Origin of the sequence: Phyllobacterium calauticae (genome assembly GCF_019991125.1) — a bacterium.
GTDB classification, from domain to species: Bacteria; Pseudomonadota; Alphaproteobacteria; order Rhizobiales; family Rhizobiaceae; genus Phyllobacterium; species Phyllobacterium calauticae.
In genome coordinates this window covers 1-113,111 of record NZ_JAGENB010000009.1, presented here as the reverse complement: position 1 = coordinate 113,111, position 113,111 = coordinate 1, and the positions used below count along the sequence as shown (strand labels likewise).

The following is a 113,111-nucleotide window of genomic DNA, read 5'->3' as shown; positions in this document are numbered from 1 at the left end:
ATATATAGATGGCAGGATAGGCAAAAATGAGATACATATTTTGCCATGTGCCCTCGCCGGACGGGCTTAACGACTTCCGGCAGTCCTGCTCACGCAGTCCCGGAAGCCGAATACAGAGAAGGCGGAATAAGATTGACCAAGAAAATGAAGAGCAAGATGCTGCATTTTCGGCTCAGCTATGCGGAATACGTCGGCTTCAAGGTGGCGATTGAGCAACTTGGCCTTACGCAAAGCGAGGCGCTGCGTCGTTTTGCGAGAGCTGTAAGTAGCTCTGGACCAACTTATGACGGAGAGGTGCGCGATGCCATTCGCGAATATGCGCGCCAACTCAAAGTGATTGGGGTGAACATCAACCAGATCGCCCGTATTCTGAACTCCGGCCGAACACCTGATTACCCCACTTTGCAGGCGGGTATCGGCCGCCTGACAAAGGAGCTGGTTGAGCAGGCGGAAGACTATAAGTCTCTGTGCGCCAACGCACGAAAGCGCGCTCAACGACAAATCGGGGTCGATCATGATTGATCCGATGGACGATCTGTTTTCCGGCCTCGAAGGTCTGACATTCCGGCGCCGGTCATTGCGACAGGCGGTCATCGACGCAGGTCTGATCCAGCAGGGCGTCTTCGATGCTCTGGCGAAATCAAAACCAAAGCGTCCGGCCAAACCGGGTTTATCAAGCGGAAAGCCGAAATCTGGTGTCGCGGTCAAAACCGGCGCGCGCCCGATCGACACGTCGCTTGAGGATGAGTGGAAGAAGCGTAAGAGCGCACAGGCAGGCGGTGGCGGCGGTGCTGCGGCCGCTCCCAAGAAGAATCTTGGTGCGGCAAAGGCAACTGCAGCTCCCTCACCCGCTCCTGCAAAATCACCAGCCGAAATCACCGCTGTTCGACTCAAAGTGGCAGCGGGATCACAGGCGGCCGTGGTCAAGATCGCAAGTTATGCGGCGGGTGCAAGCCGTGTGAATGCCCTCGTCCAATATCAGGGCCGTAACGGCGACCTTGCGCTGGAACGAGAAGACGGTAGCAAGATTGAAGGAACAGGAGATCTGGCCGCCCTCGCCCGCGCATGGACCGAGGAAGAGCCGGAGCGTGAGCCAAGCAAGGATGTGCTTCGCCTCACACTCGATATCGAGGGAGAACAGTTCTCCGGCCGTGGCGGACAGAAACAGATCCAGAGTGCCTTGCAGAGCGCCCTCCCCGGTCATCGCTTTGCCTGGGCCTCGGAAGAAAGACCCGATGGCACGATCCGCGTTGAGATCATCTCAAGTGCAGCTGCCCGCCGGCATGGCGAAGAGCTGAAGGCTAACCGCATCTTTGATAACCGCAAATCCCTGGCACAGCTTGAGGACCGGTTTGACCGTGCGTTCGGTATGGAAACCGACATGGACATGCGCGGCTTTGCACATGGCGTTGAGGGTACGGTGCGGTATCTGACTCAGTTGACCCGCGGTGGTAGTCGCGCCGTTCAGTCCGTCAGGCTTTCGAAAGACGGCGATTTCACCGATGCCACGACCCTGATCGGTCACAGTGCCAATCTCAAGGAAGCTCGCGACTGGAAACGGGATCTACGTTCGCGTGAGCAGCGTGACGTTGCCCATATCATCCTCAGTGCCAAACCCGGCACGGACAAAGATGCCTTTGTCGATGCTGCCCGCGCCATGCTGGCAGCAGAGTTTGCCGGACACAAATACGCCTTTGCCCTGCACGAGGACCGCCAACATATCCACGTACATGCGGTGGTCAAGATGCGGTCCGAAACCGGCGAGCGGCTTGATCCGAAAATACAGGATCTGCAGCGCTACCGGGAAACCCTTGCCCATGAAGCACGCGAACGTCACATTCCAATGGAAGCCGTCAGCCGGTTCGAACGTTCCAATCCGCCCGGCTACAAGCTGAAGGATATCCGGCGCGTCGAGCGCGGTGTTGCCTCTGAAAACGTCCGGCGCCGCGTCGATGCCGTTCGCTTGGGCAAGCCACATATTCCGATCCGGGAGGAAGGCCGTAAGCGAGCGAATGAAGCCCTGCAGGGCTGGCGCGCCGTCGAAGCTATCGCCGCGAGCCGGACCTTAGAACCTGTCCTGGCAGATGGGGCAACACGGCTTTATCGCGCCGACCGGCCGGGCGCATCCCTCACCAGTCAGCCGCTCTTTACCCGCGATCGCCAAGCGGCAACGCGCATGGCGGAACGAACAGGCGGAAGCCTGTCCTATATCGATGTGTCGCCGGCCGAACTCGCCGCGCTCAAGCCGTCACGTACCGATGTACTCAATCAGTTTGTCGTGACACCCGAACTTGCAGCAAACCGCAAGCCGCTCGACCGGCCGACAACCGCAACCATACTCGCATTCAAAAACCGCGCCGAACAGGCCGTTACGGCAGCGGCACAACGCGAGACATTCCGTCCAACCGAAATGACAGGAGCAACTGAAACCATGCCCAACCTGGAAACAATGCAATCGGCTTTTGACGACATCAACAATCAGATGAAAGTCGTCGAAGACACCTTGCCCGTCGAGCTTCTGCCGCAGGTGGAAACCGCTCGAAAGAGACTGAATGAAACGCAGCGCAATATGCTGAATGCTCAGCAGAATATCGAACGTAAGCGCGGCGCGGTGGAAGGTGGCCGTTATGTCGAACCGGTGCCACAGGATATCGGCAATTTCATTTCGGAGAAACGCGGCGAAACCATCCGTTATTCGCATCTCAAGGATGATGGCGAGATCGGCAAAGTCGCTTTTGTCGACAGCGGCAGTAAGGTCGAAATTCATGACTGGAGGAACCGCGAGGCAGTTCTTGCCGCCATGCAGGTTTCATCTGACAAGTGGGGCAACCTTACTGTCACGGGCACCTCTAGCTACAAGACGCTCGTGGTCGAGCTGGCAGCCGAACATGGCTTCCAGATCGCAAATCCAGAATTGCAGGATCAACTCAAACGTGAAACGGCGCGTCTTGACAGACTTAAGGCAGAGCGCCCCGGTTTTGTCGCAGGCAATGCGGAAAAACTGGAAACACCGACCCAAACGATAACTGCCCCGACTGTTCCAGTTTTGCCGGTTATTCCGCAGACGCAGACTCCGGACCGTGCAGAGCTGCCCCAGCCGCAATCGTCAGCTTTCACGGATACCGGTACCCTGGTCAAGATCAATGACAGGAACGATCGTGAAGCTGTTCGCGCTGCCATGGAGGAAGCGACGAAAAAATGGGGTGAAATCACCGTCACCGGTACGGCGCGTGACAAGGAGCAAGCGGTCAGCGTCGCGGCCGAACACGGCTATAAGCTCGCCAATCCCGAACTTCAGGAAAAGCTTGCCAAGGAAACCGCACGTTTTGAGCGAGAGCGCGAGAAGGACACAGCCCGCATTGCACGTGAGGCCGCCAAGGCCCCCGGTTTCGTTGACGCTGGAATTGCACGCAAAGAAGGCATGGAAGCGTGGGACAAGGTTATGAAAGCCTCTGCCGCCCAGATTGAAGCCATCAGCACAACACCGGCACAGTGGCAGGCCGCGGAGCAAGTCTATGGCGCAGCGCTCAATCAGGCCGCACAGCTTGCCCGCTCCGGAAACGCCTACCTGGTAGAAAAAGCCGGACAGGAAAAAGTTCTGAAGGAAGCGATCGAGAAGCAAGAAAGCCAGGCGGCGCAAGAAAGAGCAAAGGCGCTGCAGGACAAACCTAGGCGCACCGAAGGCGAAATCAGCATCGCGCTGGAGACAGTGCGTACACGTCTTGAAAATGAGGCTTCGCTTGAAACTCGGCAGGCCAACACATCTTCGGCGACGAATGAAAAGCCGTTCGAGGGCGGCGGAGAGGATCATGCCTATCGCACCCAGGCCGAGGCCGGAGCTGCACGACGAGCGGAACATGCGGCCCAAGCAGATCCGAAGCGCGAAATGCCTACGGATGTAAATCGTTCGTCGCAGGTAGAGCGCATGGCGCAGGATCAGGCCGAGCTGCTGAAGCAGCGACAAGAGATTGAAAAGGGGCAGACCCAAAAAAGTGTCCACCGTCAAAAACAGTAGAAGCGTATGCATTGAGCGAAAAAGACCGGCCCCTGTGGCCGGTCTTCTGCTTTCGAATTGTGCCGGCAGCCGCGAAATGACCGAAGGTCCCCGCACCGCACCAGGCTACGCCGCTATATCGTGGACTTCGCGCATGCCTTTGGCCGACTGGCGCATAAGCACATGATCACCCGTATCCGTTCGAAAGCATCTGCGCGACCGTTCGCTCAATTCTTCGGTGTCAGTACGGATCAAATCCTTTGAGTAAAGCTGTGCAAGGACATGGTACGTCGCGCCAAGCGAAGCCCGCAGTGCCTCCGCCAGTTCTGCAATCTCAATGCCTTCGCTTTCATTTCTCGACGGTATCCGACGAAGAACCATAAGTTCCTGCTTCGTGGCCTTGGGGTTTGGTGACATGCGTCTCTCCTCGTGAAGAAATCAATGGTGCGGCCAGTCGTCCGAGTAATCGTTGACAGTGTTCAGAATGAGCAAGGGGCGCTTCCAATCAGGTACAAACCCATTCCGCTATTGTACAGCGGGCATCGCCGCATTTTTGAAGCGCACCTGTTTGGGCTATCATCTTGGTCGCGCCGCTAACCGCTCCCCATTTCGATTGCTTGGCGTATTCCTTCAACGTTGCCAATGCAGCGCAATGCTCATAAGGAAATCCGCTATCGTCTCGGTCGTTGCGATATTGGTGGTTCCTGAATGTTATCACAACAGAGCAGGCTATGCCGCCGGCGCTCTGGCAGTAATTCAGCGCTGTTAGATCCGCTTCAGAGCGGGTCGCAGCTCCCCAAAAGATGCCACGTTTTCCATTGACATCCGAGAAGGCGATGGCGCCCCAAATCCCTTTTCCGGCAAGATCAATCGCCGCAGGTTCGGGTGGCCCGTCCTTTTGCATAATGTCGGCCGCTATGGCAGGCCATGAACACAAAATGCTCGCGACAAGTAGTAAAGGTCCGATCCGATTGGTCATGTGACCACTCCGTATTTTATAGTGAGGAATGAAGTGAGGAAGCAACATCCGCCGCACGCTATTGCTACGCCGAGGGAATCGAACGCACCCGGCGTTCAACAAAGGTTTGAAATTCTTTTGCAATTTTCGACACGGCCGGCCTCAATATAATCCGTCACGAGGTACGATGTTTCGAGACTGCTTGCGGGTAACTTTTGCGGGCACAGCTGATTGAGGGGGTGATTTTTGCTCAACCTTGTCCGATTGCTTTGCTGGTACGTCGGTCGTGCTTTGCGGTGTGTTCAGAACGACAGGAGCCGCATTCCTGCCAGCTGCCGAAGTCAAATCGGCGGCTTTTTCCTGCTTCTTCAGCGGTACGTACTTTCCAAATGGATCCTTGGCCGCGGCCTCCAGGGCAGTGGTGAAGCCTTCCATGGATGCCAGAGCCCTAACCTCAGTGGGTGCGGCATCTTTCGCAAGAAGACGAAAACTGAACTGCATTTCCTTGGAGTTCAAAATGGCCGCCTGGACAAAGTCGGAAAACGGAAATGCCGACATGCAACTCTGACCATTGCAAGTCCATTCACTGCCAGTGATCGACTTTTCCAAACCAGAAAAACTCAGCCGTAAGCCCACCTGCCGATCTAAGTCGGCAGGTAGTACGAATAGGACAATGGGCTTGTGTTCGCTATCGATCGCAATACGCCAAATCAATCCGCTATTGCCTGCATTGACCGTCTGTTCGGTTGAACAAATGCGTTTATTTCGGGATGGCCGCCAATCACACAGCAGCGTCCACGCGCCAAATGGCCGTTCAACACGAATAAAGTCTCCCCAGTCCAGTGTCTCGCCCGGTTCAACCAATGAGGCCAAGCGCAGGGTGACTGATCTGGTCTGAGTCGAATCGTCTACTTTGACTGTCTGCGGTTCTTGGGCTTGAACTGTGCCCGAGAATAAGAGGCTGATCAAAACTGCACTGATTTTGCGCAAAGGCGTATCCTCCAAAGCCACTAATTGAATGTCCAGCTTGCGCCGGCGTTCCAGGAGGTGTCAGATGTTTCGAATGAATGCGCCACAGCCGCATTCAAGCGGACAGTTCCATCCTCCGAGGTATATCCAACACCTACGGCCATACTTGTTGAGCTTTTGAAACCGCCCATTGCACCGGCAATACTGCCTTTGCCCGGACGATCATCATAGCGAAGCGCTGCAGTAGCCATCGCAGATGCGATACCGGCGCGCGCCTCAGCTTGAACATTCCGAATCTCGCCCGACAAATTCCCAAGGCGATTGTCGGTATAATCCTTCAGTTCGTTGAATTTGGAATCGGTGTAGCGGAAGGATTCGGTCTTGGCCCTTGTCAGTTGACCCAATGTCGCAGCATCGCTGGCGACAAGACCATCGGCTACGTTTCGCATAAGCACTGGACCACTAGATCCGCCATGGAGCGTGACACTGTTGCTGCGCGTCCCATCCTTATTCGTGTCGTAGGCAAGATTATTTTTGATCTGGCCGACATTCGCCGCGTCGGTATCGGCGGTCCCTGCGGCTACATTGCTGATCTTAACCGCCTGGCCTGTGCCATCTCCTGCCAAAATGATGTTATTGGTGGGTTTCCCGTTGGCGTCTGGGACATATTGTACCGACAGATCATTGGTGGCCTTCAACGCATCTCCAACATTACCGTACGTAACTCCGCCGATCTTGTACTTTGGACCGATAATGCTTCCGTCCGCATTGACCTTTACGCCGCCACCGAGACCATCGAGAGCGGAGGTCAGCTGACCCAAATTCACAGCATCATTTGCATCTTTGCCTGCAGCAACATTTCCGAGCTTGACGGTATTGCCGGTTCCATCATTGAGCGTGACACCGCCAGTCTTTTTGCCGGAAGCATCACGGTTGTAAAACACGGCACCATCTTGAATGCTTGCAACATCGCCTTCGGTTTTGGTGATCCTATTCTCGTGGTTGGCCAAAGTTTGATCCTGGCGCGCATTCACCGCCTTGATATCGGTGACGTCAGTCTTGATGTTGGCAATGTCACTTTCGCTCTTGGTGATCCGGTTCTCGTGATCCGCGAGTGTTTTGTCCTGCCGGTCATTGACTGCCTTGATATCAGTGATGTCGTTCTCGTTTTTCGTTATCCGGTTTTCGTGATTGTCCAGTCTCGCATCCTGCTGTGCATTCTTGGCATCGATATTGTTCAGCCGGCCGTCCTGCTCCGCATTCTTGTTGGTATTCGCGGTGATGCGGTTTTCGTGGTCAGTCAGCGTTGCATCCTGCCGGTTGTTGACGGCATTGATGTTGTTGATCTGGTTTGTATGATCATTGATGGTGTTCTTGATGGGATCTGACAATCGTATGGGATTGCCTGCGGTTCCGTCACCGACGATAGTGGCGCCATCACTCGACACTGACTTAGGCGCTCCCGACAGTGTATTGATCTGGTTTTGAAGGTTTGAAATGGCGTTGTTGACCGAGCCTGTGTCAGCAAAGTCTCCGCTCTGGTATGGGTTCTCGTAGCCCCCGGAATTGCCTCCCCCGCAATTGGGTACAATCGCTGGCGTTCCGGGATTTCCGCCACCGCCACCCGATCCACCATCACTTCCCGCGGGCTGATAAGGCTGTCTTCCTGGCTTGAGCACGCAGCCGCTTGTGCCGGTTACCGCAGGTGCTGCCTCGGCAGCACGTGGTGCTATCGAAAAGCTTCCGGCACTCAACACAGTGGCGGACAGTAGAATTTTCATAACTCGCATATTAAAATGCCTCGCGGTTCCCGGGTTGTTAGGACAGGCGATCCTGTCCAGTTCTGATCGTTGTTGGTTCTTCGATCGTATTTCTCAGCGCTGGAGCCGGGACCGGGAAACCTGCAAGTTTTCCGGTCCGACCCATATGTCAGGGCTGACTATTTGCTGACAGATTTGACAGAGGCTTTTGAAGCATCTGCTCCACGCTGATAGTTTTCCAGTTCCGCAGTCGTCAAAGGAGCGTTGCCGATCGGCGCAAGGCTCTTGTCCAAGGGCCTTACCTCAAGACGATAGTCGCCACGGCTTCCGGGTCCCCCATTCCCATTGTCGTTCGCATCAGCAAAAGCGTTCAGCGGCAGGGCGAATGAGCCCGCAGAAATGACAGCGGCGGCAAAGAGAAGGTTCAGTGATTTCATTTCGATTTCCTTTTGGATTTATGTCCCGATGGACAGACTTTGGTGAATTCTTGAAAGACTATTGTTTGGTCTCGTGTGCTTATTCTCTGTTTGCTGCGATCATCCTTCCTCTTTCCTGTGCCTATCTGGCGCTGTCCTAGGCAGACAACGCTGTATTTGTGATCCTTGGTTTGCTGAGCTCCGCTGATACTAAGGCCCATGGCTCGTCCGACGTGACAGCACCAAGGCTTGCGTTCATTCGCATCAGAGCACCGGCTAGCCGTTCAACATCGGAAACACGGCCAGCCTCGATCGCTGTGCGCGCAATGGTTGCGACGGCTGCCACCTGTTCAGTTGCATCCGCAAAGCCATAATCGATCCGGGTATTATCCTCGTCATCGACGGTTTCATCAGGCCCGGCGACTGAACTTGATGTGGAGTTGAATGAAGGATCGGGGTCTTGCCCACGTTCACTTTCGTCCTCGACGAGAGGATGCGCCGCAAACGGATCATCTGGATCGACGGCCGCCGAGATAGTGTCACCGACACTCGCCGGGGTGAGCGCAGCAGCTGTAGCGGCCGGAATTACCACGGTCGTGAAACCTGCAGCGATGTCGGCATCTGTCGATGTAGAAACAGCTTCAGCTTCGGGCGTTGCGAGGACCACGGTCGATTTGGCGTCCTGCAGAACAGCTGGATGAGCTGCCTGGACGCGTGGTTGCTGCGTTCGCGCATAAAGCCGGGACCTCTCTTCGGTCACACCGCGACGTGCCTCGATAATTGCCACGCGCAAAGGCGCTATCGCTGCAATCGCACGCTTGCGCGCCTGCTTGCCTCGGATATTGAATGATCCGTCTTCGCCGATAAGCGGACCGTAATATTCGGGCGTGAGCCGCAGATTCTGCAATAAATAGGCCGCCGTATCACTATCCTGTGCCGACACCGCATGACGATACACTTGGGCAAATCGGTCAGTATTCCGGTATACGGATCGGGCCAGATCGATAATGTCGCCGGCTTCGTCATCCATCGACCGACTGACTGGAATAGATACGGTAGCACCAGCTTGACCGACGGGCGAGAACGGCATTTTTGGCTCGAACTCATCAGCGACTGGGCTGATATTTTCAACAGGTTCTTGCGACGTTTGTGGTGGACGGTCGTTGAAGAGCGGCCATTCAGGTGTCAACACCAGCTCCGGTTTTGGCATCTTTGACGTATAAGACGCCACCTGACTGCGCCGATCGACGAACTTTTTGTCCGCATAGAAGTTAAGCTTGTTCAGGATCGCGCCATAAGTGCCACGGATCTGCAGGATGGTTGCGTTGTCATCGAGGCGCAGAACAGCGTCCGGGTCCATCAGCGGAATAAGCTCGAACCGGCCTTGCGAGGCCTGCCTGCTCAAAAGCAGCCCGCCCGTCTTTCCCCACCCTTCCCGTTCGACGTACTGACGCCCCAGATTGCCTGAGACGATTTTGGCGGTGGTATCGTCGCCAACCGCAATGTTGAGCTTGATATCCATATTGCCGAGGAGTGCATCGCGGGTCTTCACCCCGTAACGCTCATCGATCTGGGGAATGTTCTGCGCGATAAGCGCGATCGTCATGCCATAGCCGGCAACAAGCGGCGCACGCTTGATAATCTCCGGAAGGCGCTCGAACTGATAGAACTCGTCAAGCATCATCAGAATCTTGTACGGTTCATCCTTACCCGGAACATTGCGCAACATGACGTCGTGAATCTGCTGGATCAACAAACGCAAAAGCGGTTCGACCGTGCCGAAGTCCGAAACCGGGCTGGCGACAAACAATGAATATGGATTGCGGCGCAGCTCGCGAATATCGAAATCACTGGCGCTCGTTGCCTCTGCCATCAGCAAATTGTTGAAAGGGGCCAGCGCTGTAACGACATTGCCTTCAAATGACGGTCGCTGTTCCTCATCTCGGCCGAGATGCTGTTTAAAACTGTCAACGATGAACTGATTGAGATCAGGTTCCGTGCGAAGGATAACCTCAAGAACTTTCGAGAATGAAACGCCCGTCGAGAACAGACGCAACACAGAGCGCAGGTTGCGTCTGCCCTCCATGGTCTTCGACTCCAGCACATAACCGAGCACCCCGGCACACAGGCTTCGCGCTGTTTCCTTCCAGATCGACGTTTCCTTGGCATCAAGCGGAATGAGGCTGGCCGCGAGATTGAGCAGGTCCGTCGATCGCTCGGGCCAATCGCGGACGAAATCGAGCGGGTTCCAGCGATGGGTAAACTTTGAACCTGGTGCAAAGACAAAGCATTTCTGCCCTATGGCAAGGCGCGCCGGGCCTGTCTTTTCCCAATTTTCGAGCTTCACATCGAGGACGATCGTGCTGCCCTGGTACTCAAGAAGATTGGTCATGACGAAGCCACGGCCTTTGCCGGAGCGCGACGGGCCATTGACGAAGAAATGACTGTCACCGCTGTAGCGGACTTCTGGAGCGTTTTTGCCTTGGCCAAATGTCCCGAGCAGGATCGATTTACCGGGAATCCCGTCCAGCAGTCCCGCCTTCTTTAGATCCTTCAGCGCAGCGAAGCGTGAGCCGTCTGCAGGTGGCTTGACCGCCCACGGACGCTTCACCAAAATATAACTTCCAATGCCGAGAGCGACAGCTTCGAGCGCCGTTGAAACGGCTGCAATCGATCCAATCCGACTTATGCGGGCATCGCTGAGATAGGCGGTAAGCTGCTTAGCCGGCATCATTATGTCGCCACCAAAGAAGGCTTGCCACATGGCAGTTGATTTCAGGACGAAAAAGCTAGTGGCCGCATAATTGGCGGACCAGCCCATGAAGAGACCAGCCGCCGCCACGCAAGGTCCAAGCGTCACAAGTGCAATCTTTTCATAGCTCTTCAGTGTCATCGCGATGCCGCTCCACACCAGTGCGAGATCCGCGCCGCCTTGGATCGCGCGCCGGCCGTCCATTCCAACGCCAATCCCTCTCCAAAGAGGATCGCGCCGATGTCCGATCCATCCTGCAGCACGAGCCAACCAAGGGACCGGCCATACCGATCGATTTCACCGGTATGTTTGATGGTCACCAATTCGCCGCTGATGAGTTCGCGAAGCCGGGCTTTGGCTTCAAGACCTTTCGCGAGCTCGTTCTCGCATGTCGGGTGCGATACTTCTGGTGTGTCGATATCCTTCAAGCGTACCTTGACCGCACAGCCGTGTTTGAAACCGGTCTCTGGCTTGCAAGGCAGAGCAACGGTATCGCCGTCAATCACGATGATCCGATCACCGCTGATATTCTCGGTACGCGCTACCTGAGCGCTGGCCACTGCAATCCCGGTCACCATGCAGCATGCGAAAACAGCCGTCATCCCCGTCTTCTTCATCGAACTGGCTTCCACTTGTTGAAGTAGATTTCAGTGACGCCGCGGCGCCCCGTTTTCGGGTCGCGCCCGATCTGGATGATGATGGGAACGACAAAGCGCACGAATTCGAGCAACTCTGCTTTCGAGAGGCCGAGACCCGCTTGCATCGCCATCATCGCAAGACGCTCATAAGCGCCGCGGGGATTGTCAGCATGCAAAGTCGACATAGAACCTGGGTGACCGGTGTTGATCGCCTGCAGAAAAGAAAAGGCTTCGGCGCCGCGTACCTCACCCATGAAAATACGGTCCGGACGCAAACGCAAAGATGCTTCAAGACAATCCTGGATCGTCGTGCGCGCCCTTCCCTGTCCGCCCTTGGATGCCACAAGCGACAGAAAATTGGGTTGCGGCGGCTTGAGCTCGCGCGTGTCCTCAATGGAAATAATCCGCTCCCATTCCGGCACGTCCTTCAGGAGCCCATTGAAGAATGTTGTTTTTCCGGAAGACGTGCCGCCTGCAATGAGCATTGTCATGCGGTTTTCCACCGCAAATCGTAGCGCTTCTCGTCTGGCTGCCGGTGCCGGTTCTTTGAGCCTCTCGATAAAACCCGCTTCGATGTCTGTCACATAGTCTTCGCCCGCCACCTCGCTGCCAGGTATGCGGACGTTATCAAGGCCACCGAGTGCCATATACTGGTCCATGCTCATATCGGTGATAACCTGCTTGCGGATCGAGAATGCCCCGCCCATGGAGGCAACCGGCGACAACACTGCCTGAAACCGCTCGCCATTCGGCATTGCCGCCGACAAAAGCGGTGTTTCCTCGTTGACGTTCTGGCTGGTATTGCCGGCAATCATGCGCGCGAGATAGCCGATCGCATTGCCAGTGAGATCAGGCACGTCGTGGCGCACCATATGCGCAACACCACGCTCTTCGATCCAGACTTCTCCGGGCCGGTTGCACATGATTTCGATCACGTCAGGGCTTTGCAGCCACTGCTTTATGGGCGTGGCCGCTTGCCTCATATATGTGGACATCCCGGCCCACATCGCGTCCTGTTCAACGCTTGGCGTTGAAACCTTTGGGGTGACGTAGTTCATAAAGGGCCTCTTTCACCGGATCCGGATAAAGGGATGAGAAGTCGAGATCGCGCCGGACAAACACCATGATCTGGGTGCCCTGATCGACATGAATGGTCGGCGGTATGTTGATTGAATCCTTCAGCGCCTGGTTGGCCATGTCGGACATAGTTTGCGAGATCGTCTGCTGCGCCTGGGTTGCGCCATTGTTGTTCGAGCCATTGGATCCGGGCCCGGCATTGGACGATCCGTTGGAGTTAAGGCCGGCAATGAATGACGAGACGCCGCCAACGAGCGAGAGGACGGCGGATGCACCGAACCGCTCGAGGTAATGTTTGTCGACGAACCCGGCGACCCCGGAACGGCCAAGATCATCCGTCCCATAGGAGCCGAGCGATACGGAGGTGCCGTCAGCGCGCAGCGCCCGTGTCCAGACGATCAGGATCCGTGTCTGACCGCGTGACAAGCCGCTGCGATATTCGCCTGTCAGCATGGTGCCTTTTGGCAGCAATACGCGGCGGCCGTCGAATGAATAAATGTCAGACGAGATCACCGCGCGAACCATGCCGGGCAAATCCGACTGGATAGCTGTTTCGAGAATGCCCCGGATCAAAGTGCCCTGCGGGATCAACGCGTCAATCCGGTGGTTTTGCGTGGCTTTCACCAACTCGACGTCCTGCGCTGAGGTCCGGCCGAGAAACCGCCTGTTGGCATCCTCGTCCGGTTCCATGCCGGCAGAAGATCCGCCGGCGCTGTCACCTCCGAGTGACCCGCCAGATTGACCAACCGATCCGTCAACGACGAGCATATTGGAGCGAAGCCGCTCCAGGCGGCGCGCTTCTTCCTCGCGTCGCAGCCGTTCGGCCTCTTCCGCGGCACGGCGCGCAGCGCCGTCATCAATCTGTACGACAGGAGGCGCCATGACTGGCGCAACAACAGGTTCCGGCGCGGGAGGTGGAGGCGCAATAACCAGCCTGTTGTCCGCAGGTTCCGATGGCACGCTGAACGACAGGTTCGGTGCCGAGCTCGCAGTCCGGAATTCCTCATCCGTGGTCAGATCGGTCCGCGCCGATGGCTTCAGGTACGAGATATAACCGGCATAACCGAGCGCACCAATGGCCACGGTGACCAGGAGACCGGCAACAAGCGGATTCGAGCGCCCGTTGCCTTTCACAGCGACGGTCTCGCCAATACTCGCTTCCCGTTCAAAATCAATCGTCATGGCCAAAGTCCCCGATCGTGGCATTCATCTTTTCTGAATTCATTACCGGCACTGACCCAATCGCTGTGCGGCAGATCGCTTGAGGCCAGTGCCGGTCTCCCCGTCGCCGCTTCATCTCGACGGCAAGGAAATAGCTGTCATGCGCATCCTGTCTGGCATCATAGGTATCTGTATCGAGGGGCATGGTGGGGTTGGGATTATCGGTCATAGGAGCGGCCTCCCACACTGCTTGAAGCGACGGCGCGCTTTCCGGTTAGCTTCATGTTGAAGACGCAGGTGACCACCTTGCCGCTGCGTAAGGTCCACTGCCGGCTGACTTTATCAACGACGATGTAATTGCCTTCGCGCCGGTAATTGACGAGCGTTTCGCTGCCGTCTGACTTGACGGCAAAGATGCCAGGCACTTCGCCCGAAAACTCGAAAAACGTCTTGGTGCCGTCATCGGCAACGGAGACGGGCTTGTTTTCCTTGTCGCCTTTGTAACCGTAGTCGTAATTGACCTTGAGTGGATCCGAGAGCGCTGCCCGCACATTCGGCATGGCGGCATTGAGCTTGGCCTGCGCCATGAGTCGCGCATCCGCTTCATCATCCGGATAGGTGAAGCGCAGCTTGATGACGGCGGTTCTTGAATTGCCGACTGGAGCTCCCTTCATCATGAAATTGTAGACGCGCTTCGACGTGACGACATTCATGTTGGTGACGGCATTGGGCTCCAATGGTTTGATGAACAGGAATTTCTTCGATTGATCGGGAACGGCCTGCCAGCTCTGGCTGTCGCCCATGGCAACCGTTGCAATCGCCTCGTCATCGTTAAAGACGACCATGGTCGAGACGCCCATCATCCCCGACAGGAAAATGATGTTGTCCTTCTGGTAGGTCACAGTACGGATCCGCTCATCGGCCTTGACTGATTTCGGGGTGCTTTCCGCAAACGCTGAATTGCCGGCATATCCTACGACCGCGCAGAACACGCCGCACAGTAATGCCGTACGAGTGCGTGCCTTCATGGCTTCACCTCGCGAACGTCGGGCGTAATTGTTTCTTGGTCGCGGCGGTACTCTGTCACCTGAAATCCAAGAGGATTGTCAAAGCGCCAATCGTTGCGCATGGGTTCCGATGTGTAACGGAAACGCACATTGGCGACCCAATGCTCGATGACCGTCCCTTGCACGCTTGCGCGGGTGGTCGAGAACCGGGCCGCCGCCGTCTTGTCGTTGAGAAAGATGATGCTCTTGATCTGCACCGAAACAATAGCGTTCGGACCGAATGTTTTCATCGGATTGTTCGGATTCGATCCGGAATAGAGCCCAGCAAGATCTTGCGCGGCCTTGCCCGTCGAATAAAGCGAGGCCAGTTCAAAATTGTCGCGCAATCCCTTTGGATCATAGGTTTCACGCGCTCTGATAAAGCGGACGATATTGGCTCGGGTGACTGCCTCATTTTGCGTCAGGTCGCCGCCAGCCCGCAGTGGCTGGCTCGCCTCGACATAGCCAGTTGTCTTGTCCACCTCGAGGACAACGACATCGAAAGATTTCAACGGTAGCATCACCCAGAGCAGGCCAATCGCGGCCGCCGATGTTGCGCCCATGCAAATAGCGACCGTGCGCCACACACCGCGCGAAATCGCAACGGAGCGATAAACTGATTTCTCCCAGCGTTCTCCGTCAGCATAGTATTTATGATCGATCACAGCTGGTTCATGTGTGGACATAGTTTCCCCGCTCAATTCGGTCGTTCCTTCAATCAATGTCATCGACGTGCATTCCTTGCTGCGGCCTGGACTTGGGCGAGCGAAGCATCTGCCGCGTGAAGACTGGCCGACGGTCCACCATCTCCATTAAGGCGCCCTTGCAGGGCAGCAACGCGATCGCTTCCGAAGCGGCCTATTGCTCTTGCGGTATCGCGGATGCCCGTATTGCCACGATCCAGACGAGCACCACCGGAGATGCCGTGAGCCAGATGGAGTGATTGTTTCAGCACCAACGCAGTAATGACGCACATCAACAGGAATGGTGCGATTACAGTCATGGCGGTATCGGCGGTCATGCCCTGAACACCGGACAATGTGTCTTGCAAAAGGAGCAGCATCACGCCGAGCAGCGCGTAAACGATGATGGGCAACAGCGCATATTGCGCAAGCGATCGCATCCAGCCGTCAGTGATGTGCGACGTAAAGTTGAAGATGGCAAAACAAAGAATAATCGGCCCGATCGCCAGCAACGTGAACATCGTCATCTTGCCGATCATCAAAAGGACGACTGCGATGGCGATTAGTGCGCCGACGACCGCCATGACGAAAATGGCGAGGATCATCAGGCCAACACCTGTCCAGCCCCCGGCTGACGAAATGGTCTTCGACGCTTCCAGTCCTGCCGTCCAGATATCCGTCAAGCCTTGGCTCATGGATGAGCTACTGGACCCGCATGTTGTTCCGCCCGCCGCCTGACACACCAGTGTCGCCATCGCATTGGGAGCTTCTATCAACGGCGTGACAATCAGAGGTTGATAAGTTCCCCAGGAAAAGATGAAAGCATAGATGAAGATGAGCTTGCCAAACCGCCAGACAAAAGCACCGGCAGTCATCTGTGCCCGGCCGAAAAGCATTTCATAGCCCCACCAGACGACAAAGCAGGTCATACCAGCAAGATATACGGGCAACAGCGCTGTGCTCAGCGTATTGTAGAGGTTCTGCACCATTGCGGTGCCCATGCTATCGACCTTGCCGAAGAGGCTCGCAAAGATGTCGTTGTTGAGTGTCGGACCAGCCATTTTTTAATTCTCCGGAATGACTGAATCGGGTGGGACCAGTGCAGCTGGCATCGCCGGCAGCGGGTTGACGTCAAGCATTGCTCCGCAGCCCATCGAGGCGAATGCCGATCCGGACCAATATGAATAAGGCTGCAATCCCGCCGAACACGGAGCTTTCAGTTCCTTGTGACCGGCACATGCTGGCAGGACCAACAAAGCAAGACCGGCAACGAGGACCGCGATGAGATGATCTGGACGGCAGATTCTGGTCATGGCTTCACCAACCGCGCCTTTGACGGGTCATAGTCCATGATCTTCTTCGTCTTGTCGGCGACGGCCTTATCTGCATCAATTGATTGCTGACGAAGAGACACATCTTCTTTGAGCACGCTGGAGACGTCCGTCAGCGCATAAGCCAGCAACAGGAGTGCACCCGTCAGAAGCAGGATCACTTTCCACTGACCGAGAAGCTTAAGAAAATTCATCATGGTGCGACGAACCTCGCCTTGGAAGCGTCGTAGCTCATGATCTTGGCCGACTGGGCCTGTGCCGCGAGTTCCTGCATCTGCTGCGCATTCAAAGCCGCATTGCCCGCATTCATGACGCCGATCAGTTCATTGACAGTCTGTGCTGTCTGGGTCTGCAGCTGAGAATTCTGATCGATGGAGCCCTTGATATCGGGGGCTGTGCCGATCAGTTGCCCGGCCTGCTGGAACGCTTGGCTACGCTGGCGTGCGCTCGATTGCGTACCGGATATCATGCCCTGCAGGGCCGACGCCGTATTCACAGCACTCTGATAGGCCCTGTCCGACCCAGAGAAGCTTCCCGAGTCCGACTTGCCTGAAAGCGACTTCACCAGATTGAGCGCGTTCAAAATGGTCGCAGCCGTTTTCCCGAACTCGCCAAGATTGCCCCAGGACATCTGCCCCCCCATCAGTGACCCAAAGTCAGGGGCGCCACCCATCGAAAACCCGGAGCCGAGTGCCGCATTGGCAATGTTCGACGTGGACCGGTTACCCGTTACGGCTTCCAATGTCTTGTTGACCGTATCGAGGATATTGCTGTTCGACTTCATTATCTCGGACGTATGCGCGGCTGTTTTAGTCGCCTGTTCGAGCGTCGCATCGTCCTTGACCGGCACTTGCGCATTGGCCGTGCCCGCCAATGTCAGCGCACCGATGAGGACGCTAGCGCCGATGCCGATGTTGCGACAAAGAGAAGTTGTCTTGCGTTGCATGATCAGTTTCCTTGGCTCGGGGTTGAACTTGGATTTGTCAGCGCGTTTTTCGCGGCCTCCGCCTGAAGCCGCGCCAATTCCTTTTGAATGGCATCGAGGTCGGTAGTGCCGGTTGAAACATTCTCAGAATTGTCGGACTTGACCTTGCCATCATCGACAAGCCGTACCTTTGACTTGTCGTAGTTCATGATATTGGCGGTCGCGCTTGCCGCCGCCGTTTGGTCGAGCAATTGCTGGTTTTGCAGCTGAAGCCGTGTCGTGCCGCCCTGCACCGCTTGTCCCCATAATCCCGCTTCGGACAGACGGCCGGATGAATTCTGTTCAAACGCGCCTTGAATGGAGTTGACAGAACCGATGGCCTGACCTTGGTTAGCCAAGCCGCTTTGGTTCTGCTCGATGGCGGCGCTGACAGCGCTAAGGGCACCTATCACCTGGCCGGCATTGTTGGATTTCAGGGCAGCCACGCCGCCCACGACTGCCATGATGCCGGCAAGATCCACACCGCCAACACTCGTGCCGCTGAGAGCGCCACCCATGATGTTACCGCCGCCCGATTGTGACAGTGATCCGCCGCCGCCCTGGTCCGCAAAGCTTCCCCGAACCCCATTGGTCGGGCTTTCTGTCCGCTTCTTGTAGGTCCGGGCCCGTTCCATGCAGACCTGCGTGTTGGATTCTTTGCCCGTTCGATCCGCGTCATTGGTGGGAACTTGGGCGAAAGCCGGAAGCGACAGGCAAACGAACAGACTTGCAGTACTGAAACGCAGATTCATTGTCATGCTTCAGTCCTCCATCGGCAAAAATAAGGGAGCCAGTTCTCAGGGGCATCGCCATGGCGTTCGCGCAACTCCGCACACTCGGTAACGCTGGCTTCGTTACCTGAGAGTACCTTGACGAAATCGAGCATCTGGGAGAGATCGAGCGTGGCAATCACGCTATCGTGGTCATGCTTGATGAGGAATTGCCGCGCCTCTGGAGGAGTATTGAGAATCCAATCGTACTCAGCGCGCGATAGTTTGAAGCCATCGATATAGCTTTCAACATCGGCCCGCGGATTTGGAAAGAAGATGTTTGTTGGCGTCTGCTCAAGCAGCGTGTGCGCCATCTTCGATGACACAATATCTTTGGCCGACTGCGTACCAAAACCGACAATACCGTTAAGTTTGCGGATGGTTTTCAGTTTATCGGTGACAAACCCGGAGAACTTATCGTCATTGAGGATCTTCCAGCCCTCATCAATGAACAGCATCATCGGCGTCTTGCCGTCCAGCATGCCCTCAATGCGATGGAAGATGTAGCCGAGTGCCGCCGTCCGGATATCGGGATCGTCCAGGACCTTGGTCAGGTCAAAACCAAATATCCCCTTGTCATCGTCCCAGAGGTCGGCAGGATTGTTGAACAGCCAGCCGCGTGTGTCGCACCAGATATCAAATCGTGATGCAAGATCGTCGTGTCCGGCTTGCTCGCCGCCACGCAGAAGATGAGAAACTTCGGAGAATTTCCGCTCATGCACAGGGATCTGGAAAATCTGCTGGACCGCAGACTCCAAAATTTTCTCCTGTTCAGCTGATAGGTCCGTGCGTCCGTCCCTCGGGCGCACAAGATAGCGGAGCAGATTGAGCACGAAATCCCGATCGCTGGGACTTCCCTCAAGCTGCAGCGGATTGAAGCCGGTAGGAATCCCTGGCTCCAAAACCTCGTATTGGCCACCCATCGCCCGAATGAAGACATCGGCCCCGCGGTCCTTGTCGAAGAAGGCGCAGCGAGGTTGCGGATGTATCCGCATCGCCTGTGCCATCAGGAAAGACAGACCGACCGTTTTGCCTGATCCTGTTGGACCGGTCACCGTGAAGTTGCCGACCTGGCGCCGATGGAAATTGAAAAAGTATGGTGTCATCGAAGTCGTCTGCAGCAGGGCTATTGCCGGCCCCCAATGGTTGCCTTCACGCTTGCCCACGGCAAAGTTATGGAACGATGCGAGGCCACAGAAATTGCGAGATGAAATCATGGCCCGGCGAGCAATGTATGCGAAATTACCGGGCAGCTGTGCCCAGAAGGCTGGCTCAGCATTCAAATCTTCCCGAACGGAAACCATGCCGGTATTCTGAATTTCCTTGGTTACCGCCTGGACGCAGGTCTCCAATTCCTTCAAGCTGTCGCCGATCGCCATAACCGTCAGATGGTGATACCCCATGACCGCACGGCCGTTGACGATCTCGTCACGCGCCGTATTAATGGCCTGTTCAAGAGATGTCCCGGCCTCGTCTGAAGCGGCGATCTGGCGTTCGATCTTGGCGATTTCGGCCATGACCGGGGCGCGATCCTGCAAGGCGAACGATTGCGTAGCGATGAATTCACCCGGTATCTTCAACAGGCCGTCGAGTACACCTGAGACTGTCCAGGAGGTGTATTCGCGCACGGATACCATCGATCCGAAGCGTGTTTCCCGATCTACAGCACCGCGCAACTCAAGTTGTTTTTTGCCAAAAGTGATGCGCCGTGTTGGCAGATATTCGTCAAACCCCATGCGAGGCAGAAGCATAGGAATTTCCTGTGCGCCATTGAGGAGCTGCGCCAGGAATTCAAGCGGCTGTGAAAATACGCTGCCTTTGCGTTCGACCACGGTCAGGATGCGCGCCCCGTATTCGGCCATATCTTTTTGAATATTGGCGACCTGTTCGCGTAGTTCCTGTCTGGCTTCGCGATCGAGGACATCGGCAGAAACACCGGCGGCCTTGCGAAAGCGTGATACAAAAGCGTCCGCGAAGCCAACTTTTCCCTGAAATCCTCGGCGTATGATCGTCAGATAGAGATCATTCACATACATGCGTTTTTCGGAGAGGCCGTACATGTATCGGTCATTCAATTCGCGGCAGAACGGATTAGTGAAGGATCCAGTCGTTTGAGGATGAATGCGCCGCCTGATTATGTGGCTGTAGACGGCATATCGGCTGTCGCTGAGTGAACGCATCAAGGTGTTGCGCACATTCGCCTTCATATCGATTTCGATTTGATCTGCTGTCTGGTGGCAGAAACCATCAATCTTGATGACTGACAGGATCATTCCGTCCTTGGTGCGAAGTGTGTTTTCGTCAACGTGCCGTACGTAAGGTACGTGAGAAGAGACCTTCTTCTCACGTGCGGCAATTGCACCAAATTCCAGTGAACTACGAACAGCACGTTGTATCGCCATTTTATTCCTCAATGCGTGTAGGAATTGCCGCCCCAGAAACCGCGATTGCGGGTTCCGGCACATTTTGAAAGCCGAACACGGATGATATCGACAAGCCGGACATCCTTGATCGTCAGCACGTAGGAAGCCGCGTGCATCGGGAGGATGAGCAGGAACATCAGAAGATTTTTGGTGTTGAGAAAGACCATCAACACGAGAACGATTTCTGCCACGAACAGGCCCCAGGGAATTCCCCACAGCATGCGTGGCCGTGTCAGGCCAAGGACGAGCGGGACAGCTTGCGGCTTTTCCTGGTCGGTATTTTCCATACTCATGGGTTAATTACCGATCCCGCCAGAGATTGAAGATACGAGTTGCGCACCGCCGAAAATAAAGGCGACGCCGACAACAATGGAAAACAGCCATGACCAGGGAACCCGGCTCGTCAGGGCAAGATAGCCAACAGCGCCAACAGCGATCGTCGCTGCCGTCGTTGCAAATGTTCCGGTCATGAATGTGAGAACCTGCTGGAACACATTATTGATTGGCTGGAACACAGCACCGCCACTGCCGGCGGCAGCTGAAATCTCTGGATTTCCCGCCACTGCAAAAGCGATCATCAGTGCAGCGCAGCTTACATTCATAACGCGGGTTTTATGGATGAATTTCATGCTTTCTCTCCTATTGAACATAGAGGACCGATCCACCAATCCATTGCTGGCGTCCTGCCTGCCCCCCGGATTTGGTTGTCGCGGTTTGTTGTTGGTTGATTGGAATCGGAGATCCATCGCTGACTGTCTGAACCGGAAGTTCAGTCACTCCAGACGACAGGTGTCCCATATTGTTGGGTGCAACATTTGATTTGGCGCGCTTGCCGCCTTTCAGCGTATTGTCAAAGCCGTAATAGGCATTCGTGACGCGAGCCGTGTAGTTGACCGTCTCGGAGATCGAAGGAATGCCGCCCGTCTTCAGCACGCGGTCCTCGCCAGAATTATAAGCCGCGACCATCAGCATGATGTTGCCGCCAAATGTAACGTTGAGGTCATTCAGGAAGGCGATGCCACCACGGATGTTCTGCGCTGCATCGCATATATCGGTGACGCCATAGTGCGCCGCTGTGGCAGGCATCAGTTGCATGATCCCGCGCGCGCCGGCACTGGAATTAACATTCGCGCCAAAACCGGATTCTTGGTCGGCAATCGCCAGTGCAAGTTTGGGGTCGGCCTTTTGCCGCTCTGCCTCGGTCTCGATCATGGACTTTACGGTCGCAAGGTCAATTTCGCTGTCTTGGCAGCGCCCAGCCGATTTAGGTGAAATGTCCGAAGTGCCTGACATGATAGAGCGAACAGCTGGCTGAGGCACTACGTTGCCCGCCTGGCCCTTTGGCGAGGCAGTTACAGGAGACATCGGCATAATTATATTCGCTTGCGGATGCGAAGCCTCCGATGCGCTCAGAGTAGAAGCCTCGATAACCCTTTTCGTGATCAAATCGGAGTTTTGATCTTCGATGACAGAAACTGGGACCGGGGAACTGTCGGGGATCATAGCCGTCGACGCTGCTAAAGCAGAACCGCTCATTGCCAACGCTGTTGCTCCGATAGCCCACCCCGATCGAACCATATTGCCTTCCTCACCTATTAATTCTACAAAAAGGTTATGTATCAGCCTAATTCTATTGGCGGATATTGCCCTAAGGTGTCTGTGTGATCCGCATGATAACGTCGGATTGCCAAACATTGACGAAGTTCATTATCATATATATATTGAAATATAATCCTAGCAACAGATATTTTTGGCATCAAATGAGGGATCACATGAAAATACTGGGTAGTGGCTTATTGGCATCGATTGGTGCGGCAGGCCTAATGCTGACGGCGAGTGTTCCATCCCAGGCAGCCGACGCCTCATGGGGCTGTCAGGTACTTCTCTGCGCCGCCTCTGAAACTCCGTCATGGCACGGTGTGCCCTACTGCGTTCCACCGATGCAAAAGCTGATCGCAGCGATGTCGCTCCCCGGTTTCTCCTGGCCAATTTGCAAAGAGGGTAACGCGGGTAAACCTGGACTGGAGCCTTACGAGCCTTGCCCTGAGGGGTGGTCCCCAACCAGCTCAGATACCTCAAGCGGGCATGGATCAAATTCAGCGCAAAATGTCTGTACGCGCAATCTGGGAAGCTGCGGATCTAAGGCAGCTCGCGATGCAGCAAAAGCGTCGAGCGAGGGTATCGCGACGAGAGAAGTTTATTCAGATAGCGGCCACAACGGATCGTCTTGTGAGCTCATACAGACCCAAGAGCGGAAAGTTCGTACCAAGCCTTATTACTTCGACATTCCGAACAGTAAGGGCGTTAAACAACGCTTTTGGTTTGATTTGAACAAGTAGGCATCGGTCCGGACGAAAGTTCAAGAAAAACAGTAACATGATCACCACGGTAGGTACCATCCAGATCGTAAAAATGCTACTTGGGCCTTGCGAAAAAGGAGCTGTCCACCATGCGTAATGATGAAATTGAGAAGCAAATTCGAGACGTATACTATTTCGATCCGGTCATGCCTTACGGGCCTCAAGGGGCTGGACCGGTTGGACCGGCAATACTTTTATTGGGCGCGTTGGCGACGGCCGGACTTTGGGTCAATGCTCTCGTCCAATGGGTTATGGCTGTCACTTCCGATCCAATCACACGGCCCTATGAAACAGTCATCATCGCCGTAATGGGCTGCATCGCCGCGTATTTTGCCTGGCGCACCGTGCGTATGGCCTATCTCATGACCTGCGCACTGTGTTTTCTCACCTATGACAGCGGTCGCAAGATCCTGCATTATCTCCAAAGGAAACTACGATGAATCCAAGGTTTCGATTAATAATGTCGGCGATCCTGATCTCGACAAGCATTCCAACCCTGCCTGCACACGCCGACGACGGTTACAAACTCAATCTCCAGCTCACCACTAAGAACGCCAGCGAAGATCCCGACAAAGTATGGGATACGCAGGATCTGGTCGCGTATGGAAATCCACCTCGCCATCCAGACATCTATACGGCTCGTATTATAACGCCGTCGGGTGAGTGGTTGTTGTCGCAGACGTCAGGCGATTGCAATATGCAGACCATGTGCACGACATTGCTTGTCCACAAGTCAAGCGATGGCCAAACAACGGTGGTCGCCAACCCTCAAGTTATGCTTGGCGGAACCGCAATCCTTTCTCTGAACTACAAAAAGATCACGACACAGGAATTGGATGAGGCTGCTAAGCCCTTCACCGGTACCTATGATGTGAAGACCAGCAAATGATCAAAATCAGCTCCATTTTCGCAAATGCTGGTTTTCTCCTGGCCATGACAAGTACGATTGCCTTTGCAGGCGAAAGCGCGATCAGTCTGATGCGCGCCGGTATGCCGAGCAACTGCGCCGAGTACGCGGAGAATGTTTCCAAAAGCGAGGGAAGCTTTTCCAGCGTCTCTCCAGTCGTGAATGGTGTGACCTGTTACGGCGCATTCCAGTTCTGCAATAGCGGCACATTCCAGGAATTCTATAACGGCACACCACAACAGTTTCTCAATGATCCGTCCGCTCAGGTCGCAGCATGGATACCCTACCAACAGAGAGAATGGGCCAAGGCCCAGAGAAACGGCATGACTTCCGCCATAGGAAAGGAAGTCTGTTACAAGGGAACCTGTGCCAACGTTACACAGTCATCAATCCTGAAGGCCTGCCAGTTCGGATGCGGCAAAGGCGGAAAGCTTGACAATCTTGTAAAGAGTGGAATGGATTGCAACGCGCCTGGAACCGCCGACGGTGCCGGAACAAGTGTGTGCAAATATCTGGTGTCTGGAGCTGGGTATGATGTCAGTTGCATCACTAATTCGAGCGATGGCACAAATTGCATTGCGCTGGCGAAGCCATAACTCGTCCGAGGGACGACTTGTCCGCCCTCTCAGCCCGTAACCATCTATAATCTGCAACGTGGAGTATGCAAATTGAAGCGATCATTCACAATTGCTGCCCTATGTGTGGCACTCACCTCTGTCTCATCCCACGCACAGGAGACAGAAGGCCCAAAGACCAATGGTTCCGCTCAAGTGTTCCGGATCCCTGAGAGCAATGTATCGTTCCTCACTGGTGATACCTGGCAGCAAGGCAAACAAAAACTTCGCCTCTATGGCATCCAGTCCTGCATCCGTGGAACGATCTACACAGACAAGTCTGGTTTGAAGCAAGATTGTGGAACGGTTTCGCTCGCAATGCTCGCAGCCATCATACGAGACACCAAACCCACCTGCTCGCCCATAGCGCAATTGCCTGCGGCCAAACCTGGCGAAGAACCAACAATACTCGTGGTATGTTCCTCCCACGTGGGAGATCAGTCTCTCGACCTTGGCACGGTCCTCATCACCCAGGGTTTTGCATTCGCGGCCTTTTCAAACGACGCTAAACCTGTCTACATGCCCTACCTTGTGGCAGAAGCCACGGCAAAGCAGTCTAAAGCGGGTCTATGGGCATATGCCGATATGCCTCATCCCAATCTGGTACTGTTTGGAGCGATGCAGAGCAAGACACAGAAGCCATGACAAAATCGAAGAATACAGAATACCTCGAAAAATGGCGGGCAGAATCTCTGGAACCAGGGCATATGGAGACCAAGTTGTTTATGCCGCGTGAAGACCATGAAAAAGTGGTCGCAATGGCACAAATGTTGGGAGCACGAATACCGGTTGTTCTCGGGCAACTCGTACTCGCCGGAATGGCAGCCATGGCCGGACGAAATACAAAGCCTATGGAGCCGATCGCCACGCCAGTTCCGCCCCAACCGACAGACCTTTCGATCCTGATCGAGATGATCGATAAATCGCGGTTTCATAAGGACACTGGTGCAGCCCGCTATCGACAGATCGCCTTTCTAAATCGCCTGGCGGCAGCAATATATCACGGTCAAAGACCGACGATTCAAAGCTTGGCCAGCAGTGTTGATTCACACTACTCGCAGCTTGAAATACTATCCAAGGCTTTGGAAAAACGTGGAGTAGTTGTTCGTCAGCACGTTCCCGGTTTGACCAAAAGCCGCTCGGGTAAGGTTCTTTACATTCGCGAGGACGCTATTGATGCCTTGAACAAAGCGCACCTTGATGAGGTAGGGTATCCACTGCTGCCGCTGGAAAATCACTTCGCCGATGTGCCCGCAGATAATTCATAAGAGCAGCCTTGTGCTGTTCGAGGCGATGCAGAGCAAGGTTCACAAACCATGACAAAGCCCAAGTATTCGGAATACCGTGAAAAATGGCGGGCAGAATCCATTGAGCCCGGGCATATGGAAACCAAATTGCTTATTGCTCGTGAGCACCACGAAAAAGTGGTTGCCATGGCGCAAACGCTAGGAGCACGAATACCTGTCGTATTCGGCCATTTAGTTGTAGCTGGTATGGCCGCCATGGCCGGCCGACCGCAAAAACCTATGGAACCTCTGTCCTCACCCGTGCCCCCACAGCAAACGGATTTGGCGATACTTAATAAGATGATAGATAAATCCCGTTTCGCGAAAGATACGGGTTCAGCTCGATATCGTCAGATCGCCTTTATTCATCGCTTGGCTGACGAGATATCCAGCGGTCGAAAACCGACAATCCAGAGCATGGCGAGCAGTGTGGATGCGCACTACACGCAGCTCTTGGTTTTGTCAAAAATGTTGGAAATGCGCGGGGTGATCATACGCCAACATGTTCCCGGATTGACCAATTCTCGCTCAGGTAAAGTGCTCCATATCCGCGAAGACGCCATTAACGCGCTGAACCAAGCCCACATTGATCAAGTCGGCTATCCGTTGCTGCTGCAGGAAAACAACGAGCCTGTGCGCTTGTGCTGAGATTGTTGTGATTCAAGGCCGGCGCTTCTTCAGCGCCATTTCAATTGTGCCCGATGCGGTCTTAGCTGTCATGTTGTCGGGATAGCCGGGAGGTGCGACGATCTTTCCCTGCTCGACATAGCGACGTATCAAATCGACCTGTTTCACCGAGGCCGCCGGCGCAACATAAGCCCCGCGCTCGTCTGTCTCTCGCGGACCAAGAAAGGCTCTGCAGGCTTCCGCTGACAAGAGCATGGCTTCGTCAATCGGCGCTGCGTCGCGCTTGGACTTCGAGCGCACGGCAAGGATCAAGTTTTCTGAAGGTTTGATGGGCACCGCGATAGCCAAGCTCGATAACTCTTGGACGAGCTGATCGTGGAATGCAGCAACCGCAGGCCGGTAGTGTTGCCTTCCATTGGCAATCAGATCCAGTTCTGCTTCGACGCGGCGGGTAAAGTCCAGCTCCATGAACGCAAAGCGGCCGGACATCATATCCACAACCGCTTCGCCTTTCTCAGTTGGCACAAGCATTTTCTGCCGGATCTTCGCGTATTCGCGATTCATGATTGTGCTCATGATCGTTGCATAGGTGGATGGCCGTCCGATCCCCTCGGACTCCATCTTCTTGATGAGCGAGGCCTGGGTGTATCTCTTGGGCGGCTTTGTCTCTGATGCCGTTAGTTTGCCCGCATCCACCAATAGCTCCTGTCCCACGACAAGCTCGGGGACCGGATTAATGCCGTCTTCGGTTTCTTTACCCTCATCGTCCATCTCTTCATCATGTGCGTGCAGTTTTGTCCAACCTGGTGCAATCAGTGTGCGGCCGCGGGCTTCGAATGACAGGGCTTGGCCATTTAGCGAAAATCCCCCGAGTATCGCTACCCTCACCGAATATCGCGCGTCCGGCAACTGAGAGACGATGGCTCGTATCCGAATTAATTTGTAGAGCGCCTGCTGCGGAACCGTCTCGCCGGCAACGGCAACATCCCAGTGTGTTGGTGTTATCCCCGGATGGCCGGCTTGAGCTCCGTCCTTTGCTGGGAAGGTCCGGCGCTGATCTATAACCTCCAAGCCAAGTTTTTCTGCCTCGATCTGAATGAGGGGAAAATCGTCATCGGTGATATTGGGATTATCTGTGCGGTGATAAGTGATATGCCCCTGCTCGTAGAGTGCTTGTGCGGCCGCCATAGAGGTTTCCGGATCCAGATCAAGCTCAACACTTGCCGCCTGTTGCATCGTCGACGTCATGAATGGTGGATGTGGCGAGCGTCGCGTCTCGCTTGATTGGCAGGACTGGACACGAACAATGCTGCAGCCGGCAACCGCCTGCGCGTACGCTCTGTCAAGAAAATGCGGCTGCTCTTCTGTAACGAAGCCTGGCTTCAGCTGCCATCTCGCGGTCCATGCCCTACCTGAGTTTTCGAATGTCAGTTCAACGCCGAAGTGATTGATCTTCCGGAAACCGCGAATGGCGCGCTCGCGATCGACAATGATCCGCACTGCAAGGCTCTGTACGCGGCCAGCAGTCAGCTTGGTCCCGTGGCGCCTGCTGATCTCTGGACTAACCATGTAGCCCACAAGCCGGTCCAGGACGCGGCGGGCCTCCTGTGCCGCCACCACCCGGACATCAATCAATCGAGGTGCTGCAACGGCTGCAAGAACTGCATCAGGAGTTATTGCATTGAATGTCACCCGTTTTGGATCTTTCAGGCTGAGAACTTCTTTCAGGTGCCAACTGATGCTTTCCCCTTCCCTGTCCGGATCGGTCGCAAGCAGCACCTCATCGGCCGAGGAGATGAGGTGTTTGATGCGATCAACAACGCTTTGGCCGCGTTCGGATAGGACGTATGTGGGACGAAAGTCGGGTGCTGATACGGCTATCTCATTTGTGGGCAAGTCGCGAACATGGCCAATACTGGCAACGATCTTATAGTCAGACCCGAGAATGGATGAGAGTTTTTGCACTTTGCCTGGCGATTCAATGATCACCAGCTTCATTCACCAGCCTCCGCTTTCCAGACTGCGATTTTTTGGTCTATCATCAGCCTGAACAAGCGTTTGGTTTCGACTGCTTCAGCATCAACAAGTTTTTCCCACCTTAGAAATCTATCTAAAAGTGAATGGCGATGTCGTTCGTTCAAATCGCCAAGTGCGAACATCACATCGGAGAAAGCGATCAAGGCTGCTTCCGAAACAAAGGACAGTTGGTTAGCTGCCAACCATGCAGGCTTGCGATCTTCTGATCGACGCTCGAAAGAAACGAGTGAGGCATGCGAGCGCGTCATTGCGGGCACTCCAATAGCTTGAGATGCATGATCATTTGAACTTAGATCACCTGTGGCGAATTTTGATATATGTTGCTCCAAGAACAATTCTCGAATCTCACATCCAACGCCGGGGTGGTTATGCAATGAAACTGGGATCGAATACGCCTTTAAAGCGGCCAATGCAGCTGACACTTGCATACTATAGAAACGCTATAGCCGAAGATTAAAAGAATGGCAACCCCAAAAGACACCCCATTTGGTCGAGTGGCTTTCACCGCTTTCACGATGAAGCAGATCTTGGACAATCCGCTGGAAGGCGAAACGCCAACGTCCAGGATGAAGCAGATTGGTATGATCAACCTGATCTACCAGATGCAATTGACGAACATTGAAACAACCATAACAAACATTATGAACATATCGCGGCTCAGCAGGGATGCGGTGTATGAAAGCACCACACCGCTCTTGACCAGAAAGCTATTGCTGGAAGAGCAAGTCCTCAATACTGCAGGCCGGGGTCGCGCTTATCGGCTGGTTATTCCGGAAGAGATATTTGGATCGGGGCCGTTCCTGACACTGAATCCAGGGAAATCAGAATAGCGGCATACAGCGTTTTAACCATTTCATTTTAAAAAATGCATACGCGAACTTCTTGCTAAGGGGCTTTCGTTCGCACATAGTCTTATTTGCCGTCAAAAGGGGTGGAACGTGATTCGGCGTTCTCGACCAAACACGCACAAATTCAGATCAATCAACGGAGAATTGAGCCCATAAAAGCAAAAAAACCGGCGCGAAGGCCGGATTTTTCTAGGTTGAAACAGCTACGGAACTCCAATTCCGCATTGCCCAAATGTCATAGGCAAAACTAGCTGTTTCATCCCGACATTGCAAGAGGAAAATGCGCTTCGTGCCACGGATTTGCTTGCTTAAAGCAAAGGTGAAAGTGGTGACTATTCATAACCAATTGACTACATGGCTGCACGGTTTGACGACCGTTAGCCAGATCGATCTTTATCAAACCTTCTTATGGCGAGGTCTCGCTGAGGGTCAGCTGAACGATGCACAGGCCATCGAACTTACTGAGGCGGCTGCAGCCAAGCGTGAAACGTTCATGCGTGCTCGCGAGCAAAGGAGGCCACCCGCCGGCACATATTTTCCCAGACGGGAACTCACCGGTCAGTCCAGGAATAAGGCGGCTTCGGGTGTTCGATGTTCTGTTAGATGGGCCAGAAAGCGCCGATTAGGGGACATGGCTGCCCTACCCCCTCACCTACGCGATCTTTTTACGGAAGGAGAGCGGGCGGTATTATATGTGATAGCGTCGGATTGCCGACAACACGGAAGCTGCCAATGTTCGGTGAAAGAAATCGGAGACCGTGCGGGGGTTGGTGCGACCACAGTGCGAAATGCGCTTCGACGGGCTAAGGATCAAGGAATAATTGGCATAACGGAGCGCCCACAGTGGCGCGCAAAACACCTAACCAATGTGATTTCCATCATCTGCGAGCGCTGGCTGTCTTGGCTTAAAAAATTCCGGCCAAATCTCGGGCTAAAGTTTGAACAGATAGGGTTCAAAATACCGAAGGCCACAGAAACCTACGGTTATAAATCTTATAGCAGACAGCCTAAATGCAACCGTTTGGCCGGCCCTACGGGCGGCATCCTGCCGTTTGCTGGTCGCAAACCAGCCTCCGGTTGACGGCTGACAGAGACAGTTATGAAATGTTGTGCCCAGTCGAACGCAAATAGGCTACGAAAAATAGCCTAGCGGTTCGGTCGGTGATCTAATAATCGGCCAAATAGCGCGTTTCATCGACAATGCCGCAAGCTTGATAGAAAAATCAGTTGCGACAAGGTCGATCAGCGTTGATGGCATTTTCTCTGAGTTGGTGTGTTTTCGAGGAACCTAGCCCTTTTGCGACGCCCGGAGGCATCAATCCGCTTTCCTATCGTACTTGGGTCTTATTTTGATGCCCTGTGCCCATCGATGTAAAAACCCATCAATTCGGCAAATTGATTAGAACATTGAGGTCATCAAGTATGGCTGTATAGTCGCCGATCTGAATACCGTGTTTCAAAAAAATGTCATCCCAGACTTTACTGCTGGTGGCGGTGTTGTGGCATTCAGTAGCGACAACTAGAAGGACGCCCAATAGCTCAATGGAAGATATGTTTTTTCTAGCCTGAAGTGACAAGGCACCATTATCGTCAATGCAATACCTACATATACGACTATAGATATCTAGCTGTTCATTAAGCGGGCCGTGCATGTTTGATTGTGCTCCAGAAAACATGTTTCTTCCGTTAGGTTTCATGACAATACCGAACGCAAACTTATTCTCAGGAGTCCCACCATTAATAGGTATCACGTCGATACCTATTCCTAAATTTTTGGAGCTTTGTCAGATTGCCGGAGACGACCGTTTTCCCCGCATAGGTGCCGCGTTGATACCTATTTTCAACGTAGCGAGGCTGATACAGTCAAGCCATGGATGATATGCACCTGAAAATGAGCAGTGTTTTGATAATCGAGGATGATTATTTCTACGCAGATTCGCTCAAGCGTCACTTCAGAACGTCGGGTTGGCAGGTTATCACAGCCGAAACATTCCACGCCGCACTCGCTGCGATTGAAACAGACGTTTTTGACCTCATTATCATTGATCCTGGCCTGCCTGACTACGGTGTCGAAATGGAATCAAGAAATGTCCGCCTGGCTATCGTTGACAGTATAATCAGCACTACACCCAAGGCGGTACATTTGGTTATCACTGGGCGATTCTCATCTGACGAGGCGGAAATTTGTAGAAGCTTCGGTGCCAAAGGGTATCTCGGCAAGAATCGGCTCAATGCCCCCACCCTCGCTAGTATTCTAGAGCTCATGACACGCTCTGAATTTGTCTTGCACAGGGGAAACGAGACGATAAGTAACGCATCCCCTGGTTACCACCATCCATTTTTGTCGCTGTCAGAAGACGAATGCCTTCAATGGGTGGAAGATCGACCAAAAGGAATGAAACGCAACGAACTATTCGTCTTGATGGCGAAGCACTTCAAGATGAAGAGCCCCGAAATGGCTGAGCAAAAGTACAAGCGCGCACGTAGCAAAGTGATCGCACACGGCCGCCATTTCGCGAACAACAACGAAGTCGTGGAATAAGGATTTTAATTCATCATGCATCGAGGCCCAATCACCATCCTTTCCGGATTGGTGACTTTTTGTGTAGTAGCAGCTGCTTACGCAGTTAATCTGGATCCCAACGTCCTGGCGGTTGAAGGAGATCCCGGGCACCCTCGTGCCATTTACCGCGAAGCCGATCTCGCCAAGTCCTTTACGCCTCAGGAAATTACCACCCGGACACCCTGGTCCAATGGCGTTGAGCGTACATATCGCGGCTATTCCCTTCCTGAGATCCTCGCCAAGAATGGGCTAGCCGATGTGAAAGTTATCACAGGCGTTGCACCCAATGATTTCGCCGCCAGAATCGATGTACGCGAGATCTTCAAATACCAACCCATCGTTGCATCACAAATTATCTGCGATGCAGCAGAGGCTCGAATGGGCAAGTGTACTGAAGGCAGGTACCGACCACTCGAGGCGGATGATTACGGCCCGTTCTTTGTTGTGTGGCCGTTCGACAAACTGCCGAAGGCTTACGAACCCAATGATCACTCCAGATGGATATGGTTTCTGTCCGAACTTCGGGAAGACGAATGAGCGAAACCAGCCAATCGAAGATATTTGGTGTTAGTGAGTGCACAGCAGTAAATGGCGGGCAGATCAATTGATGCGTTTTTTGCGAGCATATGGGGTGTATCTGCTCGGACTTGTCTTTGGCATTTCTGTGCTGATTGGCGTTTCTTCATTTCTTCGAACAGATATGAACCGCAGTCGAGCCTATGACATTGTTGCCGAAGTCAATGAGGTTCAATGGCGATCGAGCCAGGCGCGTGAGAAAATGGTCAGTATTATGGGATGGGCAAGATTGGCCGCTCGTTCCAATGACCAGGAATATCGTTCGAAAATCCTACTCGACGCCAATTTTCTGGCCATCAATACGAAGACACTCGTAAGCCTGACCTACGTCAAGAAAATTATGCCGCAAGTCGATGTCGATCAGATGAGCGCTCTACTTGAGTTGGTAAACAAGCAGATCAAGCCCCAGCTCGAACTTCCTAACCCAAACTATGACGGCATCGTATCTGGACTTGAAGAACTTTGGCCGCGGATTGTTCTAACAACCACCGGCAACCTGGGGAACACACAGAAACGAACTGCGGATCTCGAGCAGAAGGCCTTGTATGATAATTTTTTTCTTGCCTTCGTGTTCGCCTTCGCCATCGTGATAATGGTTACCATAATGGCATTGGTTACTCACCGCAGTAAGTCGCTCTATAATGACCAGGTTCGGCAGTTTGCCCTGTTGTTTTCCCATATGACCTTCACAAGAATTAGCGGTCTGTCGATGTGGATGCATGAGACATTGTCACCAGAAGATAGACCAGATCCTGCTTTGCTCGACATGGCACGAAAACGCATAGATGACTTATCAGTTGTCACTGATTGGCTTGCGCGTATCGCTTATCCAAAGTTCGATCGTGACAACACGCCCATCGTCGCTTTGAGTACAATTCTTGATGAAATGGTTCGGTCTAACGTGGCAATGCTGCGAGCCGATGCGAAAGCAACCCAGTTGCTCGTCCCACAAGGCCAATTCCATCTTATGCTCCAGGAACTCTTGCGTAATTCCAAGGACGCCGTTGACGGTGTTGTGAACCCAGAGATCATCATCAATGTTCAAATAGGGCACCGGTGGTCATTTGGCCGTGACTTGATCATCTCGATTGAAGACAACGGAATCGGCATGACGTCGGATCAAATTAAAAAAGCGACAACGCCATTTTTCTCTACCAAGGGTGAATCTCGTGGCCACAGCGGACTTGGTCTAACCGGATGTGCGCGATTGATCCAGACTATGGGGGGGTCCCTTGCAATTCAATCAATCAAGGGCAAGGGAACCAAAGTCACCCTGCGATGCCCGCTGTCACATCTTCCTGCAATAAGATGGAAACACACATGAACAACGTTATTAGGTTCGAGAGAAAGCGAGGAATCGAAGAGATATTGTCTGAGCTGAAAGGTCGACTTGACCGCATCGAGGTTCGTAATCACGCCCTCCATGAACAGGTTGAGTGCATAGAAACATCAGTCCGATCTCCAGATGCTCTTCTCAGAGTAGAACGAGGAAACGTAGGTCTCCGATTTAAGGATGCGCGCATCCTTGGTACTTACCGCGGTAAACGGTGGGCCTATGCCTGCAATGTGACTGGCAACAAGCATGATGCTTTACAATTTGCGCCTCTCAGGGTTGGAGATCTTATCCTCGAAGACTGGCCATTTTCAGAAGAAGCACGATTGATCGAGAGTTGTTGGAACCAAATTACTAAACACAATGAAACAATGTTGCCTCAGCATCGCAACAGCTCGTGGTGTCACAACGATCAGCAAATAGACAATTACGGTCCCGTGGCGTTCGCCTCAATATCGTGTGACGCTTACGAAGCCATTTGTGTACTGTTCAACTATCTAACCATTCGCCTTACCATTGGCTCCATTGTCCATATCGAAAAATGGTCGACTAATCCTGCTCAACCCAATCCGGCTGTTGAGGTGGGTTTCAAGGAGTGGCTAGGCCGCAATCCTCGTTTCAAGTTGAGATTGAGAGAAGAATGCGACCGACGTCTCAGTTTTATCGTGGTGGCGTGCTAGGATTCGCAATCAATGTAGGATTTGCGATTCCCAGGAGGCATGTATTCAATGCAGTCATAAGGTTAACGTGCATTGGCCTGCCCCAACTGATATTCGCGGGCGACTTCGCTGCGGGTGAAAACTAGGCACGCGCCGTTGGATGCGCGCGGGTCGTAGGCAAAGCCCTTGGCAGCAAGTGCCGCCATGATTTCCCTCACGCCAATCAATCCATACAGGTGGTCGTGAAGTTCTACGAAAATGCGCTCAATGCCTGGGAGGTTTGCATGAACAAGAAGGTCGTGTTCAGCACCTTCAATGTCCATGACAACGACGTTAATCGAGTGCTTGGTAATGAACTGATCAATGTCACCGGAAATCAGATCGATAGTGGTTTCGTATGGCCCCTGATTTTCGTACACCGATGACATCCAGAGATCGCTTCTAATATAGAATTTGAAGCGTTTTGGATTGCCGGCGGTCAGTAACCCAGTTGTTAGCTGAACGTTTTTGTGACCGTTCGCTTCAACTACTCGCGCTGCCAATTGTGATGTTGCTGGGTTGGCATCAAAAGACCAGATGAGCGAACCCTCGACACCTGCAATTGTCGAAGTGACGACACCCAGACCGGTTCCCAATTCCAGTACCCTGTCATTAGGTTGAACAGCCTGCGTAACAAGTTGCACTTCATTGGCCTCGTAATCACCCTTGGTGAGTGCTGCCCAAATTGTAGGTGACACTTCGTCACTATTAAGGGGAATCGTTACGCCATGTACCACGGGATACGCCATCTATAACTCCATTTAGTAGCAAGCCACTCTTTGAGAGTTTGGCGGTGCTTTCATGCCTACATTGCCGTCTAAAGTCGCATCGATGCCCGCCTGACAGGCCGTATGCGTGATTCTAACTTCACGTCCGCCTTCCCATCTTGATAGTCAAGATTCGCATTAGTCTACTGATGGCCCTGCGATTTGGATTTTCTCCCATCCTCATGAAACGGTGATGCAAGAAGGCATCAATTTCTCGTATCGACACGTTAGCCAAATCCGGACCATATTGAGTTGTCAATGCAGCTTCCATCATATCAAGATCTTGAGTAGTGGGGTTGTAGCCGGACGTGGTGACAGCCAACGGAAGTGACTGGTGTATCAGGTATCTAGCCAATTTGGATAACTCCGGATCAATGTCCAAATCTGCCATCAAATCTCCCACGTGCTCTTCGGCAGCATAACGCACTTATGCCTTCGATGACGGAATAGCATTATATCGCAAACCGCAGAAGTGTGACTTGTTGGGCAAGGACGCGGACTCCATACAACCATCACACTGCCCTTCCCGTACAATGACAAGTTTCTTAGGCGTCGGGCACAATTGATGCCAGGTAGACAATCTCTGCAGTTATGTTGTTTTGGAGCCTTACAGAATCAGCGTTAACCTTTCGTTAACTTTAAACTTCTTGCGGGATTTCACGAATCGGAGCTAAATGCGATTTCTTAGCGAATTTCTATCAATAATCGCATAATGGAAAATACGCCGATGAATATCGCATCTCCCATAGTTAACTCGCTATCTGACTTTGATGAGCTGATACTCAAACAAGGCGGTGATTTATCCAAGCGCTTGCAAAAGCATCGTCTCGAAAGCTTTCCGCCAAATGCACAGAAGTCGCTTCGTTCATTCTCACTTGCGGAAGCCGCGGGCTATCTCGGAATTAGTGCTGGCCACCTGAAGAACTTGTCTTTGGAAGGTAAGGGTCCAGAGCCGGCACTGACCTCGACGGGTCGTCGGTCGTATTCGGCCGAACAAATGCTGAGTATGCGGCACTACCTCGACAAGCATGGTCGTGCCGATGTCAAAAAATACGTACCGCATCGCCGTGGCAGCGAACACTTACAAATCATTGCAGTTGTGAATTTCAAGGGCGGTAGCGGAAAGACGACGACAACGGCCCATCTTGCTCAACACCTAGCACTAACGGGACACCGTGTGCTTGCTATTGATCTCGATCCACAAGCATCCTTGTCGGCCCTCCACGGCTTTCAGCCAGAGATTGACAAGGATGACAGCCTCTACGAAGCCTTGCGATATGACGCCGACAAGAAGCCGTTGTCTCAGCTTATTAAGCGCACGAACTTTCCGGGCCTCGACATAGTGCCCGCAGCACTGGAGCTTCAGGAGTTCGAATACGATACTCCCCTGATTCTGGCCGAGAAAGGCACTCGTGCTATGGGTCAGGTATTCTTCACGAGGCTGGATTCTGCACTTAGTGAAGTGGCTGACGACTATGATGTGGTTGTCTTGGATTGTCCTCCTCAACTGGGATACCTTACGCTAACCGCCCTCTCCTCTTCGACATCTGTTCTAATAACTGTGCACCCGCAAATGCTGGACGTCATGTCGATGTGCCAATTTCTTCTGATGCTTGGCGAAATCCTCAATCCGATCAAGCGCGGCGGGGGTAACATGAATTTAGACTGGTTTCGGTATCTGGTGACACGCTATGAACCAGGTGATGCGCCGCAGTCCCAGATGGTTCACTTCATGCGCTCATTGTTTCGCGATTATGTTTTGAAAGCTGAAATGCTGAAAAGCACGGCAATATCAGATGCCGGCATTACGAAACAGACACTGTACGAAGTCGAGCGAAACCAGCTCACGAGGTCCACATACGATCGAGCTATGGAATCCTTGAATTCAGTGAATGGCGAGATCACGTCGTTGATTCATCAGGCATGGGGGCGAGCATGATGTGGCAATCAAACATGCAAATCAACGAGTTTACGGCTGTAAACCTTGCCCAGCTGCTTACAGAAGGATCATAGTCAATGGCACGCAAAGGCTTGATGGCTGGCTTGCTTGAGGAAGATGAGTTTACAGCTGTAAACTCGGAAGAACCGCATGTTCAAAGCCCTCGATCTGGACGAGGCGCTTTCGGTATGATGAGCCGAGCCGCCGATGAAATGGCGAACAAAGTCGAAGCTGCAGAAGAAATTGAAAAGCAGTTATTGATTGGCGACACTGTTATCGAACTTGATCCGAATGAACTTGAAGGATCGTTCATCACGGATCGTATCGCGGATGATCGGTTTGAAGAACTCGTACAAGCAATTCGGGAAAGAGGGCAAGACTCCCCCATCTTAGTACGGCCGCACCCGACGGAGGCCGGCAGGTTTCAGATAGTCTTTGGACATCGACGCACTAGGGCCGCCAAAGAGTTAGGGGTAAAGGTAAGAGCCGTCGTCAAGGCGCTTTCTGATAGAGAACATGTCATTGCGCAGGGTCAGGAAAACACGGCGCGCGAGGATTTGTCGTTCATTGAACGCACCATGTTTGCATCTCGCTTGGTAGGGCTTGGATTTGACAATCCGACCATCCTCTCAGCACTGGCAACCAATAAGACCGTTCTATCAAAGATGATGTCGGTCGCATCCCAGGTGCCAGAGACGATACTTCAAGCCATTGGTGCCGCAAAAAATATCGGCCGTGAAAGATGGTACGAGCTTTCAGTTAGCTGCCGTGATCCCGGATATCGAGAACGAGCTCAGGTTATAGCGGCCTCAGAACGGTTCACGGCAGCTTCGTCCGATGATCGATTCAACATGCTACTCAATCTTGAAATTGCGGATGCCGCTAAGGAGGGCGAACAGCCATCTACTGTTCCCTCGCCAGCTCGACAATGGTTCGCACCCGATAGATCTGTGCAAGCGGTCGTGCATCAAAAGGGCAAAAACTTCAAACTATCAATGAAGTCAGATGTTGATCAAGGGTTTGGAACCTATCTAACCGATAACCTTGATCAATTGTTCGAAGCATATCTGGCATCGAAAACAGAACTGGTCAGGAGATAAAACGCAAAAGAAAAAGGCCCCCAAACGTTGCCGTCGTGGAAGCCCTTCTCATCTCTTAAGCAAAGATAGAATCGCATTTCCTCGAATCACTGTCAATAGTTTTGAGCGTCAGCATGGCGGGTGGACTTCTTTTGCCTAACTGAAAGGCGAATGAACATGCAAGGAAATGCAATCACGACGCCCTTTGGGCGGCGAGCGATGTCGCTTGTCCAACTGAAATCGCAAACACAGGCCAAAGAGCTGCCGGCGGGAAAGTCCGCGGATAAATGGCAGGTCTATCGTTGGCTGTGTGAAGGCAAGGATATCGTCGGAGTAGGGGACCGTTCACTTGCGGTACTCAACGCGCTGCTATCCTTCCTGCCGGACAATGAGCTCGCTGAAGGAAGCGGGCTCATTGTTTTCCCGTCCAATACGCAATTATCTCTCCGGGCACACGGCATGGCCAATGCGACGCTTCGCCGTCACCTGGCTGCACTTATCGAGTGCGGGCTGATTACCCGCAAAGACAGTCCTAACGGCAAACGGTACTCACACAAGGATCGGGGAGGGGAGATTACCGATGCGTTCGGATTTTCCCTCGCACCATTGCTTGTACGCTCAGAAGAGCTTCGGGAGGCCGCAGAGAGTGTTCGGGCAGCGGCGCGGGCGCTGAGGCTTGTTCGCGAGCGCATGACGCTCCACAGGCGCGATATCGCCAAATTGATAGAGGTAGGACTTTCAGAAGAGGTTCCGGCCGACTGGCAGGGCATCTGGACGCGTTTTCGCACAATCGTAGACAACATTCCCCGTAAAGCGTCACTCGGTGCTCTGGAACCAATTCTGTGCGATTTGGCAGTCTTGCACGATGAAGTGGCTATCCTTCTGGAAAAACACGTTAATGCTGAAAATATGACTGCCAATGAGTCTCATATTGATCTGCAGCAACAGAATTCAAAACCCGACTCCTATTCTGACTTTGAACCTGGCTTGAGAAAAGCCCAAGGGGCAAAACCTGCACTCAAATTGCCGGTGAGAGAAGATGCCCGAAAGACCTATCCGCTAGGACTGGTGCTGAAAGCCTGTCCGGAAATAGCCGATTATGCGCCGGCCGGGATCTCGACCTGGTCCGATATGATGCGAACCGCGGCACAGGTCAGGGGAATGCTGGGTATTTCACCTTCGGCCTATGAGGAAGCCCTTGATGCGATCGGCCATGAGAACACCGCCATCGTTCTTGCCTGCATCCTGCAGCGATCGCAGCATATCAGCTCGGCCGGGGGTTACTTGCGTGTTTTAGCCATGAAGGCGAGGGCAGGGGAGTTTTCCGTCGGGCCAATGCTGATGGCGGCTTTAGGGAACGTTCGTGTTGTAGACCTGCAGATAGCCAACTGATGCCCCGCGTCAACTTGTTTCAGCCAAGGGGCGAGGGGGCAAGCCCCATCCCCAACCCCTTGGAAGCATACACTTGGGTTTCCTGGAGCTTCTTCACATCATTCGCCCGTGAACTGGCTTCGCTTCTTTTGTGCAGCATTATTAGCCCCCACTGGCCCGGATCTACGCATCCATACGGGCGGGTGATCCCTCGCCCCCGGTCTCGCTTGCGATGCCACAGAAGCAGGAACGGGATTAGAGGTTTTCAATCACATGTAAAGTCCGTGGAGACAGCGGCATTAATAGCAGATCAGGATTTGATGCATCCCTGATCCGTAGGGCTTCATCATGCGGAACCATCAAAACGGCGTCATGTATGTCGGCAAGTTCAGGAAGTCTATTCAATCCGTCAATGAGCGCGGGATGTAAGGCATCTGTATAGTACACGATCCAAAACGTGCGCGTCCTTACGATTTCTGCTGACGATAGATTATTGAGAATGTAGCATTCTGAGCCAGGGCGCTCAGACCTATTAATGTATTTTGTTATACCAGCATCAGCTGAGATGTTGATTTTTTTGCTGCCGAACAGCAATTCCATCATCCTACGAATGAGACTGGAGGCTTGATCGGACTGGGACCCAGCCTCGTGTGACCAATGTTCGTCGCCATTATCCTCCCTCTCTTTCGCATTCTCTACATCGAGTAGGGCTTCAAGCAATGTGAATCTCATCGCCTTTGCGTGTGAATCTGCTGTACCTACTGCGAGATGGCACCCTTGGCATAAGGCTTCAAAGAATTGGGGATAGCAAACTGTACTGGACAAGGCCTGCCTTGCTGTCACATCAATGGCCCGCTCGAGTGCAGCCCGTTTGGGGCCAAAATGCTGCCCTTTGCATAGCTCGACATCTCTACCTGTATGGAAATGTGATCTAGTAAATACTTCTCGCATTCTGACAACCTGACCGGTGTACGACCATAAGGAGCAATTTCAATTAATGGTGCTGTGAGAAAATGAACGCCACAATAGGCGAGTTTATAGAATTTCGTAAAGTACAGTATTTATTATATAATTTGTTTCATGTGGAATGGAAGCTTCTACTCACTACGCCTTAAGCTGCCAGATTTTCAACAAACAAGCTGACCGTGTGAGCATTCAGTCGAATAGCTTAATCTGAGAGATTTGTTTGCAATCAGATACAGCAGCCCCAAGCGCACAACCGTACTGGAATTGCAGGACGGCATATTCAACTGATCGTTTTCTGATAGCTGCCGACTTTGTACAATGTGTCGGTGAGAGGGGCAAATTGACCCGACCGATAGAGCCGAGTAGGTGCCGTGGTGATACCTAAAAACCATTGTTGACTTGTGCCAAGAGTGTATGACGATTGATATCGAAACCTAAATATCATCGGCAATGCATTGGTAAAAGGGTCGACATTAGGGCGTGCACCGGAAAATATTCTACGGCATGAAAAATAATGTCAGCTATAGTTGCTGTATGTATACGCTATGAAGTGGGGAAGTGATGAGTTTGAAGAATAAGATTGTTAAGAGTAAATACTCGCACCCGGTTACATCTGTTCTTCATTTTTCTTACTTGGCTCTCATATTCGTTGTTGCGTCGGTAAGTCCAGGGAAGGCCGAAAACGCGCCGCCTATTCCGTTAGAGAAGAGCCAGCAGGCACAGCAATCCATTGCCGATCTCAAATTACTTGCTGAGCGAGGTGAGAGTGAAGCGCAGGCCAAGCTCGGCATAGCATTTGAGCATGGGCAGGGCATCCAGCAGGATTTTTCCCAAGCGGCATCCTGGTACCAGAAGGCTGCAGCGCAAGGTGATGCCATTGCCCAGAATAATCTAGGCAAATTGTACAGCACTGGGGAAGGTGTTCATCGAAACGCACAAGTGGCAGCCGACCTGTACCAAAAGTCTGCAGAACAGGGCAACGCTTTAGCTCAGGCCAATCTGGCAAAGGCTTACTTCAGGGGCGAAGGGGTCACCAAAAATTATCCTCTCGCACTGGAGTGGTATAAAAAGTCTGCAGAACAAGGCAATGCCTTGGCGCAAGCGAGCTTGGGTTATGCGTATGAGGTCGGCGAGGGTGTTCCAGCTGACATGCCAATCGCTGTAAATTGGTATCAAAAGGCCAGTCAAGGTGGGGACACCATGGCGCAAACCAATCTTGCTCGGCTCTATTACACCGGACAAGGTGTTCCTCAAGATTTGAATGAAGCAGTCAAATGGTATTTGTCTGCTGCAAATACTGGAAATGCCCTGGCGCAATCAGCAATCGGAGCGATCTACGAAACGGGCACGGGTCTACCTCGTGATCTCGGTAAAGCAGCCGATTGGTATGAAAAAGCTGCTGAACAAGGGGTAACAGTAGCAGCGGGCAATCTTGCCAAAATGTACTTCAACGGTGCCGGCCGCGGTCAGGACGATCACGGCGCCGTGCATTGGTGGAAAGTTGCTGCCGAACAAAAAGACGCTGAATCCCAGTACAATCTCGGCCTTATGTATTTTTCAGGACGCGGGGTAGAGCAAGATTATGAACAAGCTGCGCATTGGTGGAAAGAAGCTGCAGCGTTGGGGTATGCGAAGGCCAGCACTAAGCTGGAGCAAATTAAATCCATGGGATTGATCAAGTAACGTAAACACTCATGTATCCAGGCAGCCAGGGCCCCGGATATATTCATCCGGGAAGAGCAATAGAATCTAGAGCGCGTTCGTGCTGGGTATGGTTTCTGAGATCGCCACTTCGGCGGCATGAAATACGGTGAGCAAACGATCCAGCTCTTCGACAAAATTCATAATGTCGCCATCGTCGTCATAGTTTTTCTCAATGAGATCGCCGATTTTGTTGACGGCAAAATTGCGAACCATCTGAATCTTTTCTTCGCGAGTAGCCATGCCTCTTACCCATGCTTTTTTGATAAAAAGACAATTTCCATAGGTGAGTTTGATTTTCAAGCGACTTTTGAGGCTAGGGCTTACATCCGACTGCCCGCTTGTTTGGCTTGCCGCTCTTGATTGTGAGCGCTAATCTCCGAAATGACTCGTGTGCGTTAGCTCGCCGGCTCCGTGGCCCATGAACATTAAACGGGCACAGATATACGATATAAGAGAAGCGGTTGTAATTATTGTTGAATTTTCATTTCTGCAAATCCAAGCCCATGAAATGCTTCACAGCTTAGACGTTAAGCTCATTCTAAAAATATGCGGGTTATATACGTTTTCTCAGGTTTGGAGAGGCTGGCGTATGTCTGTGCCCGTTTGATGTTCCGAGGTCTTTTACGCCTAAGTCGCGCTTTCCTGTTCACGCGCCCGAAACAACACGTCAATGGCACCTTGGATCTCCATCAAATTCTTGATAGGACCGGGGTTCGCGCCGTTTTGGGCGATTTGCAGGATTTCTTGGCGGCGCGATGAAATAAGTTCGCTGATCGCTGCGTCGATTTCTTTCACATGCTGAGCCGTCATCTCGATCTTTCCGACTATTGGCCTGAACGGCCTGAGCTGTTTATTCCGCAATACAGCGTCTGATCAGGCCGTCCTGCTGATTTTGGTCATCAGCATGATCAGCCTGAGATTCCATAGTAAACAAAGGTATATCGATGTTATAATACAACGAGTGCCTCTACATCAGTTGATGTGGAGGCACTCCTTCAATTCAGGATGCTATCAGGGTCATTTCGCGGAATGCTTGTGGGCTTCCGTTGTTGATTTATGCGCCTTTTCAGCGTGCTCATGGGCAGTTGTCGAATGATGTTTGGCTTCTTCATGTTTGCCATGAGTATGGGCATGCACAGCTTCGTGGTGATGATGCGCGGCAGCGGCATGGTGGCCTGCTGCGGTATGATGATGCTCATTTGCGGGATGATTGCTAGGCATTTTATCCTCCTTGGATTTCCCTTGACCATATCAAGGGCACCACCCAACCGCCTGAAACGGGCATTGTTCCATCAATTTTTGTTTCAACTACGAGGTCGTTGACGGTCAAAAGATGACAAATGACCATCCTTACAGATATTTGGTGATTGGTATCATCGCATTCGTGATCGGCGGGGCTGCCATGATGGCCCTCGCTGTTGCGGCGTTCGGCCGTTCAATTTCGTATCTCGTCAGAACCGCGCCTCTACCACCATCTTCCATTGGCGTTTGTGGTAGACATTTAATTGACGAGTGCCACGATTAAACCCATCGTGTCATTCTATCGTCTGTGGAACTGTGTATTTTCCATTCGGCGATCGGACACTTTCCATAGACAGGGCTATCGGTGAACCAGCTAGCAGCGCCAACACCCCGCACAAATCTTCACTTGTTAAGTCTGTCAGCGCTCGGCGTTGTATTCGGCGATATCGGTACGAGCCCGCTCTACACCTTCAAGACGATCTTGTCATTGACCGGAAGCGCGCCCGATGCCCATACGGTGCTGGGTCTGCTTTCACTCGTGCTATGGACTTTGTTTCTCATAACATCCATCAAGTACCTGTCTTTCGCCATGCGGGCGGACAATGATGGCGAAGGAGGCATCCTGGCTCTGATGTCCCTCCTGGGGACCAAGAACAAGCATCGCCCCTACATCATGGCGGTTGGCCTGTTCGGTGCTGCGCTGATTTATGGCGACGGCGCTATAACCCCTGCGATCTCTGTCCTCTCGGCTCTCGAAGGGTTGAACATTGCCACGCCCATCCTGCAACCCTACATTCTTCCGGCAGCGCTCGTGATCCTGCTCTGTCTCTTTGCTGTTCAGCCTCTGGGGACCGCACGCATCGGTAGTGCCTTTGGGCCGGTCATGCTGTTGTGGTTCATTGTCATGGCGGTTTTGGGCATTTCCGGGATTTTACGCCATCCGGCGGTGTTTGCTGCGCTCAATCCGCTCTACGGGCTCTCCTTTCTGTTCCATGGCGGCGTCACCGGCTTTCTGGTGCTCGGAGGTGTCTTTCTCTGTGTAACGGGAGCGGAGGCGCTTTATGCGGATATGGGCCATTTTGGTCCCAGGCCCATCCGCGTGTCCTGGAGTGCAGTGGTTTTTCCCAGCCTCATCCTCAATTACGCCGGTCAGGCGGCCCTGGTGCTTGAAGGCGCGCCTATCGACGGCAACATCTTCTATCGCCTTTGTCCGCAGGCACTGCTCATTCCCCTCATTATTCTGGCGACACTGGCGACGATCATTGCCAGCCAGTCGATCATTACGGGAGCGTTTTCGATGACACGGCAGGCGATCCAGCTGGGGTGGATGCCGCGGTTTCGCGTGACGCAAACATCGGCGGAACAGTACGGGCAGATTTATGTGGGGGCCGTCAATTGGCTGCTGATGATTGTCACGCTGGCACTGACATTCGGCTTCGGCAAATCCGATAACCTGGCAGCGGCTTATGGTATTGCCGTGTCCCTGACGATGCTGATGACCTCGGCTCTTCTCTTCATCGTGATGCGGGAGCTTTGGGGCTGGAGCATTGCAACCGCAGCAACGGTCGCAGCAGGCTTTTTAATCGTCGATGGCGCTTTCTTTCTTGCCAATCTGGTCAAGGTCGGCAATGGCGGCTACGTCCCCCTGCTGCTGGCGGCCGCTATTTACGGTGTCATGTGGATCTGGCATCGCGGCGCTGTCGCGATAACGGCACGCGCGCATGAATCGCTGCTACCGATCGCGGAGTTCCTGGCGGATATCAAACAGCGCAACATAGCGCGCGTGCCTGGAACTGCGGTATTTCTGACGCGCACATTGCGGGATACGCCGCCGGTCATCGTATGGCATGTGCGGCGCAACAAGGCGCTCCATCAGCAAGTCCTTGCCTTGACAGTCCAGGTCCTTCCCGTGCCGCGTGCTGCAGACGCTCAGCGGCTAACCCTCACGGAGGCCGCACCGTCCTTCTGGCGGGCGGAAGCAAGATATGGGTTCATGGAACAGCCGGATATTCCGGCACTTCTCATCGCCTGCAACCGGCTCGTCGCGTCATTTGAACTGAAAGACGTGACATATTATGTCGGGCATGACACGGTGATCCATCGCAAAGACGGCAAGAGCCTGCCCGCATGGCAGGTGCTGCTGTTCTCGGCCATGGAACGGAATATCCCGCATGTCGGTGACTACCTCAGACTGCCGAGTGAGAAGGTTGTGGAAATAGGGCGGCAAGTGGCGATCTGATGTCAATGTTGGCTGCGCCTATAGAAGCAAAGAGTCAGATTTCTTCACTTGAGGCAAACCATCGCGTCCAAGTCGTTATGCAATAACAGTGGCTTACGAGATTGGTTGCTAGCGGCGGGAAGAAGCCTATAATTTGGCTGGCGCCAGGCTTGAATTTACAGGCTCCTGGCGCTTGGAAGACGCCTTGGTGCTTTCGCCCAGACAAGGGATAAAAGCATGCGCACTCGGTACCAAAATTTCGTCCAGTATTCGGCTGATGATTGGCGCGTGATGCAATCTGCACACGACCTTGCCTCAAACGTTCTCGGCCGTTCACCCAAAACAGACATCCATGCGCAGCGCCTGGGCAGGACAGTTATCGCGCTATTTGGTTTGAAATTACGCAATGTGGAAGAGATCGCTGATCGTGCAGCGCGCAGCGAAAGACGTTTTGATGCCGTAGCGTCTCTTTCCAGCATTACGCCGCGCACCCGCCAAACCGGATAAGCATACCATGTCAAATATCGCCGATAAGAGCGACGAACAAAAACATGCTGAAGCGGACGTGAAGGGTTTCAGCGACGATCTCGGTCCATTCGTGGTTGCTGCTGAAACAACGCGAATGGCGATGGTATTTACGGATGCCAGGGCGCCCGACCACCCGATTATCTTTGCCAATGACAGTTTTTTGGAGTTGACTGGTTATGAGTTGGAGGAGGTACTGGGCCAAAACTTCAATTTTTTGCTGGCGCACGTTTCAGATGCTGCGGCTTTGGCCGATGTAAGAGCCAACTTTGCAAAACATGCCGATCATGACTCCGAAATTCTCTATCGCCGCAAAGACGGAAGTGAATTCTGGGCTGCGATATTTATAAGCCCGGTCAAAGATGAGGCAGGCACTACGGTGCAGTATTTTGCTTCGTTTGTGGACCTTACCAAACACAGGGACGAGCTAGCCCATTCCAAAATGCTTATCGGTGAACTCAATCATCGCGTAAAGAATACGCTTTCGACGGTTCAATCGATTGTCTGGCAAGCCTTGCGAATGGACGCTGATCCAAAAACCATTCAGCAGGCCATTGAATCACGCTTGCAGGCGTTGTCCCGGTCACATGACCTTTTGACGCGGCAGAATTGGAAGGACACAGGGTTACTCGATGTGATTGCCGATGCCTTGGAACCGTTCGGTATGACTGGAGACCGGGCAGAGCGCATTGTCATCAAGGGGAGCAACATTCTCTTCTCACCCAAAATCGCGCTGGCACTTGGTATTGCGTTTCACGAACTGGCCACCAATGCCATCAAGTATGGGGCGTTTTCCGATGAAACGGGGTCTGTAACCATCACTTGGGACATCAAGGATGCGTCTGAAGGTCGCCGACTGGTGTTGAGATGGCAGGAGAAGGGCGGCCCTGTTGTCGCCCAGCCTCTTCGTCGGGGATTTGGCTCGCGCATGATCGAAACAGGTCTGGCTCAAGAATTGGACGGCATTGTTCGCCTTGAATATCCGGCCGAAGGCGTGCTCTGCACCATGAATTTTCCTGTATCAGAGGCACCGCCACATGGATAGTTTACTTTCCGATCGTCGGCTATTGGTCGTTGAAGATCAAATGCTCATCCTCATGATGATTGAAGACATGCTTTCCGATCTGGGATGCAAATCTGTCACCACAGCCGCAACGAATGAACAAGCAATTGCGCTGATTGGTCAGCAAAACTTTGACGCTGCCCATGCTGGACATGAATTTGAATGGCCAGAAAAGTCAGCCGGTGGCCGACGCTCTGGTCATGCGCGGCGTGCCTTTCATCTTTTCCACGGGGAACAGTTCACATGACATTTGGGACGGCTATGCTCACCGTGCTGTCATACGGAAGCCATTTGTTTTTAACGAGCTTGTTGGGTTATTGACCAGGCTTCTTCATAGTTAACTTCGTGCGAGCATCGTGACAAGCAGCGAGAATCCGAAGTTATTGTGGCTTTCGATTGTGGATTATTCCTATAGGCGTTGACCAAAACTTACTTGCTGGTCTTGCCGGGATACAGGGCCTTTGCCAAAAGATTGGCCAAATGAACCGTATTGCGTGCGAGCAGATCAACTGCGTTTGTCACAGCCTCGGGGTAGATTTCAAGTCCTTGAAATCTACATCTCCCATGGCTTCACCAACCCAGTATGCAACGGCATTAGGTGCGAGCGAAAAGCCCACGTCATTCAAAGCCTGGTAGAGTTCGGCCGATACATGATGTGCACCATCTTCGTTGCCAACGACGGCGACCGCAGCAACCTTGCCGTAAGAAACCATACGGCCTTGATCATCGGTTTCATCCAGAAAAGCGTCCAAATACGTTCCAACGCTCGTTTGCACACGCTTGAAGGTTGGTCCATCCAGATCGGCGGGGCCATCACGAGTATATCAGCCGCCAGAATATGCTCGCGAATAGTCGGCCAATCATCACCACTGCCTTCATTCGATGATACACCCGGCCTTACATCAAATTGGGTGAGCCTGACCGTAACTCCGTCAACCCCCTGTTCCTTCATGGCGTCCAGCACCAAATCAATCATCTTTTGCGTAGAAGATGAATCGGTTGGTTTGAGAGTAGCATTCAACGCAACTGCGGTAAGTATCATGGCTTTGCCCGGCTGATCCAATTGAGAACTTTAACGACCGTATCACCTTCTTAATTCGAGAAGGCGAAGCCGCTAAGCTTCGCCCTCTCGCTGCAATCGTGGGAACGTTCAGATCACATTTTCTTCATAGCTTTTTCAGCGTTGCCCATGTGCATTGCGCATTCATCCATTTTCTTTGCTTCCATGGATTTTTTTGCCATGTCCATTTCCTTCATGGCCATGGTCTTTTTTTCCTTCATGGCCGGCTCTGTCATCTTGTCCATGTCGGCCTTCATCTTCATCATGCTGGTGTCGTTGCACTTCATCGCGTCTTCAGCAAATGCTGACGGTACAAAGGTCAGGCCAAGGAGGGATGCAACCAATAAAGCTTTAAACATTGTTTTCTCCCGAATATCTTATTCTGGGCAAAATTACCCGATCATCAACGATCGGCTTAGAAAAGTGTTCCATTTTTAGGCCGTCCACTGGCTTATGGCCGAACGAAAATTAGGTGTAGTCCCTATCTCTTCCAGATCTGTTCATCGATACAACAATACTAGCAAAATTGCCTTCAACACTCTGCCAAGCTTTGCCATGAGTTATTGAAATAGCGATGCGCAGACCGCCTCTTGGCCTTTTGCGCAACACCGGTTCGATCACGTGCAGATGAATTGATTTTCCTCGAGATCAACATCTGGCGTGGCCTGACGAAGGCATCGCTTTTTCCAAAAAGCTGTCAGGCTACTTCAGAGCTCTTGATCCTGCGTAAGTTGAATCGCTCTCATAAAAACATTGCAGCCCAATTGAGGCCTCGGAATGTTGATTTGCCTCACCAATTGAACCACTTTTCCGTCTGTTCGTGATCCAGTCTTGTGACGTTGAGCATAAGTGAACACATGGGGTTTCTGCCTTTCCGTGGGGTCGAAGCGAAATGGAAAAGTCGATCAAATTAGGTTGAAACTCAACAGGCGGGAGGCTGATTCCAACTGACTTCGCCGGACGCACACAGGTTGTGCAATGGTGTTTCGCCGTGCTCACCTCCGTCGAGTATTCCGCGACACAGCAGGTGATCCCTATCGCTGCAGAAGAGTTCGCCGCGCGACCCGTCCCCGGGGTCGCGCAAGGAATAAGCGAATAATAGATCGACGTTCGAGGGGGCAAGAAAAAGAGCTGTCTCTTAGCGCGCTAAGACAATTTAACAATAAATTCAACCTTTTGTTTGTTATTTGCAAAGATGGGTGGTGCCAGTCAAGTCTTCTAAACGTCTTGGGGAATTGAGTAGGCAGCCAGCTCTTCTGGTGTGCCATTTGGGAATGCCTGTTTGAGAAATTCCAGGAAAGCCGACACGCGGGCACTAAGCAGCCTTCGCGATGGATAGAGCGCCCATAGCGAGATCTCCGATCCTTCGATATCGCCCCAGTGCAGCAAAGTGCCGTCGGCCAGATCGTGGCTCACCAACGAGATCGGCAAACGTGCGGCGCCGACACCGGCTCGCACTGCATCTCGAACCATCAGGAGTGACGACAGGGCAAGGACGGGCTCGATCTTGATCTTCGCAGCCCCTTTCGAGGACATGATATTCCAAGTCTGTCGATCGGCGGTTCCCCGCACGACGCCCGGCACTGGTAAGTCGCCAGCAGCCCGGGGAAGAGCGGAGCTTGCAACCACTACCAGGCGGTCATGGAGAAAGGCGCGGCCGACGAGGCTTTCGTTCGGATCCGGATTGACCCGGATCACGAGATCATAGCCTTCCTCAATCATATCTACAGCCCGGTCTTCCGTGGTGATCTCCAGCCTCACCTCCGGATATTTAAGCGCAAAACCCGCCGCGATCTTGCCCATGGCGGTCTGCGATAGGTGGAGTGGGGCGCTGATGCGCAATCGGCCACGCGGCTTCTCAGCACGAGATGCAATGGCGGCCGCCGTCTCGTCGAGCTCCGTCAACAGCGTGGCTGTTCGCTCAAAAAGGGCGCGTCCTTCCTCGGTGAGCTTTAGGTTGCGCGCGCCCCGTTCGAACAGCCGAAGCTGAAGGGCGGCCTCCAGTTCCGTGACGCGTCGAGACAGCGTTGCCTTCGGCCGGCCGGTGGCGCGCGCGGCTTTGCCGAAGCCACCATGGCGGGCCACAAGGTTGAAGTCAGTAAGAGCAACGAGGTCCATGATCTGTTCCAGTGGTGAGACGTAGTGTCTAGATTGATGGTCTATTGGATCGACAATGAGCCAGCCATATTCGGGGTGTCAAGCACAACCAACCCGGAGAAAATCCAATGACCATTCTCGTTACCGGCGCCACAGGCAATATCGGCAGCCAAGTTATCCAGCACCTCGTCGACCGCGGCGCAGACGTCCGCGCTCTCGTTCGCGATCCTTCCAAGGCCAGCTTCCCGGCGGGGGTCGCCATCGTGAAAGGTGACTTCCTCGACGTCGACTCGCTGCGTAGCGCTTTCGACGGCGTATCCACGTTGTTCCTGCTGAATGCCGTCGTACCGGATGAATTCACCCAGGCATTAATTGCGCTCAATGTCGCCCGCTCGGCCGGCATCGAACGGATCGTCTATCTCTCCGTAATTCACCCGGATGTCTACGTGAACGTGCCGCATTTCGCAGGCAAGTTCGGCGTCGAGCGAATGATCGAACAGATGGATTTTCACGCTACGATCCTGCGTCCGGCCTACTTCATCCAGAACGATCTGACAATCAAAGACGTCATCACCGGCTATGGTGTCTACCCGATGCCCGTCGGCGACAAGGGCCTCGCTATGATCGATGTGCGCGATATCGCGGAGATCGCCGCCCTTGAGCTGCTGCGCCGCGAACAGGCCGAACAGCCGCTACCGCTCAGCCGCTTTAACCTGGTCGGTCCCAATACACTCACCGGACCAGATATCGCCGCCATCTGGAGCAACGTCCTTGATCGGCAAATCAGCTACGGCGGCGGCGATACGCAAGCGTTCGAGCAGAGCCTCGGACAGTTCATGCCCGCGTGGATGGCCTACGACATGCGTTTGATGGGCGAACGTTTCCTGACAGACGGCATGCTTCCTGAGGGCGGCGACGTCGAGGGCCTGACGGCCCTACTGGGCAGGCCGCTCCGCTCCTATCGCAACTTCGCCTCGGAAACGGCTGCCTCTGGCTGAGGTTGCCAGTACCCGACCAGAACAATCAAGGACTGTCGTCATGGTCTATTCGACCGCGACCGTCTGGGTGAACCCGGAAGGCGAAACGAAGCTGACCCGCGAGCAGGCCTGAAAAGGCCGGCTCTGATCACCACCAACCACAACACCAGAAGGGCGGCCTCCTTGAAAGGCGCCCCGTCTCTTCAAAGGACAGAAATCATGACCAGATCAGCCCTGAAACATATTTCGCTGCCGGACCGAAGATCCTTGTCCTCGGTGCCACAGGGCCGACAGGCCGCCATCGTCAGCCAAGCCCTCAGCCGCGGCTCCGATGTTACCATCCTGGTGCGCTCGCCGGAAAAGGCCACGGATCTAGGAGGAGCAAAGCTTGTCGTAGGAGACGCCAGGGATGAGAAAGTGCTGTGCCAGGCCATCAAAGGCCGGGATGCCGTTATCAGCGCACTCGGCACACCTGCGAGCCCCTTTCGTGAGGGTCACCCTTCTTTCGACAGCGACCCGAGCGCTTATCAGTGCCATCAAGGCAGAAGGGAATTTACGTCTTGTTGCCATCACCGGCATGGGCGCCGGCGACAGCGCCGGACACGGCGGCTTTGTTTTTGACAAGCTGATTTTCCCTCTGCTCCTGCGCAAGGTCTATGCCGACAAGAACCGTCAGGAAGCCATCATCAAAGACGGCGGCCTCGATTGGACCATCGTCCGGCCCTCAATCTTGAATAATGAAGCCGGACGCGGTGCGATACGGACGCTTACGGACTTGAGTGACTTCCATGGTGGCGCTATCGCGCGTCAAGACGTTGCGTCGTTCGTGGGGAGCGTAACGTTTTGTGGGGCAAGCAAATTACGCGGCCTCCAGTTTGCACTTTTCGTAGCCATACCAGACAAGACTTAAGCTTATTTTCCGTATTGCCCCACAAAACGTTATGCTCCCCAGCATGGCGTAAGCCTTTGCAGAATAATGGGATTCTGCGGAATTGATGTTCCGATACTGCCCTTCAAGCTGTAAAGCGGCTCCAGTATCCCTTCATAAAGGTGCCTGGTTTCCAGAAATACATCAGCCTCCACGTCCATGCCGACCTGAAAGGTTCCCGGGCCCCATATGCAAGGACGGTTTCCTGTTCCGGCCGAACGGTTACCCGGTAAAAGCCCGTTGGCGATTGCTGACCCACAACTTGCGCCGGAATGGCACTCTCGCCATCGGCAGAGCGTAGGGCCACCCGTGAGATCTCCGTCACCACTCCGGGATACTGGCCGAATTTCTGATAGGGAAAGGGTGCATAGCGCAACAGAACCTGCGATCCCTTGCGCACAAAGCCAATTGCCGAACTTGATGCGAAGAAATGCACTTCGAGTTGCCCTGTTGCCGGCAGGATCGACAAAAGTGGTGTGCCTGCAATGGCGATCTGCCTGTGAAGGCCACTGATTGTCGACGCGGATTCTCCGTCAAAGCTGGCAAGCTTTGAGCGCACATCTGAGAGTCTGGCTTCAAGCTGGATCAAATCCCGGCGCAAGCCTTCCAGAAGTGTCTGCTTCTCCATGAAATTGGTGCGTCTTGATTCATATTCACGCTGGGCAACGATGCCTTTGGCCACGGCGTTATCAAGTTGCTCGGAGAGCTGGCGGAGCGTATCCACATAGTTCTGTGTCACCGCAATCTGGGTTGTAACCTGCGCGATTTCCTTCTCCCAGGATAATGCTTGTTTGTTGAGCCCATCCTTTTGCTGGAGATCGATTGCCTTGCGCCGCTCGATCTCGTCGACAAGCTCTTTCCTCTGCAGCTGCAATTCTGAGATGATATTGGCGCGTGTATTGCCTCCAGACGTCGTGCTGTCCAGGCTCAAGCGGTAGAGTTCTTCTCCCTGCCTGACCAGTTGTCCCTCGCTCGCTGTTCCTGCAACCACCCGTCCGGTCTGGGGGGCAACCAGCCGGACGACACCCACACTCGACTGGACCGTCCCGCTCAAACGGACACGGCGTGTGTAGTCACCAAATGCAATGAACAATCCGATCGCGACGACCGAGATCACCGCCAGCCATGTTGCAACGATAGTAGAAATCGGCCGAAGCAACTGCGGACGGCCAAACCATCTATCCTTGCGATGGTCAATCGCCTCCTGACGGAAGAGGGAAGAACCGCCGTCCATGCTCAGCGCTCGTCAATTCTTCTCTTGGGACATTGGTCACTACACCATGTCCTGCATTCTTCGCACGATCTCGCTAATGCTGCGGATATGGAATTGACGGCTCTTGATGCTCTATCCAACAAGTGTCCTGACCCTTATCTGTTTCCTAGCGCGATCGAAATACGTCGATATGGCAGTCCTGCAGAGGCTGAGTGAAGCACGGAGGAGAGGTTCAGGCGGACCAATTGCTATGCAGGACGATCGATCCTGAAGACAATGCTGACCAGCAGTGCCGATACACCATATATTAAGCCGTTTACCCAGAGTGGGCGTGGTATCGCAAAAAAATCTACCGCCGTCTGGATAGCAAAAATAAGAATGACAATCAGAATAGCAAAAATAAGATATCTCATGCGCGAATCCTCTTTGTAGTGTAGAGAGTCGGGGAAAGTGAAACTGCCCCCGACCGGAGTTTTATCAGCACAAGCTTCTGTATTACCAGGTTCCGTTGGGATCAGTTCCGCCGAAACCGTCAATACCTGTACCGTTGGTATCATATCCTGTCTGTGCCGATCCGCTTTAGATCTCTTGACCAGCCAATTGGCCTAGCGTGCCTCCCACAACACTGCCAATGGCTCCACCCACGGGACCACCAATACTGGCACCAAGAAGTCCGCCGCCGGCCCCGCCAACTCGGCCACCAATGCTTCCGCCCCAGCCGCTGCCTGTGTTCCCGCCGCCACCGCCGCTGCCGCCATCACCGCCGCCACCGCTGCCGCCGCCATCACCACGACCGCCACCGCCTTCGCCGCCAGAAACAAATGAAATTTCATGATCAGTCAATTCACGCATCATCGGCATTTCCTTTCAAGGAACGGCTAAAGTTGTATGCGAAATTGTGCAGGACTCGATTTATGACCAAAGGAGCCCGGGGCGATACTAGTGAGATTGATATCTGGGTCAATCTAGAATTTTAAGAATTTATCAAATATATCAATAGCTTAAACTATTGAATCTCGAAGCGCTTAAAAGTTGCAATTCAGGATATTACTATTCATCGCCGACTAATCTCGGCACCGATGAATATCTGTAGCCATTTCAAACCGTTGTATTGGCAACAAGGAGACCATAACGTTTTGTGGGGCAGACCGCATTATGCTTCATATCGTCGACCTCTTGCATAGCCTAAATCGACCTGACTCAAGCCCGTTTTCCAGGCTGCCCCACAAAACGTTATGGTCTCAGCTTAAGGTTCGAAATTGTTACCCAAACGCCGATAGAATCTGATTGCAGCTAAGTCCAGCATGCCGCCCTGAGGGTGCCGGCGAAGGCCGCTTTCCATCCCATCGTTGATATAGCCAACTGGATATCAGACGGGCAAGTGTCAGGATGTCAAGCAACAGGCGCGAACGACCAAAATGGCGGCGCGTTACCGTCCGGCAGCTCTAGCGACCTCATCCCGGCCGTCGCAATTGGCGCTTGATGCTGTTAAAAGCGGATATGGAACTCGCGATGAGCTAGATTCAGGGGTTGCACATTGCTCAAGATCAGACCTGCCGAACGCGGTGACGCAAAGGCGCTTACCCAGTTGATGCATCAATCGAGTGCCTACGGTGGCAACTACGCCAGCATTCTAGACGGCTATGCTGTCACGCCCGCCCAGATAGACGCTGAAGTCTTCTACGTCGCTGACCTTCAGGGCGATATCGCTGGCTTCTACAGCCTAACGCTGGCTGACGAACCGGAATTGGACCTTATGTTTGTTGCGGATCACGCTCAAGGAACGGGAATAGGTGCGAAGCTATTTCAACACATGGCGGCTGAAGCAAAGCGGCGTGGCATTCCTTCAATTAAGATCGTCTCTCACCCACCTTCGGTCGGGTTCTACCAAAGGATGGGTGCCACGATCGTTGGAATTAAACCGCCAACGATAAAGGTGACATGGGCACGCCCAATCCTGAACCTAGCAATCTAACCTCTCAGAGTGGGGCGCGAAGCGGCCGTCGTCTGCTGGGCCGCATTTCATCCGCGTGGTTCTGTCGCAAAAAAATGCAATGTTGAAGTGCAATAGTGTTTTCCCGTGAGTTTGGGTGTGCGTGATGTTCAAGGGCCGTCATTTCGATCAGTCTGTCATTCTGTTGTGCGTCCGTTGGTACCTTGCCTATAATCTAAGCTTGCGAAATCTCGAGCTAGAACGGTAACGGAACCAAACAGCCTTGCGTCCCGTTCGGGTTTGTCACTTCCTCGCAGATCAGGGTTCCCATGGCGACGCAGCACCGAGATTTGAGAACCGGCGTGCCGATCTGGTTGGGCCGCCCGGCGCAAACCGTTCGCTATGATGTGCTGACCCATGATATCACGGTCGATGTGGCCATCGTCGGTGCTGGTATCAGCGGGGCACTCGTCGCCGAAAGCCTGACGGATGCCGGAATGTCAGTCGCCGTGTTCGACCGGCGCAAACCGGTGACCGGTTCAACACCAGCCAGCACGGCGCTGTTGCAGTTTGAAATTGACGTTCCCCTGCATGTCCTTGCCAGGACGATCGGCCTTGCCGATGCCGAGCGGGCCTGGCGCCGCTCGAAACTCTCCGTTGATATCCTGCGGGAGCGGACCCGCCGCCTCGGCATATCCTGCGAAATGAAAAACCGGGATTCGCTTTATCTTGCCGGGGACATGCTCGATGGGGATGGGCTGCGGCGGGAGATGGATGCCCGCCGCCACGCGGGATTTGAAACGCAGTTGCTGAGCCGCGACGAACTGAAGTCGCGGTTTCAGATCGATCGCGCTGCTGCCCTGATGTGCTTTGACAATATCGAAGCCAATCCGCGCAAGCTGGCGCATGGTTATCTGCGGGTGGCTGTTTCGCGTGGCGCTGCCGTTTACGCGCCTGTTGATATCATCTCGGTTGAATCACACGCCCGGCATGTCATTGCGACCAGCAAAGCCGGGCAGACCATCCGCTGCAAGCACCTCGTCTATGCCACGGGCTACGAAATCCCCGATGTGGTGCCGCAAAAGGGCACTCAGATCATCTCGACCTGGGCTCTGGCAACGCCCCCGCAAAAACACAAGCTCTGGCCGGAACGATGTCTGATCTGGGAAGCGTCCGAACCCTATCTCTACATGCGCACGACGCGCGACGGCCGCATCATCGTCGGAGGCGAGGATGAGAAATTCGAGAACGAGGCAAAGCGGGACGCCAGACTCCCGGCGAAGACAAAAGCCATCCTGCGCAAGCTGAAGAAGATGTTCCCGGATGTGGTCGCGGAAGCCGATTTTGCCTGGACCGGCTGTTTTGGAGCCAGCGATACGGGCTTGCCGTCAATCGGCGAGATACCGGGAATGAACCGCTGCTATGCCGTGCTCGGATATGGCGGAAACGGCATCACCTTTTCCGTGGTCGCAGCGCAGGTGATCCGCGGGCTGATCACCGGGATCGGCGATGCGGACGCCGATCTGTTTGCGTTTAAAACGCGCTGATAAAACAATTGGTAAACTGTTTAATTCGTTCAAGGAAAAATAGATCGATGCTTGAGCATGTTTCAGTCAGCGCAGCGAGGGATGCCGCTTAATCCGGCTGGGATTGCGGTATACTTTGAAGTGCAGGCGAAGAGCTAACGATTCTTTTCCCACGGCAACAAGGAACAAATTTGCAGTTATCTCATTGTGGTATCGATAGGAGATATCATGAAAAAAATTGCTTCACTTATTGCCGGCGGTTTCATCGCCACAATGGTTGGTCTGACTTCGGTGGTCTCATCGTTTGCTGGTCCGGTTTCACACCAAGCGACGCCAACGGTAAGTAATGTCGATCAGGTCCAATACCAGGAAAAGCGTCGACCACATTATAACGATCGTCGCTCGCATAATCGTCATGGATGGGATCGCAGTGATCGTCGCCGACCGCATTATGACAACCGTCGCGACCGTCATGGCAATTGGAACGGTCATCGCGGCAATCGTGATTATCGACATGGTCATCGTCGTAATAACCAAGGATATTGATTTCCATCGGCAATCGTCCGTCTCAAAGACGGTCCTAGCCCAATAAGTGCGTAAAGGCGGTTCGTCATCAGAGCCGCCTTTTCATATGGAGAGCGGTGTGCTCACACGCCCTTTAGCCCACGAGGTTGCTCGATGTTGATTTCTGGGTAAAATTCACCCCCGCTTTTACCGTTTCGTGCTGACCCGTCAATCGGCTCCAATAGCCCACTTGTTTGATGCGACTACAGCGAGCAGGCCGGGTCCTTATGAAGTGGGAATAGGAGCAATCTCAAGCAGAAATCACCGCATATTCTTTCACTGTGCGAGACTGCCTATGGATCGATCGCACAAAATGCACAGAGACAGGTTCTGGTTCCAGCGAAATTGCACCAATTTTCTTATGTCGAGTGCGCAAAGCGAACTGGTATTGATGAATCAACTCGACACTCAAGACGCTCGCGACGCTTACGCCAGACCAATTCATCTGCAAACAATGGACTTAAGACCCCGCCGTTTCATCATTGATCCCATCCATCAATTTTCGAAACTAAACAGCTAGTTCCTCCAAAGGCGATCCCAATGAATCGCTTAAGAAGCGATATTTGTCATCTCCACACGGGTCGAAATTTAGCGCCGCCGCAAAAACAAGAAGAAAATTAATATTACAACGATAAGCGGAACGCCCAACCACCACAAAACTGCTGCTGTAAGCATCGCAATACCTCCAATTGTCGGAGATCAACGCTGCGATGAACTAGAGGTTCCTCAAAATTATCAAAATTCGGAAGAGGTACCTAGAACGATACAAACTATTCCCTCCGAATTATTTGCCATCTGGTGCTCTCAGACATCACGTTCGCTGCCCTTGAACAGAATAAGGACGTAAGTTTAATACAGCGAGACAAGTCGTCTAGTGCGATGGAGGTGGGCGGCCCTCAACATTGCACTAGCGGCTTTCATCAATGTAGCACAAAATGCAGGTTCATATTTCCGTGAAGGGCGATAGGTTCTTCATCGCAGCCAGCATATCAATGACATAACGCCAAGTGGTCCGATCCTCTTTGAGCCACTTTCGAGGAAAGCCCGCCCATTTCTACCGGGTTGCCCTTTGCGTCTTTGCCTTTGAAAGACCAGTTGGCATGAAGCAGGGCAAGACCGTCTTGTTGAACGCATGATAGCTGGGTCGCAGACAACTCACCCTGTAAGCTCAGCAATCTATTCATCTGGTTCCTGATCTCGGAAAGACCTTTGAGTTGATGTCCTGGAGATGGGCACAGGACCGCACTTGGCTCTTACAATTCAACCAAAGCTTCGATGTCACCAAGCCTAAATAGGTCATTGTAGTGTGCATTTAGGTCTTCTGGAGTGGTGATAATCAATATCGCCTCCACTTTGGTTTGGACCTTATGGGACCCGGCAACGCGTCTACAATGCATGGTCGGGATACTCACGCCGTTTCAACGCGGTTTCGTCCGCCGCTTTTCGCGCGATAAAGTGCCTTGTCGGCAGCCTTCATGACGGCGTCTATGTCATACATTCTTACACCCAGAACTGCCACGCCGGCACTTACCGTGACGCTGATACAGTCATTTCCCATACGATGCTCCGCTGAGGCGATCTGGGAGCGGATGCGTTCGGCATAATCGACGGCGATTGTGAGGGGCGTATTGGGCAGGAGAAGTGCGATTTCCTCACCACCATAACGCACAACCACGTCCGTCTTACGTACGCCGCGGCGGACGATGGCAGCAACTTCTGCAAGCACCACATCACCCATCTCATGCCCCCATAGATCATTGACATCTTTGAAATGATCAATATCGATCAGGATGATTGCCGATTTGATCGATTTGAGCTTGTTGTCGTTCATTGCGCGCAAAGCGGCTTTGTCAAAAGCCCGGCGGTTTTGAAGCTTCGTTAACGGATCCACGCTTGCCTCATGCTCGAGAACCCGCATCAGACGTTGCCTGACTTTCTCGCGCTCCAGAAAATTGCTCAAAACCATCACGCTGGAAATATTTGCGATGATTAATGTGAATAGAGGGATGCCAATGATCAGCGCCGTAACGTCTGAAGGCAGCATCGTAAGCGTCACAAAGGAAGCGGAAGCGGCCAAGCCAATAGCAGCTGATCGCAGCGGCCACGATTTCCAGCCTCTACCCGGTATCATCGCACAAGCAAAACCAATGAGACTTGTGAGTAATATTGATGTTGATCCCGATATCGCTCCCATACCCCCAAGCCACAGGCGGTAAATCAACATAAGACCAGTTGCGATCAATGTTCCGATCGGTCCACCGTAGGAATAGGAAAGGACCAACAGCGCCGTTCGAGCGTCATAGAATACGCCAGGTGCAAATGAGATTGGATCGCTCATTGAAGCAATCCCGCCCAGTCCAAAAAGTAGACCAACGGCAGCGCCTTTCGCGGTGCCTTTGGGAAAGGTGCGCAGAACCCACGAGTAACTGAGGACGACAAGCGCTGTGATGCCAAGGATTCGAATTACACCAATTGCCAATTCGGCAGGTTCCATTGGGTCCCTCTATATCTTTCAAATATACATCGATTTTCGCTTAAACCGTTGACTACTCAGTTTATTGAGAGAACGTCAATGTTTTGTATCGGCTTCGTATTTAATGAATTTCTGATGCAGCTGATCTTGCTCGTCCACATAGTGGGCTTCTCCACTCGATCGATGCCCGCCCGCTGCATGCGGTATGGGGCCTGTATCGATGCAAGTGATAACATGGGGTAAGCGACCTTCAAGATGTCATAAACAAGACGTCGAAGGACCGGCTGCACACGTGTGAGACATGTTGAAGTGCACTCATATTTCTCACTTTATCACGTCCTCAACGGGTTTGAAGGATTATGCGGGTTTTTCATTTTCAGATCACGACATCACATGATTGTGTGGCGGCATAGGACCACAACCCACTTTCCAAATCTACTTTGAGCATTGGATATTTGGCGAGACCCGGCGGCGCGTCTCTGCAAAGGCCGGGTCTCTACGAGCAGTGTCAACGGGGGTATCCATTAGCTCGTGTGGCAAAAACGCTACTGGATCGATTGTGTTCCAAAAAGATTGGTCAGGCATTGCCCTCTTTGGGATTCCGATGGGCCGGCATGCATGCCGCAGATATGTTTCCAGCCATTGACATTGGCTGGAAACAATCAATGAAGTTACATCTTGGGCAGGAGAACCTTGTCGATGACATGGATGACGCCATTGGATTGCTTCACATTGGCAATCGTCACATTGGCAACCGTGCCGTTTTCGTCGGTCAGAGTGAGCTTGTCGCCCTTGTATTTTGCGCTGAGAACACAGCCGCCTACCGTCTTGACCGGATGTGCACCCTTGTCATCGTCAACCATCTTCATTATGGTCTGTGAATCGGCATTTGCCGCCACAACGTGACAGGTGAGAATCTTGGTCAGCTTTTCCTTGTTTTCAGGCTTGAGCAATGTGTCGACGGTGCCCTTTGGCAGTGCGTCGAAAGCTTCATTGGTTGGCGCAAAAACGGTGAATGGACCCTTGCCCTGAAGTGTTTCAACAAGGCCAGCTGCCTTGACCGCTGCAACCAGTGTCGTGTGGTCCTTAGAGTTCACTGCGTTTTCGACGATGTTTTTGTTTTCGTACATGGGTGCACCGCCGACCATCGGATTCTCCGCAAACGCGGCTCCCGAAATCAACACAGATGCCAGTGCAACCAGGCGAATGGATTTGGTGAACATTTCTCTCTCCACTGTTCTTTCCCTTGGATTGGGAAGCAGCGGAGTTACGAACGGCTTGTCAAATTAGTTTCGCCGAGATGGAATAATCGCGTCCGAAATGCTCCTTGGAAATGAGCCTCGGACTTATGAAGGCTCCAATTAAGTGCCGATTGATCCTGCAAGTGGAGTTCCTGCGGCGATCCACATTTGGACGGTAGTGAGGCGCGAGTACTCGTACTGCTGCAAATACGAGGCAAACCGATCCATTAAGATCTGATCGCGTAAGCGTCATAACCGCAAATTGAATTATTTGGCGAAAGAAATTCGCTCATTTCGCCCTCGATACAAGTGGGCAGTCCGCGTCAATGTCGGCCTTTTGTCCGGCTCCGATTTGTCCTATGAAGCGGGACCACATTAACAGCAACAGAGTTTGAGTCCGATGGCGACGAAATTGATTGAAACGCTATTCGAAAACAATCGTGATTGGTCACTTGAAAAACGTCGGATCGATCCGGACTATTTTAAGAAACTCTCACAGCTTCAAAAACCGGAATACCTATGGATAGGCTGTTCGGATAGCCGAGTGCCAGCGAATGTCATCGCCGGTCTGGAACCAGGTGAAGTTTTTGTTCATCGAAATGTTGCCAATCTCATTCATCCAGCTGATTTGAATCTGTTGTCGGTGGTTGAATATGCTGTCAGTCAATTGGCAGTAAAACATATTATCGTATGTGGACACTACGGCTGTGGCGGGGTTCTAGCGGCGGTGGAGGGAACCTCGCTGGAGTTGACCAATCATTGGCTGCAACCCATTCGCGACTTGGCAACAATGCGATTTTCATCGTTTGCGTGCAAATCAGCGACTGAGGACGATTTGGATCGTCTTTGCGAATTTTGTGTCATTGACCAGGTGCAACGGTTGGCGCGCACGCCGACATTACAAGCAGCGTGGAAGAGGAAACAGGACATCTCCATTCATGGATGGATCTATGGTTTGAACGATGGTCTGCTCCATGATCTTGGCTGTACTGTTGCAGATGGATGCTCAAACTAAGAGCATCCTCCAATCGCTCACATCTAACAATATTGGATGCAGTGCGTAGAATGCAGTCTCCAAAGCGATTGCGATCTTGAGCGCGCCAGGAATACTTGCGTCCAAGTTTGTATTACTTTGCGCACGGCCCCCGATGCCCGTTCGGTGAAGGCACCGACTTTGTGTGAAACGGCCGCACCGCTGATATACCGAGCCGTTGTATCTCGTTAAATGCGTTTACGAGACGCATGTCGAAGGATAGCACAAAAGCTTTGCCATCGACTGGGGAGCATGAAGCAATGCGACGCGTGCTTTGACACGTCATTCCGAGACGGTCAGTGCAGGCACTCTCCTTTAGATGTTGATCGTCAATTCCGTTATCTCGGTATTGCGGCTGAAGGCTCGCTCGGTGTTCCAGCTGAAGGCTGATTGCAGAGATTCATGATCCAGGTGATTACGGTATACTGCCGCTGCCTGCGTGCGGTTGTGCACCTTGAGCTTTCGAATGAGATTGTGAACATGGACTTTGACCGTATGATCTGAAAGGCTGAGCCGGTCAGCGATGGTCTTGTTTTGCAGCCCTTCGGACAGAAGCTCGAGAATTTGATGTTCGCGCAATGTCAATGTATCGATCGGCTTGGTGCCGGACATATGGCCCCTTTTTCCCTCCACATGAGACGGTTGCTGATGGCGAGCGTGGCCATCTTTCGCCAGCTTTTCCAGCGATTGCATAACGCCGTATGGGTAATATTCGCCGCCATTGAGCAGCAGCCATATGGCAGCCAGCCAGATGTCGAGCTTCAAGGTGAACGGAAGCAGGCCCTGGATTCTTCGGTCGCAGAACAACCTATTCAACCCCTGCGATGCAAATCCGTCGCCATTGATCATGAGCGTGATGGATGCATTCGGAAAACATGTCCTGCAGCGTTCAATGCAATCCGGGAGGTCGGTGATCAGCTCGGTCTGCAAAAGGACCAATCCAACGCCCATGTCGGGGTCCTGGGAATCCGGTAGAAAACTCGACAGTGTTATCCGAATATCAGCGAATGTTCTTTCCAATGACTTCACAAGTCCTTGAAAGACGACCCCCGTTTCAGCATAAATGAAGATGGCATTTTCAGATTTGCTTTCAAAGTTCTTTCCGGGTTCGTAGTTCACGCATTCACTTAAATTAAAAGGTACATTACCGTTCATACTTGCCCCCATTTTTGACAGGAATAGCCCTGCAAGTTTTTTGTTTTTTCTGTTGTTTTTATCCAGGTAATCAAAAAGATTGATCTACGTGGAAATGCCCATTCGGCTTCAATAAAGATTAAGTTAATTATTTGAGAGTGACGCGGGCGTGACTTGCCTACAAAGATTGATAGTTTGGGTTTGTTGCAGATAGCCCAGATAGTTTGCTTGGCCCGGCCGCGTCTATAATTTTGATAGTTCAAAGTTTTTAGCTGGAGGGAAAATATAGTCTGATGGGCTTGTTATACCTAAAGATCTTGTAGACCTTGCTCGAGGAGCAGTTCCTGTTCTGCCCCAAATATGAGGGAAGATGGTAAGAGACGAACCGCTGATTTGATGCTGCACTTTACCGCATTGGCCTCGGAAAGAGGCAGCAAAGAGGCCCGGCAGCGCTAGTGCGGAGGCGTACTCTGCCGGGTCGAAAGTTATGACCAGCAAGATCACCCTCCAATTGTCCTCCTGGCTAAGCCCACTGTCAACATACCGATTGGTATGATTTGAAAGAAGAGGCCCGGCTGGGGCTATACGGGGGAAGAATATCGCCGGGCCTCTCGTTGCACTGGAGAGTAGCAACTCAGAAAATGTGATCCCCGGATATGGCTTTTTCAAGAAGAGACCCGGCGGTTGCCTTCATCATCACCCGCCGGGTCTCATGCTGCACCTCGGCACAGCCGTTTGGCTTATGATCGGCGCAATGTCGGTAGTCAAATCACGAATGCTATCTCAGTTCATTGATGCGCAGTACCAGACCTTGAAGGACAACGCGCTGCCAAAAATGGAACAGCTAGGGGCTTGGGACGTTATTATATTCATATCGGGCACTACTGACATTCAGTCGGCATTCCCGAAAGGGAGTATCATCATGAAAACGATTTTAATTGCTATGGGCATACTGGCTGCCACAGCCGCATCGGCTTTTGCGGCTGAGCCTGCCAAGATGATGGATACCAAGATGGGCAAGGTTCTGGTCAACGAGAAGAGCATGACGCTCTATACTTTCGACAAGGACGCGAAGGGTAAATCCAACTGCGACCAGGATTGCCTGAAAATGTGGCCGGCGTTTCATACCGATGGCAAGGCCAAAGCCGCTGGCGAATGGTCCATTGTCAAAGCTTCCGACGGCAAAGACATGTGGGCTTATAGTGGCAAGCCGCTCTACACCTATTCGAAAGATATGAAATCAGGGGATACCAATGGCGATGGCGTTGGGGGTGTATGGCATATGGCCAAATGATACAGGAAGTCCACGAACAGAACGAACAAGGGCGGTCTTCGGATCGCCCTTTTATAACAAGCACTCAGTTTGGGGCAAAATCTCGTAAGTCATCGTCCAGTATAATCGAGTGAACATGGCGCGAAACCTATCGCCCTGCTGAAAAGTAGAAAAGACTTAAGACAGGAATTACGCGGATCTCCTGGGCAATCAGCGTCAGAAAAGACAGTTAAGTAACGCAACGGGTAAATAATTTAGGTAATAGATAAATACGCCATTCATTGCTGAAAAAAGGACAAAAGATAGCGCGAGAAATAGATATATTGCAATTACATCAAGGTGTTGCTTTCGTCTATGGAGCCAAATGCATGAATATTGTTGCCAATATTTTGTGGGAAGAGCAAAATGAACCGCCGGCCTTGCTGGTCGGTTGGGGCTCGGCAGTTCCCTTCTGTGAAACCCCATCACATGCCGGGCCTCATAAACAAAAAAATGCGCATAGTCGTCCTGCATCGTGAATATGTCGCGATATGGAGTTCGTTTGTTTAGCGGCCACCGACTTTCTGCGTGTATTGCGCAGGATTGGGCCCTTTAAAGCACTGAAAGATCAACTCTTTTTTATCGCTTTATGACCTGTCGTTTCGAGAATGGAAATACGAAAGAAGACTGGATTCAGTTCCCTTTCCTGGTCTCGGATTACAGTTTTGACATATGCCGGCTGCCACCATTCCGCTTTCTTACTGAGAAGCTTTTGCGCGTCATCCCTCGCAGATATATGCTCCGGCGCATCGGTCAATTCTTCGTAAAGGCCGTTGACGATGACGCTGTGCCAATTGTTGGTGGCAACGATTTCATCGAATTCTACGCATACCTTGGGATTGGACCGCATCCAATCGACTTTGGTGCCTGCAGTGGTTAGAGCATACAAAAATGCCACGTCATAACTGAAGCTCAGTGGAACGATATACGGCTGATTATCCTTGGAACACGCCAGACGACCCAATGTGACGCGCTGAAGCAGAGATTTTATTTCCTGCCCGGTCATCTCTTCGATAATCATGTTCTAACTCCATTCCTTGGTTGTTATTGTCAAACCCTCTGAACATCCAGAATAGCGCAGCCAGCATTTACCGTAAGGGTCAAACTTGCAAAGTGAACTTATGCTGCAAAGTGCATGATAGGGGAACTTTTGACTGATCTACATGTTAGGATATGCCTTGACTCGTCGCTCGTTAAGATCAATCGCGTAATGAATGGAATGAATTCCCGGGTGATAAGGCCAAAATCAGCTTTTTTGATAACGAAAATATGCAGCTCACCGGAGCAATAGCTTATTTGATCAGGAGACACCAATGACCAAATCTCCTTTATCTGCCAAGGCTCCAGGTGCTGAAACGCCCCCAACGGAGATTTCCGCTTTACCGGAAGAAAGCAATTCACTGCCGTCGGATCCACAGTTGATTGTGCTGTCCTGTTTACTTGTCCTTGCAATTTTGACGGCGGCTTATATCGCTGCAGATATTGTGCTGCCGATTGTTTTGGCTTTCGTTCTAAATCTTCTGTTTCAGCCGGCCATGCGTCAATTGGAACGAGTACACCTTCCACGATCCCTCTCGGCTCTTATGCTGATTCTTGCCTTTTTTGCTTTGATTGTCGGCATAGGAGCTGCCGTATCAGGTCCTGCTTCATCATGGGCGGGACGATTACCGGATGGCCTCCAGAAACTCGAACAACGACTTCATTTCCTAAGCCAACCGATCCAAACTTTCTTTGCCTTTATGCACAGGATTGACGGAGGGCAGGGAGATGCTGGTTTCAGTTTATCAGCAGTTCTTCTCAAAGGTACCCAGCATTTCGCAGGTGGATTTTTCGAGACCATTCTGATTTTATTTTTCCTTCTCGTGGCTGGCGACACGTTTTTGCGCCGCACCGTTGAAATCCTTCCCCGCTATAGTGAAAAGCGTCAGGTGGTCGCCCTGTCACAGCAGGTAGAGAAGGATATTTCTGCCTATCTCCTCACCATAACGCTCATGAACGGGTTGGTTGGCCTCGCTACTGGAATAGCAATGTGGGCAACTGGTCTGGGGGACCCTGTGCTCTGGGGAGTGGTTGCCTTCCTTTTGAACTATATCCCCATTATGGGCCCCTTCGCCGGAATCACCATTTTTGTGTTCGCTGGATTGCTCGCAATCGAGGGTAGTTGGGCAGCATTTTTGCCCGCAGGCCTTTATCTCCTAATCCACTTGGTGGAAGGCGAGATCATTACGCCCATGCTTCTGGCACGGCGTTTCACCCTTAATCCCGTGCTGGTGATACTATCATTGATCTTCTGGTTTTGGATGTGGGGGGCTCCCGGCGCGATACTGGCGGTTCCGATGCTCGCGATCACAAAGATTATCTGCGACGGTGTTGCACCGCTCAACGCGGCCGGGCATTTCCTTGAAGGGTAGGCCCAAAATTGCCGCCATTGGTGTTAGAGCCGCGTAGGATACCCGCAATGTTTGATCTTTTGACGACGTTGCGCTGTTAAACAGTTGTGGAATGCGTTGGATCAGACAATCCACCCCCCGAATGTAGGTCGCTCCATAGGTGAGACGTGACGATTGACTGCATCTGCATGGTTTTGCGGGTCGAAATGGAACGATAAGGTACTTGAAACGTTGTCCAAGTGAAATGCCCTGTGACACTTGTGCAAACAAGTTCAGTCTGGATGGCACGATCATCTTAGGAAACGGAAATGGATCTCACCACACTTCTTATCATCCTTCTCATTGTTATTTTACTGGGTGGAGGCGGCTTTTACGGTCGTGGACGTTGGTATTAAGCCTTTGCGCGTTATTCGGTAGACGCGTGAGTTTGGCAGCCTCTACTAACTGTATTGTGAGTATTCCAGGTCGTGCGCGAATGCGATCATTCGCGCACGTTCTTAAATAGTCTTTTGAATTTTCAGCACGTTTTCTGGATACCTCGGCAGGAACTTTCTTCCCTGAGGCTACGTTCCTGCTAGGGAATTTTAGTGTTTGCGCACGCTGCTCAGGGGCATGCGATTGATATCAAGGAATGTCATGGCTCAAGCTACGAAGCTGATCTCGATCGGAACAGCTGTTCCATCGCATATGATCGAACAGCGAGATGCAGCCGCCGTAGCGCATCGCGCATTTTCGGATCGGTTCAAGGATTTTGATCGTTTGGCAAAGGTGTTCGAGAGCTCGGGCATTCGTAGGCGCTATGCGATCAGGCCTCTTGAGTGGTATCTTGAACCGCTGGGCTGGCCGGAACGAAATGCCGCCTATATCGAAGGGGCATGCAGTTTGTTCGTTAGTGCGGCTCAGCAGGCGCTGGAGAAAGCGGACCTTCGAGGTGAAGATGTCGATATCGTCGTCACGGTTTCCTCAACAGGTATAGCCACGCCTAGTCTCGAAGCGCGCGTCGCTCATCAAATGGGGTTTCGTGAAGACATCGAAAGGGTGCCTGTCTTCGGCCTTGGCTGTGCCGGCGGTGTCTCAGGATTCTCCATTGCATCTCGATTTGCAGCAGCGCGGCCCGGAAAAATTGTCCTGCTGGTTGCAGTTGAACTGTGCACGCTCGCGTTCCGACTGGATCAATTGACAAAGGCCAACATCGTCGCAACTGCGCTGTTCGGGGATGGGGCGGCCGCCTGCATTCTCAAGGCGGGTGACGCAGGTATCGCAAACATCGAAATGTCCGGCCAGCATACTTGGCCTGATACGCTCGACATCATGGGTTGGAGCGTTGATAAGCAGGGGTTCGGCGTTATTTTTGATCGAGCAATACCGCCATTTGCTGAGGAACGCATTGCACCGGCTATATCGGGTATTTTAAACCGTGCTGATCTTGGCATGACAGATATCGATAGATTTGCCTGTCATCCGGGGGGTACCAAAGTGATTGCTGCTCTGGAGACAGCACTGTCGCTTGGTCAAGGCAGTTTGGACCATGAGCGTGACGTGTTGTCCGATTATGGAAACATGTCGGCTCCAACCGCACTTTTTGTATTGGACCGTGTCGTCCAAGCCGGCTTACCGTCACGTACCCTCCTTACTGCACTGGGACCGGGTTTTAGCGTGAGCTGTGTATCTCTCCAGAGAGCAGCATGATTGCGGCAACAGCACTTCTGTCTGCGGTTACGATCGAGCGCATTTGCGAGCTATGGCTCGCCAGACGAAATACCAAATCTCTATTGGAGCACGGTGCATATGAAGCCGCGTCAAAACATTATTGCCTGATAGTTGCACTTCACACCCTCTGGCTAGGTGGCCTTTGGATACTTGCTTGGAATAGGCAAATCGATCCTGCATGGCTGCTGATTTTTGCAGCGCTCCAAGCTCTGCGCATATGGGTGCTTGCAACCTTGGGGAGGCGCTGGACAACGCGTATTATAGTTGTGCCGGGGAGTTCACTTGTCAGGAGAGGGCCGTATAGATATGTTTCGCATCCAAACTATTTTGTCGTCGTGGGCGAAATTGCAGTCCTGCCGTTGTGCTTTGGCCTGGGCCGGTATGCTCTCATATTCTCGCTGCTAAACGCTGCGGTCCTGGCTTTCAGAATCCGAGAAGAAAATTCTGCGCTGCGGGATTTGCGCAATGATTCAAAACGCTGATGCAACCAGCCTACGGGCACCCAACTTTGCAACATGGCTGGGGTTTGTTGCAATGTGCATTGGCATGTTTATGGCTATTCTCGATGTACAGATCGTTGCCACATCTCTCCCGACGATCCAAGGTGCACTCAGCATCCATCCTGACCAGATGAGCTGGATTCAAACGGCGTATCTTATCGCCGAGGTCGTCGCGATTCCGCTGACCGGCTTTTTGACCAAGCTGTTCAGCATGCGGTGGCTATTCGTCTTTGGCACGGCAATATTCACTTTGACATCCATCGGATGCGCGCAGAGCGGCACTTTCTTTGCCTTGCTCGTCTGGCGCATTCTGCAAGGGTTTTCCGGAGGCACACTCATTCCGTTGGTTTTCTCGGCGGTATTCCTTTTGTTTCCCTTGCGACGCCAGAGCGTTGCAACGACTATAGCGGGCGTGCTCGCGGTTCTGGCACCCACTGTTGGACCCATCGTCGGTGGCTGGATCACTAACACCTATTCCTGGCATTGGCTCTTTTTGATAAATGTGCTGCCTGGTCTATTCGCGACGTCGCTTGCAATCTTTCTGTTGCCGCGGGTACCTATGCAATTGCGGCAAATCCGGTCGCTTGATTTTCCATCACTGGCATTGATGGCGGCAGGTCTCGCCACACTCGAGCTTGCCTTGAAGGAGGCTCCGCACAGCGGATGGACAGGGCCTTGGGTGCTCGTTTTAATGTCGTTCAGTGCAACCAACCTTTTGGCTTTTTCGCTCCGCACCTGGAATTCTCGCAATCCTCTGGTCGATTTGCGGAATTTTAGAGATCGGAATTTTTCCATTGGTTGCGTTTTGAGTTTTGTTCTCGGATTTGGCCTCTTTGGCGCGGTCTATTTGATGCCGGTCTTCTTGGCATTTGTTCGAGGGCATAATGCCCTGGAAATCGGTTCAATGATGCTTGTGACAGGTATGGTGCAACTGATGATCGCACCGATCGCTGTTTTGCTGGAAAAGCGGGCAGAGGCACGGTTACTCTCGACATTTGGCTTCGTGCTTTTTGCGATCGGACTGGGATACAGTGCCTTTCAAACGCCTCAAACCGACTCTGATGGAATGTTCTGGCCCCAGTGTATTCGGGGATTAGCAATAATGTTTTGTCTTTTGCCTCCAACACGGCTTGCACTGGGAAATCTCCCTGAGGAGCAAGTTCCCGATGCCAGCGGCTTGTTCAATCTGATGCGCAATCTGGGTGGAGCAATCGGTTTGGCAATCATTGACACCGTTATCTACACGCGTTCGACCACGCACGGCGTTGCAATCGCCAATAAACTGCTCGCTGGAGATATGCGGACGGCAGAATTCGTCGGGATCGATCGCAATGTATTTCTGCAGCATCTGCCAGGACAATTGGATGCCGCCGCGCAGAGCATTTTTAGCCCGCTCATCGCTAAGGCCGCTACGGTACAATCGATCAATGATGCCTGGGCAATGCTCGCCATCATAACTTTAGTACCCCTCTTGATAATACCATTTGCCAATGATGACTTTCGGCAAAGTCTCAAAGAATGAGCGTGCGGCAAACATTCAATCTGCCAGCACTGCCATTAGCTTCTCATCATTCCTTGCTTGAGTAAGCCTATCGAATTCTCCTCAACATCACATATTTATCGACCCAAAGTGAGAAGAGATCTCCTCCCTAACCTGTACAGAGTTGCACCGTTAAGGAACCATTTTGCGCAGCCTTTGTTGTTGATGCACCGGGTTCTTACCGGAACCACAGAGAGGCAAGATAATGAAAAAGATAATTGCAATAACCGCAACGCTGATGATGGCAAGTTCGAGCGTCGCATTCGCGCAAGATACAGTGATTGTGGAAGTACCGCAGCAGACCCGCGATTATGTCATCGCCAATCCATCTGATCCTGTCGTGATTGACGGTGATGTAAGCCAAGGATTTGTTGTTCCCGAAGATGTCGAGCTCAGGCCCATTCCTGACAGCCCTCAGTATGGCTACGTCTATGTCAATGGCCGGCCTGTTATCGTCTCATTGGAGAACAGAAAAGTCATTTATCTGTCGAAATAATATGTAGGCCCCCTGATCAGGCGCGGTGTAAAGCAGCGCCTGATCAAGGGGGCCCATGGCCATAGATAAACAAAGAGTCAGATATTTCTTTCTTACTGCTTTGAGCCACCCCAACTCGCCGCGCAATAACAGTATGTTAGAGGATAGTTTTGCGTCTTCCTATAGGAAGCCTATAATTCGCGAGCCGCCGGGCTTTAACGTCATAGGCTGCCGGCGCTTGGAAGACGCCATAGTGCTTTCGCCCGAAAAAAGGGATAAAAGCATGAGATCTAATGACCACCTTTACGAACAATATACCGACGATGACTGGCGTGCGATGCAAACCGCACATGATCGGGCATCCCAAATACTGGGACGTTCGCCCAAAACAGATATTCACTCGGACCGTCTTGGACGCACAGTGATTGCGCTCTTCAATTTAAAGATACGCAGCATCGAACAGATCGTGGAACGGGCCGTTCAAAGCGAGAGGAGTTTTGAAAAGTTGGAATCAATGACGGAATCCTCAAATTCTTCGTCCCGAACCCTTCTGTGAAGGACAAGCATGCCGACGATTGCAGACAAAAGTGATGAACAAAAAGACGCTGAAGCCGCAGTCAAGGGTTTCAGCGAGAATCTTGGACCGTTCGTGGTTGCCGCCGAGACAACGCGAATGGCAATGGTGTTTACGGATGCAAAAGACCCTGATCATCCGATTATCTTTGCCAATGATAGTTTTTTGGACCTGACCGGTTATGACCGGGATGAAGTCCTTGGCCAGCACTTCAATTTTCTGTTGGCGCACGTCACGGATGCCGCCGTGTTGGCCGCCATCAAGTCTGAATTTGCAAGCCACTCTGATCATAGCTCCGAAGTGCTCTATCGACGCAAAGATGGAAGTGAATTTTGGGCGGCGATGTTTGTCAGTCCCGTGAAGGATGAAGCGGGTAAAACTGTTCAACACTTTGCGTCATTGGTGGATCTAACCAAACACAAGGAAGAACAAGCACATTCCAAGATGCTCATCGAGGAGCTCAATCACCGCGTCAAGAATACGCTTGCGACTGTTCAATCGATTGTCTGGCAAGCATTGCGCATGGATTCTGATGCTAAAACCATTCAGCAAGCCATTGAGTCACGGCTGCAGGCCCTTTCACGTTCTCACGATCTTTTGACGCGGCAGAATTGGAAGGACACAGGTTTAATCGAAGTGATCACGGATGCCTTGGAACCATTTGGCATGACAGGCAGCCGCGCAGAACATATTTCAATCAGGGGTGCCAATGTTCTTTTCTCACCCAAGATTGCCCTCGCTCTGGGGATTGCATTTCACGAACTGGCAACCAATGCCGTGAAGTATGGCGCGTTTTCCAATGAAACGGGCTCTGTATCGATCGACTGGGAAACCAGGGAAACAACGGAAGGCCGGCGACTGGTGTTGGGATGGCACGAAAAAAATGGTCCTCTTGTCGTCCAACCGCTTCGACGAGGATTTGGTTCGCGCATGATTGAAACAGGATTATCTCAGGCGGTAGGAGGCACAGTTCACCTTGAGTATCCGGCAGAAGGCCTGTTGTGTGTCATGAATTTTCCAGCGCCAAGCGTAGCTCCAAATGGATAAATTGCTTTCCGATCGCCGGCTTCTGGTCGTGGAGGATGAGATGCTCATTCTCATGATGATTGAAGACATGCTTTCCGACCTCGGATGTACGTCTGTGACGACCGCAGCGTCGAACGAACAGGCAATTATACTGATTGGTGCGCAGTCCTTCGACGCGGCCATGTTGGATATGAATTTGAACGGCCAAAAAAGTCAGCGGGTAGCTGATGCCCTTATTAGCCACAAAGTACCCTTTGTCTTTTCCACGGGAAACAGCTCTCATGACGTTTGGGACGGTTATGCAAACCATGCAGTCATCAGAAAGCCCTTTTTGTTCAATCAGTTGGTCGATGAGTTGACGAAACTGCTGCGCCCTTAAAGCGGGGCGGCTTGCTCATTTCAGCAAATTTTCTGTCAAACGTATTCTGAAGTTTATCAAATTAGGACCGCCTCGAAGCGGAACTTTGACTGCTGCGAGCGGTTAACTCCCTGGGTGATCGAAACTTCGATCGCGAAACAGGAGATATTTATGAAACGTTTTATAATCGCGCTCGGCGCTCTTTCGCTTCTTTCAACGGCCTACGCTCAGGAAACCCCGAAAGCGTCTCCGGACGCGATGAAGCCGGCCATCGCAACCCCCGACAGTTCGAATGCTGCAGCTCCTGTTCCTGGCAAAAACAGCTTTACTGCTGGACAGGCAAAAGAGCGTTTGGAAGCGAAGGGATACACGGATGTGACGGCCTTCAACAAGGGTGATGATGGCATTTGGAGCGCCTCGGCGATGAAGGATGGCAAGGTGGTCCAAGTCAAGCTCGACTATCAGGGCAACATCACCGAAGCCAGTAAATGAACCTAGCCAGAACAATAATTCTCAGGGAGACTTCAATGGAAAATGTAACAGGACTATATGACGACTATGACGACGCACGTACCGTCGTTACCGCGCTTGAAAATGCGGGCATTTCTTCCGTTAACATCAGTATTGTTGGCAGGGAGGATAAAGCCAATGGATCAAATGCCGGCGAGGGTGCAGCGACCGGAGCTGGCCTTGGTGCTGTCGTGGGCGGTGCCGGCGGATTGCTAGCGGGTCTCGGCATGCTGGCTATTCCAGGTGTCGGTTCGTGTAGAAGGCGAACAGATTGACGTTGCCCGCTCTATCATCAACGACAATGATCCCGTTGATTTGAAGGTTCGCCGTGCAATGTACCGGGAAGAAGGATGGAATGAGTTTGACGAATCCAGCCCCGAATATACCAAGGAAGAAGCGGCGAGAGAGCGCAATAGGCTGCGTGATATGCCCAATATGATGCCGTAATACGGTGTTGTAAAATGAGATCAATGAGTGCGTCGCATATGCGGCGCGCTTTTTTAACAATACTATACGCTGTCAATAATTTCCCCTGCACGATAAAGGACCGTGCGTGTACTAACCTCAAGATTGGATTCGCGCCGCCAGGCCACAACGCCGTTATGTTGTGAAGCTAATTTCTTTGCCGCCTGCAGCGCCTCTTCCTCTGATTTAAAGCCTATCGGCTCACCCACCGTAAAAAGTTCACCAGCATCACCTTGGTCGAATATTACGACCTCAAAATGTATGAGACTTGACATTCTACCTCCATTTGGCCCGCAGCTTTGATTTGAACCTCCCTGGGAAAAGCTGACAAAGGTTACGCAGGAGCTGCCCGGTTTTGGAGGAACGAACGCGGACCAGATTGGTTCCATAGCCCGCAAAACCAGCTTATATGAGACTGCTGCTGTTCACTTGACGGTGCGGCGCATTTCTATGGAAGGCGCATTGGTTTGGGCGTTTACGTCCGAATATCAGGGCCAACCGATGAGACGGGAACTTTGTGCTATCACCGGGGTTGCTACTATTATCGGTGCATGCATTCAAAAATCACCCGTTAAATGCATGGCACCCGGCATTGCAAGGAACGCCCCATGATTTCGTCAGTTACGATTACGGTCGTAGTCGAGATAAAACCTGACGCTTGGTCAGGCTATCTGGAAAATCTGCCCTGCCTGCTGAAACGCGCACGCGGGTTTCCGGGTCTTCAGGACATTCGGATCCTGGAACACAAGGGCCATCCAAACAAATTGTTGTTCATCGAAAAATGGGACACCGAAGCGGATTATAACGCCTATCTTTCCCAGTGCGCAGAACAAGACAACACAGCGGCGGGAATATTCATCAGCCCTTATATAGTGTGCCCCATTACAGATGTTTGGGCAATGGATATGTCCGGGACCTAAAACAATCGCGGATCATTTGGGGAAACAATACTGCAAGTGAGGCCCCAAAGGTGATTTGGGGTGCACAGACATCGATTACGCGTCGCCCGTCCGCTGGGAACGGAAATAATGTTCGGCATGTTGATAATAATTTTCTGCCTCGATGTTATTTCCAACGAGTGCTTCTGCGCGCGCCTGCGCAAGATAACGCTGGTAATTCAGCTGCGCTTTTTGATGGCGTGGCGATTGCAGGGTTGCGGCGTTGTTGGCCATTGGCGCAGAATGGACCTGCGCCATGGTTGATTTTGTCTGGTTCATATTCATGATTGTCTTGAGCCCGTGGGCTCTCTCCTGTGAGGGGATGATAAGTCTGCGATATCCAAATGTCGGATTGCCGAACATTGAATTCGGTCAATTAATCTGATCGGCTACGATCCGGCGCAGTTCTTGTCTCGTAAATCCTGAATAAGCCGGTTTCACGGGTTTGGTTGTTGGCTTCTCGGGTCGATCGTAGTGACTAGAGCGCATTTGGATGGGCTGCACCGTGGCAGCTTTCGATTGAATGATTTCTTGCATAGTGGTCCGTTACTGCTGCGATAAAATGGGCGCAGCGTTCTTTGTTAAATTATGTCATTTGGTAACTGATGATGAACTGCATACCGACCTGCAGCAGGTAGTGTAATTTTCGATAGGGAAAATGCGCGCTCATCAGAGAACTGCAAAGACAGCCGGGATAAGTTCATCGGCTTGTCAACCATATGATCATCCCGCATGTTCATTTCAAGACCAACAGGATCACGACGCCGGAATCATTGAGAACCCACCTTCCTTATCGATAGGCGGAGTGGATGGCTTCGTAGAAACTGATCCAGAAGAGCCGCCCATCGCAATGGTCGCCCCGCAGAACAGCAGGCAATCGGTCATCGTGAAGCGGAGAAGGCTTGTCTTTTTCGTAAAGCACTTTCTGGAATGAACGAGGCTTGATGCAGATCATGCTTTGGGGACGTGGGACCACATCAAGCCTCTGCCGAACGAGTAGCCCGACACTTAACAACACTCAGGATCGATATAGGTTCCGGGGCAGTGGAAGATGCCAGCGTGCAGACTATGCCGTCGCATGTTCTGTTGGCTCCGTACCGGCAAGTACACCCAAATTACTTCGGGCCTGTCTGGGGTTGCCATGGATGAGACATGGCGAATGATTGTATCCTCGTCGCACAATCCAAGCGCGAGCGGTCCATGACCAATAAAGGCTGGACCACCGGTCTTTGTTTTATTGCAAACCGAGCCTTTTCACCAATTGATCAAAAGACGCCCGGGCGAGCGCCAAATCTTCGGGTGAATGAATTCCATGAAATTTAGGAATGTCCATGGGATGCTCCTCTAAAGACGGGCGGGGGCGTCAATGATCTCTCAAGCGCCAGCAGCCGAAAGATGGCTGGCAACATGCCAATTCTATCCCTATTTATGGCTTTTACAAATGAGATGGGCCAGACCGAGGCGTAAGCGACATAGCTTTCTTGTCTTCGTCATCCTTTTGACCATTAGAATATCTGGCGGCGGAACTTTAACGACCAAGGCACGTTGGGAGGTATGAGTAACTTATCCTTTCGACATGTGACGATCAAATCGCTGCGGTCCAACCGACTGCTGAATATTGCTTCGGTGAAGGATGCCTCTGACGTCCTTACATTGAGCTGGCCAAGCCATGGAAAGAAAAAGCTCGTTGCAGCGAAGAAGGCCTGTTCAGATGCCTTTGACGGCAAAATATCGGCGGACGAAGTGCGCACCGCTTTTATCGCTGCCGCGAAGGAAGTGGATATTTTCATTTGGGAAAAAACCGGACATGTCCATTGATCCTGAGTGCTGTTTCAACATTGCTTTGAGGTTGACGGTTCTGTTACCTCCCAAATCATTTCCGCAAAATGCATCTTAATTTCATGGCCGACGTTCAGTTGTCGGCTGATCCATGCTGGGAAGTGGCTGATTGGCCCCTTGCTTTGCCATTGGGAAGAACCAGAATAGCCATGCCAGCGTAAGGGTAAATATTGCGAGGCCGATAATAATGTGTTGTAGGCGCATCTAAGCTTCCTTCCCTTAAGGAAACAATGACCGCCAAGGATGGTTCCTTTTTCGGCCGCTTGATATCCGGCACTGGCATAAAAAATCGCTTGGCCATGGACGCTCAGAAGTTCAGCCGAACAAACGTGCCGGGAACTCCACGTCAATCTCGGCGTTTCATGTGAGAACATTAAGGAGCGTACAAAATGAAGAATTCGGCCCCTCCAGAACGAACGAGCGATGAAGCAGACGCCAACCAGATCCGTATGGCGAAGAAAGAGGGAGAAGCTTATCACCACTCTCTTCGCTATATGGCGGAAGAAGTTGCCGACAACGGAGATAAGAAACGGGCTGGCGGTTACATTGTGGCTTATGCCCAGGAGCGGGCGGAAGGCATGTATATGCCTGACAAGAATGGCAATCTCAAATGGTCGGAGCCAACGGAAGAAAATTGCCATCTCGAAATATCGGTCAGCGATGCCGGCGACAAGCGTTTCATTCCCTATTTGACGGTTACAGCAACTCTTGTGCCAAGCAGCGGCAACGTTATCGGACCGATTGAAATACCTTTCGTATGGCATCCTGGTCTTTATCATTATGGCCGCAACGTCCGTGTACCCGGAGATGGTCACTATGCATTACGCATCAGTATCGAACCGCCCACTTTTATGCGCCACGACAAGATAAATGGACGGCGCTATGCAGAGAGAGTGGACGTTGAATTTGAGAAAATCAAAATCAAAACCGGGCGGGAATGACGCATTCTGGAAATTCACCGTTCGATATTTGTGAATTTTAAATGAGAAGCTTTCTAAAACAGGTCTTAAAAACTTCAAATAACACAACATTGCGAAACGCTGTTGCTTGTTGGGAAGACGATTTCCAAAGCCGGTATCTATTGAATATGCATTGCCCAATGAACGATCAAAGCAAGAAAAAAGAACCACATCGCTTCATCCCAATACGATAGATTTCCGAATTTTGCAGGTTCGCGGAAGCGCAATGCTATTCCACATGATATGCCACCACTCAGCACAAGCATGATATAGAGGGACCTCCAGAAACCCCACGGTAATGGGCTCTGCGCGCCGGCAAAACCGAGGATGATCAGAATTTTCCAGGCAAAACGCGTGATTACCAGCCGAGTCTGAACATCAAGATGCTTCCACCATTTAGATAAATTTGAAAACATCGCGTTCCCCGAATGGCTCAATACATCAATTGACCGAACCGCATCTTTAGTAATGATTTCATACTGTGTTAGTTGCGAAGGTGAGGACAATTCGAGAATCCAGAGTCGAACAAGTTTACCCAGACTATGACGACGCATCGCTTGCTTCGGCAAGCCTCATTCCTCACAACCACCTCTCAAGGAACAAATTCCTTTCCTGTTCGTTGCTGTGGAATGTTTAGGCCGGCGCTTCTGGGAGGATAATGTCGTGGCGAAAAAAATCAGGGATTCAGAAAAGGATCCCGTCGTTGGAACCTCGAAGCCAAAGCTTTTAAGTGTATTGGGACCGGGCATTATTACGGGTGCGGCGGATGACGATCCCAGCGGCATCGCCACTTATTCTCAGGCCGGAGCGCAATTCGGATTTGCAATAACATGGACCATGCTGTTCAGCTATCCGCTGATGGCCGCCATTCAGGAAATCAGCGCCCGGATAGGACGCACGACGGGCCATGGCATCGCGACAAATCTGCGAACATATTATCCTCCCTGGATTTTGCCGGTTATCGTCGCTCTTCTTTTCATCGCCAATACGATCAATATCGGTGCTGATCTCGGGGCTATGGGCGATGCGGTCGGACTGCTCATCGGCGGGAACGTCGCACTTTATGTGGTTCTGTTCGCCCTTCTCAGCGCATGCCTGCAGATATTCCTTCAGTACGCACGCTACGTCTCCATATTGAAATGGCTGACATTTTCGCTGTTTGCCTATTTCGGGACGGTGATGGTTGTGAAAATACCCTATGGCGAGCTGGCGTACGGTTTTTTTGTTCCGACGTTTTCGGCAGACACGGCATTCTGGACGACGGTCGTGGCCATTCTGGGCACAACCATCAGCCCCTATCTTTTCTTCTGGCAGGCCTCGCAGGAGGTGGAAGACGAAAGGGAGAGCGCGTCCCGCCAGCCTCTCGTTGATGCACCGGAACAGTCGAAGGGTGCCATCCATCGCATTCGCTGGGATACCTATGTCGGCATGGGCTTCTCGAGCCTGGTCGCCCTGGCCATCATGGTGACGACCGCTGCAACCCTGCATGTGGCGGGGAAAACAGACATACAAACATCGGCTCAGGCAGCAGAGGCGCTCAAACCGATTGCCGGCCAGTTTGCCTTCACAATCTTTGCGCTGGGCATTATTGGAACCGGCCTGCTCGCAATCCCTGTCCTGGCGGGATCGGCAGCATATGCCTTGGGTGAAGCCCGCAAATGGCCGATTGGGCTTGCGCGCAAGCCGAAGGAAGCAAAAGCGTTTTACGCAACCATTGCAGCGGCGACACTCATTGGCATTCTCGTTGATTTTTCGCCCATCGACCCCATCAAGGCATTGTTCTGGAGCGCCGTCATCAATGGCATCGTATCCGTCCCGGTCATGGTGATGATGATGTTGATGACGGCCAGAACCGACATCATGAAGAAGAACACCGTAAAGGGTCCGCTTTGCTGGATAGGCTGGCTCGCCACGGTCGTTATGGCTGCTGCCGTGATTGGCATGGTTTTGACTTCGTTCTTGTGATTGGTTTAGCGCATGCGGTGACTTATTCCAAACTTGAAAAGCGGAATGCCTCCGCACAAATTGCTGCGGAGGCACTCGTTTACGTCAAGGCAACATCATAAATTATTTAGCGGAATGCTTATGGGCTTCCGTTGTTGACTTATGCGCTTTTTCGCTGTGATCATGCGCCGCCGTTGAGTGATGCTTGGCCTCTTCGTTCTTGCCATGGGTGTGGGCATGTGCGGCTTCACGGTGATGGTGGGCAGCAGCAGCATGATGCCCTGCTGCGGTATGATGATGTTCATTTGAGGGATGGTTGGTAGGCATATTATCCTCCTTGGTTTCCCTTGGTCATGCCAAGGCATGACTCAACCCCTCAATCAGATGGTAGTTCCATCACTTTCTCGCAGCGACGCTCAACGCGACTGAATTGCGCGAATGGTAATCGCACCTTTGAGCCAACGTTTTCCCTATTTGCTCTGTCAAGAATGAATGGCTGGATAGAAGGCAAACGATCGGATAGGGGGTCGACCGCCGAAAAAATGTTCGGGTGAACGCAACATCTAACAATGTAGACCTTTGAGATAATCTTCCAGATCAATCCCGGAAGAATAACCTCGCTTCTCGCGCTGACTTTGTTACCACCCGCCATCAACGTAAACGCCACGTCATTTGCGTGGTTATGGCAAAGGTGATCTGCTGCTTCCAGTTCTCCCTTGAAAAACCGAGATATCGGGGAAATACCACGACGTAGCTTGGTAAGTTTTTACGCGGCCTGTGGCAGCCGCGACGTAAAGGTTGCCCGCGTGATCGCGACAGTCGTCCCGTTAGGACTGCTGTCGATGTTCATTTGAGCATCAAGCTGCTTCACCAGGGCTTGCACAATAGCCGTTCCCAATCCACCAACACTTTCAGCTTCGAAAATTGTGTTCTTGCCGATCCCATTGTCGGAGACGGTCAGTTTCCAGTCGGCCTTTGCGATCTCGTAGGTGACCATGATGGCATCCCCATCTTTGCTTATTGGGAAGGCATATTTGATGGCGTTGATAACCAGTTCAGTCACGATCAATCCAAGACTGACAGCCTTGTCTGATCCAATCGAAGCCTTGTCCGATGTCGACTCAACGCTGATAGGCTTAGTCTCTCCGATCATCGAAGAAGCCAGACTACTGCACAGTTTTGACAGATACGAGCTGACTTCGATCTGGTCGATGCCATTGAACGTGTGCAAATGGCGTTGAACCTCGGCCACCGACATCACCCGTTGATGTGCATCCTCAAGATGCAATCGCGTCTCGTCCGACGTGACGGCCCGCGCTTTCAGCAGCAATATGCTTGCTATGATCTGCAAGCTGTTGGCGACACGGTGCTGCATTTCCTGAAGCAGCATGTCTTTTTGCCGTAAGAGCTCTTCGGTCTGTTTTAGAAGATCGTCCTTCTCCCGCTCAATCACACGGCGTTCTGTCACATCGGTAAAGGCAAGCAGGATCGTTGAAATGCTCGTATCGTCGTAAAGTACTTTGCGGGCATTGAGGAGCATGGTCCTCCTGCCGATATGAGGAAAGTCATGCTCCACCTCGAAACCATCCATCGCTGTTTTCTCGGGGATGATGGTTTCCAGAAGAATTCGTAGGGCAGGGATGTCCCATTGCCCGTCGCCGAGTGAGTAGAGCAACTTTCCATGCGTATGTTCAGGATTAACCATGAACGCAGCGTAAAATGAGCGGCTCGCAGCCAAGACATGAAAGTGATCGTCGAGAACGACAAACGGTTCAGGAATCGTATTGACGATTGCCTGGGCGAGTTTCTGCGCATCTTCAATATTCTGAAGGTTGATCATGAAACAAAGTCGAACCGATCTGGATGAAATAGCGCGTGTCAAATTCTCTGCCTATATGATCCCTAGGGATGATAGACCGTTCCTCTCCCGATGTCGCGAAAGCATTTCAATGGAATGATCACTCTTTCACCGCGGCGGCAAACTGGCGATTATGGGAGCGAGGCCTGGGAGTATCGAAGGATGAAGTTCGACGATGGCTCAACCAGACCTCTGCCACGAGTAAGAACTCCCAAATCTCACTCCCGGTACTATATAAACTAAAGTATTCGCTAAACGTTCCAATACCCAGGTGCGATGGAAGCTGAAGTCTTCGGCATCGGATGTGAGGTCGGAATTCCTCGAAGAAGGCATGTCGAAGTTTGTCACATGTTGCGGGTCGTCATACTGGCTTGATGGTGACGTTGAAAAACGGCTTCTGGAACAAGACTTTTCAAGCCCACTGTGTCTTATCTTAGTGCTTGTTTTCTCGTTCGGAACAAAACTACGGCAAAGGCATTCAGCTACATAAGTGAAAGGAGCGTTCCCATGCCGCGTGCCAATTGGAAGGGATACCTGAAGATTGCAGAACTGACCTGTCCAGTTGCGCTTTATACAGCTGCATCCACGTCGGATCGTATTGCTTTTCATACATTGAACCGTTCAACGGGCCATCGCGTCCGACGACAATATATTGACAGTGAAACGGGAAAACCCGTCGAAACGGAGGACCAGGTCAAAGGTTACGAGGTTGGAAATGATGATTACGTTGTGCTCGAGCCGGATGAAGTTGCGTCGGCAGTTCCAGCCAGCGACAAAACGTTGCTGATTGATGTTTTTGTCAAATCCGATGGCATTGATGATGTTTATTTGGACAAGCCCTATTATTTGTCACCGTCTGACACGTCCGCGATGGAAGTCTTCGATTTGATCCGGGAAGGGATGAAATCAGCAAAGTCTGCTGCTTTGGCATGCACGGTGCTATTCCGGCGAATGCGCACCATACTCATTCAGCCTCACGGGCGTGCACTAATCGCCACGACCCTTAATTTTGAATACGAGGTTCGTTCGGCCAAAGAAGCTTTCGGCGTCATTCCCGAGATGGAAATCAGCAGTGAGATGCTGGATTTGGCTATACACATTATCGAGACAAAAAAAGGCACGTTCGATCCGCACAGATTTGATGACCGCTACGAGGCTGCGCTTGGCGAAATGATCAAGTCGAAGCTGGAGGGCAAAACGATCAAGCCTCCAAAAGCGGCCAGCGAAGGCAAGGTGGTTGATCTCATGGAAGCCCTGCGACAGAGCGCCGGCATGAAAAAAGCCGGATCAGCGCGCGCGAAGTCCGCAAAGCCAACAGCGTCGGGGCGAAAGAAGGCGAGCTGACCCATGGCCGTATTGGAAACATACCGCCAGAAACGTGATTTTGCGAAGACACGTGAACCGAAGGGTTCAAAGGCAAGAAAGTCCGGCAACAGTTTTGTCATTCAGAAACATGACGCTACTCGTCTTCACTATGATTTGCGGCTGGAGATGGATGGTGTGATGAAAAGCTGGGCTATTACGCGCGGTCCCAGTCTTATGCCGAGCGAAAAGCGTCTTGCCGTGCATGTGGAAGATCATCCGATCGAGTACAATACATTTGAGGGCACCATCCCCAAGGGCGAGTATGGCGGCGGCACGGTCATCATCTGGGACAAGGGATATTGGACACCTGTCGATGACGCGGCCAAGGGGTATCGGAAAGGCCATCTCGAATTCGAGCTGCACGGCGAGAAACTGCATGGACGATGGCACCTTGTGCGGATGCAGCGCAGGCCAAAGGAAAAACGGGAAAACTGGCTGCTTATCAAGTCAGACGACGATGCCGCGCGAAAAGGAGGTGAGCCGGATATACTCGAGGAGCGTCCAGAATCGGTAAAATCTGGCAGGGAGATTGATGACGTGGCCGGACAAGCGCCGGGCTGGTCATCCAAAACAGGAAAGATCAACAAAAAGAAGAAAGAAACAATCTCGAAAAAACCACGGAAGTCAAAGATTGAAAATATCGATCTGGATCCGTCCAAGCTGAACGGAGCCAAAACGGGTTCTCTGCCCCGTTTTGTAGTGCCTGCACTGGCTACGCTGTCGCAAAAGCCGCCTGTCGGCGACCAATGGATTCACGAAATCAAGTTCGATGGCTATCGGTTGCAGGCGCATATCCAGGCAGGAAACGTGAAGCTGTTCACCCGAAGCGGGCTGGATTGGACTGCGAAATTCGGCAAGCAACTGACAGCGGCGTTCCAGGCACTGCCAATCGGGAACGCTCTCATCGATGGCGAACTCATTGTCGAGACCGCATCTGGAGCGTCAGATTTTTCCGCTTTGCAGGTGGCACTCAGCAATGGGGAAACCGACCACTTTCGCTTCTATGCCTTCGATCTGCTTTATCTCGATGGCTATAATATTAAATCCGTCCCGCTCATCGGACGAAAAGCGCTTCTGCAGCGGATCATCGGCGTAGATGCTGGCCTGATCAACTACAGTGACCACTTTGACGAGGCGGGCCATCTTGTTCTGTCGCATGCCTGCCGTCTCAGTCTTGAAGGCATTGTCTCCAAACTGCGCGATGCACCCTATCCATCCGGTAGGGGGAAAACATGGATCAAATCCAAATGCTCGTTGCGGCAGGAATTTGTTATTGCAGGGTTTACGTCGTCATCAACGTCGCGCAAGGCAATTGGCTCGCTCGTGCTTGGGGTCTATGCAAAAGGCAAATTGCAGCACGTGGGGCGTGTTGGAACCGGTTTTACCACACGTTTGGCAGAGGAGCTCTTTCGCCAGCTGAGCGGGCTTCGTATTGATAAGAGTCCGTTTGCTGAAAGGCTCGATGCCCTTGAAAGCAGAAATCTCCGCTTCATCAGACCGGTCCTCGTGGCGGACGTCGAGTTTCGTGGATGGACCGCTGATGGAAGTCTACGCCACGCTTCGTTCCGCGGACTGCGGGAGGACAAGCGTGCAAAGGACGTCGTGAGGGAAACACCCAAAATGTATGGCACATCAAAGCAACCGAAACGCACCGTGACACTCACACATCCTGACCGCATCTACTGGCCGGATGCGGGTGTGACCAAGGAAGGTCTTGCCGACTATTATACGGAAGTATGGCGCTACATCGAACCTTTCGTTGTTGGCAGACCGTTGGCGCTATTGCGCGGGCCTTCCGGCACCGACAGCCAGCTATTCTTCCAAAAGCACGCATGGAAAGGTTTGAACGAGCATATCGATCTGATCAAGGATCCGAAGGAAAAGTCAGGGGAGCCGCTGATCAGCATCAATGACCTCGATGGGCTGATTGCCCTCGTTCAGTCGGCGGTCCTTGAAATCCATCCATGGGGCTCGACAGTCAAGGATTGGGAACACCCCGATATGATTGTCATGGATCTTGATCCCGGTCCTGAGGTTGAATGGCAGGCCGTCATTGACGCCGCCCTTGAAACCAAAACCCGACTGGAACAATTCGGGCTTGCACCGTTCGTCAAGACTTCAGGGGGAAAGGGTCTGCATGTGGTTGCGCCACTCCTGCCGAAGGCGACATGGCCAGCTGTAAAGACTTTCACCAAAGCAGTTGCCGAAGCCATGGCAACTGATGCTCCAGATCGTTATGTCGCAACAGTTACCAAATCCAAACGGCAGGGTAAAATCCTGATCGATTACCTGCGCAACCAAAGAGGCGCGACAGCGGTGGCACCCTATTCGACGCGAGCACGTTCTGGCGCTCCTGTTTCCATGCCGCTCGACTGGGGGGAACTTGATCTTTCAATTGGGCCTGCCTATTTCACCGTCAATAACGCCGTTGCACGCATCGGCGCCTTGTCCAGCGATCCATGGCAGGATTTTCGTAAATCCGCCAAACCGCTGCCCGCGGCAAAAACAATGCGCATGAAGGGCTGATACTCCTCTAGATCCCAATATGCGATCAACGTTTCTTCGAGCCCTTGCTTTCGGATGCCAGACTTTTCTTCAGCGCATCCATGATATTCACCACATTGCTCGCCTGTTGGGGCTCTGCCTGAGCTTTTGGATACTTCTTTCGTCCCTTCTTTCTTGCGCTGATGATGTCGAGCAAGCGCTCCTGGACGGGATCACTGAGCAGGGAAGCATCCCAGGATCTGGTCCGCTCCTTGATGAGCTCGGTCATCAGTCCTAAAGATTTTGCCTCGATTTTCCGGCTTTTCACGGCATCGAAATAGTCCTGCTCGTTGCGGACTTCGTCGCCATAGCGAAGGGTCCAGACGACAATGCCCCTGTCACGCGGCTCCAGCATGACAGCACGTTCGCGGCGATAAAGCACAAGGCGTGAGATGCCGACTGTCTTCGTAGCGGCCATGGCATCTCTGATAACCGAGAAAGCTTCTTCGCCGACGGGATCATCGGGCAGGAGGTAATGAGGTTTGTCGAGCCATATCCACTCAAGGCTACCGTGGGGCACAAACATATCGATGTTTATCGTGCGTGTGCTTTCCAGGCCGATCGCCTGCAACTCCTCGTCTTCCAGTATGATATATTCGTCTTCGCCGCGCTGATACCCTTTGACCTGCTCGTCATCGTCGACAGTTTTCCCGCTGACTGAATCGATATATTCACTGACGACGCGGTTCCCGGTTTTGCGATTGAGCGTGTGAAAACGGACTTTCTCATTGTCGGTCGTTGCCGGCATCATCGTCACCGGACACGTGACAAGCGAAAGCTTCAGATAGCCTTTCCAGAAAGTGTGCGTGGCCATAGCGGTACTCCGGCAATTATCAAAAACGACTAGGTATCCGATCGGTTCCAAAACCACTTGGTAATCAGCGCGACGCGATCGGCCATGCCCACGTCCTGGGCTGACTTGTTCATAGCCAGTAGATAGACGCAATATCAACCCAATTGAGACCGACGAACGTTCCTGCCACCGCGACACATTTCGCAATGATACAGATTCGTCCGTTTTATTGCGTCGACTTCAAATCGGATTTTCGCGCAAAGATTGGCACCAATCCACATCTTGCCTATCCTGTATCAAGGGTAGGTTCAGTATCCCTTCATGACTACATTCTTTTGATTTCCTCCGCAATTTAAAACATACTCGGCTCATCTCTCGAACGACTGTGGGCATCCTCTGGTTCGAGAGCTTTCATGCCAAGTTACGTACCTTTGGTTCACGAGCCCAATAACGTTTGGATGCAGCCTCCACGAAGCCCTTACTTGTCTCCACAACGCCTTCATCAGGTGTTATGCCCGCCTTATCAAGTAGTGGCTTGGAGTCGGCCACGTATCCAATAGCTTTCAGATGACTGAAGGCGTCCCTCACCCATTGAACTGCTGCTCCGTCCCTTAATAGAGTTTCCGTTGCGGCTTCCGTAGTCAGAACCGCTACTGCATCAAACAATTGCGAGGGTGAACCCTGCAGCTGGCCGTCAACTTTGATTTTCTTGCCATCCGATAGCGTTGGTCCACCGATCTTCGGAGCGATCAACACCAAGGTGGCTCCGGCTTTCTCGACTGTTTTCCTGAGGGTCGTCAGAGCTGCTGCGTCTGTTCCATCCGCTATAAGTACCGCGATCGTTCGACCAATCAAAGTCTCCTTCATATTGCCGTGGATACTCAGGGCAGGTGAGGAGCCCATGTCGATAGGCGCTCGTGCTGCCGCGTTTTTTTGAGGGAGCTTTATGCCCAGACCGTCCGCGACGCGTTTCGCCAAATCCTCGTCGACGTTGCGCAAATTGGCCACCATCCGTGGCGGAACCTGCTCTAGAGCCACCTTCGACAACTCGAAGACAAATGACGACGCAATATGAGCTTGTTCCGAGGGCTGTTGTGAATGCCAGAATAGCCTGGGCTGGCTGTAATGATCGGCGAATAGTTCGGCGCGAACGCGCAGTTTATCACCCTGTTCGTCATGCTCTGAACGTCCTTCGAACGTGCTGAATCCCGTTACCGGACATTCGCGGGGCCCGCCGTCCTCATTGTGGTTGGCAAGACTATTGGGCTCATAATTTGCGCGTCCCTTTGGAACGTTCATTTGCATCTGTCCATCGCGTTGAAAATTCATGACCGGACATTTCGGCGCATTGATTGGCAACTGATGGAAGTTTGCAGTCCCGAGGCGGGATTTTTGCGTATCCAAATAACTGAATAACCTGCCTTGCAGGAGCGGATCATTGGAGAAATCAATACCGGGAACAATGTTGGCCGGGCAATACGCGACCTGTTCGGTTTCCGCGAAGAAATTGTCAGGATTCCGGTCGAGAACCATCTTCCCGACGAGCTTGATCGGGACGACTTCCTCCGGAATGAGCTTTGTTGCATCTAACACATCATAAGGCTGAGCGTCAGCAAACTCCTGATCAAACAGCTGCAGCCCGAGTTCCCATTCCGGATAGTTGCCGGAATGGATGGACGCCCAAAGATCGCGGCGATGATAGTCATTGTCTGCCGCCTGAAGTTTCAGTGCTTCGTCCCAGACGGTCGACTGAAGGCCAAGCTTCGGCTTCCAATGGAATTTGACAAAAGTGGATTTTCCCGACGCGTTGACAAGCCGGAACGTATGGATGCCGAATCCTTCCATCATGCGCAATGACCGAGGGATGGTGCGATCGGACATGGCCCACATCAGCATGTGTGTGGTCTCCGGCATAAGCGACGCCCAATCCCAAAATGTGTCGTGTGCGCTGCCAGCTTGCGGGAACGCACGATCAGCTTCCATCTTTACCGCATGAACAAGATCCGGAAACTTGATTGCATCCTGAATGAAGAATACGGGAATGTTATTGCCAACGAGATCCCAGTTTCCCTCCTTGGTGTAGAATTTGACGGCAAATCCTCTAACGTCACGCGGGGTGTCAACTGAACCCGCGCCGCCGGCGACTGTGGAGAATCGGGTGAATAGTGGTGTTTTTTCACCTACGCGCTGAAACAGGTCGGCTTTCGTAATGTCAGCCAATGACTCATAGAGTTCGAAGTATCCGTGTGCAGCAGAGCCTCGGGCATGGACAATGCGTTCTGGAATACGCTCGTGATCAAAGTGAAAGATCTTTTCGCGAAGGACGAAATCCTCCAGCAGCGTTGGCCCGCGTTCGCCGGATCTGAGACTATTCTGATTGTCAGTGACGCGAATGCCCTGATTTGTCGTCAGATGATCCGCGGCCTCGTGAGGGCCTTTCTCCGGAACATGCTGATGTGTCTCGCCGCCATTGCCTTTATCCGTGTCGAATGTGCTGGTCATGGGAAAATCCTCCGCGCTTGATCGAATACAATCTAACGACGGATGGAGGGGATGGTTCCTGATGGTGAACACAAAGAGAGAGCGACATATCACTGCACAGTTCGGCGAACAATCTCGCCTTCCACGGGTATCTCACAAACCGGAAGCGAGGATTGTCCTCTTGGTAACCCCGCATCAACATAGAGATTGGTATGATTTGAAAAAAGAGGGCCGGATGGGGCTATACGGGGAACGAATATCTGTGGGCCGCTTGTTGCACGGGAGAGTAATAACTTAGAAAATGTGACCCGGATATGGCTTTTCAAGAAGAGGCATGGCAGTTGCCTTCATCTTCACCTGCCAGGTCTCGTGCTGCACTTAATGCGGCCGTTTGGCTTATGATTAACGCAATGGTAACGGTCAAATCACGAATGTTGTTTTCGATCATCTATTCGTAATAAGTATGATCCTATGCAAACGTCGTTGAGACCGGCCGGAGGCGGGCAATCGCATCGCGTGGTAACGTCCCGATAACGACGGTCTTCTTCAGCTTTTCAGCAAGATTAATGACGTGCTAACCGGCACGACACGTCCTCCCTGTGAATGTCGCATGACAATTTATTCTGACTTGGTTTCAAATGGTTGAACAGCAGTGGATGAGGTGGGGCATAGACTGCTTGTCGAGGTAGGGATTAACCGAGCCTCGCGCCGAATCCGACGACAATCCGGTATGGTTCATCTGTACAATGCGCATTGTCATAATCAAGCCGCTTGCGCGTTGGGAGGCGCGCTCTACTTGCATTCAGAAATGAAAAACCCCGCCGAAGCGGGGTCGATGGCAATCCTCGATATTTTTACCGATGCTTGCGGTATCCACCTACGTAGTGGCTACCCTTACCATGGCTATTATAGCCGCCGACGCGGTGGCTTCCTTTTCTGTTTGCTGCTTCCGCGGCACTAGCCAATACCATAGCTGAGATGGCCAATGCAGTTGCAGCAACAAACATCATTTTTGCAGTTTTCAATTTGTATCTCTCCGACTCTTTACTGAGTGCGAAATTAAGCTCGCATGTTTATAGGGAGGGATTCAAGTATCCGGATTGCCGCAAATTAAGAGTTAAACCCGTTCCAGTCGTTTACAGTGCCCTTGCTGCGCTCGACGTTACGGTGGCAAACGCGGTTTAGCCGCGTGTCCTGAACGTTGCAGCTGGCTTACAGTCTTGGAACCCTCGTGTCTCCCCAACGTTACAGGGCAGGAGGAAATAACAATGATGCATGTAGCTATTGTCGGTCCGCTGACGGACTACGAATATGAAACTCCGGAATTGCGCCATGCACATTGCATGGAGACCATGCGGGAAAGGTTTCTGGATGAGGTGTCGACGAGCGATATCCGTGTGATTGCCGATGAGGCAGAATTGGCCGGCTGGACTTATCGAGAGGTGCAGCGGGCAATAGATGCGCTTGTTGCAGAGAAATCAAAGCAGGCTGGCGCGGAACCGTGCTGATGCGAAAGTTTCCGTTTGAATCGGTCACGGTTGAAACCAAGAAAATTGGTGCCTATCGGAACATCACCTCAGTTGAAGAAGCTGCGGAGTTTCTGCTGACCGATTGGCCAGCTCGCCACGGTCCGACATATTTGGCTGCAAGACAAGTGAGCCTCGATACAATGGAAGGCACACGTACAATTGACGAGGCAAGGGCGGCTTTTATAGAAGCAGCGAAGGCCGCGGATATTTTCATCCGGGAAGGGAATTAGAGTTCAGAGCGCGTTCGTGTTAGACACTGTTTCTGAGGTTACTACTTCGGCGGCATGAAATACCGTGAGCAAACGATCATGTTCTTCGACGAAGTTCATAATGTCTCCATCGTCGTAGTTTTTCTCAATCAGATCGCCGATTTTGTTGGCGGCAAAATTGCGAACCATCCGAATCTTTTCTTCGCGAGTAGCCGTGCTTTTCACCTATGCTTGTGGGTAAAAGACAATTTCCATAGGTGAGTTTGATTTTCAAGTGACATTTGAGGCCACAGCCTAAATCCGGACCAACCGCTGTCGTGTCTTTGCAAACACCTTCCATATTAACTGTCAGATTTATGTAGATCACCATAGCAACGTGTTTTTCAATTTGCCCTGCGAACGGCAGGGTGACTATTCTGCCCGGTCGAAATTACAGCGGATTGTAAGAAGGGCAGACTCTACCGAGTAATGGAATGCCAGTTGCCAAAGGCTGTCGCGCAGTGCAAGCCGTTCAGCGTTGCCATCGGCTCAGACGAAGACACGATCTACGTGGCGAAGACGCACGAAGGTGAATTGCTAGCTGTGAAGGTCAGCCAGTTCGATTGAACCATTAATTTGCTCAATTCGCACCAATCGCCTAATCGGTTTATACAAGCTGAAATTGTGAAGAGCTTGGTCTGGCCCTGTAAGTGGTCCTTTCTGAAGTGCGGCTTTGAAGCGATAAAGAATCTTGAGAATGCCAAGCAAAGGACGCAAGCTCAAAGAGCTTGTCAGGAAACTGCCTCAGGTAGACGTGTCTGTACCTCGGGCTAACGGCTCCGCTCCTCGGCGGCGAGCTCAAATACATAATCCTGCAAGGATATTGATCCACGTTCCACTTCATCCAAAACCGGGAAACTTCCATCCATGGTCAATGCTGTCATGCCAACGTAGGACTTGGCGGCAGTTTTTGAGAACCCTATGGTTTCGAAAGATTTTGTCCATTGGTCGCGTGGGGTGGTCACAACATTGATTGGTTTTGCAAGCGCATTTGCAAAAGTTGCAGCAACGTCGGCCGGGGTGTAGCGTTTGGGACCCTCTACATAATGAGGCCCGGTCCGCTCTGCGGTCTGGATCAGAAGACCTGCTGCAATCCGACCGATATCCTGGGGAGCCACCATCGGTAGCTCAAAATCTGAAGGAAAAAGAGTGTGGATCACACCTTGCTCGCGAGCAGTTTGCAAAGAAGCGTCCCAATTGCTCATGTAATAGGCGGCCCGAATGATGCTGACGGGAATTTGCTTCGTCTTCAAACCTTGCTCGAGATCAAAAAGCGTACCCAAATCGCCGATGTGTTCCCCGGCCTGTGCACCGTAGGTTGATTCAGCCACGATCTTTTCGAGGCCAGAATCGTCCAGTGCAGCCAGAATGGCTGATATCGTTCTTCTCTCTTCAAAATCCGTATTGGTTGCTGGATCAGCCGGTGGGTTTAGGAGAAAAAGACGTTTGCCGTTGCGAAAGATATTCCGCAAACCGTCGACATCATGGATGTCAGCAACCGCTATTTTGGCACCTTTTCTGCGGAGGCCATCCGCTTTGGCAGGATCACGCGCCACCACTGTGACGGACTTTTTGCTCTCCAACAGAGTTTCGGCAACTGCAGACCCAATGTGACCGGTTCCACCAAGGACGATGTACATGTGTTCTCTCCGACATGAATAAAGACCGTTAAAGCATAACCAATAGATCGCATGGAGGTTCCTGTGATTTGGGCTGTAAGAACCAATTCATTGAATGGACCTATATGGCCGGCCAGGCATTCACGGTGAGGGCGATCACCACAGGTTCTTCCCATCGATGACAGTCACTGGCCACTCAGCGGCTTCAAAATTGTCGAAAAGACGCGCGTTGACACAGATTCGTCTTGTCTTCCCGTCCCAGCTTCCGTCCTTTTTGAACGCGGGGCTGTCGGCATACAGATCACAGCCGCACGCGCTACAGAAATGGTTTGCCACTTTCTTCGAATTCCAGCGATAGACAGCGTCGCTGTCGGCCTGTACGACCTTGAACTTGTCGGGCGTGTAATAGGCATAGAAATGCCCTCGCTTCGAGCAGAACGAGCAGGTGCAGCGCGTCAGCGCCTCGGGCAGTTCGCCGTCGATTTCGAATGCATTGCGTCCGCAATGGCAGTGCCCGATCAGGGTCATCATACTCTCCTCGTCGCGTTCGATGCGCTATCCACGCGCTTTGCTACCCGGTCGCAAAGCGGCAGCCACTTGCCGTCGCGCCACCATTCCCATGTGATCGTCTGGGTGCTGCCACCCGCGTCGAATACGGTGCGGGCACGCTCAGTCGCGCCTTCCAGCAGCCAAGTTCGGCTATCGGTAGATAGAGCATAATGCCGATAGAACCCGTGATTCTCGAAGGTTCGCGCGAAATAACCTTCAGTGCCGGGTTCGATGCCCACGATGCTCATGGTGTCGAAGCCCGCCCCGCCGATCTGCGCGCGCTCATCCTGAATGAGAAAGAAATCGCCTGTATGCCAGCGCGCGGTATGGGTGCTGATCCAAGGGACGCCATTGGCTTTGGGCTCGGCACCCGATTGATCGGTTCCGCCGAACGACGTACCTTCGGCGTGCCATTCGCCCAGAAAGACCGAGAGCGCATCATGCGCGCTCCCACGGACCGGTGTCACTTCGCGGTCTTCGTTTGTCATTATTCGCTTCCTTTCGAAACGGTCGTCGTCAAATCTCCCGAATCCCGTCAGGCGCGGCGAAAAGCTTGGAAGCATGTCCGCAACTCCTCGGTGAAGAGCTGCGGAACTTCGAGCGCGGCGAAATGCCCGCCCCGATCCAGCTCGTGCCAGTAGAACAGCTTGGGATAGACTAGGGGCGCCCAGCTACGTGCCGCCGGAAGATCGTTCGGGAATACGCTGACCCCCACGGGCAACTCGACGCGGCCCGGATTGTTGTGCATGCCCATAAGCGCTGCCTGCTCAAGGTAGATTCTTGCCGACGACGCGGCGGTATTTGTCAGCCAGTATAGCGTAATTTCGTCGAGCATCGCATCACGGTTCAGCGCATTCTCGGGTCGCCCGGTATTGCCGGTTCCCCAGTTGAAGATGTCGTAAATCCAGGCGCATTGTCCAACAGGCGTGTCGGCGAGCGCGGAACCGATTGTCTGCGGGCGAGTCGATTGAAGTTGCAGGTAGGCTGAATTTCGCTCGCGGAATATTTTCCAGGCTTCGAGGGCGCGCTTCTGGTCATGCAGCAGCTTCGCCGGGATCTCGTCGGGAATAGTCTGCGCAAAGTTGAGGTGAATCGCGGAGAGTCCGGGCGGACTCTGCTGCGCCATCGCGGTCGAGACGAACGCGCCGAAGTCGCCCCCTTGCGCGACGTAATGTGAATAGCCGAGGCGCTGCATCAGCTCGACCCACGCACTTGCAATGCGCTCGACGTTCCAGCCGTGCTCCGTCGGCTTGTCGGAGAAGCCAAAGCCAGGCAGCGAAGGGATGATGACATCGAACGCGTCCGCCGCCGTGCCGCCATGCGCGGTTGGATCGGTCAAAGGGCCAATCACGTCACGGAATAATAAAATCGTGCTCGGCCAACCGTGCGTAAGGATGATGGGCAGGGCATTCTCATGACGGGATTTGACGTGAATGAAATGAATTCCAAGTCCATCGATCGATGTCTTGAACTGCGGCCATGCGGCGAGGTCTGCCTCGCACTGCCGCTAATCATAGGCAGTGCCCCAGTAGTCGACCAGTTCTTGTAAAACTTCGAGCGGGACGCCTTGATCCCATCCTGCGCCAGTCTCCCGGTCAGGAAAACGAGTTCGAGTGAGACGCGCGCGCAAATCGTCCAGCGCCGATTGCGGCGCATGATAAGTGAAGGGAACAATGCCAGCAGCACTCTGTGCAAAAACAGGGGTAAACGACAGAAGACTCGTCGCTGCAATCCCGAACAACACATCCCGGCGCGTCACCCATGCCGCCTTCACTGCACGTATTCCAGTTTCGGATACCAGTCTGTCCCGCGCCCGCCGGGCGTCAGATCGAGTATGGTCCATAAGGGTGTGGGGTCGGGCGCGCCGTGTGCGTCCTCTCCGGGATCGGCTGTGTCGCCGGACTCGCCCGCCCAGAAATGGCGCACCTTGTTGCCGTCCTTCTTCCACACATCAAGCGCCGGCCATTCGCTGCCGTCGGGAGCCAGACCGCGATAGTCCTTGGCAAAGTCATCGCCGACACACTGGTAGAACTTGAGATTGCGCCATCCCCGCTCGCGCGCAAAAGCAAGCTGTCGGGCAACAGGCGAGCGTCCGATGACCACCAGTGCGACGCGCTGTTCAAGATCGACTGCAGGTATATCCCATGAACCGAGCAACGATGTGCACATTGGGCAGGGTCGATCGCGCTCCGGCCCGTACATCCAAAAATAGGTGACGAGGGTATCATGTCGACCGAACATTTCGGCCAGCCCGGACGTCGTTCCTTGCTCGTCGAGGAATTCATAAGAGCGCGCCTCACCACCAAGCGGCAGCGCCCTACGTTGCTTTGCAACCCGTTCGATATGACGTCTGAGTTCGATTTCTTCGACGAGCAACGCCATGCGTGCCCTACGGTACTCAGCGCTGTCGTAGGGATATGGCTTCGCTGATTTCTCCGCGAGTTCTATAGCGGATGTGAAGCCCGCTACGTTTGGGCGCTCATCAACGCTGGGTGTTGAAACGTCTACCACAATAAGTTCCTCCCTGCGGTGAACGACAAACCTGACTGCGCGCATTTAGCTTAAATGCCGCGCCTGCAACACGGAGGCAAAAAACGTGTTCAGTGTATCGCTTGCACAGGAAACGCGATGTACGAACTTTCGTTCCGCATTTGCGCTCTTAATGAAAGAAGCGGACCGTCGTGGCATTACCCATGCTGGATATGGCCGCGTATACATCAAGTTTCGCTGTCACTGTCCGTCTGCTTGGCTGGAACAACTAGCAACACATCGAATGCGCCCCTCCCGACGGCAGGGCGCTTTTTCGATGTCGACGACAACAGTGGAAGAGAGGGAGAGATCCGACGGGACGGAATGAGTCCGGACTGATCAGGAGAGAGTTCCGTCCGAAGCAGGGCCCGATGTAATAAGGTTTCAATTTTTTGGGTGTTAAACCCAGAACACCAAAACCCTGCTAAAGTATTTCGTCGGTTCGATCGAATAATCCGGTATGTCAAACAAGGCGAATGGCGCAGGGCTGCGAAGCAATTTACAGCATTCACGAGAAAGAAGGCAGCTATGCAGCCTTCTTTCTGGTCGGAATGACAGGCAAGCATGATTATTACCAATCCAGAAGACCTAAATGCACACTACAACGAGCTATTTAGGCTTGGTGACATCGAAGCTTTAATTCACTTGTATGAGCCAAGTGCGGTCCTGTGCCCTTGTCCAGGGCATCCACTCACCGGTCATTCCGAGATCAGGAAACAGATGAATGCCTTGCTGAGCTTACACGGTGCGTTGTCTGCCACCCAGCTATCATGCGTTCAACAAGACGGCGTCGCGCTGATTCATGCCAGTTGGTCTTTCAAAGGCAAAGACGCAAAGGGCAACCCGATAGAAATGGGAGGGATTTCCTCGAAAGTGGCTCGACGAGGATCGGACGGCACCTGGCGTTATGTCATTGATATGGGGGCTCTCATTTAGCGGCGGTCTGGTAAATGAATTTCTTTGAAACGCCCCATCGAAGATCATGGTCTTCACCGTAGCGAATTGGTCGATTGTGTAGGGAGTGTATGCTGATCGCAATTTGTTGACATGCCTGCCCCTATTTGCAGGGGCAGGCAATTTCCAACTATTTTTTCCAACGGCCTTCATATTTGAATTCTGGCGCGGCCTTTAGCTGATCTGCCGTCGCCGCCATTGTCGCTGTCCATTTTTTGTCGTTTTCCGAATATGAGACTTTAACGGCTGCCGGCGCCACGATGACATATTTTTCACCCAAGCTCAGAATGCCGCCCACGGAAACGATGTACCCCCCCAACTTGCCTTCCGAAAGGATAAGATCCTTGATTTCACCGATGGTTTTGTTCTGCCCATCCACAATATTCAATCCCAAAAGGTTATACGATAGAATATCAGTCGGCTGGGCTGTAACAAACGTTTCGGTGGCGGTTGTCGTTGCCGTTTGGGCACCTGCCATGGAAATCATCGAGGTGGCCAATGCCATTGCAATCAAAATACGGCGCATAGTTTTCTCCTGCTTATTACGAAGGTTCATGCCTTCGCAGGAACTAACGGCACTACCGCCATTAGGTTCCCCGTATGATCGGTAGCTTTGAGATGCAGAAATGGATGAGGTAGTTTATGCTTCCCCTTCGTCGCGGTCTGCAGTGTCTCGTCACACCGAGCAATATTGGCGCCACGTTTGTCGCAAATGCTGAACGAATTTATTCTTCTTCTATTTATTGAACGGTCCAAATTTTCTATGCAAGAGAAATGCAAAAAAGCCCCAGGAGAAAACCAGGCCGACGAGAATTAAAAGAATGATGAAGCTCATGAACAACATAGAATGACCAACTATAATTTGAAGAGCTGCGGAAAACTAGGGTCAGGACCCATGAATATGATCCTTCGCGAGAGGAAAACATCGGACTTTCAACCCTAAAAAAGCCGGATGCAATCGCGGTCATCCATACGATCATGAAAAGGCTTATTTCTTGATGCGGCCCCAGGGGCCCTACAGTTTCGTCAGGCAAGCAGGTTGTTCAGGAAAAGGGTTTTCGGCCTTCAACGATCGGGGTAATCTGGCCATCTTCCATGTGAAACACTCCGCTTTGGCCACCTTGACGGGCAAAATCTGTTTCAAGCTCGCCCCATCTGCCCAGGAAGATTCCACAGGTACTGCAGTGGATCGGAGTATCGGAATTGGCATTGGACGGAATATCCAGATAGATCGTACCACAGTCCTTGCAATCAAGCTTGTGGTCAAGGTTCAATACCATAACAACCTCCAACAATGAACGGTTGGCAACGACTGTATTCCGAACCATTGAATTTTCAATATTCTTTTGAAAACCAGGTAACCGGAGAAAGAATGAGACGGAGTGAGGCTCGACCAGGGGTGTGTGGGGACTGCTGTGTCGAGCCTCACGTTGTACACTGGAGAGTGACAACACCATAGTGTTGCCGCGAAGATATGGATTTTTAAAGGATAGCAATGTTGGCAAAATAAAAGCCAAGTGCGCTGTGTCGACAGTTGTCGTGCCTGATTCACCTTCTCGAGCGAATGTGCTGACTTCCGACAGGAGTGATATTCGGCTTAACTCTCCGGAACAACTCTTTCGGTTATTCATTTAACGCGTATGGAAAAGCTGTCATTTGACCATGTGACAATAAAATCATGGCGCACCGGGCAGATTGTCGTCGTTAGCAACGCACCTGATGCACTTGCCTCGCTTGAGCATTGGCCAAGCTGCACCGGTGATAATTATGCAATTGCTTGTGATGCGTGCCGAAAGTCAATTAACGGCGAACTCTCTGCTGATAGCGTGCGGCGTGCTTTTGTCGAAGCTGCCCAGGAAGCTCAAATTATCGTGCTGGAACAGACAGGAGCTCAACTCATAGAGATTGCCATTGCACATAAGATTTCATCACACAAACCAAATGAGCAGCCGTGAATGCCCTGGGATGGATAAGATATTTAACCTGAACGCATTTTAGGATTGTCGGGAATTGCGACTTTTTGCATTGAATCTTTTGCAATCTGGTACATCCATGCAACACGGCAAAGAAGCAACGAGGCTTCACAGACGGAAAAGGGACAGCGTAACCATCCATATTGAGGAACCGTTGCAAGGCCGATACGTTTCTGTGAGAACGCTTAGGAGCACATTAGATGAAGCATTCCATCGGACCCGAGGGAATCCGCGACGTGGTTCACCACCGGCCTTTCTGAAGGCTTTCAAAGCGCCAACACAGAAGATGAACAGACGTGAAGGGAATAAGATTGCAGAACGCATAAGTCTGCATCGCACCAACCTGAAAATGCAGGTTGCAGGATGACGCCTGCCCGATTCAGTGATTGCCTTGCAAGACTTGGCGTGGATATTGATGATATCGTCAAAAATCTGGAATGCGATCCGGCGCTGATTCAGACTTGGATCAATGCCGAGCGAAGGATTCCGCTGGCAATATCGGCTTGGCTGGAGACCAGTGTCCGGCGAGGCCGCCTGACAAATCCGCCGCGCTTTTGGAACAGGGGCGGCTACTCCCACCGCGTCAGCTGATCAATTTGCACAGAAAGGGGACTATATAAGTCGTGGGGTAAGCATGGCATGAGCGTTATGACACGCCACTCCAATGGCTAGTACTGCCCGGAATAAAAGGACATTTGCGTGAGTGCCCCACAATTTTATATAGTCCCCACAGAAGGACATTGCCTCCATGACGAATTCTCATCCCAACGTTTTACTTGAAACGCCCCGCCTGAGGATGCGGCTTTGGCGTCTCGAAGATCGAGAGGCATTTCACGCATTGAACGTCGAGCCCGATGTGCAACGATATCTGTCCCCTTTGACACGTGCAGGATCGGATCAGATGCTGGATCGTATAGATCGGCAGTTTGATGACTGCGGATGGGGCTTTTGGGCGCTGGAGGAAAAGAGTGCAGGTCAACTCATAGGCATGTGCGGGATCGCACCCGTCACATGGGAAGCGCCATTTGGACCGGCCGTCGAATTAAGCTGGAGACTTTCATCGAAGTGGCAAGGCAAAGGGCTCGCCAGGGAGGCTGCGGAGGCGTCGGTGCATTTCGGATTGGTGATGCTGAAGCTCGAAAGATTAGTCGCCTTCACCGCTCCAGCTAACACCGCATCCTGGGGGTTGATGGAGCGCCTTGGCATGCAGAAAGTTGGCAGTTTTGACAACGCCCCACTCCCTGAGGGGCACCCGTTGAAGACGCAGGTCCTTTACGAGATCAAACGGGTTATTTGAACCTGAAGTTGAAAGAGGCAAGGACGCTGCGACCGTCGCATGCGAAAGATCTGCTCGAACTCTGGAGCTGGCATCTCTCGGCGACGGCAGCTTGGACGACTGAGTTGATTCAACGATTTGAGGCAGGGGACCATAAAAAGTTGTGGGGCAATTGCCGCGTCAGGTACGGTTCTGTTGGATCCGGCACGTAGGAACGTCAGTGCTGTCATTTTAAAAAGCGGTGTTTAGGCGACACCCTACTCTCAATCATCTATTGCCCCACAACTTTTTATGGTCCCCTAACTGCGAGCACATTAAACCGGAAAGGTCAGCGCGCCCTGTCGAGAAACACACGGACCATCTTAGTCGTGGCTTCGGGGTTTTCTTCCATGATCCAGTGACCGGAATCGGGGATAATGCCCTCAGTCACGTCGGTTGCCGCTGCGCGCATCACGGTTGCCATCATCGGGCCGAACGACTTCTCGCCACCAATCGCCAGGATCGGCATGGACAGCTTGCCGCCGGCAGCGAGGAGGGCCCGGTTGTCGGCCGCATCCTGATCGAAGGCGGCGAACTGGGCGAAGCCCGAATGCATGGCGCCCGGAAGGGCGTACAGCTTGGCATAGTGCTCACGCGAAGCCTCGGTAAAGTGGCTCGGAGTGGCCGAGAATTCGTTCCAGAAGCGATCGAGATAAATGCGTTCGCGGCCAGCAACGAGGCGTTCCATATCCGGTCCGCCGAAGCGGAAGTGCCACAGCAACGGGTTTTTCAAGATCTCCTCCCACGGCCCAACGCCAGGCACGGGCGCATCGATCAGCACGAAGCGATTGACCCGCTCGGGATACTGGGCTGCGAAGGCAAAGCCGACCATGTTGCCGATATCGTGCGCGACCAGATCGGCGCGATCGATCTTGAGCGCATCGAGCACGCCGGCCACGTCGCCGGCCTGGGTCTTCTTGTCGAAACCGGCTTCCGGTTTAGAGGAGAGGCCAAGCCCACGCAGATCGGGAACGATGACTTTGTGATCGCGGGCAAGGTCACTCGCCATCGGCGCCCACATATCGCCGGTCTCACCATAACCATGCAGCAGAACCACTGCCGGTCCGTCACCACCGACGCGAACATGGATGGTCGCGCCGTTGGTCGTGATCTCCTGTGTCTTGAAAGTATCCGGAAAGTCCGGAACCTGAGCGCTGGCGGGCACTGCGAGAGCGAGTATTCCCAGAGCAAAGACGAATTTCAGCATTGTCTTATCTCCCACCTGGCGGGAAGGCGGTCGGTGCGACCGTCGCTATCAACCCCGTTGGTCAGTTATGACTATCACCGGCATGACGTTCGGAATAGACATTCAAAGATGGGCCTAAATTCCGGAAATTCCGAACTGGCCTGCCCCCGAGTGGCGATCCGGGTTCAATGCTAGTGCAGATTTGGTCTGATTGCCATCACTGGCGTTGCTAAGTGTGCATCGCGTTTCAAAAGCCCTCTACGCCCACGAACGTAAACGCGCCGTCTACTTTCATGAGCGTGGTGAGATCCGTGATCGATCACTCGACAATTAACATCAGTACTGGTCCCTTTACTCAATGTGTCCTAATATGCCGGATATATGACATTTAAGACACGAATTTCTTACTCTATCTTCAGGGCTCCACACTCAAAAGGTACGGCGCTGATCACAGGCGCATCGTCTGGCATCGGTGCGATCTACGCCGACCGCTTGGCGCGCCAAGGCTACGATCTGATCCTCGTGTGTCGCACGGCAGTTAACCGTAAGAATGAGCCGGTAAATTGGGAGGCGGCCCGCAGTTTGCGAAGGTACAAACCAAATGGTTGAACTCGTAGAGGATCAGAATTGGTCGGTTATCGTCTAGGGATAAATCTGGCCAGTTTGAACTATGCCAACGGCAATTTTCTTTCAAAAGTTGCATCGCATCCGTCCTGGTAACCAGCTCGCCATTCCGACCAATCCTCTGTATGGGGAAAATATGGATTTGGAGCAGATAAATCGCTGCTGTCAGGGTACCGCATCAACCCCGAATTATAGCCGATCGAATAAGCGCAGGACCCGCGAACGCCACCCGTTCCGAATGCCCATTTGAAAAACTCACGCACCTGGATTATCTGCACAGCGATCCACATCTTACAGCCATTTGTCAAATTGGAACGTGTCATGCTTTCGTGACGCATCTTGCGGCGCTCGAGGCGCCATCAAAAGTCCGTTCCTCTTGCAATAACACAGGACGAAGTGTTTGGTTCCTTTGGGTGGCGAGTTGATATCAACATCTATTCAGCACTGTTGGTTCGGCTAATTTCATTTATTTTTCTGATAGCGATCAATCGCCTAACCCCTGACGAGCATCGCGCCATAGTGGTTAAACCGGCATCCGACTTAAGATTTGATAGTCGGGATCGATTTTGCAGCACTCGCGTTCCGGTAGGGCGCCAATGAAGTAGTTCGCTTCATTATTTGTAACCCTCTACCAAAGGACATTCGTAGTCATGAAGGAAGCATTGATTACAGTTCTCGTTGTCGAAGACGAGATCCTTATTCGTATGGACATTTCAGAAGCGTTGGAGAGGGCAGGATTTGGTGTATTGGAGGCGGGTAATGCAGATGAGGCGATTGCGATATTAAATCAACGCGATGATATTCGTGTTCTCTTTACGGATATTGACATGCCGGGAAGCATGGACGGCCTTAGACTCGCGGCGGCCGTACGGGATAAGTGGCCGCCTATAGAGATTATTGTCACTTCCGGCCATCAGCAAATGACTGATGACAACCTCCCAGTGGATGGTCGTTTTTTCGGCAAGCCTTATCGACCTGGGCAAATCATAACGGCGGTACGTGAGTTGTTGAGAATGGAATAGATATCGAACTTTACATCGCTTACTATTCCCTATCGATCCTATATGGATGTTGACGGTGGCCATCGCGAAATATAAATCGGAGACTGGTGTAGCTTGAGCGGTCCGGTGTTTCCGTCCGGCTTGATTTCCAAGAAATGGATCGATTGAGATGGTCACGCGTAAAAAACCGTCGGTTGTCAAAACTGGGATTGCCGGATTAGATGAAATCCTTCGCGGTGGATTGCCTTCATCCAATTTCTACATTTTGCAAGGTGCTCCGGGGTCTGGTAAAACCACGGCCGCATTGCAGTTCTTGCTTGCCGGCGTTGAGAATGGTGAGCGCTGCCTGTACGTCAGCCTTTCCCAGACAACCGCCGAACTTAAATCAATAGCTGTTTCTCATGGCTGGTCACTCGATGGCATCCAGATCGAGGAGTTATCGGCATCTGATGCTGTGAATGGTGCATTGGATCAGTCAATCTTTCAAACCACAGAGCTTCGCCTTGACGAGACACGATCAGCCGTCGAAAAAGCTATCGAAGAACACAAACCCCATAGGCTGGTCTACGATTCACTCCTGGAAATCCGCTTGATAACAGGTGACTCCCCGCGTTTCCGTCGGGAACTGCTGGCTTTCAAATCGTTCCTTGCTCGCCATAGTGTAGTTGCCATGCTTCTGGACACCCAGACAAATGGCTCGGTTGAACGCAGCGGCGAAGAAGTGGAAGGTATCGCCCATGGGGTGATCCGGTTCGACAAATCGCTTGAAGAATATGGCGGAGTGCGTCGCCAGGTTGAAGTCAGCAAAATGCGTGGAGTTCCAGTCGCCGATGGCTATCACGATATGGCAATTCGCGAGGGCGAGGGGGTAATTGTCTATCCAAGGATCATTCCGGGAACGGCCTCCGAAAACGGCAAACCGCAACTCATCAAATCGGGTGTCACTTCGCTTGATGAGATGTTCGGCGGTGGACAGGAGGCGGGGACCACTACGCTCGTGATCGGCCAGTCGGGTACGGGCAAATCCACGATGTCCTCCCTGTACGCTACCGCGGCCCTGAAGCGCGGCGAAAGCGTAGCGCTCTTTCTGTTTGAGGAACGCCTCGAAACTTTTTTTCGGCGCTCCGAAGGGCTGGGCATGGATCTGCGCCAGTTTCACAAGGACGGCCAGCTGATCATTCGGGATTTCAATCCCAACGAGATTTCGCCAGGCGAATTTGGCAAGATCGCGCAAGACGTGGTTACGCGTGAAAAATCTCGCGTGGTGGTAATAGACAGCTTCACGGGCTACTTGAATTCACTCCCGCATCGCGAGAAAGCCGTGCGAGACATTCAATCCTTGTTGAAATATCTCGCCCGATCAGGTGTTTTGACCATGTTGATCGTCGCGCAACATGGATTGCTGGGTCAAAACGTCGGGATTGATGTTGACGTCAGTTTTCTCGGTGACACCGTGCTTCTGTTGAGAATTTCGGAACACGAGGGAAAACTTAGACGCAGTATTACGGTGGTGAAGAAACGCCATGGTCCGCATGACCTCGATGTCAGAGAACTCCTGATCGAGAGTTCCGGTGTTAGCGTCGTGTCCTACAATCCCCTGCCAGAGGCATAATGAACGCCAATACTCACGGCGAGCTGGATTGGGTGCTTGTTCTCGCGCCCTATAGGAAGGATGCGGCCTATATCGAGATGCTGCTCGTCGAGCACGGGATAAATACAAGAATCTGCGCCAAAACGGATGATCTCACCGATCTCCTGAACGGGGTACCCGCCGTTATTCTGGTTACTCACGAGTCACTCACATCTCAGACAATCGATACCATAGCAAGCCATTTGTCGCTTCAGCCTAATTGGTCTGACCTGCCGATCTTTATTCTGCTTGATCGAAAAGCACCGCAACCCCGCATCCGAGCTGAACTCGAGAAGCGATGGCCACAGGCAAGACAACTGTTCTTTCAAAGGCCAGTGGTGGCCCTCGAACTGGTGAGCGGTGTCCAGTCCGCACTTCTTGTCCGGTTGCGTCAGCGGGACGTCAGAGACTTTATCGCGCGCGAGAGGGAACTGCGTTTCGAACTTAACCATCGCGTCAAGAATATTCTTGCCAGCGTGACGTCCATATTTCGCATGACCAGCCGTGGTGCTGATACGATCGATGCCCTCACCAAGGATTTCGAAGGTCGCTTGGCAGCTTTGGCTAACGTTCACTCCGCAGTTTTCGAACAGGGAGGCGACACCGTCGCCCTGAGAGGGATCGTTGACCTCACTTTGAAGCCTTACAGCACTGACACGATCAAGAGGTTTCGCGCCGAAGGTCCTGATCTCATGCTCACTCGAGATGCAGGTACGACACTAGCACTTTGTCTGCATGAACTCGTCACTAATGCCATCAAGTATGGGGCGCTGTCGACCGCGGAAGGGCGAATAAGCATAATTTGGGAAATTACCGCCTCTCAACCGCAGATGTTAAGGTTGGAGTGGAGCGAGAGTGGTGGACCTACGGTGAAAGAACCAACCAGAGCAGGTTACGGCACCCGGTATATCCGCTCGGCTCTTGCCGCTGTTTTCGGAGAAAAACCCGTTGTAACGTTTGAATCACATGGACTGCGGTGTATTGTAGCCGGGCCGGTTTCAAACGTCATGGCAAAGGGCTGAAACTCACTTTTGGACTATCGGCGCCTGGGTTTGTTCCCACGTTTCATGTCTCGAATATTGAGAAAATCTGATCCTGAAGGCGGTTGGCGCAGATTTCCGGTTTTATCCTTACGCGGCGGCCCCATATAAACTTTTCTGACGGCCGTCGAAGATGCCGAACAAGGCTCATGCTCCGAGAAGCGACAGGGAACAAGTTGTACTTCCAAACATTCCTGTGCATGGAAAAGCTGTTGTTTGACCATATCACTGTCAAATCGCCGCGTACCGGTCGAATTGTAGTCGTTCGGGACGTGAAACACGCACTGACATTGCTGTCGGAACATTGGTTCAGGCATCGCAGTGAAACGCACGGTATTGCCTGTGAGGCCTGTCGCGAGGCCATGGAAGGGAAGACAGCTGCTGAGAATGCCCGCTTCGCTTTTATCCAAGCCGCTCAGGAAGCGCAGATTCTGGTTTTAGAGCGGACCGGTCCGCAATTGGTCGACACAGCGATTGCACACATGATTTCGGCACACAAACCCAATGAGCAGCCCTGAGGGGATGTGGAAAACGTATATTTATGGATGCCGCTTGCCAAGCTGGTGCTCTAAATTATCAGGCTACGGGTAACTTCGAGGCGATTCCATTCATGAATGAAAATACTGATCCGGAACGGAGCCGCCGATTCTCCCACGTAGAACTCCTGGTTTGTCGGAGGCTGTACCCGCATTTTTTAACAATGAAACAAGCCCTGCCGCACCGATCGATGATCGCCATAAAAAGCAGTGTTATCAATTGGGCTTGACCAGGTCGCGCCACAAATGGACCGATACTGAAATAGACCGACTGGGTGTGTTATATCCGGCAACGCCCATAGGCGAAATCAACAAGGAGTTTCCCTTTGCAAACGAGTCCATGTTGCGAAGTCAAGCCAACAGGAACGGGATCTACAGATCTTCCACGCGGTGGGAGTGATATGTGCCGTTTCATATATTAGGTCAGAATTTTTTACCCCGGATGCCAAATATTCCCCCCGAACGTATAAAAGCGATCTTCCTCCATTGAGTGAGCAGCGCCGAAGCAATCTCCATCGCTTGGCCTTCTTCAGAAGGGTGGGGCGATACGGGATCTTTCCCCGGACGCACCCGAGGGTGCGCCCGGGGGTATCCCTGCAAAGATTTAGTGCTTGTTGTTGATGGCTATCCGTTTAGCGGATGCCCGCGCTTTGGCAGATTTGGGCACTAAAATGGTTAGAACACCATTGGCGTATGATGCTTCGATTTTGTCTTCCTCAATTTCATGACCAACCGTTATACGCCGTTCGAATAGCCCGTAATGACGTTCGCTGAAGTGCCTGCGCGCATCGTGGTCTTCGGACTTACGTTCGCCCCTGATACAAAGAACACCATTTTCGAGGAGAACGTCGATATCCTGTTCCTCAAGACCGGGAACCTCGGCGACTATACGCAGATCCTTATCTGTCTCATTGACCTCAATTGACGGCCAGACATCGTTTCTGCCAGGCAGACGGCCCAACAGGGACGGCGCATCAAATCCATGAAAAACCTCGTCAAACAGACGATTCACGTTTCGATGCAGGGCAAGAAACGGATCCAGACCTTCATTCCGGTAAGGATCGGGAGCCTGATTGTTTCCACGGCTCCATGGCATGAGATCACGTACACTCATCATCTATTCCTTTCCTCGTGATATATGTCGGGTCAAACGCATCTTTCTATGCGTTGGGTGTGGACCTGACAGCCTTTGTCGCGGGCGCAGTGCTTCGGGATGAGGTACCGATGGCAATCCGCCGCGGTTTCATATCTTCCGGAACTTCTTTTTTCAGGTCGATGGCAAGCAGACCCTTGTCCAGTACCGCACTTGTGACAGTTACATGGTCGGCAAGCTCGAAGCGATGCACAAAAGGCCTGAGTGCAAGACCGTGATGGAGATAATTGAGGTTTTCGGTTTCTGCACGTGCACCATTCACCACAAGCATGTTCGGCTCATGCGTGATGGTAAGGTCGACATCGGCAAAGCCGGCAACCGCAATGACAATACGATATGTTTGGTCACTCAGCTTGATGATGTCGTATGGGGGCCATTTGTCGGAGCCTTGCGGCTGCCCCGAATTCTCCAGCAGGTTGAAAATGCGGTCAAAGCCAATGCTCGACCGATAAAAGGGAGAAAAATCGACGTTGCTTCTCATGACTATATCCTCCTTTTGAGCAACATAGAAATGAGGGAGCGCCAAGAAGCAGCGCTCCCTGACTAACCCGGCCCTGATTCAGCGGCCAGGAAAAAATATGGGAATGACGGCGATACCAATCAAGAGCCCTTTTCAATTTACTCATTCGATGAACATGGAGAGCCACATCATCGTGAAGAGTACGCCAATGGCAATGACCAGAGTTACCTGAAGGTCGCTCATGTTGACCTCCAAACATGTTCAGCTTTTTGCGGATCGAAATCGATGGTGCGTGAATCCGCCTTTGCCGCGCCTTAAAAGCTCCGCCAAACGTGGCGACTTGTCACCTTGCGGCGAAATTGGCGCGGATACCTGACTCCTTATCTGTTTAAAAAGTTCAGGGCTTGCCGGTTTTTCGATTTGCGTTTGAAATTCTTGTCCTCTCATTATTGTTACTCCCTTGAGAATAACGGCAGCGTCTCGTGGGCAAAAGCCAGAAACGGTTTCTGCACGGATTGGATTGCAAAAAATATAATTTGCGCGCTGAGAATTTCAAGTTTGTTGTAAGCAAGTACCTAGACGAGAGGTTGTTGCGCTGAATGGAATGCTTCCAGGGGACGCTGTAGTCCCGTTCGTCTTTCGGGACGGTGCATCGCGTGCGACTATAATAAGTCACTACTGCTCGTTGCGGCGATCCAGGAATGTCCTGTGACGGAATACAGCTAATATGAGGGTTAAGGCGTGTTACGTCTTCGGCTTTACTACCTGGGTATGGTGTTGTAATCTCTATTGCTACCGAATCTGGCGATCTTTTTTATCGCACTTTTGAACAGTTGAGTGTCTTATACCCTCAGTGGTGCCTTCTAACTCGGCTATTATCTAATGTGCCGAGATGGGTTCTCTATATGCCGGATCCTCCATGCTTTTTATAAGTTTGATCACACTGTTAATTCTCGTTGGGCTGATTTTCGTCTGCGGATTTTTTGTATTCCTCTGGCACAGACATTTTGGGCCTTTCGTCAGGCAGAAGGCGCTCTCTGTGGGACCCGGTCAAAAAGCTTCCTTGGTCCCCAAGCAACCATATCACCCATGATGATTATAGCGATGAACGAGTCGTCACGTCAGGGAATCCGGCCAGACGTGTTGGCCAAAACTGGAACCTATTGCCGCCATTCCCGTTAGGAACTGCGAAGGCAAGAACCTTCGTCATGAACAGGAGAATACTATGCGTCGTATTTTGATTGCAATGGCATTGGCCACGTCGATGATTTCCGTTGCGAGCGCCCAGACAGCCACGGCAACTGCCACCGAAACCTTCGTAACGGCGCAGCCAACTGACGTTCTTTCCTACAATCTCATTGGATTGAATATTGTCGATGCCCAGAACAAAACCATCGGCGAAATCAAGGATTTGATCCTTTCGGAAGGCAAGTTGGCGGGTTACATCGTTTCTGTGGGCGGCGTTCTCGGTCTAGGTGAAAAATATGTCATCGTGGCGCCGTCAGCAGTTAAAGTTTCCTATTCTGAAAACGACAAGAAGTGGACCGCCGGGATGGCCGCGACGGAAGACCAGCTGAAGGCCGCACCCGAATTCAAGTATGAAGGCCGTTGGAAGAAATAGTCAAATTTTGTCTCCCCCGCACCGGCGCGGGGGAGACCATTTGATGGTTGGTGTTGGTTTATCTCATCCGTTTGACTGGGGGATGGGTCTTTTTAAACAATTGGGTTCCTGAATGTGTTTCCGGCCACGACAAATGGGATTCATTGAGAATATGTTAAAGCCATTGCTGAACCTGCAGACGCAGTAGCGTACATGTTACAAATCTGGCTGCATTTAAGCAATTTTATTGTCTTTGAACCGGACGTTGAATTTAGCTCAGGAATGCGTAAAGTCCAACAACTTTTGCGGCACAACGGGCGCAAAGTCGACCGAAACGCTCGATACAAATCAACTTTAAGGTTGAATATTCTTTATGCCGATTACCAGCAACGCATTTGTCCGCTCGACAACGATCTTCCTTCTCGCAGGCGCAATAGCCCTGATAGCAATCGTCGGCGCCAGTGTTTGGCTCGCGCAAAGAACACAGCAAAATGCTGATGCAATCCTGGCAGTAAGGGAGATGCGCGCCGCGTTCGGAGATCTGCGCACCAATGTGCAGGAACTCGAAACGGGACAGCGCGGATTTCTTCTGACAAATGATGAGCAATATCTGGCCCCATATAGCGCTGCGCGCGACAGAATCTTGCCCGCGCTGCAGAATGCCCGGCAACTGGCTGCGGCATATCCGGCCATGGACGCACCACTGCAAGACCTTTCTGGGATAATCGATGGAAAACTAAAGGAGCTGGACGCGACTGTCGCCATGCAAAAGCAGGGGCGTGGTACGGACGCACTTGCGATCGTTCGTTCGAACGAGGGAAAAGTGCTGATGGATCACGCGAGAGCAGGTTTCAACGTGCTTTTCGCACAGGCAGATCAGCGTCTCAATGAACTTGGCGACGAACTGCGAGCCAGCGCTTTGGCACTGCGTTGGGTGACAATTGTAGCAGCCATAGTCATTCTGCTGATGGCGGGCGGATCGGTCTGGACTGTCGTAAATTATACCAAAGATCTTGCGACCTCGCGCAATGAGGTCGATCTTTTGAACGCCAGTCTTGAAGTACGTGTGCGCGAACGCACGCAGGATCTCAGACGCGCGAACGAAGAGATTCAAAGATTTGCTTATATCGTTACACATGACCTACGTGCACCTCTGGTGAATATCATGGGCTTCACAAGCGAATTGGAAGCGAGCCTTCCTCCCATTCATCGCCTGATCGAGCGGGTGGAAAAGGAGGGCGATCCGGAACTGACGCGGGAAGCCAAAGCCGTTGCTGTAGAGGACCTGCCGGAAGCAATTGGTTTCATCAAGACATCGACCAGAAAAATGGATGCTCTTATCAATGCGATTTTGAAACTCTCCCGAGCGGGGCAGCGGCCCTTGAAGCCAGAAGTGATTGAATTGAATTCCTTGTTGAGATCGTCAACCGAGGCGATTCAGCATCAAATTGCCGAGGCCAGCGGAGCGATCGATTGGGACATTCACTCACCGCCGTTAGTATCGGATCGCCTCTCGTTGGAGCAGGTGTTCGGCAATCTTTTTGACAACGCAATCAAATACCGCGATCAAACAAGACCCTTGCGCCTACGGGTAAAGGCGTCCGCTGCCCAACATAATCGCATCTTGATCGAAGTCGCCGATAACGGCCGTGGGATACAAAAGCAGGATCATGAGCGCATCTTCGAACTTTTTCGACGTTCCGGATCGCAGGATCAGACAGGCGAGGGGATCGGACTAGCCCACGTCCGTTCAGCCATTCGCAATCTTGGCGGTGACATCACCCTCGAATCCATGCTTGGTCAAGGTACGAAATTTTTCATAACTCTCTTCCCCGCGATCTTGCGACCGTCATCAGGAGCACTGCAGCGTGAGCAACAAACCAGAAGCTGTAACCATCATCATGATCGAAGATGATGAGGGCCACGCCCGCCTTATCGAAAAGAATATTCGGCGCGCGGGTGTCAACAACGAGATCCTGCCATTTTCGAACGGTACTGACGCACTTGCCTTTCTCCTGGGGCCCGAAGGGTCCGGCGAGACAAAAGCCGGCCGGTCATTCCTCGTCCTGTTGGACCTTAATCTCCCGGACATGACCGGGATCGACATCCTGGAACGTTTGAAGACCAATACGCATCTGAAGAGATCACCTGTCATTGTTCTCACGACCACTGACGATCAGCGGGAGATCCAGCGCTGCTATGATCTTGGCGCCAATGTTTACATCACCAAGCCGGTTGATTATGATGGTTTTGCCCATGCGATCCGCCAGCTTGGCCTGTTCTTTTCAGTCATGCAGGTTCCCGGAACCGCTTGATATGCTTAATCATCAACACCGAATACTTTATATTGACGATGACGTAACGCTTGTGCGTCTCCTTCAGAAGGCGGCTACACGTCGCGGCTATGAATTTGTTCACGCCGCCAACGCTGAAGAGGGTATTGCCCTGCTCGAGCAAGGTAATATCGATGTGATTGCGCTCGACCATCACCTTCCAACCGGAACAGGTCTTGAATTGCTCTCGTCACTCAACAAACGTAACCACGCACCACCTGTTGTCTATGTTACCGGGTCCGCGGAAATGTCGGTTGCAGTGAGCGCGCTCAAGGCCGGTGCCTCTGATTATGTGGCCAAAACAGTTTCCGAGGACTTTTCTGAGCTGTTCTTCAGCGCCATTGAACAAGCACTGGTGCGCGCACGCCTGACCAGAGAAAAGGACCGCGCGGAACAGGAGGTGCGGGAAGCACGGGATAGGGCCGAATTATTGCTGAGCGAAGTCAACCATCGCGTCGGCAACAGCCTGTCGTTGGTGGCAGCTTTAGTCAGAATGCAAATGACGACCGTGACCGATCCGGCGGCGATCGACGCTCTTGCCGAGACGCAGGCGCGCATCATTGCCATAGCCGGGGTCCACCGACGTTTGTACACTTCAAATAATGTGGGATCGGTCAATGCTGACGAATACCTTGCGGCGCTGGTTGAGGAGTTGGACACCACAATGAGATCTGCCGGACACACTGCCGTCGTGCGTCTGCAGGCAGATCACATGATGATAAACACGGACAAGGCCGTGTCGCTTGGCGTTGCCGTAACCGAGCTTGTCACCAATGCATTCAAATATGCTTACGAAACCTGTGCTTTTGGCGAGATTCGGGTCAGACTCGTTCGCGCCGCGGAGAGCACAGCAGTTCTGGTGGTGGAGGACGACGGGATAGGCTGGAACGGAGAGGGGGCTGCGAAGGGAACAGGACTTGGCAGCAAAATAATCAAAGCCATGGCAACGACCCTGGGCAGTCGCATTCAATACGAAACCATGACACCCGGCACGCGAGCCAGTCTGGAATTTCGCCTCTAGCATTATTGTGCGCACGCTCCCAGTGGATGACGCTATAATCTTTGCCTTGGCAAAGTGCCCGGTTCACCAAGGTCGCGAACCGGGCTGGAAGCTCCGGGATGAAGGTCCAAAGCTAACGAACTAAGGGAGAAAGCCAAAACTACCTTCGTTCGTTGAAATAACTCCAAATCTCTGAAATGGTTCCCCAGCCAGTCAAGTGCTTGGCGCGGGTGGCGGGGCGACCGCGAGACGGAGTGGGTTATTCGTCGAGTCGCGCCAATGTTGATTTGCACTGAGAGCTGACCCGGGATTTGCGCCGAGAAGTGACCCGCCTTTAGGTATCGCTCGTGTTGGTGGTGGTCAAGTTCCTAGGCTTCTCCTTCGTTGTTTTGGGTTCATGAGCCGAG

111 protein-coding genes and 6 pseudogenes are annotated in these 113,111 nt (G+C 52.4%); 61 read left to right on the top strand and 56 right to left on the bottom strand.

Annotated features, from left to right (window positions below):
- Positions 1-132: 132 nt before the first annotated feature.
- Together mobC and J1W56_RS23020 are read left to right on the top strand one after the other, a co-directional pair.
- The gene (gene mobC / locus J1W56_RS23025) at positions 133-522 is read left to right on the top strand and encodes a plasmid mobilization relaxosome protein MobC (RefSeq protein ID WP_223615625.1); all 390 of its coding nucleotides are present in this window, start codon (positions 133-135) and stop codon (positions 520-522) included.
- Positions 515-4,015, top strand: a complete 3,501-nt coding sequence (locus tag J1W56_RS23020; protein WP_223615624.1) for an LPD7 domain-containing protein — start codon at positions 515-517, stop codon at positions 4,013-4,015. Before mobC ends, J1W56_RS23020 begins: the two co-directional genes overlap by 8 nt.
- A gap of 105 nt (positions 4,016-4,120) precedes the next feature.
- On the opposite strand, the gene J1W56_RS23015 is transcribed toward J1W56_RS23020, so the two are convergent.
- The 20 genes from J1W56_RS23015 to J1W56_RS22920 all read right to left on the bottom strand — a co-directional run bounded on the left by J1W56_RS23015 (position 4,121) and on the right by J1W56_RS22920 (position 22,478).
- Positions 4,121-4,411: a helix-turn-helix domain-containing protein gene (locus J1W56_RS23015; protein ID WP_223615623.1), complete on the bottom strand. Its 291-nt coding sequence runs from the start codon at positions 4,409-4,411 to the stop codon at positions 4,121-4,123.
- Between the two features lie 88 nt (positions 4,412-4,499).
- On the bottom strand, positions 4,500-4,973 hold the full coding sequence (locus J1W56_RS23010) for a DUF4189 domain-containing protein (protein ID WP_223615622.1): 474 nt from the start codon (positions 4,971-4,973) through the stop codon (positions 4,500-4,502).
- A 141-nt stretch (positions 4,974-5,114) separates the two neighbouring features.
- Positions 5,115-5,942 (bottom strand): invasion associated locus B family protein, encoded by an 828-nt coding sequence (locus J1W56_RS23005; protein ID WP_223615621.1) that lies wholly within the window; start codon positions 5,940-5,942, stop codon positions 5,115-5,117.
- Between the two features lie 20 nt (positions 5,943-5,962).
- Positions 5,963-7,702: a YadA-like family protein gene (locus J1W56_RS23000; RefSeq protein ID WP_223615620.1), complete on the bottom strand. Its 1,740-nt coding sequence runs from the start codon at positions 7,700-7,702 to the stop codon at positions 5,963-5,965.
- A gap of 158 nt (positions 7,703-7,860) precedes the next feature.
- Complete coding sequence (locus J1W56_RS22995; protein WP_223615619.1) at positions 7,861-8,118, bottom strand: hypothetical protein; 258 nt, start codon at positions 8,116-8,118, stop codon at positions 7,861-7,863.
- A 136-nt stretch (positions 8,119-8,254) separates the two neighbouring features.
- The gene (locus J1W56_RS22990) at positions 8,255-11,053 is read right to left on the bottom strand and encodes a type IV secretory system conjugative DNA transfer family protein (protein ID WP_223615618.1); all 2,799 of its coding nucleotides are present in this window, start codon (positions 11,051-11,053) and stop codon (positions 8,255-8,257) included.
- The gene (locus J1W56_RS22985; protein ID WP_223615617.1) at positions 10,987-11,466 is read right to left on the bottom strand and encodes a thermonuclease family protein; all 480 of its coding nucleotides are present in this window, start codon (positions 11,464-11,466) and stop codon (positions 10,987-10,989) included. The genes J1W56_RS22990 and J1W56_RS22985 overlap by 67 nt, the downstream gene beginning before the upstream one ends.
- Complete coding sequence (gene virB11 / locus J1W56_RS22980) at positions 11,463-12,470, bottom strand: P-type DNA transfer ATPase VirB11 (RefSeq protein WP_223615616.1); 1,008 nt, start codon at positions 12,468-12,470, stop codon at positions 11,463-11,465. The genes J1W56_RS22985 and virB11 overlap by 4 nt, the downstream gene beginning before the upstream one ends.
- Positions 12,471-12,504: 34 nt before the next feature.
- Positions 12,505-13,746 (bottom strand): type IV secretion system protein VirB10, encoded by a 1,242-nt coding sequence (virB10, locus tag J1W56_RS22975; RefSeq protein ID WP_223615615.1) that lies wholly within the window; start codon positions 13,744-13,746, stop codon positions 12,505-12,507.
- Complete coding sequence (locus J1W56_RS22970; RefSeq protein WP_223615614.1) at positions 13,736-13,954, bottom strand: hypothetical protein; 219 nt, start codon at positions 13,952-13,954, stop codon at positions 13,736-13,738. Before J1W56_RS22970 ends, virB10 begins: the two co-directional genes overlap by 11 nt.
- Positions 13,944-14,753 carry a P-type conjugative transfer protein VirB9 gene (gene virB9, locus J1W56_RS22965; protein ID WP_223615613.1) on the bottom strand — a complete coding sequence of 270 codons (810 nt, stop codon included), beginning with the start codon at positions 14,751-14,753 and terminating at the stop codon, positions 13,944-13,946. Before virB9 ends, J1W56_RS22970 begins: the two co-directional genes overlap by 11 nt.
- The gene (locus tag J1W56_RS22960; RefSeq protein ID WP_223615612.1) at positions 14,750-15,499 is read right to left on the bottom strand and encodes a virB8 family protein; all 750 of its coding nucleotides are present in this window, start codon (positions 15,497-15,499) and stop codon (positions 14,750-14,752) included. The genes virB9 and J1W56_RS22960 overlap by 4 nt, the downstream gene beginning before the upstream one ends.
- On the bottom strand, positions 15,496-16,515 hold the full coding sequence (locus J1W56_RS22955; protein WP_223615611.1) for a type IV secretion system protein: 1,020 nt from the start codon (positions 16,513-16,515) through the stop codon (positions 15,496-15,498). The genes J1W56_RS22960 and J1W56_RS22955 overlap by 4 nt, the downstream gene beginning before the upstream one ends.
- A 248-nt stretch (positions 16,516-16,763) precedes the next feature.
- Positions 16,764-16,982, bottom strand: a complete 219-nt coding sequence (locus J1W56_RS22950) for a hypothetical protein (protein ID WP_223615610.1) — start codon at positions 16,980-16,982, stop codon at positions 16,764-16,766.
- Positions 16,979-17,731: a type IV secretion system protein gene (locus J1W56_RS22945; protein WP_223615609.1), complete on the bottom strand. Its 753-nt coding sequence runs from the start codon at positions 17,729-17,731 to the stop codon at positions 16,979-16,981. Before J1W56_RS22945 ends, J1W56_RS22950 begins: the two co-directional genes overlap by 4 nt.
- 2 nt (positions 17,732-17,733) lie before the next feature.
- Positions 17,734-18,501: a hypothetical protein gene (locus J1W56_RS22940; RefSeq protein WP_223615608.1), complete on the bottom strand. Its 768-nt coding sequence runs from the start codon at positions 18,499-18,501 to the stop codon at positions 17,734-17,736.
- A gap of 2 nt (positions 18,502-18,503) precedes the next feature.
- Positions 18,504-20,921 carry a VirB4 family type IV secretion/conjugal transfer ATPase gene (locus J1W56_RS22935; RefSeq protein ID WP_223615607.1) on the bottom strand — a complete coding sequence of 806 codons (2,418 nt, stop codon included), beginning with the start codon at positions 20,919-20,921 and terminating at the stop codon, positions 18,504-18,506.
- A gap of 8 nt (positions 20,922-20,929) precedes the next feature.
- A complete protein-coding gene (locus tag J1W56_RS22930) occupies positions 20,930-21,235 on the bottom strand; it encodes a type IV secretion system protein VirB3 (RefSeq protein ID WP_223615606.1) in 306 nt (101 codons plus the stop codon).
- Between the two features lie 3 nt (positions 21,236-21,238).
- Positions 21,239-21,571: a TrbC/VirB2 family protein gene (locus J1W56_RS22925; protein ID WP_223615605.1), complete on the bottom strand. Its 333-nt coding sequence runs from the start codon at positions 21,569-21,571 to the stop codon at positions 21,239-21,241.
- Positions 21,572-21,581: 10 nt separating this feature from the next.
- Complete coding sequence (locus J1W56_RS22920) at positions 21,582-22,478, bottom strand: lytic transglycosylase domain-containing protein (protein ID WP_223615604.1); 897 nt, start codon at positions 22,476-22,478, stop codon at positions 21,582-21,584.
- A gap of 913 nt (positions 22,479-23,391) precedes the next feature.
- On the opposite strand from J1W56_RS22920, the gene J1W56_RS22915 reads away from it, so the two are divergent.
- From J1W56_RS22915 to J1W56_RS22890, 6 genes are all read left to right on the top strand, one after another.
- A complete protein-coding gene (locus J1W56_RS22915; protein ID WP_223615603.1) occupies positions 23,392-23,742 on the top strand; it encodes a hypothetical protein in 351 nt (116 codons plus the stop codon).
- On the top strand, positions 23,739-24,191 hold the full coding sequence (locus J1W56_RS22910; protein WP_223615602.1) for a hypothetical protein: 453 nt from the start codon (positions 23,739-23,741) through the stop codon (positions 24,189-24,191). Before J1W56_RS22915 ends, J1W56_RS22910 begins: the two co-directional genes overlap by 4 nt.
- Positions 24,188-24,805 (top strand): acyltransferase, encoded by a 618-nt coding sequence (locus J1W56_RS22905; protein WP_223615601.1) that lies wholly within the window; start codon positions 24,188-24,190, stop codon positions 24,803-24,805. The genes J1W56_RS22910 and J1W56_RS22905 overlap by 4 nt, the downstream gene beginning before the upstream one ends.
- A 72-nt stretch (positions 24,806-24,877) precedes the next feature.
- The gene (locus tag J1W56_RS22900; protein ID WP_223615600.1) at positions 24,878-25,468 is read left to right on the top strand and encodes a thermonuclease family protein; all 591 of its coding nucleotides are present in this window, start codon (positions 24,878-24,880) and stop codon (positions 25,466-25,468) included.
- A complete protein-coding gene (locus J1W56_RS22895; protein ID WP_223615599.1) occupies positions 25,465-26,091 on the top strand; it encodes a hypothetical protein in 627 nt (208 codons plus the stop codon). The genes J1W56_RS22900 and J1W56_RS22895 overlap by 4 nt, the downstream gene beginning before the upstream one ends.
- Before the next feature lie 48 nt (positions 26,092-26,139).
- The gene (locus J1W56_RS22890) at positions 26,140-26,757 is read left to right on the top strand and encodes a hypothetical protein (protein WP_223615598.1); all 618 of its coding nucleotides are present in this window, start codon (positions 26,140-26,142) and stop codon (positions 26,755-26,757) included.
- Positions 26,758-26,769: 12 nt separating this feature from the next.
- Here J1W56_RS22890 and topA read toward each other — a convergent pair whose 3' ends face one another.
- Together topA and J1W56_RS22880 are read right to left on the bottom strand one after the other, a co-directional pair.
- Positions 26,770-28,734 carry a type I DNA topoisomerase gene (gene topA, locus J1W56_RS22885; protein WP_223615597.1) on the bottom strand — a complete coding sequence of 655 codons (1,965 nt, stop codon included), beginning with the start codon at positions 28,732-28,734 and terminating at the stop codon, positions 26,770-26,772.
- On the bottom strand, positions 28,731-29,021 hold the full coding sequence (locus tag J1W56_RS22880; protein ID WP_223615596.1) for a hypothetical protein: 291 nt from the start codon (positions 29,019-29,021) through the stop codon (positions 28,731-28,733). Before J1W56_RS22880 ends, topA begins: the two co-directional genes overlap by 4 nt.
- 213 nt (positions 29,022-29,234) lie before the next feature.
- Here J1W56_RS22880 and J1W56_RS22875 point away from each other — a divergent pair, with 213 nt between their 5' ends.
- The 5 genes from J1W56_RS22875 to J1W56_RS22855 all read left to right on the top strand — a co-directional run bounded on the left by J1W56_RS22875 (position 29,235) and on the right by J1W56_RS22855 (position 34,773).
- Positions 29,235-29,603 carry a MarR family transcriptional regulator gene (locus J1W56_RS22875; protein ID WP_223615595.1) on the top strand — a complete coding sequence of 123 codons (369 nt, stop codon included), beginning with the start codon at positions 29,235-29,237 and terminating at the stop codon, positions 29,601-29,603.
- Positions 29,604-31,491: 1,888 nt separating this feature from the next.
- Positions 31,492-32,163 (top strand): response regulator, encoded by a 672-nt coding sequence (locus J1W56_RS22870; RefSeq protein ID WP_223615594.1) that lies wholly within the window; start codon positions 31,492-31,494, stop codon positions 32,161-32,163.
- Positions 32,164-32,178: 15 nt separating this feature from the next.
- The gene (locus tag J1W56_RS22865) at positions 32,179-32,721 is read left to right on the top strand and encodes a hypothetical protein (protein WP_223615593.1); all 543 of its coding nucleotides are present in this window, start codon (positions 32,179-32,181) and stop codon (positions 32,719-32,721) included.
- Positions 32,722-32,758: 37 nt separating this feature from the next.
- Positions 32,759-34,084: an ATP-binding protein gene (locus tag J1W56_RS26105; RefSeq protein WP_223615592.1), complete on the top strand. Its 1,326-nt coding sequence runs from the start codon at positions 32,759-32,761 to the stop codon at positions 34,082-34,084.
- The gene (locus tag J1W56_RS22855; protein WP_223615591.1) at positions 34,081-34,773 is read left to right on the top strand and encodes a hypothetical protein; all 693 of its coding nucleotides are present in this window, start codon (positions 34,081-34,083) and stop codon (positions 34,771-34,773) included. The genes J1W56_RS26105 and J1W56_RS22855 overlap by 4 nt, the downstream gene beginning before the upstream one ends.
- Before the next feature lie 62 nt (positions 34,774-34,835).
- Here the strand turns inward: J1W56_RS22855 and J1W56_RS22850 are convergent, their stop codons facing one another.
- Together J1W56_RS22850 and J1W56_RS22845 are read right to left on the bottom strand one after the other, a co-directional pair.
- Positions 34,836-35,540, bottom strand: a complete 705-nt coding sequence (locus J1W56_RS22850) for an FkbM family methyltransferase (RefSeq protein WP_223615590.1) — start codon at positions 35,538-35,540, stop codon at positions 34,836-34,838.
- A 118-nt stretch (positions 35,541-35,658) separates the two neighbouring features.
- Complete coding sequence (locus tag J1W56_RS22845; RefSeq protein WP_223615589.1) at positions 35,659-35,949, bottom strand: hypothetical protein; 291 nt, start codon at positions 35,947-35,949, stop codon at positions 35,659-35,661.
- Between the two features lie 336 nt (positions 35,950-36,285).
- On the opposite strand from J1W56_RS22845, the gene repA reads away from it, so the two are divergent.
- The 3 genes from repA (at position 36,286) to repC (ending at position 39,968) form a co-directional block, all read left to right on the top strand.
- On the top strand, positions 36,286-37,497 hold the full coding sequence (gene repA, locus J1W56_RS22840) for a plasmid partitioning protein RepA (protein ID WP_223615588.1): 1,212 nt from the start codon (positions 36,286-36,288) through the stop codon (positions 37,495-37,497).
- A gap of 77 nt (positions 37,498-37,574) precedes the next feature.
- Positions 37,575-38,597, top strand: coding sequence for a plasmid partitioning protein RepB (gene repB / locus J1W56_RS22835; RefSeq protein WP_223615587.1), 1,023 nt, complete (start codon positions 37,575-37,577; stop codon positions 38,595-38,597).
- A gap of 156 nt (positions 38,598-38,753) precedes the next feature.
- Positions 38,754-39,968 carry a plasmid replication protein RepC gene (gene repC / locus J1W56_RS22830; protein ID WP_223615656.1) on the top strand — a complete coding sequence of 405 codons (1,215 nt, stop codon included), beginning with the start codon at positions 38,754-38,756 and terminating at the stop codon, positions 39,966-39,968.
- Positions 39,969-40,202: 234 nt separating this feature from the next.
- Here repC and J1W56_RS22825 read toward each other — a convergent pair whose 3' ends face one another.
- Positions 40,203-40,898, bottom strand: a complete 696-nt coding sequence (locus J1W56_RS22825) for a hypothetical protein (RefSeq protein WP_223615586.1) — start codon at positions 40,896-40,898, stop codon at positions 40,203-40,205.
- A gap of 576 nt (positions 40,899-41,474) precedes the next feature.
- On the opposite strand from J1W56_RS22825, the gene J1W56_RS22820 reads away from it, so the two are divergent.
- On the top strand, positions 41,475-42,596 hold the full coding sequence (locus J1W56_RS22820) for an SEL1-like repeat protein (protein WP_223615585.1): 1,122 nt from the start codon (positions 41,475-41,477) through the stop codon (positions 42,594-42,596).
- A 66-nt stretch (positions 42,597-42,662) separates the two neighbouring features.
- Here J1W56_RS22820 and J1W56_RS22815 read toward each other — a convergent pair whose 3' ends face one another.
- The 3 genes from J1W56_RS22815 to J1W56_RS22805 all read right to left on the bottom strand — a co-directional run bounded on the left by J1W56_RS22815 (position 42,663) and on the right by J1W56_RS22805 (position 43,838).
- Positions 42,663-42,857: a hypothetical protein gene (locus J1W56_RS22815; RefSeq protein WP_223615584.1), complete on the bottom strand. Its 195-nt coding sequence runs from the start codon at positions 42,855-42,857 to the stop codon at positions 42,663-42,665.
- Positions 42,858-43,244: 387 nt separating this feature from the next.
- Positions 43,245-43,427 carry a hypothetical protein gene (locus J1W56_RS22810; RefSeq protein WP_223615583.1) on the bottom strand — a complete coding sequence of 61 codons (183 nt, stop codon included), beginning with the start codon at positions 43,425-43,427 and terminating at the stop codon, positions 43,245-43,247.
- 207 nt (positions 43,428-43,634) lie between these two features.
- Entirely contained in the window at positions 43,635-43,838 is a 204-nt protein-coding gene (locus J1W56_RS22805) for a hypothetical protein (RefSeq protein WP_223615582.1), read from the bottom strand.
- Positions 43,839-44,265: 427 nt separating this feature from the next.
- Here J1W56_RS22805 and J1W56_RS22800 point away from each other — a divergent pair, with 427 nt between their 5' ends.
- The 4 genes from J1W56_RS22800 (at position 44,266) to J1W56_RS22785 (ending at position 47,912) form a co-directional block, all read left to right on the top strand.
- On the top strand, positions 44,266-46,098 hold the full coding sequence (locus J1W56_RS22800) for a potassium transporter Kup (protein WP_223615581.1): 1,833 nt from the start codon (positions 44,266-44,268) through the stop codon (positions 46,096-46,098).
- A gap of 216 nt (positions 46,099-46,314) precedes the next feature.
- Positions 46,315-46,584, top strand: coding sequence for a hypothetical protein (locus J1W56_RS22795; protein WP_223615580.1), 270 nt, complete (start codon positions 46,315-46,317; stop codon positions 46,582-46,584).
- 7 nt (positions 46,585-46,591) lie between these two features.
- Complete coding sequence (locus J1W56_RS22790) at positions 46,592-47,647, top strand: HWE histidine kinase domain-containing protein (RefSeq protein ID WP_223615579.1); 1,056 nt, start codon at positions 46,592-46,594, stop codon at positions 47,645-47,647.
- The gene (locus J1W56_RS22785) at positions 47,640-47,912 is read left to right on the top strand and encodes a response regulator (protein ID WP_223615578.1); all 273 of its coding nucleotides are present in this window, start codon (positions 47,640-47,642) and stop codon (positions 47,910-47,912) included. Before J1W56_RS22790 ends, J1W56_RS22785 begins: the two co-directional genes overlap by 8 nt.
- A 182-nt stretch (positions 47,913-48,094) precedes the next feature.
- Here J1W56_RS22785 and J1W56_RS22780 read toward each other — a convergent pair.
- The 3 genes and pseudogenes from J1W56_RS22780 to J1W56_RS22770 form a co-directional block, all read right to left on the bottom strand.
- Positions 48,095-48,707 (bottom strand): annotated as a pseudogene (locus J1W56_RS22780) (flavodoxin family protein).
- 113 nt (positions 48,708-48,820) lie between these two features.
- Entirely contained in the window at positions 48,821-49,084 is a 264-nt protein-coding gene (locus J1W56_RS22775; protein ID WP_223615577.1) for a hypothetical protein, read from the bottom strand.
- A gap of 859 nt (positions 49,085-49,943) precedes the next feature.
- A complete protein-coding gene (locus J1W56_RS22770) occupies positions 49,944-50,843 on the bottom strand; it encodes a LysR family transcriptional regulator (RefSeq protein WP_223615576.1) in 900 nt (299 codons plus the stop codon).
- 107 nt (positions 50,844-50,950) lie between these two features.
- On the opposite strand from J1W56_RS22770, the gene J1W56_RS22765 reads away from it, so the two are divergent.
- Complete coding sequence (locus J1W56_RS22765) at positions 50,951-51,820, top strand: SDR family oxidoreductase (RefSeq protein WP_223615575.1); 870 nt, start codon at positions 50,951-50,953, stop codon at positions 51,818-51,820.
- Positions 51,821-52,026: 206 nt separating this feature from the next.
- A pseudogene (locus J1W56_RS22760) lies at positions 52,027-52,709 on the top strand (NAD(P)-dependent oxidoreductase).
- Positions 52,710-52,812: 103 nt separating this feature from the next.
- On the opposite strand, the gene J1W56_RS22755 reads toward J1W56_RS22760, so the two are convergent.
- The 3 genes from J1W56_RS22755 to J1W56_RS22745 form a co-directional block, all read right to left on the bottom strand.
- Positions 52,813-53,961, bottom strand: coding sequence for an HlyD family secretion protein (locus J1W56_RS22755; RefSeq protein ID WP_223615574.1), 1,149 nt, complete (start codon positions 53,959-53,961; stop codon positions 52,813-52,815).
- A gap of 227 nt (positions 53,962-54,188) precedes the next feature.
- Positions 54,189-54,497, bottom strand: a complete 309-nt coding sequence (locus J1W56_RS22750; RefSeq protein ID WP_223615573.1) for a hypothetical protein — start codon at positions 54,495-54,497, stop codon at positions 54,189-54,191.
- Between the two features lie 48 nt (positions 54,498-54,545).
- Positions 54,546-54,773, bottom strand: a complete 228-nt coding sequence (locus J1W56_RS22745; RefSeq protein ID WP_223615572.1) for a hypothetical protein — start codon at positions 54,771-54,773, stop codon at positions 54,546-54,548.
- Between the two features lie 704 nt (positions 54,774-55,477).
- Here J1W56_RS22745 and J1W56_RS22740 point away from each other — a divergent pair.
- The 4 genes and pseudogenes from J1W56_RS22740 (at position 55,478) to J1W56_RS22725 (ending at position 57,945) form a co-directional block, all read left to right on the top strand.
- Positions 55,478-55,915, top strand: a complete 438-nt coding sequence (locus tag J1W56_RS22740; protein WP_223615571.1) for a GNAT family N-acetyltransferase — start codon at positions 55,478-55,480, stop codon at positions 55,913-55,915.
- Between the two features lie 124 nt (positions 55,916-56,039).
- Positions 56,040-56,129, top strand: a pseudogene (locus J1W56_RS22735) (IS6 family transposase); the annotation flags it as partial.
- 106 nt (positions 56,130-56,235) lie between these two features.
- Positions 56,236-57,420 (top strand): NAD(P)/FAD-dependent oxidoreductase, encoded by a 1,185-nt coding sequence (locus J1W56_RS22730; protein ID WP_223615570.1) that lies wholly within the window; start codon positions 56,236-56,238, stop codon positions 57,418-57,420.
- A gap of 207 nt (positions 57,421-57,627) precedes the next feature.
- The gene (locus J1W56_RS22725) at positions 57,628-57,945 is read left to right on the top strand and encodes a hypothetical protein (RefSeq protein ID WP_223615569.1); all 318 of its coding nucleotides are present in this window, start codon (positions 57,628-57,630) and stop codon (positions 57,943-57,945) included.
- A 1,426-nt stretch (positions 57,946-59,371) separates the two neighbouring features.
- Here the strand turns inward: J1W56_RS22725 and J1W56_RS22720 are convergent.
- Positions 59,372-60,457 carry a GGDEF domain-containing protein gene (locus tag J1W56_RS22720; RefSeq protein WP_223615568.1) on the bottom strand — a complete coding sequence of 362 codons (1,086 nt, stop codon included), beginning with the start codon at positions 60,455-60,457 and terminating at the stop codon, positions 59,372-59,374.
- A gap of 650 nt (positions 60,458-61,107) precedes the next feature.
- Complete coding sequence (locus J1W56_RS22715; RefSeq protein WP_223615567.1) at positions 61,108-61,659, bottom strand: fasciclin domain-containing protein; 552 nt, start codon at positions 61,657-61,659, stop codon at positions 61,108-61,110.
- A 418-nt stretch (positions 61,660-62,077) separates the two neighbouring features.
- Between J1W56_RS22715 and can the strand changes: the two genes are divergently transcribed.
- Positions 62,078-62,692 (top strand): carbonate dehydratase, encoded by a 615-nt coding sequence (gene can / locus J1W56_RS22710; protein WP_223615566.1) that lies wholly within the window; start codon positions 62,078-62,080, stop codon positions 62,690-62,692.
- A gap of 333 nt (positions 62,693-63,025) precedes the next feature.
- Here can and J1W56_RS22705 read toward each other — a convergent pair whose 3' ends face one another.
- Positions 63,026-63,865, bottom strand: a complete 840-nt coding sequence (locus tag J1W56_RS22705; RefSeq protein ID WP_223615565.1) for a helix-turn-helix domain-containing protein — start codon at positions 63,863-63,865, stop codon at positions 63,026-63,028.
- Positions 63,866-64,766: 901 nt separating this feature from the next.
- Here J1W56_RS22705 and J1W56_RS22700 point away from each other — a divergent pair.
- Together J1W56_RS22700 and J1W56_RS22695 are read left to right on the top strand one after the other, a co-directional pair.
- Complete coding sequence (locus J1W56_RS22700) at positions 64,767-65,138, top strand: COG4315 family predicted lipoprotein (protein ID WP_223615655.1); 372 nt, start codon at positions 64,767-64,769, stop codon at positions 65,136-65,138.
- Between the two features lie 347 nt (positions 65,139-65,485).
- Positions 65,486-65,635: a hypothetical protein gene (locus J1W56_RS22695; protein ID WP_223615564.1), complete on the top strand. Its 150-nt coding sequence runs from the start codon at positions 65,486-65,488 to the stop codon at positions 65,633-65,635.
- An 89-nt stretch (positions 65,636-65,724) separates the two neighbouring features.
- Here J1W56_RS22695 and J1W56_RS22690 read toward each other — a convergent pair whose 3' ends face one another.
- On the bottom strand, positions 65,725-66,177 hold the full coding sequence (locus J1W56_RS22690; protein ID WP_223615563.1) for a pyridoxamine 5'-phosphate oxidase family protein: 453 nt from the start codon (positions 66,175-66,177) through the stop codon (positions 65,725-65,727).
- A 292-nt stretch (positions 66,178-66,469) separates the two neighbouring features.
- On the opposite strand from J1W56_RS22690, the gene J1W56_RS22685 reads away from it, so the two are divergent.
- The 10 genes and pseudogenes from J1W56_RS22685 to J1W56_RS22640 all read left to right on the top strand — a co-directional run bounded on the left by J1W56_RS22685 (position 66,470) and on the right by J1W56_RS22640 (position 74,686).
- Positions 66,470-67,567, top strand: a complete 1,098-nt coding sequence (locus tag J1W56_RS22685) for an AI-2E family transporter (protein WP_223615562.1) — start codon at positions 66,470-66,472, stop codon at positions 67,565-67,567.
- 615 nt (positions 67,568-68,182) lie between these two features.
- Complete coding sequence (locus J1W56_RS22680; RefSeq protein WP_223615561.1) at positions 68,183-69,235, top strand: type III polyketide synthase; 1,053 nt, start codon at positions 68,183-68,185, stop codon at positions 69,233-69,235.
- Positions 69,232-69,738: an isoprenylcysteine carboxyl methyltransferase family protein gene (locus tag J1W56_RS22675; RefSeq protein ID WP_223615560.1), complete on the top strand. Its 507-nt coding sequence runs from the start codon at positions 69,232-69,234 to the stop codon at positions 69,736-69,738. Before J1W56_RS22680 ends, J1W56_RS22675 begins: the two co-directional genes overlap by 4 nt.
- A complete protein-coding gene (locus J1W56_RS22670; protein ID WP_223615559.1) occupies positions 69,722-71,278 on the top strand; it encodes a DHA2 family efflux MFS transporter permease subunit in 1,557 nt (518 codons plus the stop codon). Before J1W56_RS22675 ends, J1W56_RS22670 begins: the two co-directional genes overlap by 17 nt.
- Before the next feature lie 223 nt (positions 71,279-71,501).
- Positions 71,502-71,792, top strand: a complete 291-nt coding sequence (locus J1W56_RS22665) for a DUF1236 domain-containing protein (RefSeq protein WP_223615558.1) — start codon at positions 71,502-71,504, stop codon at positions 71,790-71,792.
- 55 nt (positions 71,793-71,847) lie between these two features.
- On the top strand, positions 71,848-72,327 hold the full coding sequence (locus J1W56_RS22660; RefSeq protein WP_223615557.1) for a hypothetical protein: 480 nt from the start codon (positions 71,848-71,850) through the stop codon (positions 72,325-72,327).
- 9 nt (positions 72,328-72,336) lie between these two features.
- Positions 72,337-73,392, top strand: a complete 1,056-nt coding sequence (locus J1W56_RS22655) for an HWE histidine kinase domain-containing protein (RefSeq protein WP_223615556.1) — start codon at positions 72,337-72,339, stop codon at positions 73,390-73,392.
- Positions 73,385-73,750: a response regulator gene (locus J1W56_RS22650; RefSeq protein WP_223615555.1), complete on the top strand. Its 366-nt coding sequence runs from the start codon at positions 73,385-73,387 to the stop codon at positions 73,748-73,750. Before J1W56_RS22655 ends, J1W56_RS22650 begins: the two co-directional genes overlap by 8 nt.
- A gap of 150 nt (positions 73,751-73,900) precedes the next feature.
- Positions 73,901-74,221 carry a PepSY domain-containing protein gene (locus tag J1W56_RS22645; protein WP_223615554.1) on the top strand — a complete coding sequence of 107 codons (321 nt, stop codon included), beginning with the start codon at positions 73,901-73,903 and terminating at the stop codon, positions 74,219-74,221.
- Positions 74,222-74,256: 35 nt separating this feature from the next.
- A pseudogene (locus J1W56_RS22640) lies at positions 74,257-74,686 on the top strand (general stress protein).
- A gap of 62 nt (positions 74,687-74,748) precedes the next feature.
- Here the strand turns inward: J1W56_RS22640 and J1W56_RS22635 are convergent.
- Positions 74,749-74,979, bottom strand: a complete 231-nt coding sequence (locus tag J1W56_RS22635; RefSeq protein ID WP_223615553.1) for a hypothetical protein — start codon at positions 74,977-74,979, stop codon at positions 74,749-74,751.
- A 333-nt stretch (positions 74,980-75,312) separates the two neighbouring features.
- On the opposite strand from J1W56_RS22635, the gene J1W56_RS22630 reads away from it, so the two are divergent.
- The gene (locus J1W56_RS22630; RefSeq protein ID WP_223615552.1) at positions 75,313-75,624 is read left to right on the top strand and encodes a putative quinol monooxygenase; all 312 of its coding nucleotides are present in this window, start codon (positions 75,313-75,315) and stop codon (positions 75,622-75,624) included.
- Positions 75,625-75,699: 75 nt separating this feature from the next.
- Here J1W56_RS22630 and J1W56_RS22625 read toward each other — a convergent pair whose 3' ends face one another.
- A complete protein-coding gene (locus J1W56_RS22625; RefSeq protein WP_223615551.1) occupies positions 75,700-75,927 on the bottom strand; it encodes a DUF4167 domain-containing protein in 228 nt (75 codons plus the stop codon).
- A gap of 1,293 nt (positions 75,928-77,220) precedes the next feature.
- On the opposite strand from J1W56_RS22625, the gene J1W56_RS22620 reads away from it, so the two are divergent.
- Together J1W56_RS22620 and J1W56_RS22615 are read left to right on the top strand one after the other, a co-directional pair.
- Positions 77,221-77,460: a DUF982 domain-containing protein gene (locus J1W56_RS22620; RefSeq protein ID WP_223615550.1), complete on the top strand. Its 240-nt coding sequence runs from the start codon at positions 77,221-77,223 to the stop codon at positions 77,458-77,460.
- A gap of 410 nt (positions 77,461-77,870) precedes the next feature.
- A complete protein-coding gene (locus J1W56_RS22615) occupies positions 77,871-78,422 on the top strand; it encodes an iron transporter (RefSeq protein ID WP_223615549.1) in 552 nt (183 codons plus the stop codon).
- Between the two features lie 137 nt (positions 78,423-78,559).
- Here the strand turns inward: J1W56_RS22615 and J1W56_RS22610 are convergent, their stop codons facing one another.
- Positions 78,560-79,009 (bottom strand): hypothetical protein, encoded by a 450-nt coding sequence (locus J1W56_RS22610; protein WP_223615548.1) that lies wholly within the window; start codon positions 79,007-79,009, stop codon positions 78,560-78,562.
- Between the two features lie 94 nt (positions 79,010-79,103).
- Between J1W56_RS22610 and J1W56_RS22605 the strand changes: the two genes are divergently transcribed.
- Positions 79,104-80,405, top strand: coding sequence for an Nramp family divalent metal transporter (locus tag J1W56_RS22605; protein ID WP_223615547.1), 1,302 nt, complete (start codon positions 79,104-79,106; stop codon positions 80,403-80,405).
- Between the two features lie 102 nt (positions 80,406-80,507).
- On the opposite strand, the gene J1W56_RS22600 is transcribed toward J1W56_RS22605, so the two are convergent.
- Together J1W56_RS22600 and J1W56_RS22595 are read right to left on the bottom strand one after the other, a co-directional pair.
- Positions 80,508-80,711, bottom strand: coding sequence for a hypothetical protein (locus J1W56_RS22600; protein WP_223615546.1), 204 nt, complete (start codon positions 80,709-80,711; stop codon positions 80,508-80,510).
- A gap of 439 nt (positions 80,712-81,150) precedes the next feature.
- Positions 81,151-82,224, bottom strand: a complete 1,074-nt coding sequence (locus tag J1W56_RS22595; RefSeq protein ID WP_223615545.1) for a sensor histidine kinase — start codon at positions 82,222-82,224, stop codon at positions 81,151-81,153.
- Between the two features lie 525 nt (positions 82,225-82,749).
- Between J1W56_RS22595 and ku (J1W56_RS22590) the strand changes: the two genes are divergently transcribed.
- Together ku (J1W56_RS22590) and ligD are read left to right on the top strand one after the other, a co-directional pair.
- Complete coding sequence (ku, locus tag J1W56_RS22590; protein WP_223615544.1) at positions 82,750-83,586, top strand: non-homologous end joining protein Ku; 837 nt, start codon at positions 82,750-82,752, stop codon at positions 83,584-83,586.
- 3 nt (positions 83,587-83,589) lie between these two features.
- Positions 83,590-86,133, top strand: coding sequence for a DNA ligase D (ligD, locus tag J1W56_RS22585; RefSeq protein ID WP_223615543.1), 2,544 nt, complete (start codon positions 83,590-83,592; stop codon positions 86,131-86,133).
- Between the two features lie 25 nt (positions 86,134-86,158).
- Here ligD and ku (J1W56_RS22580) read toward each other — a convergent pair whose 3' ends face one another.
- Positions 86,159-86,965, bottom strand: a complete 807-nt coding sequence (gene ku, locus J1W56_RS22580) for a non-homologous end joining protein Ku (RefSeq protein ID WP_223615542.1) — start codon at positions 86,963-86,965, stop codon at positions 86,159-86,161.
- 390 nt (positions 86,966-87,355) lie between these two features.
- The gene (locus J1W56_RS22575; protein WP_223615541.1) at positions 87,356-89,446 is read right to left on the bottom strand and encodes a catalase; all 2,091 of its coding nucleotides are present in this window, start codon (positions 89,444-89,446) and stop codon (positions 87,356-87,358) included.
- 1,247 nt (positions 89,447-90,693) lie between these two features.
- On the opposite strand from J1W56_RS22575, the gene J1W56_RS22570 reads away from it, so the two are divergent.
- Positions 90,694-90,933 carry a hypothetical protein gene (locus tag J1W56_RS22570; RefSeq protein ID WP_223615540.1) on the top strand — a complete coding sequence of 80 codons (240 nt, stop codon included), beginning with the start codon at positions 90,694-90,696 and terminating at the stop codon, positions 90,931-90,933.
- Positions 90,933-91,184, top strand: coding sequence for a DUF982 domain-containing protein (locus J1W56_RS22565; protein WP_223615539.1), 252 nt, complete (start codon positions 90,933-90,935; stop codon positions 91,182-91,184). Before J1W56_RS22570 ends, J1W56_RS22565 begins: the two co-directional genes overlap by 1 nt.
- A gap of 3 nt (positions 91,185-91,187) precedes the next feature.
- Here the strand turns inward: J1W56_RS22565 and J1W56_RS22560 are convergent, their stop codons facing one another.
- On the bottom strand, positions 91,188-91,388 hold the full coding sequence (locus J1W56_RS22560; RefSeq protein ID WP_223615538.1) for a hypothetical protein: 201 nt from the start codon (positions 91,386-91,388) through the stop codon (positions 91,188-91,190).
- 255 nt (positions 91,389-91,643) lie between these two features.
- On the opposite strand from J1W56_RS22560, the gene J1W56_RS26005 reads away from it, so the two are divergent.
- Positions 91,644-91,769, top strand: a complete 126-nt coding sequence (locus tag J1W56_RS26005) for a hypothetical protein (protein ID WP_264319177.1) — start codon at positions 91,644-91,646, stop codon at positions 91,767-91,769.
- 203 nt (positions 91,770-91,972) lie between these two features.
- Here the strand turns inward: J1W56_RS26005 and J1W56_RS22555 are convergent, their stop codons facing one another.
- The 5 genes and pseudogenes from J1W56_RS22555 to J1W56_RS22535 all read right to left on the bottom strand — a co-directional run bounded on the left by J1W56_RS22555 (position 91,973) and on the right by J1W56_RS22535 (position 95,752).
- Positions 91,973-92,842: an NmrA family NAD(P)-binding protein gene (locus J1W56_RS22555; RefSeq protein WP_223615537.1), complete on the bottom strand. Its 870-nt coding sequence runs from the start codon at positions 92,840-92,842 to the stop codon at positions 91,973-91,975.
- 135 nt (positions 92,843-92,977) lie between these two features.
- Positions 92,978-93,349 (bottom strand): GFA family protein, encoded by a 372-nt coding sequence (locus tag J1W56_RS22550; protein ID WP_223615536.1) that lies wholly within the window; start codon positions 93,347-93,349, stop codon positions 92,978-92,980.
- Positions 93,349-93,858 (bottom strand): hypothetical protein, encoded by a 510-nt coding sequence (locus tag J1W56_RS22545; protein WP_223615535.1) that lies wholly within the window; start codon positions 93,856-93,858, stop codon positions 93,349-93,351. Before J1W56_RS22545 ends, J1W56_RS22550 begins: the two co-directional genes overlap by 1 nt.
- A 47-nt stretch (positions 93,859-93,905) precedes the next feature.
- A pseudogene (locus J1W56_RS22540) lies at positions 93,906-95,213 on the bottom strand (epoxide hydrolase family protein).
- Positions 95,141-95,752, bottom strand: a complete 612-nt coding sequence (locus tag J1W56_RS22535) for a DUF899 family protein (RefSeq protein ID WP_226904783.1) — start codon at positions 95,750-95,752, stop codon at positions 95,141-95,143. The pseudogene J1W56_RS22540 and the gene J1W56_RS22535 overlap by 73 nt, the downstream one beginning before the upstream one ends.
- Positions 95,753-96,463: 711 nt before the next feature.
- Here J1W56_RS22535 and J1W56_RS22530 point away from each other — a divergent pair.
- Positions 96,464-96,835, top strand: a complete 372-nt coding sequence (locus J1W56_RS22530; protein WP_223615534.1) for a YybH family protein — start codon at positions 96,464-96,466, stop codon at positions 96,833-96,835.
- 148 nt (positions 96,836-96,983) lie between these two features.
- On the opposite strand, the gene J1W56_RS22525 is transcribed toward J1W56_RS22530, so the two are convergent.
- Together J1W56_RS22525 and J1W56_RS22520 are read right to left on the bottom strand one after the other, a co-directional pair.
- Complete coding sequence (locus J1W56_RS22525; protein WP_223615533.1) at positions 96,984-97,379, bottom strand: PRC-barrel domain-containing protein; 396 nt, start codon at positions 97,377-97,379, stop codon at positions 96,984-96,986.
- Positions 97,380-97,896: 517 nt separating this feature from the next.
- Positions 97,897-98,133 carry a hypothetical protein gene (locus tag J1W56_RS22520; RefSeq protein ID WP_223615532.1) on the bottom strand — a complete coding sequence of 79 codons (237 nt, stop codon included), beginning with the start codon at positions 98,131-98,133 and terminating at the stop codon, positions 97,897-97,899.
- A gap of 360 nt (positions 98,134-98,493) precedes the next feature.
- Here J1W56_RS22520 and J1W56_RS22515 point away from each other — a divergent pair, with 360 nt between their 5' ends.
- Both J1W56_RS22515 and J1W56_RS22510 read left to right on the top strand, forming a co-directional pair.
- On the top strand, positions 98,494-98,808 hold the full coding sequence (locus tag J1W56_RS22515) for a DUF982 domain-containing protein (protein WP_223615531.1): 315 nt from the start codon (positions 98,494-98,496) through the stop codon (positions 98,806-98,808).
- A gap of 766 nt (positions 98,809-99,574) precedes the next feature.
- A complete protein-coding gene (locus J1W56_RS22510) occupies positions 99,575-100,123 on the top strand; it encodes a GNAT family N-acetyltransferase (RefSeq protein ID WP_223615530.1) in 549 nt (182 codons plus the stop codon).
- A gap of 307 nt (positions 100,124-100,430) precedes the next feature.
- On the opposite strand, the gene J1W56_RS22505 is transcribed toward J1W56_RS22510, so the two are convergent.
- The gene (locus J1W56_RS22505) at positions 100,431-101,348 is read right to left on the bottom strand and encodes an alpha/beta fold hydrolase (RefSeq protein ID WP_223615529.1); all 918 of its coding nucleotides are present in this window, start codon (positions 101,346-101,348) and stop codon (positions 100,431-100,433) included.
- Positions 101,349-101,708: 360 nt separating this feature from the next.
- Here J1W56_RS22505 and J1W56_RS22500 point away from each other — a divergent pair.
- The 5 genes and pseudogenes from J1W56_RS22500 to J1W56_RS22480 all read left to right on the top strand — a co-directional run.
- Positions 101,709-101,858, top strand: a pseudogene (locus J1W56_RS22500) (hypothetical protein); the annotation flags it as partial.
- 743 nt (positions 101,859-102,601) lie between these two features.
- Positions 102,602-102,973 (top strand): response regulator, encoded by a 372-nt coding sequence (locus J1W56_RS22495; RefSeq protein ID WP_223615528.1) that lies wholly within the window; start codon positions 102,602-102,604, stop codon positions 102,971-102,973.
- Positions 102,974-103,121: 148 nt separating this feature from the next.
- On the top strand, positions 103,122-104,564 hold the full coding sequence (locus J1W56_RS22490) for an ATPase domain-containing protein (protein WP_223615527.1): 1,443 nt from the start codon (positions 103,122-103,124) through the stop codon (positions 104,562-104,564).
- Positions 104,564-105,604 (top strand): sensor histidine kinase, encoded by a 1,041-nt coding sequence (locus J1W56_RS22485; RefSeq protein WP_223615526.1) that lies wholly within the window; start codon positions 104,564-104,566, stop codon positions 105,602-105,604. Before J1W56_RS22490 ends, J1W56_RS22485 begins: the two co-directional genes overlap by 1 nt.
- 230 nt (positions 105,605-105,834) lie before the next feature.
- Positions 105,835-106,140 (top strand): DUF982 domain-containing protein, encoded by a 306-nt coding sequence (locus J1W56_RS22480; RefSeq protein WP_223615525.1) that lies wholly within the window; start codon positions 105,835-105,837, stop codon positions 106,138-106,140.
- A gap of 622 nt (positions 106,141-106,762) precedes the next feature.
- Here the strand turns inward: J1W56_RS22480 and J1W56_RS22475 are convergent.
- Together J1W56_RS22475 and J1W56_RS22470 are read right to left on the bottom strand one after the other, a co-directional pair.
- On the bottom strand, positions 106,763-107,272 hold the full coding sequence (locus tag J1W56_RS22475) for an Hsp20/alpha crystallin family protein (protein WP_223615524.1): 510 nt from the start codon (positions 107,270-107,272) through the stop codon (positions 106,763-106,765).
- Positions 107,273-107,318: 46 nt separating this feature from the next.
- Positions 107,319-107,792, bottom strand: coding sequence for an Hsp20 family protein (locus J1W56_RS22470; protein ID WP_223615523.1), 474 nt, complete (start codon positions 107,790-107,792; stop codon positions 107,319-107,321).
- Between the two features lie 1,204 nt (positions 107,793-108,996).
- On the opposite strand from J1W56_RS22470, the gene J1W56_RS22465 reads away from it, so the two are divergent.
- From J1W56_RS22465 to J1W56_RS22450, 4 genes are all read left to right on the top strand, one after another.
- Positions 108,997-109,392, top strand: coding sequence for a PRC-barrel domain-containing protein (locus J1W56_RS22465; protein WP_223615522.1), 396 nt, complete (start codon positions 108,997-108,999; stop codon positions 109,390-109,392).
- A gap of 352 nt (positions 109,393-109,744) precedes the next feature.
- A complete protein-coding gene (locus J1W56_RS22460) occupies positions 109,745-111,286 on the top strand; it encodes a sensor histidine kinase (protein ID WP_223615521.1) in 1,542 nt (513 codons plus the stop codon).
- Entirely contained in the window at positions 111,273-111,686 is a 414-nt protein-coding gene (locus J1W56_RS22455) for a response regulator (RefSeq protein ID WP_223615653.1), read from the top strand. The genes J1W56_RS22460 and J1W56_RS22455 overlap by 14 nt, the downstream gene beginning before the upstream one ends.
- 1 nt (position 111,687) lies before the next feature.
- Complete coding sequence (locus J1W56_RS22450; protein ID WP_223615520.1) at positions 111,688-112,725, top strand: response regulator; 1,038 nt, start codon at positions 111,688-111,690, stop codon at positions 112,723-112,725.
- Positions 112,726-113,111: the final 386 nt, after the last annotated feature.

What these genes read in the sequence shown, in the direction of transcription:
- J1W56_RS22855 (WP_223615591.1), top strand. Translation starts at nt 34,081, where the DNA reads ATGAACAACGTTATTAGGTTCGAGAGAAAGCGAGGAATCGAAGAGATA.
- J1W56_RS22460 (WP_223615521.1), top strand. Translation starts at nt 109,745, where the DNA reads ATGCCGATTACCAGCAACGCATTTGTCCGCTCGACAACGATCTTCCTT.
- J1W56_RS22795 (WP_223615580.1), top strand. Translation starts at nt 46,315, where the DNA reads ATGCGCACTCGGTACCAAAATTTCGTCCAGTATTCGGCTGATGATTGG.
- J1W56_RS22685 (WP_223615562.1), top strand. Translation starts at nt 66,470, where the DNA reads ATGACCAAATCTCCTTTATCTGCCAAGGCTCCAGGTGCTGAAACGCCC.
- J1W56_RS22925 (WP_223615605.1), bottom strand. Translation starts at nt 21,571, where the DNA reads ATGAAATTCATCCATAAAACCCGCGTTATGAATGTAAGCTGCGCTGCA.
- J1W56_RS22990 (WP_223615618.1), bottom strand. Translation starts at nt 11,053, where the DNA reads ATGGACGGCCGGCGCGCGATCCAAGGCGGCGCGGATCTCGCACTGGTG.
- J1W56_RS22940 (WP_223615608.1), bottom strand. Translation starts at nt 18,501, where the DNA reads ATGAATCTGCGTTTCAGTACTGCAAGTCTGTTCGTTTGCCTGTCGCTT.
- J1W56_RS22715 (WP_223615567.1), bottom strand. Translation starts at nt 61,659, where the DNA reads ATGTTCACCAAATCCATTCGCCTGGTTGCACTGGCATCTGTGTTGATT.
- J1W56_RS22470 (WP_223615523.1), bottom strand. Translation starts at nt 107,792, where the DNA reads ATGAGAAGCAACGTCGATTTTTCTCCCTTTTATCGGTCGAGCATTGGC.
- J1W56_RS22535 (WP_226904783.1), bottom strand. Translation starts at nt 95,752, where the DNA reads ATGGCGTTGCTCGTCGAAGAAATCGAACTCAGACGTCATATCGAACGG.
- J1W56_RS22545 (WP_223615535.1), bottom strand. Translation starts at nt 93,858, where the DNA reads ATGACAAACGAAGACCGCGAAGTGACACCGGTCCGTGGGAGCGCGCAT.
- J1W56_RS22890 (WP_223615598.1), top strand. Translation starts at nt 26,140, where the DNA reads ATGACAAAGCCCAAGTATTCGGAATACCGTGAAAAATGGCGGGCAGAA.
- J1W56_RS22935 (WP_223615607.1), bottom strand. Translation starts at nt 20,921, where the DNA reads ATGGCGATACAACGTGCTGTTCGTAGTTCACTGGAATTTGGTGCAATT.
- J1W56_RS22895 (WP_223615599.1), top strand. Translation starts at nt 25,465, where the DNA reads ATGACAAAATCGAAGAATACAGAATACCTCGAAAAATGGCGGGCAGAA.
- J1W56_RS22670 (WP_223615559.1), top strand. Translation starts at nt 69,722, where the DNA reads ATGATTCAAAACGCTGATGCAACCAGCCTACGGGCACCCAACTTTGCA.
- repC (WP_223615656.1), top strand. Translation starts at nt 38,754, where the DNA reads ATGCAAGGAAATGCAATCACGACGCCCTTTGGGCGGCGAGCGATGTCG.
- J1W56_RS22695 (WP_223615564.1), top strand. Translation starts at nt 65,486, where the DNA reads ATGAATATTGTTGCCAATATTTTGTGGGAAGAGCAAAATGAACCGCCG.
- J1W56_RS22750 (WP_223615573.1), bottom strand. Translation starts at nt 54,497, where the DNA reads ATGATACCAACGGTACAGGTATTGACGGTTTCGGCGGAACTGATCCCA.
- J1W56_RS22650 (WP_223615555.1), top strand. Translation starts at nt 73,385, where the DNA reads ATGGATAAATTGCTTTCCGATCGCCGGCTTCTGGTCGTGGAGGATGAG.
- J1W56_RS22575 (WP_223615541.1), bottom strand. Translation starts at nt 89,446, where the DNA reads ATGACCAGCACATTCGACACGGATAAAGGCAATGGCGGCGAGACACAT.
- J1W56_RS22700 (WP_223615655.1), top strand. Translation starts at nt 64,767, where the DNA reads ATGAAAACGATTTTAATTGCTATGGGCATACTGGCTGCCACAGCCGCA.
- J1W56_RS22905 (WP_223615601.1), top strand. Translation starts at nt 24,188, where the DNA reads ATGATCAAAATCAGCTCCATTTTCGCAAATGCTGGTTTTCTCCTGGCC.
- J1W56_RS22720 (WP_223615568.1), bottom strand. Translation starts at nt 60,457, where the DNA reads ATGGAACCTGCCGAATTGGCAATTGGTGTAATTCGAATCCTTGGCATC.
- J1W56_RS22755 (WP_223615574.1), bottom strand. Translation starts at nt 53,961, where the DNA reads ATGGACGGCGGTTCTTCCCTCTTCCGTCAGGAGGCGATTGACCATCGC.
- J1W56_RS22825 (WP_223615586.1), bottom strand. Translation starts at nt 40,898, where the DNA reads ATGCGAGAAGTATTTACTAGATCACATTTCCATACAGGTAGAGATGTC.
- ku (WP_223615544.1), top strand. Translation starts at nt 82,750, where the DNA reads ATGCCGCGTGCCAATTGGAAGGGATACCTGAAGATTGCAGAACTGACC.
- J1W56_RS22765 (WP_223615575.1), top strand. Translation starts at nt 50,951, where the DNA reads ATGACCATTCTCGTTACCGGCGCCACAGGCAATATCGGCAGCCAAGTT.
- J1W56_RS22690 (WP_223615563.1), bottom strand. Translation starts at nt 66,177, where the DNA reads ATGATTATCGAAGAGATGACCGGGCAGGAAATAAAATCTCTGCTTCAG.
- ku (WP_223615542.1), bottom strand. Translation starts at nt 86,965, where the DNA reads ATGGCCACGCACACTTTCTGGAAAGGCTATCTGAAGCTTTCGCTTGTC.
- J1W56_RS22705 (WP_223615565.1), bottom strand. Translation starts at nt 63,865, where the DNA reads ATGAACGGTAATGTACCTTTTAATTTAAGTGAATGCGTGAACTACGAA.
- J1W56_RS22680 (WP_223615561.1), top strand. Translation starts at nt 68,183, where the DNA reads ATGGCTCAAGCTACGAAGCTGATCTCGATCGGAACAGCTGTTCCATCG.
- J1W56_RS22970 (WP_223615614.1), bottom strand. Translation starts at nt 13,954, where the DNA reads ATGACCGATAATCCCAACCCCACCATGCCCCTCGATACAGATACCTAT.
- J1W56_RS22725 (WP_223615569.1), top strand. Translation starts at nt 57,628, where the DNA reads ATGAAAAAAATTGCTTCACTTATTGCCGGCGGTTTCATCGCCACAATG.
- J1W56_RS22520 (WP_223615532.1), bottom strand. Translation starts at nt 98,133, where the DNA reads ATGGTATTGAACCTTGACCACAAGCTTGATTGCAAGGACTGTGGTACG.
- J1W56_RS22785 (WP_223615578.1), top strand. Translation starts at nt 47,640, where the DNA reads ATGGATAGTTTACTTTCCGATCGTCGGCTATTGGTCGTTGAAGATCAA.
- virB10 (WP_223615615.1), bottom strand. Translation starts at nt 13,746, where the DNA reads ATGACGATTGATTTTGAACGGGAAGCGAGTATTGGCGAGACCGTCGCT.
- J1W56_RS22865 (WP_223615593.1), top strand. Translation starts at nt 32,179, where the DNA reads ATGCATCGAGGCCCAATCACCATCCTTTCCGGATTGGTGACTTTTTGT.
- J1W56_RS22485 (WP_223615526.1), top strand. Translation starts at nt 104,564, where the DNA reads ATGAACGCCAATACTCACGGCGAGCTGGATTGGGTGCTTGTTCTCGCG.
- J1W56_RS22455 (WP_223615653.1), top strand. Translation starts at nt 111,273, where the DNA reads ATGATCGAAGATGATGAGGGCCACGCCCGCCTTATCGAAAAGAATATT.
- J1W56_RS22475 (WP_223615524.1), bottom strand. Translation starts at nt 107,272, where the DNA reads ATGAGTGTACGTGATCTCATGCCATGGAGCCGTGGAAACAATCAGGCT.
- J1W56_RS22790 (WP_223615579.1), top strand. Translation starts at nt 46,592, where the DNA reads ATGTCAAATATCGCCGATAAGAGCGACGAACAAAAACATGCTGAAGCG.
- J1W56_RS22815 (WP_223615584.1), bottom strand. Translation starts at nt 42,857, where the DNA reads ATGGCTACTCGCGAAGAAAAGATTCAGATGGTTCGCAATTTTGCCGTC.
- J1W56_RS22505 (WP_223615529.1), bottom strand. Translation starts at nt 101,348, where the DNA reads ATGCTGAAATTCGTCTTTGCTCTGGGAATACTCGCTCTCGCAGTGCCC.
- J1W56_RS22805 (WP_223615582.1), bottom strand. Translation starts at nt 43,838, where the DNA reads ATGCCTAGCAATCATCCCGCAAATGAGCATCATCATACCGCAGCAGGC.
- J1W56_RS22985 (WP_223615617.1), bottom strand. Translation starts at nt 11,466, where the DNA reads ATGAAGAAGACGGGGATGACGGCTGTTTTCGCATGCTGCATGGTGACC.
- J1W56_RS22675 (WP_223615560.1), top strand. Translation starts at nt 69,232, where the DNA reads ATGATTGCGGCAACAGCACTTCTGTCTGCGGTTACGATCGAGCGCATT.
- J1W56_RS22775 (WP_223615577.1), bottom strand. Translation starts at nt 49,084, where the DNA reads ATGTTTAAAGCTTTATTGGTTGCATCCCTCCTTGGCCTGACCTTTGTA.
- J1W56_RS22955 (WP_223615611.1), bottom strand. Translation starts at nt 16,515, where the DNA reads ATGGCTGGTCCGACACTCAACAACGACATCTTTGCGAGCCTCTTCGGC.
- J1W56_RS22595 (WP_223615545.1), bottom strand. Translation starts at nt 82,224, where the DNA reads ATGATCAACCTTCAGAATATTGAAGATGCGCAGAAACTCGCCCAGGCA.
- virB9 (WP_223615613.1), bottom strand. Translation starts at nt 14,753, where the DNA reads ATGAAGGCACGCACTCGTACGGCATTACTGTGCGGCGTGTTCTGCGCG.
- J1W56_RS22995 (WP_223615619.1), bottom strand. Translation starts at nt 8,118, where the DNA reads ATGAAATCACTGAACCTTCTCTTTGCCGCCGCTGTCATTTCTGCGGGC.
- J1W56_RS22635 (WP_223615553.1), bottom strand. Translation starts at nt 74,979, where the DNA reads ATGTCAAGTCTCATACATTTTGAGGTCGTAATATTCGACCAAGGTGAT.
- repA (WP_223615588.1), top strand. Translation starts at nt 36,286, where the DNA reads ATGAATATCGCATCTCCCATAGTTAACTCGCTATCTGACTTTGATGAG.
- J1W56_RS22960 (WP_223615612.1), bottom strand. Translation starts at nt 15,499, where the DNA reads ATGACATTGATTGAAGGAACGACCGAATTGAGCGGGGAAACTATGTCC.
- J1W56_RS22665 (WP_223615558.1), top strand. Translation starts at nt 71,502, where the DNA reads ATGAAAAAGATAATTGCAATAACCGCAACGCTGATGATGGCAAGTTCG.
- J1W56_RS22525 (WP_223615533.1), bottom strand. Translation starts at nt 97,379, where the DNA reads ATGCGCCGTATTTTGATTGCAATGGCATTGGCCACCTCGATGATTTCC.
- J1W56_RS23010 (WP_223615622.1), bottom strand. Translation starts at nt 4,973, where the DNA reads ATGACCAATCGGATCGGACCTTTACTACTTGTCGCGAGCATTTTGTGT.
- J1W56_RS22490 (WP_223615527.1), top strand. Translation starts at nt 103,122, where the DNA reads ATGGTCACGCGTAAAAAACCGTCGGTTGTCAAAACTGGGATTGCCGGA.
- J1W56_RS22465 (WP_223615522.1), top strand. Translation starts at nt 108,997, where the DNA reads ATGCGTCGTATTTTGATTGCAATGGCATTGGCCACGTCGATGATTTCC.
- J1W56_RS22515 (WP_223615531.1), top strand. Translation starts at nt 98,494, where the DNA reads ATGGAAAAGCTGTCATTTGACCATGTGACAATAAAATCATGGCGCACC.
- J1W56_RS22495 (WP_223615528.1), top strand. Translation starts at nt 102,602, where the DNA reads ATGAAGGAAGCATTGATTACAGTTCTCGTTGTCGAAGACGAGATCCTT.
- J1W56_RS22630 (WP_223615552.1), top strand. Translation starts at nt 75,313, where the DNA reads ATGATTTCGTCAGTTACGATTACGGTCGTAGTCGAGATAAAACCTGAC.
- repB (WP_223615587.1), top strand. Translation starts at nt 37,575, where the DNA reads ATGGCACGCAAAGGCTTGATGGCTGGCTTGCTTGAGGAAGATGAGTTT.
- J1W56_RS22450 (WP_223615520.1), top strand. Translation starts at nt 111,688, where the DNA reads ATGCTTAATCATCAACACCGAATACTTTATATTGACGATGACGTAACG.
- J1W56_RS22565 (WP_223615539.1), top strand. Translation starts at nt 90,933, where the DNA reads ATGCGAAAGTTTCCGTTTGAATCGGTCACGGTTGAAACCAAGAAAATT.
- J1W56_RS23020 (WP_223615624.1), top strand. Translation starts at nt 515, where the DNA reads ATGATTGATCCGATGGACGATCTGTTTTCCGGCCTCGAAGGTCTGACA.
- J1W56_RS22660 (WP_223615557.1), top strand. Translation starts at nt 71,848, where the DNA reads ATGGCCATAGATAAACAAAGAGTCAGATATTTCTTTCTTACTGCTTTG.
- J1W56_RS22625 (WP_223615551.1), bottom strand. Translation starts at nt 75,927, where the DNA reads ATGAATATGAACCAGACAAAATCAACCATGGCGCAGGTCCATTCTGCG.
- J1W56_RS22655 (WP_223615556.1), top strand. Translation starts at nt 72,337, where the DNA reads ATGCCGACGATTGCAGACAAAAGTGATGAACAAAAAGACGCTGAAGCC.
- J1W56_RS23015 (WP_223615623.1), bottom strand. Translation starts at nt 4,411, where the DNA reads ATGTCACCAAACCCCAAGGCCACGAAGCAGGAACTTATGGTTCTTCGT.
- J1W56_RS23000 (WP_223615620.1), bottom strand. Translation starts at nt 7,702, where the DNA reads ATGAAAATTCTACTGTCCGCCACTGTGTTGAGTGCCGGAAGCTTTTCG.
- J1W56_RS22770 (WP_223615576.1), bottom strand. Translation starts at nt 50,843, where the DNA reads ATGGACCTCGTTGCTCTTACTGACTTCAACCTTGTGGCCCGCCATGGT.
- J1W56_RS22510 (WP_223615530.1), top strand. Translation starts at nt 99,575, where the DNA reads ATGACGAATTCTCATCCCAACGTTTTACTTGAAACGCCCCGCCTGAGG.
- J1W56_RS22880 (WP_223615596.1), bottom strand. Translation starts at nt 29,021, where the DNA reads ATGACGCGCTCGCATGCCTCACTCGTTTCTTTCGAGCGTCGATCAGAA.
- J1W56_RS22910 (WP_223615602.1), top strand. Translation starts at nt 23,739, where the DNA reads ATGAATCCAAGGTTTCGATTAATAATGTCGGCGATCCTGATCTCGACA.
- J1W56_RS22845 (WP_223615589.1), bottom strand. Translation starts at nt 35,949, where the DNA reads ATGGCAGATTTGGACATTGATCCGGAGTTATCCAAATTGGCTAGATAC.
- J1W56_RS22530 (WP_223615534.1), top strand. Translation starts at nt 96,464, where the DNA reads ATGATTATTACCAATCCAGAAGACCTAAATGCACACTACAACGAGCTA.
- J1W56_RS22555 (WP_223615537.1), bottom strand. Translation starts at nt 92,842, where the DNA reads ATGTACATCGTCCTTGGTGGAACCGGTCACATTGGGTCTGCAGTTGCC.
- J1W56_RS22745 (WP_223615572.1), bottom strand. Translation starts at nt 54,773, where the DNA reads ATGAAATTTCATTTGTTTCTGGCGGCGAAGGCGGTGGCGGTCGTGGTG.
- can (WP_223615566.1), top strand. Translation starts at nt 62,078, where the DNA reads ATGGCGACGAAATTGATTGAAACGCTATTCGAAAACAATCGTGATTGG.
- J1W56_RS22875 (WP_223615595.1), top strand. Translation starts at nt 29,235, where the DNA reads ATGGCAACCCCAAAAGACACCCCATTTGGTCGAGTGGCTTTCACCGCT.
- ligD (WP_223615543.1), top strand. Translation starts at nt 83,590, where the DNA reads ATGGCCGTATTGGAAACATACCGCCAGAAACGTGATTTTGCGAAGACA.
- J1W56_RS22615 (WP_223615549.1), top strand. Translation starts at nt 77,871, where the DNA reads ATGAAGAATTCGGCCCCTCCAGAACGAACGAGCGATGAAGCAGACGCC.
- J1W56_RS22820 (WP_223615585.1), top strand. Translation starts at nt 41,475, where the DNA reads ATGAGTTTGAAGAATAAGATTGTTAAGAGTAAATACTCGCACCCGGTT.
- J1W56_RS22945 (WP_223615609.1), bottom strand. Translation starts at nt 17,731, where the DNA reads ATGCAACGCAAGACAACTTCTCTTTGTCGCAACATCGGCATCGGCGCT.
- J1W56_RS22930 (WP_223615606.1), bottom strand. Translation starts at nt 21,235, where the DNA reads ATGAGTATGGAAAATACCGACCAGGAAAAGCCGCAAGCTGTCCCGCTC.
- J1W56_RS22950 (WP_223615610.1), bottom strand. Translation starts at nt 16,982, where the DNA reads ATGATGAATTTTCTTAAGCTTCTCGGTCAGTGGAAAGTGATCCTGCTT.
- J1W56_RS22810 (WP_223615583.1), bottom strand. Translation starts at nt 43,427, where the DNA reads ATGACGGCTCAGCATGTGAAAGAAATCGACGCAGCGATCAGCGAACTT.
- J1W56_RS22915 (WP_223615603.1), top strand. Translation starts at nt 23,392, where the DNA reads ATGCGTAATGATGAAATTGAGAAGCAAATTCGAGACGTATACTATTTC.
- J1W56_RS22870 (WP_223615594.1), top strand. Translation starts at nt 31,492, where the DNA reads ATGGATGATATGCACCTGAAAATGAGCAGTGTTTTGATAATCGAGGAT.
- J1W56_RS22645 (WP_223615554.1), top strand. Translation starts at nt 73,901, where the DNA reads ATGAAACGTTTTATAATCGCGCTCGGCGCTCTTTCGCTTCTTTCAACG.
- virB11 (WP_223615616.1), bottom strand. Translation starts at nt 12,470, where the DNA reads ATGAGGCAAGCGGCCACGCCCATAAAGCAGTGGCTGCAAAGCCCTGAC.
- topA (WP_223615597.1), bottom strand. Translation starts at nt 28,734, where the DNA reads ATGAAGCTGGTGATCATTGAATCGCCAGGCAAAGTGCAAAAACTCTCA.
- J1W56_RS22550 (WP_223615536.1), bottom strand. Translation starts at nt 93,349, where the DNA reads ATGACCCTGATCGGGCACTGCCATTGCGGACGCAATGCATTCGAAATC.
- J1W56_RS22600 (WP_223615546.1), bottom strand. Translation starts at nt 80,711, where the DNA reads ATGCCTACCAACCATCCCTCAAATGAACATCATCATACCGCAGCAGGG.
- J1W56_RS22850 (WP_223615590.1), bottom strand. Translation starts at nt 35,540, where the DNA reads ATGGCGTATCCCGTGGTACATGGCGTAACGATTCCCCTTAATAGTGAC.
- J1W56_RS22570 (WP_223615540.1), top strand. Translation starts at nt 90,694, where the DNA reads ATGATGCATGTAGCTATTGTCGGTCCGCTGACGGACTACGAATATGAA.
- J1W56_RS22920 (WP_223615604.1), bottom strand. Translation starts at nt 22,478, where the DNA reads ATGAGCGGTTCTGCTTTAGCAGCGTCGACGGCTATGATCCCCGACAGT.